This window comes from Nitrosovibrio tenuis, from assembly GCF_900109785.1.
Classification (GTDB): domain Bacteria; phylum Pseudomonadota; class Gammaproteobacteria; order Burkholderiales; family Nitrosomonadaceae; genus Nitrosospira; species Nitrosospira tenuis_A.
The window spans coordinates 345,024-441,940 of record NZ_FOBH01000002.1; the positions used below are offsets into that span (position 1 = coordinate 345,024).

The 96,917-nt window shown below is 53.2% G+C and carries 99 protein-coding genes and 1 tRNA gene (1 of these 100 only partly in view); 29 read left to right on the plus strand and 71 right to left on the minus strand.

Annotated elements, in window-relative coordinates; genetic code table 11:
* Positions 1-1,041, plus strand: partial view of a DNA polymerase III subunit delta' gene (gene holB, locus BMX00_RS04315; protein WP_090827464.1) — the 3' portion only. It extends 111 nt beyond the left edge of the window; the window shows 1,041 of its 1,152 coding nt (coding positions 112-1,152); the start codon falls outside the window, past its left edge; it ends in the stop codon at positions 1,039-1,041.
* A gap of 80 nt (positions 1,042-1,121) precedes the next feature.
* Here the strand turns inward: holB and BMX00_RS04320 are convergent, their stop codons facing one another.
* Positions 1,122-2,045 (minus strand): PEP-CTERM sorting domain-containing protein, encoded by a 924-nt coding sequence (locus BMX00_RS04320; RefSeq protein ID WP_090827465.1) that lies wholly within the window; start codon positions 2,043-2,045, stop codon positions 1,122-1,124.
* Positions 2,046-2,403: 358 nt separating this feature from the next.
* Between BMX00_RS04320 and BMX00_RS04325 the strand changes: the two genes are divergently transcribed.
* From BMX00_RS04325 to BMX00_RS04345, 5 genes are all read left to right on the plus strand, one after another.
* Entirely contained in the window at positions 2,404-3,168 is a 765-nt protein-coding gene (locus BMX00_RS04325) for a TatD family hydrolase (protein WP_090827466.1), read from the plus strand.
* A 3-nt stretch (positions 3,169-3,171) separates the two neighbouring features.
* Positions 3,172-3,825 carry an ankyrin repeat domain-containing protein gene (locus tag BMX00_RS04330; protein WP_090827468.1) on the plus strand — a complete coding sequence of 218 codons (654 nt, stop codon included), beginning with the start codon at positions 3,172-3,174 and terminating at the stop codon, positions 3,823-3,825.
* A 17-nt stretch (positions 3,826-3,842) separates the two neighbouring features.
* Positions 3,843-4,232, plus strand: coding sequence for a VOC family protein (locus tag BMX00_RS04335; protein ID WP_090827470.1), 390 nt, complete (start codon positions 3,843-3,845; stop codon positions 4,230-4,232).
* Positions 4,233-4,338: 106 nt separating this feature from the next.
* The gene (gene wrbA / locus BMX00_RS04340; protein ID WP_090827473.1) at positions 4,339-4,941 is read left to right on the plus strand and encodes an NAD(P)H:quinone oxidoreductase; all 603 of its coding nucleotides are present in this window, start codon (positions 4,339-4,341) and stop codon (positions 4,939-4,941) included.
* An 85-nt stretch (positions 4,942-5,026) separates the two neighbouring features.
* Positions 5,027-5,770, plus strand: coding sequence for an SDR family oxidoreductase (locus BMX00_RS04345; protein WP_177171757.1), 744 nt, complete (start codon positions 5,027-5,029; stop codon positions 5,768-5,770).
* Between the two features lie 109 nt (positions 5,771-5,879).
* On the opposite strand, the gene BMX00_RS14965 is transcribed toward BMX00_RS04345, so the two are convergent.
* On the minus strand, positions 5,880-6,008 hold the full coding sequence (locus BMX00_RS14965) for a hypothetical protein (protein ID WP_281245893.1): 129 nt from the start codon (positions 6,006-6,008) through the stop codon (positions 5,880-5,882).
* Positions 6,005-6,286: a hypothetical protein gene (locus tag BMX00_RS04350; protein WP_090827475.1), complete on the minus strand. Its 282-nt coding sequence runs from the start codon at positions 6,284-6,286 to the stop codon at positions 6,005-6,007. The genes BMX00_RS14965 and BMX00_RS04350 overlap by 4 nt, the downstream gene beginning before the upstream one ends.
* 272 nt (positions 6,287-6,558) lie before the next feature.
* Here BMX00_RS04350 and BMX00_RS04355 point away from each other — a divergent pair, with 272 nt between their 5' ends.
* Together BMX00_RS04355 and BMX00_RS04360 are read left to right on the plus strand one after the other, a co-directional pair.
* Positions 6,559-7,248: an MgtC/SapB family protein gene (locus tag BMX00_RS04355; RefSeq protein WP_090827477.1), complete on the plus strand. Its 690-nt coding sequence runs from the start codon at positions 6,559-6,561 to the stop codon at positions 7,246-7,248.
* Positions 7,249-7,348: 100 nt separating this feature from the next.
* Positions 7,349-7,750 (plus strand): VOC family protein, encoded by a 402-nt coding sequence (locus BMX00_RS04360; RefSeq protein ID WP_090827479.1) that lies wholly within the window; start codon positions 7,349-7,351, stop codon positions 7,748-7,750.
* A 34-nt stretch (positions 7,751-7,784) separates the two neighbouring features.
* Here the strand turns inward: BMX00_RS04360 and BMX00_RS04365 are convergent, their stop codons facing one another.
* Positions 7,785-8,798 carry an NAD(P)H-quinone oxidoreductase gene (locus BMX00_RS04365; protein ID WP_090827481.1) on the minus strand — a complete coding sequence of 338 codons (1,014 nt, stop codon included), beginning with the start codon at positions 8,796-8,798 and terminating at the stop codon, positions 7,785-7,787.
* A gap of 136 nt (positions 8,799-8,934) precedes the next feature.
* Here BMX00_RS04365 and BMX00_RS04370 point away from each other — a divergent pair, with 136 nt between their 5' ends.
* The 3 genes from BMX00_RS04370 to BMX00_RS04380 all read left to right on the plus strand — a co-directional run bounded on the left by BMX00_RS04370 (position 8,935) and on the right by BMX00_RS04380 (position 10,600).
* Entirely contained in the window at positions 8,935-9,495 is a 561-nt protein-coding gene (locus tag BMX00_RS04370; protein WP_090827483.1) for an NADPH-dependent FMN reductase, read from the plus strand.
* A gap of 166 nt (positions 9,496-9,661) precedes the next feature.
* Positions 9,662-9,880 (plus strand): hypothetical protein, encoded by a 219-nt coding sequence (locus BMX00_RS04375; RefSeq protein WP_090827485.1) that lies wholly within the window; start codon positions 9,662-9,664, stop codon positions 9,878-9,880.
* 39 nt (positions 9,881-9,919) lie between these two features.
* Positions 9,920-10,600, plus strand: a complete 681-nt coding sequence (locus tag BMX00_RS04380) for a type 1 glutamine amidotransferase domain-containing protein (RefSeq protein WP_090827487.1) — start codon at positions 9,920-9,922, stop codon at positions 10,598-10,600.
* A 435-nt stretch (positions 10,601-11,035) separates the two neighbouring features.
* Here the strand turns inward: BMX00_RS04380 and BMX00_RS04390 are convergent, their stop codons facing one another.
* From BMX00_RS04390 to BMX00_RS04405, 4 genes are all read right to left on the minus strand, one after another.
* Positions 11,036-11,317, minus strand: a complete 282-nt coding sequence (locus BMX00_RS04390) for an NAD(P)/FAD-dependent oxidoreductase (protein ID WP_090827491.1) — start codon at positions 11,315-11,317, stop codon at positions 11,036-11,038.
* A 127-nt stretch (positions 11,318-11,444) separates the two neighbouring features.
* A complete protein-coding gene (locus BMX00_RS04395; protein ID WP_245727695.1) occupies positions 11,445-12,335 on the minus strand; it encodes a sterol desaturase family protein in 891 nt (296 codons plus the stop codon).
* Between the two features lie 65 nt (positions 12,336-12,400).
* Positions 12,401-13,735 carry a SulP family inorganic anion transporter gene (locus tag BMX00_RS04400; RefSeq protein WP_245727697.1) on the minus strand — a complete coding sequence of 445 codons (1,335 nt, stop codon included), beginning with the start codon at positions 13,733-13,735 and terminating at the stop codon, positions 12,401-12,403.
* Between the two features lie 345 nt (positions 13,736-14,080).
* Positions 14,081-14,842, minus strand: a complete 762-nt coding sequence (locus tag BMX00_RS04405) for a glycosyltransferase (protein WP_342707145.1) — start codon at positions 14,840-14,842, stop codon at positions 14,081-14,083.
* A 109-nt stretch (positions 14,843-14,951) separates the two neighbouring features.
* Between BMX00_RS04405 and BMX00_RS04410 the strand changes: the two genes are divergently transcribed.
* From BMX00_RS04410 to BMX00_RS04420, 3 genes are all read left to right on the plus strand, one after another.
* Positions 14,952-15,152: a hypothetical protein gene (locus tag BMX00_RS04410; RefSeq protein ID WP_090827498.1), complete on the plus strand. Its 201-nt coding sequence runs from the start codon at positions 14,952-14,954 to the stop codon at positions 15,150-15,152.
* Positions 15,153-15,919: 767 nt separating this feature from the next.
* A complete protein-coding gene (locus tag BMX00_RS04415; protein ID WP_090827500.1) occupies positions 15,920-16,423 on the plus strand; it encodes a hypothetical protein in 504 nt (167 codons plus the stop codon).
* Positions 16,424-16,564: 141 nt separating this feature from the next.
* A complete protein-coding gene (locus BMX00_RS04420) occupies positions 16,565-16,909 on the plus strand; it encodes an NrfJ-related protein (RefSeq protein WP_245727699.1) in 345 nt (114 codons plus the stop codon).
* Positions 16,910-17,057: 148 nt separating this feature from the next.
* On the opposite strand, the gene uvrB is transcribed toward BMX00_RS04420, so the two are convergent.
* On the minus strand, positions 17,058-19,139 hold the full coding sequence (gene uvrB / locus BMX00_RS04425) for an excinuclease ABC subunit UvrB (protein ID WP_090827504.1): 2,082 nt from the start codon (positions 19,137-19,139) through the stop codon (positions 17,058-17,060).
* Between the two features lie 104 nt (positions 19,140-19,243).
* Here uvrB and BMX00_RS04430 point away from each other — a divergent pair, with 104 nt between their 5' ends.
* Entirely contained in the window at positions 19,244-20,437 is a 1,194-nt protein-coding gene (locus BMX00_RS04430; RefSeq protein ID WP_090827743.1) for a pyridoxal phosphate-dependent aminotransferase, read from the plus strand.
* Between the two features lie 36 nt (positions 20,438-20,473).
* On the opposite strand, the gene BMX00_RS04435 is transcribed toward BMX00_RS04430, so the two are convergent.
* The 3 genes from BMX00_RS04435 to BMX00_RS04445 all read right to left on the minus strand — a co-directional run bounded on the left by BMX00_RS04435 (position 20,474) and on the right by BMX00_RS04445 (position 23,782).
* On the minus strand, positions 20,474-21,835 hold the full coding sequence (locus BMX00_RS04435) for an alkaline phosphatase family protein (protein WP_090827506.1): 1,362 nt from the start codon (positions 21,833-21,835) through the stop codon (positions 20,474-20,476).
* 7 nt (positions 21,836-21,842) lie between these two features.
* Complete coding sequence (locus tag BMX00_RS04440) at positions 21,843-22,511, minus strand: hypothetical protein (RefSeq protein ID WP_090827508.1); 669 nt, start codon at positions 22,509-22,511, stop codon at positions 21,843-21,845.
* 167 nt (positions 22,512-22,678) lie between these two features.
* Positions 22,679-23,782 (minus strand): hypothetical protein, encoded by a 1,104-nt coding sequence (locus tag BMX00_RS04445; protein WP_090827511.1) that lies wholly within the window; start codon positions 23,780-23,782, stop codon positions 22,679-22,681.
* 415 nt (positions 23,783-24,197) lie between these two features.
* Here BMX00_RS04445 and BMX00_RS15085 point away from each other — a divergent pair, with 415 nt between their 5' ends.
* A complete protein-coding gene (locus BMX00_RS15085) occupies positions 24,198-24,326 on the plus strand; it encodes a PEP-CTERM sorting domain-containing protein (RefSeq protein WP_425433866.1) in 129 nt (42 codons plus the stop codon).
* A 50-nt stretch (positions 24,327-24,376) separates the two neighbouring features.
* Here BMX00_RS15085 and fliR read toward each other — a convergent pair whose 3' ends face one another.
* From fliR to fliF, 13 genes are all read right to left on the minus strand, one after another.
* Positions 24,377-25,189: a flagellar biosynthetic protein FliR gene (fliR, locus tag BMX00_RS04455; RefSeq protein WP_090827517.1), complete on the minus strand. Its 813-nt coding sequence runs from the start codon at positions 25,187-25,189 to the stop codon at positions 24,377-24,379.
* 41 nt (positions 25,190-25,230) lie between these two features.
* Positions 25,231-25,500 carry a flagellar biosynthesis protein FliQ gene (fliQ, locus tag BMX00_RS04460; RefSeq protein ID WP_090827519.1) on the minus strand — a complete coding sequence of 90 codons (270 nt, stop codon included), beginning with the start codon at positions 25,498-25,500 and terminating at the stop codon, positions 25,231-25,233.
* A gap of 57 nt (positions 25,501-25,557) precedes the next feature.
* Positions 25,558-26,358 carry a flagellar type III secretion system pore protein FliP gene (fliP, locus tag BMX00_RS04465; protein WP_090827520.1) on the minus strand — a complete coding sequence of 267 codons (801 nt, stop codon included), beginning with the start codon at positions 26,356-26,358 and terminating at the stop codon, positions 25,558-25,560.
* The gene (gene fliO / locus BMX00_RS04470; RefSeq protein WP_218141480.1) at positions 26,321-26,779 is read right to left on the minus strand and encodes a flagellar biosynthetic protein FliO; all 459 of its coding nucleotides are present in this window, start codon (positions 26,777-26,779) and stop codon (positions 26,321-26,323) included. The genes fliP and fliO overlap by 38 nt, the downstream gene beginning before the upstream one ends.
* Positions 26,780-26,974: 195 nt before the next feature.
* Complete coding sequence (gene fliN, locus BMX00_RS04475; protein ID WP_245727716.1) at positions 26,975-27,307, minus strand: flagellar motor switch protein FliN; 333 nt, start codon at positions 27,305-27,307, stop codon at positions 26,975-26,977.
* Between the two features lie 116 nt (positions 27,308-27,423).
* Positions 27,424-28,398 (minus strand): flagellar motor switch protein FliM, encoded by a 975-nt coding sequence (gene fliM, locus BMX00_RS04480; RefSeq protein WP_090827526.1) that lies wholly within the window; start codon positions 28,396-28,398, stop codon positions 27,424-27,426.
* A 5-nt stretch (positions 28,399-28,403) separates the two neighbouring features.
* On the minus strand, positions 28,404-28,913 hold the full coding sequence (gene fliL, locus BMX00_RS04485) for a flagellar basal body-associated protein FliL (protein ID WP_090827528.1): 510 nt from the start codon (positions 28,911-28,913) through the stop codon (positions 28,404-28,406).
* A 209-nt stretch (positions 28,914-29,122) separates the two neighbouring features.
* Positions 29,123-30,475 carry a flagellar hook-length control protein FliK gene (locus BMX00_RS04490; protein ID WP_177171759.1) on the minus strand — a complete coding sequence of 451 codons (1,353 nt, stop codon included), beginning with the start codon at positions 30,473-30,475 and terminating at the stop codon, positions 29,123-29,125.
* Between the two features lie 185 nt (positions 30,476-30,660).
* A complete protein-coding gene (gene fliJ / locus BMX00_RS04495) occupies positions 30,661-31,128 on the minus strand; it encodes a flagellar export protein FliJ (protein WP_090827532.1) in 468 nt (155 codons plus the stop codon).
* A 13-nt stretch (positions 31,129-31,141) separates the two neighbouring features.
* A complete protein-coding gene (gene fliI, locus BMX00_RS04500) occupies positions 31,142-32,563 on the minus strand; it encodes a flagellar protein export ATPase FliI (RefSeq protein ID WP_090827534.1) in 1,422 nt (473 codons plus the stop codon).
* Positions 32,560-33,303: a flagellar assembly protein FliH gene (locus BMX00_RS04505; RefSeq protein ID WP_090827536.1), complete on the minus strand. Its 744-nt coding sequence runs from the start codon at positions 33,301-33,303 to the stop codon at positions 32,560-32,562. The genes fliI and BMX00_RS04505 overlap by 4 nt, the downstream gene beginning before the upstream one ends.
* Before the next feature lie 109 nt (positions 33,304-33,412).
* On the minus strand, positions 33,413-34,408 hold the full coding sequence (fliG, locus tag BMX00_RS04510) for a flagellar motor switch protein FliG (RefSeq protein ID WP_090827538.1): 996 nt from the start codon (positions 34,406-34,408) through the stop codon (positions 33,413-33,415).
* Positions 34,401-36,080 (minus strand): flagellar basal-body MS-ring/collar protein FliF, encoded by a 1,680-nt coding sequence (fliF, locus tag BMX00_RS04515; protein ID WP_245727702.1) that lies wholly within the window; start codon positions 36,078-36,080, stop codon positions 34,401-34,403. Before fliF ends, fliG begins: the two co-directional genes overlap by 8 nt.
* A 276-nt stretch (positions 36,081-36,356) precedes the next feature.
* On the opposite strand from fliF, the gene fliE reads away from it, so the two are divergent.
* Positions 36,357-36,695 carry a flagellar hook-basal body complex protein FliE gene (fliE, locus tag BMX00_RS04520; protein WP_090827541.1) on the plus strand — a complete coding sequence of 113 codons (339 nt, stop codon included), beginning with the start codon at positions 36,357-36,359 and terminating at the stop codon, positions 36,693-36,695.
* Between the two features lie 51 nt (positions 36,696-36,746).
* On the opposite strand, the gene BMX00_RS04525 is transcribed toward fliE, so the two are convergent.
* From BMX00_RS04525 to flgB, 24 genes are all read right to left on the minus strand, one after another.
* The gene (locus tag BMX00_RS04525; RefSeq protein WP_090827543.1) at positions 36,747-37,034 is read right to left on the minus strand and encodes an EscU/YscU/HrcU family type III secretion system export apparatus switch protein; all 288 of its coding nucleotides are present in this window, start codon (positions 37,032-37,034) and stop codon (positions 36,747-36,749) included.
* Entirely contained in the window at positions 37,018-38,130 is a 1,113-nt protein-coding gene (gene fliK / locus BMX00_RS04530) for a flagellar hook-length control protein FliK (RefSeq protein WP_218141482.1), read from the minus strand. Before fliK ends, BMX00_RS04525 begins: the two co-directional genes overlap by 17 nt.
* Positions 38,131-38,240: 110 nt before the next feature.
* The gene (locus BMX00_RS04535; RefSeq protein ID WP_090827547.1) at positions 38,241-38,576 is read right to left on the minus strand and encodes a flagellar protein FliT; all 336 of its coding nucleotides are present in this window, start codon (positions 38,574-38,576) and stop codon (positions 38,241-38,243) included.
* A gap of 5 nt (positions 38,577-38,581) precedes the next feature.
* Complete coding sequence (gene fliS, locus BMX00_RS04540; RefSeq protein ID WP_090827549.1) at positions 38,582-39,064, minus strand: flagellar export chaperone FliS; 483 nt, start codon at positions 39,062-39,064, stop codon at positions 38,582-38,584.
* Positions 39,065-39,107: 43 nt separating this feature from the next.
* Positions 39,108-41,105, minus strand: coding sequence for a flagellar filament capping protein FliD (fliD, locus tag BMX00_RS04545; protein ID WP_090827551.1), 1,998 nt, complete (start codon positions 41,103-41,105; stop codon positions 39,108-39,110).
* 52 nt (positions 41,106-41,157) lie between these two features.
* Positions 41,158-41,499, minus strand: coding sequence for a flagellar protein FlaG (locus BMX00_RS04550; RefSeq protein WP_177171760.1), 342 nt, complete (start codon positions 41,497-41,499; stop codon positions 41,158-41,160).
* Positions 41,500-41,655: 156 nt separating this feature from the next.
* Positions 41,656-42,801 (minus strand): flagellin, encoded by a 1,146-nt coding sequence (locus tag BMX00_RS04555; RefSeq protein WP_090827554.1) that lies wholly within the window; start codon positions 42,799-42,801, stop codon positions 41,656-41,658.
* 671 nt (positions 42,802-43,472) lie between these two features.
* Positions 43,473-43,766 carry a hypothetical protein gene (locus BMX00_RS14300; protein WP_143053041.1) on the minus strand — a complete coding sequence of 98 codons (294 nt, stop codon included), beginning with the start codon at positions 43,764-43,766 and terminating at the stop codon, positions 43,473-43,475.
* Between the two features lie 192 nt (positions 43,767-43,958).
* A complete protein-coding gene (locus tag BMX00_RS04565; protein ID WP_090827558.1) occupies positions 43,959-45,104 on the minus strand; it encodes a flagellin in 1,146 nt (381 codons plus the stop codon).
* Between the two features lie 399 nt (positions 45,105-45,503).
* Positions 45,504-46,130, minus strand: a complete 627-nt coding sequence (locus BMX00_RS04570; RefSeq protein WP_090827560.1) for a response regulator — start codon at positions 46,128-46,130, stop codon at positions 45,504-45,506.
* Positions 46,127-47,146: a PAS domain-containing sensor histidine kinase gene (locus tag BMX00_RS04575; protein WP_245727704.1), complete on the minus strand. Its 1,020-nt coding sequence runs from the start codon at positions 47,144-47,146 to the stop codon at positions 46,127-46,129. Before BMX00_RS04575 ends, BMX00_RS04570 begins: the two co-directional genes overlap by 4 nt.
* Positions 47,147-47,588: 442 nt before the next feature.
* Positions 47,589-47,915, minus strand: coding sequence for a thioredoxin family protein (locus BMX00_RS04580; RefSeq protein WP_090827562.1), 327 nt, complete (start codon positions 47,913-47,915; stop codon positions 47,589-47,591).
* A 152-nt stretch (positions 47,916-48,067) separates the two neighbouring features.
* Positions 48,068-49,372 carry an EAL and HDOD domain-containing protein gene (locus BMX00_RS04585; protein WP_245727706.1) on the minus strand — a complete coding sequence of 435 codons (1,305 nt, stop codon included), beginning with the start codon at positions 49,370-49,372 and terminating at the stop codon, positions 48,068-48,070.
* Positions 49,373-49,601: 229 nt separating this feature from the next.
* The gene (gene flgL, locus BMX00_RS04590; protein ID WP_090827566.1) at positions 49,602-50,537 is read right to left on the minus strand and encodes a flagellar hook-associated protein FlgL; all 936 of its coding nucleotides are present in this window, start codon (positions 50,535-50,537) and stop codon (positions 49,602-49,604) included.
* 136 nt (positions 50,538-50,673) lie between these two features.
* Positions 50,674-52,593 carry a flagellar hook-associated protein FlgK gene (flgK, locus tag BMX00_RS04595; protein ID WP_090827568.1) on the minus strand — a complete coding sequence of 640 codons (1,920 nt, stop codon included), beginning with the start codon at positions 52,591-52,593 and terminating at the stop codon, positions 50,674-50,676.
* A 351-nt stretch (positions 52,594-52,944) separates the two neighbouring features.
* Entirely contained in the window at positions 52,945-53,940 is a 996-nt protein-coding gene (gene flgJ / locus BMX00_RS04600; protein ID WP_090827570.1) for a flagellar assembly peptidoglycan hydrolase FlgJ, read from the minus strand.
* Positions 53,940-55,067, minus strand: a complete 1,128-nt coding sequence (locus BMX00_RS04605) for a flagellar basal body P-ring protein FlgI (protein WP_090827573.1) — start codon at positions 55,065-55,067, stop codon at positions 53,940-53,942. The genes flgJ and BMX00_RS04605 overlap by 1 nt, the downstream gene beginning before the upstream one ends.
* A 3-nt stretch (positions 55,068-55,070) precedes the next feature.
* On the minus strand, positions 55,071-55,781 hold the full coding sequence (locus BMX00_RS04610) for a flagellar basal body L-ring protein FlgH (protein WP_090827575.1): 711 nt from the start codon (positions 55,779-55,781) through the stop codon (positions 55,071-55,073).
* Between the two features lie 43 nt (positions 55,782-55,824).
* Complete coding sequence (gene flgG / locus BMX00_RS04615) at positions 55,825-56,607, minus strand: flagellar basal-body rod protein FlgG (protein ID WP_090827578.1); 783 nt, start codon at positions 56,605-56,607, stop codon at positions 55,825-55,827.
* A gap of 119 nt (positions 56,608-56,726) precedes the next feature.
* Complete coding sequence (gene flgF / locus BMX00_RS04620; protein WP_090827580.1) at positions 56,727-57,479, minus strand: flagellar basal-body rod protein FlgF; 753 nt, start codon at positions 57,477-57,479, stop codon at positions 56,727-56,729.
* Between the two features lie 90 nt (positions 57,480-57,569).
* Positions 57,570-58,796, minus strand: coding sequence for a flagellar hook protein FlgE (flgE, locus tag BMX00_RS04625; protein WP_090827582.1), 1,227 nt, complete (start codon positions 58,794-58,796; stop codon positions 57,570-57,572).
* A 118-nt stretch (positions 58,797-58,914) separates the two neighbouring features.
* Positions 58,915-59,583, minus strand: coding sequence for a flagellar hook assembly protein FlgD (gene flgD, locus BMX00_RS04630; protein ID WP_090827585.1), 669 nt, complete (start codon positions 59,581-59,583; stop codon positions 58,915-58,917).
* A gap of 22 nt (positions 59,584-59,605) precedes the next feature.
* Complete coding sequence (flgC, locus tag BMX00_RS04635; RefSeq protein WP_090827587.1) at positions 59,606-60,034, minus strand: flagellar basal body rod protein FlgC; 429 nt, start codon at positions 60,032-60,034, stop codon at positions 59,606-59,608.
* Positions 60,035-60,089: 55 nt separating this feature from the next.
* Entirely contained in the window at positions 60,090-60,491 is a 402-nt protein-coding gene (gene flgB, locus BMX00_RS04640) for a flagellar basal body rod protein FlgB (RefSeq protein ID WP_090827589.1), read from the minus strand.
* 309 nt (positions 60,492-60,800) lie between these two features.
* Between flgB and flgA the strand changes: the two genes are divergently transcribed.
* The 3 genes from flgA to BMX00_RS04655 all read left to right on the plus strand — a co-directional run bounded on the left by flgA (position 60,801) and on the right by BMX00_RS04655 (position 62,428).
* Positions 60,801-61,517 carry a flagellar basal body P-ring formation chaperone FlgA gene (gene flgA / locus BMX00_RS04645; protein WP_090827591.1) on the plus strand — a complete coding sequence of 239 codons (717 nt, stop codon included), beginning with the start codon at positions 60,801-60,803 and terminating at the stop codon, positions 61,515-61,517.
* Positions 61,518-61,653: 136 nt separating this feature from the next.
* Positions 61,654-61,959, plus strand: coding sequence for a flagellar biosynthesis anti-sigma factor FlgM (gene flgM, locus BMX00_RS04650; protein ID WP_090827593.1), 306 nt, complete (start codon positions 61,654-61,656; stop codon positions 61,957-61,959).
* Positions 61,960-61,963: 4 nt separating this feature from the next.
* Positions 61,964-62,428 carry a flagella synthesis protein FlgN gene (locus tag BMX00_RS04655; protein WP_090827595.1) on the plus strand — a complete coding sequence of 155 codons (465 nt, stop codon included), beginning with the start codon at positions 61,964-61,966 and terminating at the stop codon, positions 62,426-62,428.
* 76 nt (positions 62,429-62,504) lie between these two features.
* Here BMX00_RS04655 and motD read toward each other — a convergent pair whose 3' ends face one another.
* The 16 genes from motD to BMX00_RS04745 form a co-directional block, all read right to left on the minus strand.
* Positions 62,505-63,428 carry a flagellar motor protein MotD gene (gene motD / locus BMX00_RS04660; protein ID WP_090827598.1) on the minus strand — a complete coding sequence of 308 codons (924 nt, stop codon included), beginning with the start codon at positions 63,426-63,428 and terminating at the stop codon, positions 62,505-62,507.
* A gap of 341 nt (positions 63,429-63,769) precedes the next feature.
* On the minus strand, positions 63,770-64,510 hold the full coding sequence (locus BMX00_RS04665) for a flagellar motor protein (protein WP_090827600.1): 741 nt from the start codon (positions 64,508-64,510) through the stop codon (positions 63,770-63,772).
* On the minus strand, positions 64,492-65,220 hold the full coding sequence (locus BMX00_RS04670) for an RNA polymerase sigma factor FliA (protein ID WP_090827602.1): 729 nt from the start codon (positions 65,218-65,220) through the stop codon (positions 64,492-64,494). The genes BMX00_RS04665 and BMX00_RS04670 overlap by 19 nt, the downstream gene beginning before the upstream one ends.
* Positions 65,221-65,224: 4 nt before the next feature.
* The gene (locus tag BMX00_RS04675; protein WP_177171761.1) at positions 65,225-66,121 is read right to left on the minus strand and encodes an AAA family ATPase; all 897 of its coding nucleotides are present in this window, start codon (positions 66,119-66,121) and stop codon (positions 65,225-65,227) included.
* Complete coding sequence (gene flhF / locus BMX00_RS04680) at positions 66,114-67,826, minus strand: flagellar biosynthesis GTPase FlhF (protein WP_090827606.1); 1,713 nt, start codon at positions 67,824-67,826, stop codon at positions 66,114-66,116. Before flhF ends, BMX00_RS04675 begins: the two co-directional genes overlap by 8 nt.
* Positions 67,823-69,910 (minus strand): flagellar biosynthesis protein FlhA, encoded by a 2,088-nt coding sequence (gene flhA / locus BMX00_RS04685; RefSeq protein WP_090827608.1) that lies wholly within the window; start codon positions 69,908-69,910, stop codon positions 67,823-67,825. The genes flhF and flhA overlap by 4 nt, the downstream gene beginning before the upstream one ends.
* A gap of 29 nt (positions 69,911-69,939) precedes the next feature.
* Positions 69,940-71,091 carry a flagellar biosynthesis protein FlhB gene (flhB, locus tag BMX00_RS04690; protein ID WP_090827610.1) on the minus strand — a complete coding sequence of 384 codons (1,152 nt, stop codon included), beginning with the start codon at positions 71,089-71,091 and terminating at the stop codon, positions 69,940-69,942.
* Positions 71,092-71,399: 308 nt separating this feature from the next.
* On the minus strand, positions 71,400-72,329 hold the full coding sequence (motB, locus tag BMX00_RS04695; RefSeq protein ID WP_090827747.1) for a flagellar motor protein MotB: 930 nt from the start codon (positions 72,327-72,329) through the stop codon (positions 71,400-71,402).
* 18 nt (positions 72,330-72,347) lie between these two features.
* Positions 72,348-73,208, minus strand: a complete 861-nt coding sequence (motA, locus tag BMX00_RS04700) for a flagellar motor stator protein MotA (protein WP_090827612.1) — start codon at positions 73,206-73,208, stop codon at positions 72,348-72,350.
* 401 nt (positions 73,209-73,609) lie between these two features.
* Positions 73,610-74,158 (minus strand): flagellar transcriptional regulator FlhC, encoded by a 549-nt coding sequence (gene flhC / locus BMX00_RS04705; protein ID WP_090827614.1) that lies wholly within the window; start codon positions 74,156-74,158, stop codon positions 73,610-73,612.
* A 22-nt stretch (positions 74,159-74,180) separates the two neighbouring features.
* The gene (gene flhD, locus BMX00_RS04710) at positions 74,181-74,498 is read right to left on the minus strand and encodes a flagellar transcriptional regulator FlhD (RefSeq protein WP_090827616.1); all 318 of its coding nucleotides are present in this window, start codon (positions 74,496-74,498) and stop codon (positions 74,181-74,183) included.
* A 460-nt stretch (positions 74,499-74,958) separates the two neighbouring features.
* Entirely contained in the window at positions 74,959-76,170 is a 1,212-nt protein-coding gene (locus tag BMX00_RS04715; RefSeq protein WP_090827617.1) for a hypothetical protein, read from the minus strand.
* 505 nt (positions 76,171-76,675) lie between these two features.
* Positions 76,676-77,323, minus strand: coding sequence for a PEP-CTERM sorting domain-containing protein (locus BMX00_RS04720; RefSeq protein WP_090827619.1), 648 nt, complete (start codon positions 77,321-77,323; stop codon positions 76,676-76,678).
* Positions 77,324-79,578: 2,255 nt separating this feature from the next.
* On the minus strand, positions 79,579-79,887 hold the full coding sequence (locus BMX00_RS04735; protein WP_177171762.1) for a type II toxin-antitoxin system RelE/ParE family toxin: 309 nt from the start codon (positions 79,885-79,887) through the stop codon (positions 79,579-79,581).
* Positions 79,875-80,159 carry a CopG family ribbon-helix-helix protein gene (locus BMX00_RS04740; RefSeq protein WP_143053043.1) on the minus strand — a complete coding sequence of 95 codons (285 nt, stop codon included), beginning with the start codon at positions 80,157-80,159 and terminating at the stop codon, positions 79,875-79,877. Before BMX00_RS04740 ends, BMX00_RS04735 begins: the two co-directional genes overlap by 13 nt.
* Positions 80,131-80,667: a tyrosine-type recombinase/integrase gene (locus BMX00_RS04745; RefSeq protein WP_090827629.1), complete on the minus strand. Its 537-nt coding sequence runs from the start codon at positions 80,665-80,667 to the stop codon at positions 80,131-80,133. The genes BMX00_RS04740 and BMX00_RS04745 overlap by 29 nt, the downstream gene beginning before the upstream one ends.
* Before the next feature lie 1,275 nt (positions 80,668-81,942).
* On the opposite strand from BMX00_RS04745, the gene BMX00_RS14310 reads away from it, so the two are divergent.
* Entirely contained in the window at positions 81,943-82,095 is a 153-nt protein-coding gene (locus BMX00_RS14310; protein WP_143053044.1) for a CsbD family protein, read from the plus strand.
* A 419-nt stretch (positions 82,096-82,514) separates the two neighbouring features.
* On the opposite strand, the gene trbK is transcribed toward BMX00_RS14310, so the two are convergent.
* The 3 genes from trbK to BMX00_RS04760 all read right to left on the minus strand — a co-directional run bounded on the left by trbK (position 82,515) and on the right by BMX00_RS04760 (position 83,604).
* Positions 82,515-82,733 carry an entry exclusion lipoprotein TrbK gene (trbK, locus tag BMX00_RS04750; protein ID WP_245727708.1) on the minus strand — a complete coding sequence of 73 codons (219 nt, stop codon included), beginning with the start codon at positions 82,731-82,733 and terminating at the stop codon, positions 82,515-82,517.
* Positions 82,734-82,924: 191 nt separating this feature from the next.
* A tRNA-Leu gene (locus tag BMX00_RS04755) sits at positions 82,925-83,013 on the minus strand.
* A 363-nt stretch (positions 83,014-83,376) separates the two neighbouring features.
* Positions 83,377-83,604 carry a hypothetical protein gene (locus BMX00_RS04760; RefSeq protein WP_090827631.1) on the minus strand — a complete coding sequence of 76 codons (228 nt, stop codon included), beginning with the start codon at positions 83,602-83,604 and terminating at the stop codon, positions 83,377-83,379.
* Here BMX00_RS04760 and BMX00_RS04765 point away from each other — a divergent pair.
* The gene (locus BMX00_RS04765) at positions 83,599-86,283 is read left to right on the plus strand and encodes a bifunctional diguanylate cyclase/phosphodiesterase (protein WP_090827633.1); all 2,685 of its coding nucleotides are present in this window, start codon (positions 83,599-83,601) and stop codon (positions 86,281-86,283) included. The two genes, BMX00_RS04760 and BMX00_RS04765, sit on opposite strands and share 6 nt — an antisense overlap.
* 153 nt (positions 86,284-86,436) lie before the next feature.
* Here the strand turns inward: BMX00_RS04765 and BMX00_RS04770 are convergent, their stop codons facing one another.
* Complete coding sequence (locus tag BMX00_RS04770; protein ID WP_218141483.1) at positions 86,437-87,021, minus strand: CHRD domain-containing protein; 585 nt, start codon at positions 87,019-87,021, stop codon at positions 86,437-86,439.
* A 316-nt stretch (positions 87,022-87,337) separates the two neighbouring features.
* Here BMX00_RS04770 and BMX00_RS04775 point away from each other — a divergent pair, with 316 nt between their 5' ends.
* The 6 genes from BMX00_RS04775 to BMX00_RS04800 all read left to right on the plus strand — a co-directional run bounded on the left by BMX00_RS04775 (position 87,338) and on the right by BMX00_RS04800 (position 93,552).
* Entirely contained in the window at positions 87,338-89,260 is a 1,923-nt protein-coding gene (locus tag BMX00_RS04775; RefSeq protein ID WP_090827636.1) for a Tar ligand binding domain-containing protein, read from the plus strand.
* Positions 89,257-89,670 carry a response regulator gene (locus BMX00_RS04780; RefSeq protein ID WP_090827638.1) on the plus strand — a complete coding sequence of 138 codons (414 nt, stop codon included), beginning with the start codon at positions 89,257-89,259 and terminating at the stop codon, positions 89,668-89,670. Before BMX00_RS04775 ends, BMX00_RS04780 begins: the two co-directional genes overlap by 4 nt.
* 53 nt (positions 89,671-89,723) lie before the next feature.
* Positions 89,724-91,490: a hybrid sensor histidine kinase/response regulator gene (locus BMX00_RS04785; RefSeq protein WP_143053045.1), complete on the plus strand. Its 1,767-nt coding sequence runs from the start codon at positions 89,724-89,726 to the stop codon at positions 91,488-91,490.
* 56 nt (positions 91,491-91,546) lie between these two features.
* Positions 91,547-92,176 carry a UdgX family uracil-DNA binding protein gene (locus BMX00_RS04790; protein ID WP_090827642.1) on the plus strand — a complete coding sequence of 210 codons (630 nt, stop codon included), beginning with the start codon at positions 91,547-91,549 and terminating at the stop codon, positions 92,174-92,176.
* A gap of 165 nt (positions 92,177-92,341) precedes the next feature.
* A complete protein-coding gene (locus tag BMX00_RS04795; protein WP_090827644.1) occupies positions 92,342-92,686 on the plus strand; it encodes a cupin domain-containing protein in 345 nt (114 codons plus the stop codon).
* 2 nt (positions 92,687-92,688) lie between these two features.
* The gene (locus tag BMX00_RS04800) at positions 92,689-93,552 is read left to right on the plus strand and encodes a DUF72 domain-containing protein (RefSeq protein WP_090827646.1); all 864 of its coding nucleotides are present in this window, start codon (positions 92,689-92,691) and stop codon (positions 93,550-93,552) included.
* A gap of 181 nt (positions 93,553-93,733) precedes the next feature.
* Here the strand turns inward: BMX00_RS04800 and BMX00_RS04805 are convergent, their stop codons facing one another.
* Positions 93,734-94,321 (minus strand): KGG domain-containing protein, encoded by a 588-nt coding sequence (locus BMX00_RS04805; protein WP_245727710.1) that lies wholly within the window; start codon positions 94,319-94,321, stop codon positions 93,734-93,736.
* A gap of 640 nt (positions 94,322-94,961) precedes the next feature.
* Here BMX00_RS04805 and BMX00_RS04810 point away from each other — a divergent pair.
* Positions 94,962-95,447, plus strand: a complete 486-nt coding sequence (locus BMX00_RS04810; RefSeq protein ID WP_090827756.1) for a thermonuclease family protein — start codon at positions 94,962-94,964, stop codon at positions 95,445-95,447.
* A 1,336-nt stretch (positions 95,448-96,783) separates the two neighbouring features.
* Here BMX00_RS04810 and BMX00_RS04815 read toward each other — a convergent pair.
* Complete coding sequence (locus BMX00_RS04815; RefSeq protein WP_425433867.1) at positions 96,784-96,906, minus strand: integrase core domain-containing protein; 123 nt, start codon at positions 96,904-96,906, stop codon at positions 96,784-96,786.
* Positions 96,907-96,917 lie beyond the last annotated feature (11 nt).

The window sequence follows — 96,917 nt, forward strand, 5'->3', positions numbered from 1 at the left end:
CTGCTGCGGGGCAGGAAGGGGTTGGGAAAATTCAAATTCGCCAATTGCCTGGCCAAATCCAGATTGTGCCAAAACACTTCTGTTGACGGAGAAGCATGTGGGTCTTGCGCGAGCTGCAGATGGTTTGAGCAAGGTGGTCATCCGGATTTTCGCCTGGTCGAGCCCGAAGTTCTGTCGGCGCAATTGGGGGTATCAGGTTCGTCCGAGGATCGCACGGGCGAGGAAAGCAGCAACACCGAGGAATATGCGTCTGGGGAATCCTCAGCGGGCGCCGGGGCAGAAACCGGCAGCACGAAATCCAGGAAAAAACCCAGCAAGCAAATCGGTGTCGAGCAAATTCGCGCTCTCACCGATTTCATCAATATATCCAGCCACCAGAACGGCTATAAAATTATAGTGATCCATCCGGCGGAAACCATGAATACGGCCGCAGCCAACGCGCTGCTGAAAAATTTGGAAGAACCACCTCCGCGAACGTTATTCATATTGGTGGCGCATCAGGCGCAGCATTTACTTGCCACCATACGCAGCCGTTGTATGCAGGTAGCGATGCCCGCGCCTGACTCCGCCGTCGCGACTCGCTGGCTCCGGCAACAAGGCGTTAAAAATGCGGAAGCCTGTCTGGCTTCCGCGGGTTACGCGCCGCTGGCGGCACTGGAATTTAACGATGACATTTATCTTGAGCAACACAGCGCCTTCATCGAACAAATCAGCGAGCTCGCAAATTTCAATCCAATCGCGCTGGCCGAGGCCATGCAAAAATCCGACTTACCGACCGTCGTGAAGTGGCTGCAAAAATGGTGTTATGATTTATTGATCTTTCGGACTGCGGGGAAAATACGCTACCACGTGAATATACCTGCCATCCCATCGTTGGCCTCCGATATCGATCCCCGTGCGCTGATAACCTATTTGCGAACCTTGACCAGAACGCAACAGCTTGCGAGCCACCCCCTCAATCCACGTTTGTTTCTGGAGGAAATGCTGTTTTCCTACGCAATGATGCTATCTTCATCCTTGTGGCCCGCCAGTAAGCGTTAATTAGAAACGTTCCAGGCAGGGTTTATGGAAGGTCGATCTAAACAAAAAAGCCTTTCCGAGGGGGAAAGGCTTTTTTGTTTCTAGCTGTATCGCCGGCGTACGGTGTAGGCCAATCCGAACAGGCCGATTGCCACCAGCGGCAACACGCCGGGCTCAGGGACCTGGCCGGGATCGCAAGGCGGTTGACCTGGCTCGCCGCATTGGAACACTGTTCCGGCACCACCGCCAATCACAACCGCGCCCGGGAATGTGCCACCCGTAGGGCCGAAGATCGGGCCGTTCACCAATGGATTCAGACCGCCAAAATTACCGGAGAACCATGCATGCCAGGGCGTCGCATTCGTTACATCGCTGTTCGTCAACCCCGGAAAGGCGGAATTGCCAGCGGCAGTAATGCTAAGTGAACTGGAATTGAAACCGGGACCACCATTATCCCCTTGAACGGTCAACCCCGGCAATAACGCTGAAAGCCATCCGTAACCGATGCTGGAATTCGCCTGTTCCTGCGTAAAAAGGCCACCGCCACCGACAACAAAATTATTAAGAACGGTGGAATTACTGTTGACAATACCGAGTTGAGCGTCGGTAATCCCGCCACCTACGTTGCTGCTGACCGTGGGCATGTAAATAATACCGGTATTGTTGACGTTCGTGGTCCCAGAGCCATTGAAGAAATTGGTTATATCGCTTAAGGTGGACAAGGCGACAAAATTCCACGTCCCATCCAGGCTTGATTTTGTAGTTGCCGAATTAAACGCCGAAAGCGCACTGCTGGAGTTACAGCCAATGCAGGTCACGGTGAGGTCACCATTAGTGACAGCGGGAGCCAGATTTTCAAAGGCTTTCTGCATAAACAGCCAACCGGTAAAGTTCGTGGTTGCGTTGGCAGAGCCATGATCATCAGCATCGGTCCCGGCAATGATGATGGGGCCGGCTGAAGCTGTAAGGGATAACCCGCCCAATAGGGCGCCACAGAACAATGACAGTATTTTTTTTCTTTCCATAACTCAGATTTCCTCTTGTTGGTTTTTAATGTTGCATGCGCCGCCCAATCACCGCACAGATTCGGACCATAATAGGCTCCCCCGATCATTGGGGATCATGCAGTTGGGTATGTTAAGCATTTTCCATGCCAGGAATAAAAATTGCATCTTTTAACCTGAATTACAATGGATTATTATTTTTTCAATAAAGAATTCTTTTTAAGAAAGCTGATTCCCTAGGTCAAGTGTAAAGGCCACCGACAGTTATTCAGAAGGTTTTGGCTGCCGGTTCGCCGCTGCTTTACTTCCATTTAACTTCAATAAGGAGATAATGAGTCGGTTAAAGCGTATTCAATAATTTCCGCCGACTTATTCAGCTATGTTTGTTGACTCTCACTGTCATCTGGATTTCCCCGATCTTGCCGCCAATCTCCGCGAGCTATTGAATAACATGCAGGATAATAATGTCAGCCACGCGCTCTGCGTGAGCGTCAATCTCGAAGATTTTCCACGAGTACGGGCATTGGCGGAAACGCATTCCAACCTGTTCGCCTCGGTCGGCGTGCATCCGGATTATGAAAATCTGGACGAGCCGAGCGCGGCGCAATTGGCTTCTCTGGCCGGCCATGCCAAGGTGGTTGCAATTGGCGAGACGGGACTGGATTACTTTCGTCTTAAAGGCGATCTTGAATGGCAGCGGGAACGCTTCCGTCAACACATCCGGGCGGCCCGGCAATGCGGCAAACCCCTCATTATCCACACCCGGGCAGCCGCTGCGGATACACTGCGCATCATGGCGGAGGAGGGCGCGGATCGCGTCGGCGGGGTGATGCACTGCTTTACCGAAAGCTGGGACGTTGCGGAGCGTGCCATGGAAATGAATTTTTATATCTCATTCTCCGGGATTGTCACTTTCAAGAATGCCCTGGCGCTCAAGGAGGTAGCCAGGAGAATCAAACTTGAGAGAATGCTGATAGAAACCGATTCGCCCTACCTCGCCCCTGTACCTCATCGCGGCAAAATTAATCAGCCCGCCTTTGTACGGCACGTCGCGGAAGCCATAGCGGATCTGCGCGGTATTAGCGTAAATGAAATTGCCTCGGCCACTACCGACAACTTTTTCAACTTGTTCAAGGCGGCTTGAATCATGATCTCATCGCAAAAAATCTTTTTTTTGGCTGGCTTGGCGCTTGTTTCCAGTTTGGGCCATCAGTCGCTTGCCACGGCAGGCATTTATGAAGACCTGCGCTGGGCGGTGGAGGACAATAATACGACCGACATTGCGAAGCTGCTGGCCCGGGGCGCCGATCCCAACACGCCCGATGAGCAGGGAAATACGCTTTTAATGGTGGCTGTTGGCCACAAAAACGCCGATCTTGTTGATCTTCTGGTGAATGCGGGCGCCAAGCTCAACTTGCGCAACAGGCGAGGCGAGACCGCTATCATGCTTGCCAGCTATCGGGGTTTTAAAGATATCGTCGAGAGACTGTATATTAAAGGGGCCGAAATCAACCATCCTGGATGGAATCCCTTGATTTACGCCGCATCCGGAGGTCACGCCGACATTATTCGCTTATTGCTGGAAGGAGGTGTGCCCATCAATTCAACCTCCGATAACGGAACGACTGCTTTGATGATGGCGGCCCGCGGCAACCATATTGAAGCCGTGAAGGTCCTCCTCGAGCATGGCGCCGACCCCAATCTCAGGAACGAGTGGGGCAAAACAGCGATGGAATGGGCGCTCAGCAAAAAACACAACGATATCGCGGCGTTGTTGAAAACGAGCGGAGCCAGGCAATAATATAAATTGGAAAATACATGAGCGCGATCGGCTTCAATCACTATAATTTGCGCGCCCCGCGCGAGCTGTTGGATGAGCTCAAAACATTCTACTGTGAAATCGTGGGCCTCACGCAGGGTCAACGCCCGCCATTTGAAAGCTTTGGCTACTGGCTTTACGCCGGAGATCAATGTGTGCTTCACTTGAGCCAGACGCGCCCGGATGAAGTGCGGCATATCGATGTTGCCACTACCTTTGACCACGTTGCGTTTACTTGCACCAACCGCCCTGAAATGGAGGCTCGCCTGAAGCACTACAATCTTCCATTCAAAGAGGGGCGGGTGCCCTCGCTCGGCATATCCCAGCTATTCATCAAGGACCCAGCGGGAAACGGCATAGAGTTGAGCTTTGCCTCCAATCAGGCGTGACTATCGAAGGAACGGCTGAGAAAGCCAAAAAAAGGGTGGAAAATAGCGGAACCGCGTTAAAACGCTGCTACATTTAAGTCCATCACCACATCCAAGGAGAAATAATATGGCAAAAATTCTCGTGCTTTACTACAGCATGTATGGTCATGTGGAAATAATGGCTGGGGCCGTAGCCGAGGGTGCCCGCAGCGTCGAAGGCGCCGAGGTCGTTATCAAGCGAGTACCGGAACTGGTGCCGGAGGAAGTTGCACGCAAAGCAGGCGCCAAGCTGGATCAGCCGGCACCGATCGCGACGGTGGATGAGCTGCCGAACTATGATGCCATCATTTTTGGCACGCCGACCCGTTTCGGCAACATGTGCGCGCAAATGCGCAATTTTCTCGACCAGACCGGCCGGCTATGGCTGAGCGGTGGCTTGGCCGGTAAGGTTGCAAGCGTGTTCACTTCCACTGCCACACAACATGGCGGGCAGGAAACCACGATTACATCATTTCACAGCACCTTGTTGCATCAGGGGATGATCATTGTAGGTGTGCCCTACACCTGTCAGGGACTGCTTAACATGAACGAAATCACGGGCGGGTCCCCGTATGGGGCGGGAACGCTCGCTGGCGGGGACGGCAGCCGGCAACCCTCGGAAAACGAACTGAAGATTGCCCGTTTTCAAGGCAGGCATGCTACCGAGATTGCGAAGAAACTATGCGCCTGACCATACTCAGGGGTTGTTCTTCGGGGGCCGTTCTTCGCTTCCCCCGCCTTTCCGTTCTCATTAAGCCGGGAACCGGAATGCCGCAATGATAAAGCCGCTTAAAGATAAAGTCGCTATTGTCACGGGCTCGTCGCGGGGCATTGGCGCGGAGATTGCGCGAACACTCGGGAGCGCAGGCGCAAAAATCATTGTCAACTATATCTTTAACCGGAAGGCGGCCGAAGCGGTATGCGCGGATATCACAAGGGCGGGGAGCGAATCGCTGGCTGTCAGAGCCGATGTCAGCCATCCGGCTGAGGCACGCATACTTTTCGACGCGGCGGTCGGACGCTTCAACCGTGTTGACATTCTTGTCAACAATGCAGGTGTACTCCTTTCGAGGAAAATTGCAGAAATCAGTGACGAAGAGTTCGACCGGGTCCTGAGTGTTAACACCAAAGGCGTTTTTTTTGCATTGCGCGAGGCGGCCACCCGGCTTGCCGATGGGGGACGCGTAGTCAGCCTCTCCAGCACCGTGACCCGCCTGATGCTGCCCAACTATGGTGCGTATGCGGCAAGCAAAGGCGCGGTCGAGCAGCTCACTCGCATCTTTGCGAGCGAGGTCGGAGAGCGGGGGATAACCGCTAATATCGTGTCGCCAGGGCCGGTCAATACGGAAATGTTTACGACGGGAAAATCCGAGGAAACCATCAAACGGATGGCAAACATGTCATTCCAGGGCCGGGTCGGCGAACCGGAAGACATTGCCCGTGTGGTGCTTTTCCTGGTAAGTGATGAGGCGAGCTGGATTACCGGTCAGAATATCAGTGTCAGTGGCGGAGCTGCATGATAGCTTTGGGGGAACAGCCAGAACCAACGCAGCTAGAACCGTGGCAAGGCATAGCGTAACCATTAACATACCGGAGAGGCACGCAACAGTAAAAAGAAATGTTCAGTATTCAGTAAAGCAGCCGGAGCAAAGCAACATCCATCATTGCTTGATCCTCCTGCAACGCCAAAAAAATCCGGAAGAATTCGCCTGCCACCTGAGGAACAGAAAAAACTACCAGATGAACAGCGTCACTCATGCTTCCATTTCTATAACAAATAAGCGATCTGCCTTAGTTCTTGCTAGCTTTCCCAGTCCTTCTAATCCCTGGTATTTCACCTTATCCATCAATAGGCAGAAATCTCTCATCTGCATGCAATCCAAAGCCCATTCTCCAGGCTCTGCTTCATATATTGCATTTTCCAGTGTCAGTGCCGCAGCAGCCCAGTGCCCATGCGCAATTTCCACCATGGCGATTTTGCATCGCGTCACCAACGCGGGCGGTGCTGCCATTAAAATTTCATACATGGATTTCATGGCGACCTCCTACTTAAAAAAGCCGTTGTACAATAATTTTGACCGCTATCTTATGATTCAGTGCCATGGATACGGATTTTTTATACGATGAGCCTGGCTATAACCGCGTTCCTCCGGCAGTTCGGTTAAATGAAGTTAAATGCTTTATTATTAGTAGATTATGGATCTATTCTCTTAAACTGCTTTAACTGATAACAACTATATGGCCAGAGGTGGAGAGAGGAGTGCCCCGCATAATATCCTGGCCAGGATAATAATATTTCGAGGTTGTCATGAATGCCGATAACTTAACAGTTATCCTCCATCTTGTTGGGGCGGTGGTTGCAGGCGGGTTTATCGGCCTTGAAAGGACTTTTCATGGTCATCCCGCTGGTTTCCGCACCCACGCGCTCGTCTGCCTGGCCTCCAGCCTGCTGATGTTGGTGGCACTCCATGAGTGGAGATCGTTGCCGGGTTTTTCGCTCGATAGCATGCGAACAGATCCAATGCGAATGGCGCAGGGAATCATGACAGGCATAGGTTTTCTCGGCGCGGGAGTTATCTTCAAGGAGGGGTTAAGCGTCCGCGGGCTGACCACCGCCGCTTCCATCTGGATCACGGCCGCCATTGGGATTATGCTGGGGATAGGGTTTTACTTTCCCGCAGTTCTTGGAACTGTGTTCACGCTTGGGATCCTCTCTCTGTTCCGTGTGCTTGAAGACAGGATTCCACGTCAGAAGTATGCTCAATATCACGTCAGCTTCGACAGGAACAACGTCATGTCGGAAACTCTCGTGAGAAAGCTCCTGACTGACCACGGGTTTGAGATAGCGAACATGAGTTATCGTATTACCCAGGCCGGACTATTTGAATACCGTATGGATATCCGAACCACAAATGCTGATCGAACGTCCGCTTTGGCGGAAATATTGCGGGGGACGGAATCGGTTCGCGAATTCCGGATCTCGACTACTGGCAGTTAAAGCTAAAACAAATTCAGTGGCCTCTGACTGCGCGCCAGCTATAGAGAGGTTGTAAAAAGGCGAACAGATTCCCAACATCTATTACCAAAGGAGTTCATCCATGCAACTGAATCCTTATCTTAGTTTTAATGGCCAATGCGAAGCGGCGTTCAAATTCTATGAGCAGTGCCTGGGGGGCAAAATCGTAGCAATGCTCACCTACGGGAGTTCACCCATGGCGGATCAAACGCCACCTGAATGGCGCGATAAAATCATGCATGCTCGCTTAATGGTGGAAGACGAAATATTGATGGGCTCGGACAGCCCGCCTGAGCACTATGAACAAACAAATGGCATGTCTGTATCGCTTGGCATAGACAACCCGGAAGATGCGGAGCGCATATTTCATGCATTGGCGGAAAACGGCACGGTTCGCATGCCCATCCAGACAACCTTCTGGGCGACACGCTTCGGCATGCTTGTCGATCAGTTTGGCACACCGTGGATGATAAACTGCGAGTGATTGTGACCAGAGAACGGTAATGGTCTCGCAAGGGCTATGGGCGGATCGCCAGAACGATTTTTCCGATATGTGCTCCGGACTCCATGAGAGCATGAGCCTCGGCTGCTTCTTCAAGCCTGAAGACCTTGAATATCGGAGGCCTTAGTTTTCCCTGCTCCAGGAGGGGCCACACGTGCTGTTCGAGTTCTGCCGCAATCTGTGCTTTTTCCTGGACGCTTCTCGATCGCAGCGTGGAGCCGGTGTGAGTAAGCCGTTTGGCCAGCATGGTCATCAGGTTTAACTCTCTGGCGGGACCATTCTGAACCCCGATCTGGACGATGCGCCCGTTCAGCGCGGCCGCCTTGTAATTCCTGGCGACATAGTCTCCAGCGATAATATCGACGACAACATCGGCCCCTTTGCCGTCGGTGAATTTTTTGGTTTCCTCGACAAAGTCGTGGCTGTGGTAATTGATGGCAAGATCCGCACCCAGGGCGAGACAGGCTTGCCGCTTCTCCTCCGAGCCAACCGTTACAATCGCTGTGGCGCCGAATGCCTTGGACAGCATGATAGCAGTCGTTCCGATGCCGGAAGCGCCGCCGTGAATCAACACGGTTTCCCCTTCGCGGAGCTTGCCGCGCTGAAAGAGATTGGTCCATACAGTAAAAAAAGTTTCCGGCACCGCGGCTGCCTCCATCATGCTCATATCTGGCGGTATAAGTAGCGCATTACTCTCATGCACAGCACAGTATTCGGCGTAGCCGCCGCCGGCAACCAGGGCGCATACATCATCGCCGATGTTGAAGCGGCCTGTTCCCGTGCCCAGCGCGACGACTTTTCCGGCGATTTCAAGCCCGGGAATTCCAGACGCGCCAGGGGGAGGAGGGTAAAGTCCGCGCCGCTGCAAAATATCCGGACGATTGACGCCAGCCGCCTCGACTTTGATAAGAATGCATCCACTCTCCGGTTGAGGAACGGGATGGGAGACGGGCACGAGCACTTCCGGCCCTCCTGCATGCTGAATACTGATGGCCAGCATGCTTGGCGGACTATTGGGCTTGGAGGTCATGATTTCCGCATCATTTTTTTCTATTGTATTAGTGTAATAGTGAACCCCTGAAGTTTGGAAAATTATGCAGAAGCCTTGAAAGAGAGATAATAGTTTAACTGCTGCCTCATATAAATGATGTAATAAGGAGAACGCAATGATCAGTCTAATCGGTATTTCCGGCAGCGTACGCAGCGGTTCATATAACTTGGCATTGCTTCGCGCGGCTACTTTGCTGATGCCTCCTGACAGCAAGCTCCATATCGAATCGATTGGTGGTATCCCGCTCTATAATGGCGATGACGAAGCCGAAAGAGGGGTGCCCGCTACTGTAGAGCATCTCAAGGATCAGATCGCGCAGGCTGATGGATTACTGCTTGTAACGCCGGAGTACAACAACAGCGTTCCAGGGGTTGCCAAGAACGCCATCGATTGGCTTTCCCGCCCTCCAAAAGATATCCCGCGCGTTTTCAGGGGCAAAGCAGTTGCTATTGCAGGAGCGTCTCCTGGAGGGTTTGGGACCATCTTATCGCAGAATGCTTGGCTTCCGGTATTTCGCACGCTGGGCGCAGAGCTATGGTCGGGCGGCCGCTTGCTGGTATCACGCGCTGGCAGTGTCATCGATGCAACCGGCGAGATTTCCGATCCCGCTACGCGCGATAACCTTCGCAAGTTTATGGAAGGCTTTGTCGGCTATATTCAAGATCGAAAGAGGTAATTTGCCTGAGCGTGACCCTATAAACGCAGAAACGTATATATGTCAGTTTTTCCTATTTCCTGTGCCTGATCAGTCGCTACAAAATAGTCTTAAAACCAGGGCGGGATTTCTCTTACCACGGATATGAATTCGGACTCTGCTATGGTGGTATCCAGGGGGCAATTGCATGGATAAGGGAGAATGGTACTTTGATGTAGGATATGTAGAGCTATTGTATGCCGCCATGGTCGTTGGCATCGTTGTAGCCCTGTATTACTTCCGCCGTCTTAAACAGGTATCGGAACTCGCAGCGAATCTGATCGACGAGCACAGCCTGTTGCTGGGCCTGCTCGTGTTGGCGGTGTTGCTTTTTATCCTTAACAGGCTGCTGGGAGATCTGTGGTAACTCTGCCCTATCGGCCTCTCAAACAGAAGGAGATTTGTTATGAACATTCTTATGGTTCTCACGTCCCATGACCAACTCGGCAATACGGGAAAGGAAACCGGGTTTTGGCTGGAAGAACTCGCCGCTCCGTATTACGTGCTGAAGGATGCGGGAGCAACGATCACGCTGGCCTCGCCCCATGGCGGCCAGCCCCCGATAGATCCAAAAAGCGATCTACCGGAAAATCAAACCGATTCAACCAGGCGTTTCCGCACGGATACTTCCGCCCAGGCTGAACTAGCCACTACCAAGAAGCTGGACAGCGTCTCCGCGGCCGAATATGACGCAGTCTTCTACCCCGGCGGACATGGCCCGATGTGGGACATGCCCGACAATGCGGCGTCCATCGCGCTGATCGAGGACTTTATCAAGGCGGACAAGCCTGTCGCTGCAGTATGTCACGCGCCGGTCGCGCTAGTGAATGTGCGCGGAAAAGACGGAGACTATCTCATCAAAGGCAAGCGCGTGACCGGATTCACAGATACTGAAGAAGAGGCTGTGGGCCTGACCGGGGTCGTGCCTTTCCTGTTGGAAGACCGATTAAGGGAACGAGGGGGTATCTTCAGCAAAGGTCCTGACTGGAGTGCGCATGTCGAGGTGGACGGTAAACTGATAACTGGCCAGAACCCGGCCTCTTCACGGGCTGGAGCGGAAGCACTGCTGAAGCTGCTTCAAAAATGAAGAGGGGAAGCGGATATCAGGGATACTGTTTTTAACCGAAATTGTAATCCTCGAACCGGGGCCTTCGGAGCTCGCGCATGTACTAAAAAAGAGAAGCCCGGATAAACCCCGATGATTTTGCCCGACTCCGCCTTGTACCAGCTTCTGCAACCCGCAGCCCAAACCGATGTCAGCTGGGCTTGCTGCAATTCTTCGTTATATCGGACCATGGCACTTGGCTTTACGTAGAAAAAACTCTTCTGGCGTTTGGTGATTTCCTGAACGCATTGCGGCGCATAGTTCACCTGGGTTTCTATGAAAAGTATCGCCGAGGTGTGCCCTTGACCTGTATTCGGGCCCAGAAGTAAAAAAGGTTGGAAAAATTGGCAACAGTGACTCCGCGATATGCCTCCGGGTCGCTTGCCTAAGCTTGACTCAGCGACCTTCCGTCGAGGCCTAGACTACGTACAGAGGATAAAGCGTGTTTACATCGAATCCAGTCGCGCAAACAACCGCATCGACTTCGCGCCTCCGGCCATCCCTGGACACAATCCCAGCTGCATCAATTCGGTCTATCGGCGCTGTGATGAGTTCCACGTTGGAACGCATGAGGGTAGGGTAGTAGTCATTGGAAAGCAGAACCCGTTTGCATCCAAACGGATAGTCGGGCCGCAGTTTCTTGTCCGGCACTTGCCGTCGCAGGTGAGCCTCAGCCAACGTACGACCAGCCTTCGCCATCAACTACCTGGATTAAAGGCAAGCCGCCTGCCCCGAGGATTGCCACCCGATACGGTACGGCGATATGCGCTTCGTCAGAGGTGTTTATGCTAAGTATTCCCGGATTTCAGCTTGTAAGCAGGCTGGCTCAGTTCCGTTCCTTCCGGCTTTTTGCCAATGCCTCTGCGTCGGGTATCTGTTCCAGTGCTTCACGTGAATTAATGGGATAACTGTTGGCAGGTCCGACGAAAGGCTGGATCAGCATTCGATCGAGCCGTTCCCACGCGGGTTCGCGGAAGAGGTTGATGCCGATGGTCATGCTCTCATGGCCTTCCCGCGGCTGATCTTGATACGTGCCCAGCAGTCGATCCCACCAGGGAAGATTGAATCCAAAATTGGAGTTTGTCTCGTTAGGATGCCAGGAATGGTGGACCCGATGCATGTCAGGCGTAACCACCAGCCAGCGCAGAAATCTGTCGAGGGGCAGGGGAATGCGCACATTACCATGGTTGAATAATGAGGTTGCGTTGAGTAGTACTTCGAAGATCAGCACTGCAAGCGCTGACGCTCCGAGCGTGACCACTATCATCAGCTTGATACACATGGAAAGCATGATCTCAATCGGATGAAAGCGCACTCCCGTGGTGACGTCAAAATCGAGGTCGGCATGATGCATACGATGCAATCGCCAGAGCAAGGGCACGGCATGAAACAGCACATGCTGAAGGTAAATAGCCAAATCGAGGACCACGACAGAAACAGGAACTGCGATCCATGTGGGGATGACGAAAGCGTTCAACAAGCCCCATCCATTAGTTTCAGTCAGCAGCGCAACCCCGACTGCGGCTGTTGGGAATATGACTCGTATCACCAGGGTATTCAGAACTGCGATTCCAAGATTGCCCGGCCAACGCTTGAGCCGTGCCAGAGCGCGCCGACGTCGGGGCGCCAGCGCTTCGCAAGTGCCGACGGCAACGAGCATCACGATAAAAAAGCCCAGCCGAATAAACGGCTCAGCCTCTAATCCAGCTTCAGTCACGCTTTATCCCCTGACCCCTCCTGATCCGATGCCCGATACGGATGCACAGCCTTGGGCCTTGGCATTCAATCGTAATCCGAGGAAAATTTTTTCAGGTATTTTTTTATAATGACTTTGCCCGGTATTCCGCCGGCCCGGTGAAATACCAGATAATTTACCAGGCCATGCATTGCCATGGCGATCAGCAACCCCTCGAAAATCCCTACCTGATAGACCAGCAAGCCGCAAAAAATCGCAAGCAGCATGGCATAGTGCCCATGATGCGCCACGTACCACAGGCGCGAGATCATTTTCCAGCCGGAGAATATCATGATCACCGCCAGGGAGAACTTGGGCAGATACTCCAGGTATTGTGAATTCATGACAAAGAACGTGACAACTAATCCGATTATAAAGACGGAAAATTTGGTCATGGCCCCGGCCAGCTTATTGGTGGTGCTTTTCGCCAGACCATCGAGATTGGTCATGCCTCCAAAGAAGCTCGAACCCATATTGGCTATCCAGATAGCAAGCAGGCTGTTGTTGGTATTGCACTTGCGCCCCAGGGGATCGATTTTCTCGATGGCAGCATTGCTCATGACCTGCTCTATGACATTGACGGCCGCCAGCATGGCCGCAAAACCCAATACAGAGACCCATGTCAAGGCACTGCTGAACTGCGGTATCGGCGGAAAGAAATCTAGCGGCACGTCATCGACATGTAGCATGGGTACGGGCAGGAATTGCGCCAGCGCCACGCTTGCACCGATCAGAAGAAAATACGGTACAGCAGGCTTCGTGTCCTTGAATTTGGAAAACAGGTACACAAACATGGCAAAAGCCATCAGCGATATCAGCGCCATTCGCAACCTCTCGCCGTTCCAGAATGCATCGGTCGATTCCTGCTCAACCGGTATCTCATAGGTAAAGGTCAAAAACTTGAGGGCGATTTTCAGCCCGACCCCTGCCAGCAGCCCTTCGACAAGATAGGCCGGCACTGCCAGCAAAATGTACCTTTGCCAGTTGAATTTCCATATCAGCGCTTGCATGGTCGCCGTCAGGAAAATGACAAAGGCCATGTTTTCAATTCCGAATCTGGCAACGCCCAGGGCCAGCACGGGCGACAGCCCTGCGGCAATGCCGGGCACGCCGATAAAATTTCCGGGCCTGAAAAGCGCAACGATCCAGCCAATAAAGCAGGCGAACGCGACAGTTGCCAGGCCGACCTTGATCGGGTACTCGGACATCAGCACAATCCCCACGGACAACGGTATCGCCATTGCCCCGGTTATGATGCCGGCCTGGAGATCGCGGGCAAGGTATTTCCATTGAAAAGCTGCTGATATGGATCGCGGTGGTGCCAAGGCGGGTCGTTTTTTCGTTTTACTCGCAATACCCGGGTCATGGCGGGATGCGATCACTTGGTGCGGATGGGGTGAAGACATAGGTTTTCCAGGGTTGCCACATCCGGGTTCATATCTAAGCTTGCCGCGCGCAAGAATACGGCCACCTTATTATGACGCCGGCGCATCACCAGCCAAGTCTCATTATTTCGAACTGGAGAGCGAGAGGGAGAGCGAGAGCAGGCGGAGAGACTGCTGATTTACCTGATTTTGATTTACCCATGTGTATCATACGGATGAAGCTTGGACTCGATGTCGGCTGATAAATTCAGCCTCTCCATGACCATGAGGGCGAAAAGGTAAAAAGCGAATGTAAGATGGAACTGCGACCAAGACAGAACCATGATACCTGGTGCGTCATCTCTAGCGCCTCCCGTCATACCAGATCGGTAATTGCTTCTTATCCTGCAGTGACCGGCGTGGGTTGAGAATCACCCGCAGGATTTGACCAAAGATTTCCTGCGGGGAGTAGAGCAGAACCTTGCGCGATGAGGTCTCCAGCGGATGCCTGGTCAAAATGGAAAATTGGAGGCCCCTTTGCCGGCCCCATTTGGTCAATTCCTGGCTTAAGGTAATCTCGTCGGCCGCGTAGAGTTCCTGATTAAAACCGCCGACATCGCGAAACGCATCGCTGCGGCACACGACCAACGCTCCGGCTGCCCAGCGGAACCGAACCGAAACGGCCGTCCAGAGATTCAATGTCGAGTTTGCCCACCACGGCAGTCCTTCCATTCGTATGACGCTTCCACATCCCACATGTTTGCCTTCTTCAATCAGCCGTAATATGTCAGCGAGCAATCCGGGGTTCAACAGACTGTCAGCATCCACAAATAGCAACCAGTCTCCCGCGGCCTCAGCCGCGCCGGTATTGCGAGCGCGACCAATCTGGTTGATTGGCTCGAAAACCACCCGTGCACCCGCCTGCCGTGCCAGGTCTGCCGTGCGATCCGTGGAATTGTTGTCAACGACAACGGTTTCGGAAGTAAACCCAGCCTTGTAATTTGCAGCGAGTGATGTAGAAATAGAGTGCAGACATTCTCCGATCAGGCGCTCTTCATTAAAAGCTGGAATAACAATGGAAAGATGCATGGAAAAGTTGACTCTCGTCAGTAGATCGAATTCCAATTATCCTTGAAACAGTTTCTGAGCGGATTATTTTCTCTATTGCTGCATCGTTATGTGGCAGTGATCCGGGACGCGATCACCACAAAAATTCAAAGAGCCGGGAGCATATATGAATGAATTTGCGATCATACAATGGCTGATAGCAGCCACGATTTTTTTCGTCGTGCCATTTTGGCGGATCTTCAAGCGGGCGGGCTTCAAGCCAATCTTTGCGCTGCTTGCGCTGGTTCCGGGAGGTATTTTGGTGCTTCTATGGGTGATCGCTTTCGCGAAATGGCCCGCCTTCACGGAAGAGAAAAAAATATTATAAGTCAGACCCGATTTGTCTGGTTCAGCAGTTTCCCTGATTTTGCTGACAATAAATACGCAGGCGCCCCATCGAAAGACGGCGCTTGCGCTGCACGGTTCGACTTTTGCAAGCCATCTGGGCGGACACAGCAGCAGGCCAACCGTTGGAAAACCTTCCGCGGGGTAATTGCCAGGCAATCATCCGGTGTCCACGTCAGGTTGTTTATCTAAGGCATCGCGCCTTCAAAATGATTGCCGCCGCATCTCGATGCTTTTACTTCAGTAGGGGCTATTTCTTCAGGAGGAGTTGTTAAGCAAATATCGGGGCAAGCCCTATTAATTGCCCGTTGCCATCGCTTATTTAACATAATATACATTATACGCAAATGAAGGATGTGCTGAAACGGCTGTGGGGTTGTACTTCTGCGTAATAAATTTTGTACAATAAATTTTGCTTATGTGCGGTTGAGTACAGAATGCGTAAAGCCGGTTCGAGAGAATATGGTCAGGCGTCTGCTTTTTCTCCCTCTTGTGGTAGACGTCACTGGCCCGGCACAGGCCAACTACTCCTTGCCGGGCCTTTTTATGGCCGCGGTCCGCACACTGAGCCGCACTGAACCGCACTGAACTTTACCGGCTGATCTATGCTCACACGTAGCACTGTCCTGTGACAGGTCCTGTGGATAAGCGCTTGAGCTCGGCATATCTCTGCCTAATCAATATAAATATTTTTTTTCTGAAAACGTCATTCTATAATTCTCATACTCCAACCGATAAAAAGGAGAAGATATGAAATTTATAGTTCTGGCCATTTCCATGATGTTGCTTGCAGCCACTGCCCGAGCGGTAGACACATCTCCGATATATAAGGAACCCGATGCTCAAAGCAAATTCCATGATGCACAGCTACATGTAAAAAAACTGATGGATGCTGGTCAGTATCAGGAGGCGGCTAAATATATGCCTCTCTACCAGACGCTGGCCTGCGAGGCTGCGGAGCAAAAAGCTGGAAGGAGCATGGAAGAAGGTGCTGCGATTTGTACCAGGAAAAACAGTCGGGGAGATGTTGCCGGTGCGAGCAGCAGCGCCCTGCAGCAGCTGGATCGATCGGCGGGCACATCCTCAAACGTGTTAGCCCCGGGCCTCACGGTGATGCCCCGTTCAATACCGGGCTCATCGACGGCTTTAGATGGCTCGACGCCCTCTCTTCTCATGTTTGATCCCCGAAGTGATCCGGGAACCAGTTTCAAACGACCTGACCCTCCGGCTGATGCCTGGGTCGGAAAACCCTGACAATTGCCGAATTCATCCACTCCATCGTATACGTATCAGGAAAATTATAAAGCGACCCCAGGCGGCAATTTCGATTGGAACTCCAGGGATTGAGGTGTATTATTGCCGGCTGTCAAATATACTCAACTACTGGAGAAAGTTTTGAAGACATCTTATTTGGCGGCGATTTTCTCTATTGGATTCGCGCTATTAAGCCCCTCGCATGTGTTTGCCGAAAAGGCGGGCACGAACTCCACCAGTGCAACAGCAGCTATGCCGGGAAACGAAGGTAAAGTGCTTGCCACACTCGATGCGCCTGGCTACACCTACATGGAGCTTGCCAATACCGACAAACGTTTCTGGATCGCCGCCCCGACGACCAGAGTGAAGGTTGGCGATCGTGTTCGTTTTGAGCAAAGCCTGGTCATGAAAAATTTCAATAGCAAAACCCTCAACCGCACTTTCGATCAGATCATATTCGTCAACTCCGCGACCGTACTTAATTAATTCATTAATATGAAGGTTGCATAGCGCACAGCGCGTCTCGAGAGAACGAGCAGTGCCTGCTGCGTGCCTTAGCGTGCTTTAGTACGGTTGAGTCTGGGGTGGAGAAACCATTCCAGATCAGGTTGAATCGCGAGCGGATCGGTTTTCCTCAAGCTCTATTCGTTCTTCTGGATGTGGTTGATTTCCTGTTGACCAGCTCAGATTCTGGTTCAACAAATCCAACGAACAACTTGTTTCTTAACCTTTTTACCTCATCCCGACACTCCGCTGCTTTTTCGAATTCCAGGTTTTTCGCGGCGTCGAGCATCTGCTTTTCGAGCAGCTTGATCTCTTTCGCCAACTGGACTTCACTCATGGAATCGTAACGAGCTTGCACCTGGGCAGCCTTAAGCTGCTGCTGCGCGGTTTCGATGTTATAAACGCCATCTATTAAATCCTTGACGCGTTTATGGACACTTCTGGGTGTAACGCCATTTTCCTGATTGAATAAAATCTGCTTGTTACGCCGGCGCTCGGTTTCACCCATTGCGCGACGCATCGAATCTGTTATTCTGTCCGCATACAGAAGCGCGGTGCCGTTAATATGACGCGCGGCACGACCTATGGTTTGTATCAGCGAGCGCTCCGAACGCAGGAACCCTTCCTTGTCGGCGTCCAGTATGGCGACCAGGGACACTTCGGGGATATCGAGGCCCTCGCGCAGTAGATTGATCCCCACCAGTACATCGAATTTGCCCAATCTCAGATCACGAATGATTTCCACCCGTTCCACAGTATCTATGTCGGAATGGAGGTAGCGCACTTTGATCCCATGATCGGAAAAATAGTCGGTCAAGTCCTCGGCCATGCGTTTGGTCAGGGTTGTGACCAGAACACGCTCATCCCGAGCCGTGCGTAGGTTAACCTCTGACATAAGATCATCTACCTGAGTCGCCGCCGGTCGAACCTCGATCTGCGGATCTACCAGTCCCGTGGGCCGCACCAACTGTTCCACCACCTGTCCACTGTGCACGCGCTCGAACTCAGCCGGGGTTGCCGAAACAAATACTGCCTGCGGCATGATCTTTCTGAATTCGTCGAACCGCAGCGGACGATTGTCCAGGGCCGATGGCAGGCGGAAGCCGTAGTCAACCAGATTTTCCTTGCGGGAGCGGTCGCCCTTGTACATCCCGCCGATTTGCGGAATGGTGACGTGGCTCTCGTCGATCACCATCAGCGTGTTGTGCGGCAGATAATCCATCAAGGTAGGCGGCGGCTCTCCCGGTTTTTTTCCTGACAAATGTCGGGAATAGTTCTCGATGCCTTTGCAAAAGCCCAGTTCATTGAGCATTTCAAGATCAAAACGGGTACGCTGCTCGACGCGTTGCAACTCTACCAGCTTGTTGTGCTGCTGGAAAAATGCGATGCGTTCGCGCAGTTCGGCCTTGATTGTCTCGATGGCACGCAAGGTGGTACTTCTGGGCGTGACGTAATGGCTGGAAGGATAGACCGTGTACCGGGATACTTTTTTTAACGTGCGGCCAGTGAGTGGATCGAACAGCGTCATGCTTTCCACCTCATCGTCGAATAGGGATACCCGCACTGCGATTTCCGAGCTTTCCGCTGGAAATATGTCGAGTACCTCTCCCCTGACGCGGAATGTCCCACGGCCAAATTCGAACTCGTTGCGTTCATATTGCATTTCGATCAGGCGCTGTATCGCTGCGCGCTGCGTAATCTTTTCGTGTTCTCGCAGATGCAGAATCATGCCATGGTAATCCACCGGATCGCCGATACCGTAAATACAGGAAACGGTCGCGACGATTATGGCATCGTCCCGCTCGAGCAATGACTTGGTCGCCGAAAGGCGCATTTGTTCGATATGCTCGTTGATGCTCGAGTCTTTCTCGATGAAAAGATCGCGGGACGGTACATAGGCTTCCGGCTGATAGTAATCGTAATAGGATACGAAATACTCAACGGCATTTTCCGGAAAGAACTCGCGCATCTCGGCATAAAGCTGCGCTGCCAGCGTCTTGTTGGGCGCCATGATAATTGCTGGGCGTGCCAGCCGGGCAATCACATGAGCCATGGTAAAAGTCTTGCCGGAACCCGTCACACCGAGCAAGGTCTGGAATGCGAGACCATCTTCCATTCCCTCTATCAACTTCTCGATCGCCTCAGGCTGATCGCCAGCGGGCTGGAACATCTGATGCAATTTGTAAGGACTATTGGGGAAGGTAAGGATCACAGGTATAATTGCGGGCTCAATAATTTATACGCTCTTGTTAAACTGTTTCTCCGGGCGATTTTATCATGCAAGCAAGGCCCGCATATCAGTGTAAGGACATAATCGTGGAACTCTCAAAACGCGTTCAGGCCATCAAGCCCTCCCCTACCTTGGCAGTCACTGCCCGGGCTGCCAGGCTCAAGGCGGAAGGCAAGGACATTATCGGGCTGGGCGCGGGCGAGCCGGATTTCGATACGCCGCAACACATCAAGGAAGCAGCCATAGCGGCCATCCGCGCGGGTTTTACAAAATATACGGCGGTAGGCGGAACCCCTGGTCTGAAGAAAGCCATCATTTCCAAGTTCAAACGCGACAACGGCTTTGATTATACTGCCAGGCAAATCCTGGTTTCATGCGGTGGAAAGCAGAGTTTCTTCAATCTGACACTCTCCGTTATCAATCCAGGCGATGAAGTCATCATACCAGCGCCCTACTGGGTTTCCTACCCTGATATCGCCCTGATTGCCGGCGGCAGGCCAGTAATCGTCGAAGCCGGTATCGAACAGGATTTTAAAATTACGGCGGCACAACTGGAAAAAGCTATCACTCCCCGGACCAGGATGTTCGTCATCAATAGTCCGAGCAACCCTTCAGGCGGGGTTTATACACTGGATGAGCTCAAGGCGCTGGGTGAGGTCCTCCTCAAGCATCCAGGGATTCTGGTGGCCACTGATGACATGTATGAGCATATCCTGCTTTCAGGCGAAAAGTTCGTGAATATTCTTAACGCATGTCCTGACCTCTATTCGCGCACGGTGGTGCTTAACGGCGTATCCAAAGCGTACGCAATGACTGGTTGGCGCATCGGTTATTGCGGCGGCCCGGAGCATATCGTCACGGCCATGGAGAACATTCAGTCCCAGAGTACCTCCAATCCCGCGTCCATTTCCCAAGTCGCCGCAGAAACAGCGCTCAACGGTGATCAATCATGCATAGGGCCAATGGTGGCTGCGTTCAAAGAGCGTAACCAGTTCGTGACGAATGCACTCAACGCCATGCCAGGCGTTAAATGCCTGTTGTCGGGAGGGGCGTTCTATGCCTTTGCCGACACACGGGAAGCGATCGGAAAATTATATGCCAGGGGATTGTTAAATGAATCGAGCGATATCGCCTTCAGCGAGTATCTGCTGGAACATGCGGGTGTAGCAGTTGTACCCGGATCTGCGTTTGGAAGCGAAGGGTATATCCGGCTTTCCTTTGCCACCAGCATGGCTAATCTGCAAAACGCATTGGGCCGTATTGCGAAAATGCTTTCTTAAAAATGTCCGTTAGAAAGTGCTTCGTGAGAAAGCCGATCAATGCTCCGGACTACTTTCAGGCAGATGCACGAGTTCCGGGTATTTCTCAAGCGCCCGCTTGCGATCATACTTCAAAAGTTTTTTTGCCGCTACGTCAAAAGCCTGTTGACTTTCAGTCTGCGGCTGCGTCGCAGGGGCCAGAGTCACAGAACTGGAAATGATCTCTTGCGGTGGCGGCGGAATATCTGTCCTGGGCTGCGGAAGCGGTTGAGCTAGAACCTGCGAGACGCTTTGTATGCCTGCTTCCCTGCGCCGCTTGACTTCGTCATTATAATCCGGCGTACCGGCAAACTTCTCCGATAACAGTTGTAGTATGGACGTGTGGTCCATGGCGCCTTTGAATACCGTACCACGGGAAATCCAGGGAGATGCGACGAGGCTTGGAACCCTGGGCCCGGTACTCTCGAATGCGGCCGAGAATAGCGAGCCCGGCGGAACCGCAGCGGAAATGGCCAACGGCGGAACGTGATCAAAAAAACCGCCATGCTCATCATGAGTAACGATGAGCAGCGTACGGTTCCATTTTGCTGGGTCTTTGGTCAGGACCTGATAAATATCCCTGAGAAAATGTTCTCCGGGACCGACCGCCGTAGGCGGATGGTTGTCGTTGGGCGTCCAGCCAAGGTGGACGGGCGAGTCCGTATACTCGGGCTCAACGAATATTACCTGGGGCATATCTGATACAGATTCGGCTGCCAAATCTCCAGGGAATTGCCTGAAACTGCGAAAGTTTGGTCCGAGCACTTCCTCAAACCGGTCAAATAACGCGAAGAAGGATATCCCGCAGTGATACACGCGCCACGTAATGTTGTGAGCATTTAACCATTCGAAAACGAACGTTCCCGCGACCGTCGGAATGGGACGGGGTTTCGTGTCATCGATCATGGAATAGCCGCTGTAGGCGATTGAACGGTTTGGCTGGGTATCGGTCGGAAGCGGCGCGAACCAGTTGTCGCACACCGCATATTGTATCGCAAGAAAATTCGACATAGTGACGTCGGCGGGCGAGAGAAAGCCCATCGGCGGCGGATCGTTTACTTTACTGCCTGTCGACTGGTAATACGCGTCGACAAAGCCGCTCATTGTGAAGCGCGTTCCGGCCTTTGCCAATTGAGTTGCGACACGAGCCCTGCTGTGAGGTAGATCGTGCATCAAGGGCCCATCTTTCAGTTCGAAGGGTTGATAGCCTTGGCCCTCCAGGAAGTTCGTATAGTCGAGATTCGACTCCGGATCCACCAACCCTGCAACATCCTTGCGATTACCGAATCGGGCCATGCTCAAATGCCCGAGCATATGGTCAAAGGAGCGGTTCTCCATCATTACAATTACAATGGTCTGAAGCTGATCCAGGATAGCCATGCAGTCATCACTCCCCGCAGCTCATCTGCGTTTTAATGGTTAAACGGTTTCTAATCGCGTCGAGGACGTTCTCGCAAGCCTCGTTGGTGCCCAGGGGCGTGCGAATTGTCCAGGTTCCAATAACGGACGCGTTCTTGAATCCGTCGGTTGAGCCATCCGGAGGAATCTCCACTTCGATATCGTCTTTGCTGACCACAAGGTGCCGATGATAGTTATTCCCCACCGATACGGCTCGGACGCGCGAAGAAGAATCTTTTTGCTGAATAGAGAATGATGCCGACGCGAACGGGGGATTGCCCCCGCACTGGGCAACTCCTCCCAACAATCTCGAACTTTGACTGGGGATAACTGTTACGTCCCACTCCCGTTGAGCGCTCTTGAGCAGACCTGGAACGTTAAGTATAAATCGCGTGTTTTCGGTCGGCATAAAAGATCGCGATCCCTCGGGAGGGCCTTCTCCCACACCTTCCACCGAAGGAACCGCATTCAGCATTACTCTGTCCGAAGCTTTCCAGTCGATCTGGACAGTTTCACCGGGGCATACGGTGCTTGGAGCTACCGAGAATAATTTGATCTGGGCACAACCTGCAATAAATGGCGTAAGAAGCAATGTTGTCAAAACCAGCAACCGGTCATGCGTTCGCAACTTTTCCCGGTTTGCCCAGCATAAACTCATGGTTTCCCCTTCCCTGTTAACTTAACTGAGAGTCGAATGGATCAGCATGCGGGTAGCATGGTAGAGTGACCCTATAGAAGCAAGAATATCGGAAGAAAGAATATGGGGAAACGCGCGACGAATGTAGGTCCTCAAATCTCCGCCGACGGGCAAAGGTTTTACCGGTTTTACCAGTACCCCGGCGGCACCATATAAAGTCCCGTATCCCATTTCCATTGCCGCACAGGATTTTCCATCATGGCATTCTTATCATCAGGCTGTGCCGTCCAATGGAAGTCGCATACTTTCCCTTGATGCCCCACAAAAGTATGAATGCCGCCATTCGCAACCCCGACAAAAAATGGCACGTTTTCCAGCTTCTCCAAGAGCGCCTCGGTGTGGCTGTCCGGCGTTATTCCGCGGTAGCCCGAAATCACCGCATCGCAGCGAACACCATTCGATCCCGGGACTGGAGATTTCCATATCCGTGCGCCTGCCTTTGCCATATTAAGTGCGCCCAATTTCTCCCGCTCCCCCGACTCTGACAGATCCTCGGCGGTTCGCGGCGAATAGAACACAGCCTTCCAACCGTCCTTCTGCAGCTCTTCGCAGAGAACGGTGCCGCGCAGGTCGGCCTGCTTCACCCTGCGATTAATCTCCACAAAACGTTCTTCAACGCCAGCGCCTTCATACGCACCCTTCACGTTCTGCATTACCCAGCCAATGCACGAGCTCTCCTGAAGCCTGGCGGCCTGCCCGGAGCGATTTTCCAAGGTAACAAACCCCGGATCGACTGAAACCATGCGCCAGTCTCCCGCGCTCATCGCATCTATTTGCGTTTGCAACGCTGCATGATCGCCTCTGAGAATATCTTGATGGAAAGGCGAGTGATCGCCATAGTAGAGACCCACGCCGGTATTATCGATAGCGGTCCGATGAGCCCTGCAATTCTCGGTAATGCACTTGTCCCCGAGTTCTGCAAGCTTTTGCCAATTCACTGTAGTGCCACCCACCGTACTTCCATCTGTTACCGCCTGACTTCCCGATTTGGCAAACAGCCATTCCGCGATCGACAATGCCGGTGGGTCGGAGATAGTGTTAACGTTGCCATCATGATCGTAGTTGTCAATGGCCTCCCACAATTTCTCAAGATTTTGGGTCGTGCCTTCGATAACCCCATTGCCAGCGATACCCCTCACGCTCAAATCAGGGTAAGCGCCATGCAGTTCGATGAGATCAATGGATTTCCCCTTCAGGCGATCAATGAAAGCGGCGTGGTTGAGTGTGGGCATCCTGCGATTTTCCCTTACGGTAAACTAACTGAGCTGTCTGAATCACATCAATTCACTTTAGCAGTAATTGTAAAAAGTTCAACTCCTATTATTAACGGAGTGCAAGAAACTCCAGCAATCTCTAACTGGAACCGAGCGTAACGTCATTCTGAATACGCGGAGCTAATAATTTGAATGATTCAGGCCGAGATAGAAGACTCCCAGTCTCATTATTTACAATGATAAACCATAGGATGAAGTTATTATTGTATGTCTCTGACTAATATAGTATTTCTTATATATAATAGCCAGAGCATTACGGCGTCGCGGATAATCCCATCGCTGCCATCGCCGGTTAAGCACCAACTTGGTTTCCGGTTCGACCACTATCTTGGGCGATTACTTTTAGCAGGATCAAAATGGTCGAATACTTCCGATTAATACGCTACCAGAATCCAGCTCATGGGTATTAGTGGGAATTGGCTTGGCGAGCCTTGCGGGTATACGCCGCCGCAAGCTACCGCTTTGCCAGGTTATCAATAGGGGAACGCCTGGAAATGCTTGACCTATCAAAAGGCCTGAACCCAGCCAAAACACAGATCGCCCGCTACAGGATCAGGGGGCTCCAGGCACCGCTGGCGCGTCCTTACGGGCGGCATCTGCTATCTCCAGCATGGTCTGCAGCCCTTCCGAGACCAGCTGCTCGATCACTGGAATAAAGTAAGGGAGGGACATTATCAGCGCCACCATGCCTGCGATCAGGGTGATAGGGAAACCGACCGCGAAGATATTAAGCTGGGGCGCGGCGCGCGTCAAAATGCCTAGTGCAAGATTGACAATCAATAGTGATGCCACTATCGGTAACGCGAGTTTGAGGCCCACAAGAAAAATTTTGCTTCCCCAGTCGGCCAAGGTCTTCCAGCCGCTGACTGAAAACGGCTCGGCGGAGACGGGGAATGCGTTAAAGCTCTCCGCCAGTACTGAGAGGACAAGCAGATGACCGTTGACGGACAAAAAGGCGAGTGTTGCAAGCAAACCAAGAAATTTGCCCACTACCAGCGTACTACCATCGCTATGTGCGCTGAAAAAAGTTGCAAACCCCAAGCCCATCTGCAGGCCTGCTATCTCGCCCGCCATCTCGACTGCACTGAATACAATGCGCATGGCAAAACCCATCGCGACACCGATGAGGATTTGCTGGCTGAGCACCAGCAACCCTTCAAGCGAGGCGGGATCGATTTTTGGTAAAGGTCCTATTGTTGGCGCAATAACCAGCGTGATGAGCATCCCCAGGCCGATCTTTACCCGTGCTGGAACAGCCGCGTTGCCAAGTACCGGGGTAGCAGCCAATAACGCCAGAATGCGAGCAAGCGGCCACAAGAAAGTGATCAGCCATTCATTGATATCGACGGAACTGAAGGTGATCAATTCGCACTCTCATGCTTGCTGAATAATTACGATTGGGATCGCTATCCCGCCAATCCAGGGATACTCTCGAATACCTGCCGCATGTAGTCGATCATTACCGAAAGCATCCATGGACCCGCCAATACAAGCGTGGCAAATAATGCCACCAGCTTGGGAATGAAAGACAACGTCATTTCATTGATTTGCGTGGCAGCCTGGAAAATGCTTACCATCAGGCCTGTCGCAAGCGCAACCAGTAACAGCGGTGCCGAAACCATCAGGGTGACTTCCATAGCTTTCTGACCCAGGGTCATTACACTTTCAGGGGTCATTCGTCGATTCCTTTAGAGGACACTTAAACCGCTCAAGTAAGCAAATTCCGCCAGCCGTCAATAGAAGCTCTCGGCGAGCGAGCCAATCAGCATATGCCAGCCGTCGACCAGCACGAACAGCATGAGCTTGAACGGTAGCGCCACGAGGGCAGGCGATACCATCATCATGCCCATGGACATAAGCACGGATGCCACCACCATATCGATGATGAGAAAAGGGATGAAAACTGCGAAACCGATTTGAAAAGCTGTCTTCAATTCACTCGTGACAAAGGCTGGAACGAGTATCCGCAATGACACATCCTCGGGCCCATTCAATTGCGTACCTCCGGACAGCTTGACGAATAGCGCCAGATCAGCTTCACGAGTCTGCTTCATCATGAAGGCCTTTAGCGGCGCCGAAGCTCTATCCAATGCCTGTGGTAGGGTTATTTTGTTACTGGCAAAAGGCTGATAGGCATCCGTGTAGATTCTGTCGAACACCGGACCCATCACGAAAAAAGTCAGAAATAGCGCAAGCCCGACAAGCACCTGGTTCGGGGGCGACGATTGGGTACCAAGCGCCTGGCGCAACAGTGACAAAACAATAATGATGCGCGTAAAGCCAGTCATCATCAGCAGCGTCGCTGGCAGAAAGGAGAGCGCTGTCAGCAGCAGCAGCGTTTGCAGACTTAATGTATAGCTTTGACCTCCACCAGGGATGGGTGTACTGGTGAATGCGGGCAAGCCGGGAGATTGACCCAGCGCGAATAAGGGTAAGCTAAATAGTGAGATGCCGAGCAGGCTCTGCTGCACGGCGCGCGATCTCAAGCCGATACCGTTATTCGGCACGTTGTTGTTCGCCCTTGCATTCGTCATGACGCTTCTCCATCACCTGTCTGAACCAGGCTGGAAAACGAGCATCGTTACCCGTCTGGCCCGCGATGCTCACGGTACCCTCGCCCTTTGGCATGCTGTGCAAAGCTGACACGTGGCCAGGTGCAACGCCAATGACCAGCCACGTATCAGCGATTTCCACCAGCACCACGCGTTCGCGTTGTCCAACAGCCGAGCCGCCAATAACCCTGATCGCACCCGCAGTGCCGCGTTGCATGCCGGTAAAACGCCTGAGCAACCACGCCAGACCCGCCATCAGCGCGAGCACGAGCCCAAGACCAAGCATTACCTGAAGCATACCTCCATCGGAAACAGCTCCCCCGGTATCCACCGATGCCGCGGCGCGGGCATTGGATGCAAGCACGCCATAACCGATCAGCAAAAACGAAATTGAGCACCTCATTCCCCACAGTGAGTTCCACAGTAAGCTCTTTGGGCGGCGCGTCTCGGCGCAACACATCGGCTTGACTGTTTTCGCGGGCTTTCTTAAGAAGCCCAAAGGGGCGGCAAAAGGGGAAGCAAAAGGGGAGGCAAAAGGCGCTGTAGCAGCAACAATACTCATCTATTTCACGTCCACAGACATTGTGCTATTGAAGATCTAGCGGTTTAATTTACGAATCCGCTCACTCGGCGTAATGATGTCGGTCAGCCGAATACCGAATTTTTCATTGACAACCACAACTTCACCCTGGGCAATCAAATATCCATTAACCAATACGTCCATCGGTTCTCCTGCCAAACCGTCCAACTCCACAACTGAGCCTTGAGCCAGTTGCAGCAAATTCTTGATGGCAATTTTGGTCCGCCCCAACTGTACGGTGAGCTGGACCGGTATATCCATGATCATGTCTATATCGTTCTGGATTTCCGACTTTTGCCCACCGTTGAATTGCTCGAAAATCCGTGCTGAAGCAGGGTCTGCCGCGGCCATTGCGGCATCTTCCTGCTCGATCACACGGGCTGAATTAGTTTTTTTTGCGGGCACGTTCGTCTCCCTGGATTTATTCTTAAAGGGCCTGTTGGAAAGATTGCGGCGTTCGACCGAACTCATTCGCCGCTTGCCGAGCTCAGCATTTTTTCCATCCGGAGTGCATACTGGCCATTGGAAATGCCATAGCGGCACTCCATCACCGGCACGCCATCCACGCTGGCTGTGACAAATTCAGGGATAGCCAATGGAATGACATCGCCCACCTGCATTTTGAGTATCTGGTCAAGGGTTACCTGCACCTGCGCCAGATTCACCAGTAGCGTTACCTCAGCCGACTGCACCTGTTTTGACAGACGGCCAACCCACCGTTTATCCACCTCCAGTGCCTCGCCCTGCACGCTGCTGGACAGCAGATCACGGATCGGTTCGAGAACGGAGTATGGAGTACAAATGTGCATCTCACCCACCACCGAGCCAAAATTGACCTCGAACGTCGTAGCGACCACCACTTCATTCGGTGTTGCGACGTTGGCGAACTGGATATTCGTCTCCGCACGTACGTATTCAAATTCAATCGGGTAGACCGGATGCCAGGACTTCCCGTAGCTGTCGAACACAAGATTAAGCAAGCGTTGGATAATGCGTTGCTCTGTCTGGGTGAAATCACGGCGCTCCGCCTTTGGCTGGAAGCGGCTGTCCCCACCGAACAGGTTGTCGACTACCAGAAATACCAGAGTCGGATCGAATACGAACAGCGACATGCCACGTAGCGGTTTGACGTGCACCAGGTTCAGATTGCTCGGCACCACCAGGTTGCGCACAAATTCGCTGAATTTCGTTACCCGCACAGGTCCAGCTGTGATATTGGCGCTACGGCGCATAAAATTGAACAGGCCAAGGCGCAGTAGGCGCGCAAAACGCTCGTTAATGATTTCAAGCGTGGGCATGCGCCCGCGCACGATCCGCTCCTGGGTTGCCAGGTTGTAAGGGCGAAAACCGGACGAGGAACCGGTTTGCTGCGTTGTGCCCTGCCCGGTCATTCCCTTAAGCAGGATATTCACCTCTTCCTGGGAAAGAAAGTCATCCGCCATTGCGCTCACTGAATCACGAACGAAGTAAAGAGCACACTTTCAACGGTTTGACTCGTGCCGCCCTCGGCAAACGGGTGATTGACCTCGGCGGCCAGTTCGGTGGCAAGCTTCTTCTTGCCTTCCACAGTGGCGATCTGTGACGCGGTCTTACTCGAGAGCAACAACAGTATTCGGTTGCGCACTACCGGCATATGCAGCTTGATCAGATCTACCGCTCCTGTATCTGCGACCCTGAAAGTCAAATTGGTCTGGAGATGCTGATCACTATGCTCAGGCTGCAGGTTGACGGTAAAAGTTTCAAGGGCGATAAAAACTGGCGGCTTTTGTTTTGCAGCAGCGGTAGCACCATCCTGGGCCTGAACAAAGTACCAGGCAGCTCCCCCTCCACCCGCCCCAAGCAGCAACACTGCTGATGCAATGGCTAGTATCAGCTTCAGCTTGGATGACTTGGATGATTTTTGTTCCACCTTGACTTCCCTGGAATCCTTGTCGTGTTTAATAGGTCTGCTCGCCATGATTTGATCTTGTCGCGGAAGATGCCATTATCGGGTGATCAGAGCGCAGCCAATGCAGCAAATAAACAGGGAAAGAGGCGTTATCTTGGAATTTGGGTCAAGACAGGCGTTCCAGCCGAAAGCCTCACGATTGCTTGTTTTAAATGCCGCCGAGTTTCGGGTATTGTCGTGAAGGATTTTTCATGAATTACGGCCGCACTACTCAGCTGCTACGCGAACGTATCTATAAGTCCGCTGATACTGATGCCGGTAATATTTACGCGCGCGCCGTCCGATGTGCTCGTTGGAGCGCCACCATTGACATCGCTATGATGCCCACCGGAATTATTGCGTCCCTCAGACCCTTCCAGCCATTCGTTTTGTTGTGAATTGTCGGAGTTGACAGTCGTGTTGCCTAAACTGATGCCGCTGTCCGCCATCATTTCCTTCAGTTTTGGCAATGCGGCTTCCAGCGCCTGGCGGACATCGGCACTCTGCGAAATAAACATCGCGCTGGCCTGGTCGTTGTTGACGGACAAAATGACCTGCAAGGGGCCCAGATCGGGCGGATTGAGGCTTAACTCCGCAATCTGTTGCTGCTGAGAAACCGTCCAGACCACTTTTTGACCCAGCGCAACATCCCAGCCGGCCGAGCCGAGGCGAGGCTCGAGTCTTGATAATGAATGATCGGGAGAGCTTTCCGCCGTGGATAAAATGCCAGGCGTAAAGCCACGCTCGGCTGTAGCGACTGACAGCACCGTTTCCGTCTGAATAGTCGACAGATTTTGTGGAGTAGCACCCGACGAAGTGTCTGCCAGCTTTGCGAGCTCTCCTGTAAAGCCTTTTTCAGGAAGACTGAATTCCTGGGACTTCAAACCGTCCTGCCTAGCATTTGTATTGAGCTGGATTACCGTGTTTTGAAGAGCAGCGGATCGTCCCCTTCCCACTCCCCCTTCCTGGACGCCATCCGTCATGCCAGCGGATAAGCCGGCGGAAACACCAGTGGACCCATCAGCGATTTTCAGTGCGGCCCGATCGCCTGCAGCCGTGACCGGTCCCGCACCGGTTCCAGCGTGCGTGTTCTTGATAGGGATAAAGCCGGCCGGCAAGCCTGCAAAGCCAGCATATGCCGCTGCATCAACGAGTTGCTCCGCCTGTGCCACGTCGGCCAATAAATCTTCTGCTAGGGTCCCGGCCCGGCTACGAGCGGTAGCATTGACCCCATTTTCGCTTTTCACATGGGCTTGGGCATCCAGGTCGTGCCCAATACGAACGTCGATATGAGCATGAGCTCCTGTAATAGCCAAGGCCTCGGCCGGGGGCTGTACCGATTGCCCGGTAGTCATCCCGGTATGCAGATCGGGTAGCATGGTCGCAAAATTCACGAGCTGCAATGGCGCGGAACTTGCAGGAGTGGCCTCCGTTTTGCTCGCTTTTCTCAAGCCCGGCGTGTCTTCGCCTGGGTCCACCGAAGCGTCGCCACCCTCGGAACCTGCGGCCGTAGCCCTCTCGTTTTTACCCGCTTGTACCGAGGTGTTTATATTTGTTGATCTAGCCTCCGACATATGGGTTCTATCATTCATTTCCTGCTCAAACAGCTTGTTGAAACCCGATCTTTCGGGTGACTGCAACGTTTCACCGGCGTTGGCGGCAGAAGCTGGTGTTTTTACCGGGCCGCTCAAAGAAGAATTAGAAGGAGAATTAGAAAAAATGGATGGGGTAAGCATGATGATGCGTTCTCGTGGTTGGGTGCTGGTTGGGTGTAGACTCAGGATGACGAATGCGATGAATGCGATCCATCCCGGCGGGTAGCGGAATTGGTGACATGTTCATCACTTTGCTTTTGCTCATACCGTGCCGCACGCAGCGTTTCCGCGCGCACCCGCCGCTGATCCAATGTATCGTAGGAGGAAAGTGTTTGCCTGGCCGTTTGCCACGCCGTCTGCCCTGCCGCGACGCGCTGCCGCATCAAGATCAGGATTTCGCGCTGCTGTACGATGGCGGCGTCGAGCTTATTGAGAAATTCATGGTAATTTCGCCAGTCCGATGCCGTCAGTCCGCGCTGCATCGAAGCCTGAAAACGCGCGCGATACTCATCACAATATTGAAGCAGCAAGACAAGTTTGGCTTCCATATCCAGGTTTTGCGCGTTCAAGGCGCCCAGGCGCTTCGCCGCATCGTCGGCGCGGGTCTGGGCCAACTCGATCAAGGTCTCTAAAGCAGAACGTTCTGACATTTTTTGTTTCGGCTCAGTTAATGTTGGAAGCCAGCAAAGCGCCCAATCCGGCGGCGCTGTCCGTATAATCCGCGCGTTCAAACATACTCTGCTGGAGAAATGACTCCAATCGGGGGTACAGTGCAATCGCCCGGTCCAGCAAGGGATCGGTCCCAGACGAGTAGGCGCCCACGCTAATCAGGTCGCGCGAGCGCTGATACCGCGAATAGAACCGTTTAAAATTCCGTACCTGTTCAAAATATTCCGGCCTGACGAGACCGGTCATTGCACGGCTGATTGATGCTTCAATATCGATAGCGGGGTAATGCCCGCTTTCCGCGAGCTGGCGCGACAGTACCACGTGCCCATCCAGGATTGCGCGGGCCGCATCTGCGATAGGGTCCTGCTGGTCGTCACCTTCAGTCAACACTGTGTAGAATGCGGTAATCGAACCGCCGCCTTTTATGCCGTTGCCGGCCCGTTCCACCAACCGTGGCAGTCTGGCGAACACCGACGGCGGATAGCCTTTGGTCGCGGGTGGTTCCCCTATTGCCAACGCGATCTCCCGCTGCGCCATGGCATAGCGAGTAAGTGAATCCATGATCAGCAGGACATTCTTGCCCTGGTCGCGAAAGTATTCGGCGATGGAAGTTGCGTAAGAAGCACCCTGCAACCTCATCAAGGGCCAGGTATCGGCCGGCGCCGCGACTACGACCGAGCGAGCTAACCCTTCAGGTCCCAGGATCTGCTCGATAAACTCCTTCACCTCGCGGCCCCGTTCGCCGATTAACCCGACCACGATCACATCGGCGCTCGTGTAACGGGCCATCATACCGAGCAGCACGCTTTTCCCCACCCCGGACCCGGCAAACAGGCCCATGCGCTGGCCGCGTCCCACGGTCAGCAGCGCATTGATGGCACGCACGCCGACATCCAGTATCTGGTTGATCGGCTCCCGATCGAGCGGATTCAACGATTGCTCCGTAGGGCGCGCGCCCTGCTCCACTTTCAGCGGACCGAGACCGTCCAGGGGGCGGCCTGTTCCGTCCAGCACCCGTCCGAGCAATTCATTTCCTACGGGAAAACGCGTGATTCTGTCTGATGCACGACGGCCTGGATTGCGGCCATCGCTAGAGACGGGCAATACCCCCGCTCCGTCCCAAGAGACCACTTTTGCGCCCGCCGTCAGCCCAAATACATCACTGGTTGGCATCAGATAAAGTCGGTCGTCGTGAAAACCCACTACTTCCGCCTCGACTCTATTACCGTTGGGTAACAGCACAGTGCAACCGCTGCCTACCGCAAGCTTGAGTCCTACCGCTTCCATTACCAGTCCGGTAACGCGGGTGAGGCTGCCCGAAAGCAGGAAAGGCTGCGAAACCGCTGTAATATCGCCGCAGCTCTTGAGGAAATTGCGCCACTGGGCAGTATGGCTGGGAGTTTCAGTTGCTGTCATTCCAACCAAGTACCGTTTTGTCCCAGTGCCTGACAGATGCGCTGCCAACGAGTCGTCACCGTTGCATCGGTTTGGCTATGGCCCATTTTGATCCGGCAACCGCCGCGTTCCAGCTTAGAATCGATGCAAATCGTCCACCCATCAAGTTCCTGATTCAGGTATTGCCGCACCAGGGCAGCATCCTCCGTATGTAAAAATATTTGCGCCGGCTGCCCGAAAGCAAATTCCTGTTGAAGACATTCGCGTACCACCGCAACCATGAGTTCCGGTTTTATCCGCAGAGCCTCACGCGTCATTTGCTTGGCCAGACTCAAGGCAAGTATCAGCAAATCACTGCCGATGGCTTGATCTGCAATCGCTAATTCTTTTTGGAAACTTTGTAGCAGGGCTTCCAGCTTAATTACCTCCGCCGCGGCATGGTCCCCGCCGGCCTTGTACCCGGCCTGATAACCCGCATTGTGTCCCACTTTATAGCCAGCCTCATAGCCTGCTTCCTGGCCCGCTTCATGGCCGGCTGCATACCCCTCGTGCTTTGCCTGCTGATGGGCTTGCTCGATCTGTTCGTGAAGATGCTGGGCCCCGGCTTGCCCCGCACTCGAATCTCTTTTCATGCCCGCGCGTCCGGACCACAGTCGCTCGACGCCAGGCTCAGGTACTCGGGGTTGCTCTCCCTCGAAGGCATCCATTTTCCAACGTTGATAAGAGGAGAGCCGTTCTTTGGGAATTATTCGACTGGCCATGGACGTTCATCCGTTCGTTTGTGATTCTGTCATCCGGCTTTCAACCTGAATCCGGCATTTGGACGAGGTGGAATGCAGTGTTTGAGGTTTAGGTATAAGGAGCGTTTAATCACACATAGCTCTCCTCGTTCTTGGAGCCAAATACGATTTGGCCTTCATCGGCGAGCCGCCGGACGGTCTGCAATATCTGCTTCTGTTGAGCTTCCACCTCACTAACCCTGACCGGGCCCATCGCTTCCAGATCTTCGCGCAGCATTTCTGAAGCCCGACTCGACATATTCCTGAATATTTTTTCCCTTAATTCCCATGCGGCGCCTTTCAGCGCAATAACCAGTGAATCGGACTGAATTTCCCGCAGCAGGATTTGAGTGCCACGGTCATCGATATCCATCAGGTTTTCGAATACGAGCATCTGGTCCATTACTTTCTGGGCTAATTCGGCATCAAACTCGCGCAGATTATCGAGCACTGAGGTTTCGGCCGCGCTGCCCATGAAGTTGATAATCTCTGCCGCAGTACGGATCCCGCCTACCGAGTTTTTTATGTTCTCACTGCCTGAGAGCAAATCGGTAAGGACATTATTCAGTTCCCGCAGGGCCGAAGGCTGGATGCCCTCAAGCGTAGCGATCCGTAATAAGACGTCATTACGCAGTTGCTCGGTAAGCTCCCCCAAAATTTCGCTTGCCTGATCACGGTCGAGATGCACCAGAATGGTGGCGATGATCTGCGGATGTTCCCCCTTGATCAACTCCGCCACCGATTGCGAATCTATCCACTTGAGGCCTTCGATTCCGCTGGTATCCTGGCCTTCCAGAATACGGCTGATGTTGTCCGTCGATTTATCTTCGCCCAATGCTTTTTGAAGTACCGAGCGAGCGTAACTCTCCGCGTCGAGATCCAGAAAAAGGTTTTCTCTTGTGGCACGGCTACAGAAATCAGAGAGCACGGTATCAACTTCACTCCGGCTAAGCTTCTTGAGCCTGGCCATTGCCGCGCCAAGTTTCTGCACCTCGAGGTGGTTGAGATGCTTGAGCACCTCCACCGCCTCGTCCTCTCCCAATGACAGAAGCAGGACCGCGCCTTTATAAACGCCCTCATCATTCATGGCCCGCTACCCACTGCTTGAGCACATTCGCCACCATTTTTGGATCGTCTCTTGCCAATTGCCGGGCCAGTGCCAGAGTTTCTTCATGCTGTGAAACCTGCGGTGCCTGTTTCGGGGCAGGAATAGCCTGTGCAATGCCATCATCCGGCTGCTCGGCCGGTAATAAGGGAGGGGCTGGTACATTCATGCGTTTCAGCGTAGGTTTCAACACGCCCACCACCAGATAGAGAATCAGTCCACCGATCAATACAGTCTTTCCTATCTGCTGGGCAATCTCAATCATCTCGGTTTGTTTCCATAAAGGAAGCTCCGGCGTGGTTTCCTTCTCCATATCCGCAAACGGGCTGTTGACCACATTCAATGTATCGCCACGCTCGTTGCTGAAGCCCATAGCCTCTTTCACCAGATCTGTAACCTGGGCCTTTTCTGCCTCGGTCAGCGGCCTTGAGCTGGTTACTCCATTCTGGTCCGTCACCTGACGGTGGTTGATCACCACCGCTGCCGATAGCCGCTTGATTCCGCCCACCGGCTTGCGTATATGTTGAACGGTTTTATCCACCTCATAATTAATAGTGCTGTCTTTACGCGTGTTGGGAGGCACCAAAGGAATAGTTGGCGGAGTGCCAGGCGCAGCACCAGGCTGCGCGGCGTTCGCAGGGGGGGGTACCGTAACCGGAGCCGTTGCGGGTGCTGGAGGCTGATTGGAAAGCGCTCCCGGTACTCCGCCTTCGCCCAGACCGGACCGGCTGGCCGATTCGGATGTTTGCTGGCTGCGCACCACGGAATCCGCAGGATTCTGGTTAGGCTTGTATATCTCGCTGGTATGCTCCGACTGAGCAAAGTCGATATCCGCCGCGACTTGGGCGCGGACATTCTCGTGTCCGAATATGGGAGATAAAATTGCCTCGATGCGTTTGATATAGCTTTGTTCCAGCGCTTGAACATATTTTAGTTGGCTTGGATCGAGGCCGGTATTGATGTTCAATTCGTCAATCTTGCTTAGAAGATTGCCATGCTGATCCACCACCGTGACGTTCTTGAGAGGCAGGTTGGGCACACTGCTGGAAACCAGATGTAAAACGGCGCTGATCTGTTGTGTATCGAGGGTACGGCCGGCGTGGAGATTTACCAATACCGACGCGCTGGGTTTTTGTTGTTCACGCATGAATACGGATTGCCTGGGCATCGCCAGATGCACCCGCGCTCCGCTGACAGCGGACAGTGACTGAATGGAACGGGCAAGTTCACCTTCCAGCGCACGTTGAAAATTGACCTGTTCAAGAAACTGGCTCGTACCAAACTTCTGGTTTTCCATCAGCTCGAAACCGACCAGTCCGCCCTTGGGCAAGCCTTGCGAAGCGAGCTTGAGCCGGACGTCATGCACCTGGCTGGCTGGCACAAGAATCGCGCCGCCGCCTTCTGCAAATTTATACGGCACGTTCATTTGTTGAAGGGCTGCAACGATCGCCCCGCCATCACGATCGGAGATATTACTGAATAGCACCTTATCATCGGGCGCCCGGTTCCACATCCAGCCGGCGGCCATCAACGCGACAATAGCGGAAATGGCCACTATCAACCCCATCTTCTGCTGGCTGGAGATTCTGCTTAAATACCCCCGTACAAGGCTCTGGGTACCGCCGACCGTTATGGCTTCCGTTTCAACCGCCACGCATCCTCCTGTGGTGCTTCAGTTTGAATCAAACAGTTTTTTAATCTTCGTATCAGATTCAGCTTGCGCGATAAGGCGCGAGTGCATTGAGCGCGACGTGAGCCAGTTGCAAGTGCGCTGCCAGTACCAGTACCTGTACCAGCCAGCATTATCGATATACCCGCTTATTTCGAAACATCGAATAGAAGCGCGTTTTTGGGGCTTATTCCTACCCGAGCTTGAGCAGGGCAGTGATATCTTGCCTGGATTCCGAAAAAAGCCAATAGCAGGGTCCGTATGGACGTATCCAAAATAGATTCGATGCTCGCCCAGTTGAGAACGGGTGCAGCGCTTGCCGCCGGGAAGCCGATGGAAGGTGGTACGCGGCTGAGTGAGAATATGGGTGGTAATGGTGTCGATTTCGGCACTGTTCTCAAGAATTCGCTGGACCAGGTCAACAATACGCAGCAGCGTGCAGCAAAGCTTGCACGGGATTTTGAGGTGGGCGAGCCAGAGGCTAACCTGACCGAGGCCATGATTGCGATGCAAAAAGCGTCACTATCATTCAATTACACATTGCAAGTGCGCAATAAGCTTGTCGCCGCGTATCAGGAAATCATGAACATGCCGGTGTGAGAACCAGTATGCGACAACGGGTGAGAATACCGGACAGGAGCAAATCCTCGATTAGACTCGCCGCCTGATTTCGCTTGCTGTTTCCAATTTGTAAAGCCATGCAAGCAATTCCGCGATCGCTTGATAGAGTTGCGGCGGAATATGCTGGTCCAGATCCACCTGCATCAACAAAGATACCAGCTCGGGCGACTCATGCACATAGATGCCATGCGCCCGTGCCTGGCTGATAATGGTTTCAGCAATCAGACCGCGGCCCTTGGCGACAATTCGAGGAGCGGCCTGGCCTTCCCGATAAGCCAGGGCCACTGCAGCACCGCGTGGCTCAAACCTGTTCGTCATTCACCTTCACTCCCATGCCGAGCAATCTAATGCCAGCTCCCTCAAGGCCATGCGTAAGCGATAGGGCGCCGGATCGCAATAGAGGGATGACCGCATGATCGGGTGTCTCAAGATTTACCTCCAAACCATGCCGATGTAGCCGCAAACCTACGGTAACCTGACCCAGGTTGGGCAGGGTTAAGCACAAGCAGGCATTCCATGGAATAGCGGAAGGCTGATCGGGTTCTCCTGATTCCCTTCGTTCTTCCTCACAGATTTCCAGGGAGAGGGCCTGGCCCGGCCATGCTTCTCCCTGCCATGCGATATGGCGTGTCTCAAACACCTCCAATTGCTGGCGCACCAGTGCAAGCGCATCGAAGTGGACCGGGTTACGATCGCTCGGATTCGGATGAGCCGGATTTAAAGATAGGCGGTCGGAGATCAGAGACGTATCCTCCACCGCCGGATCCGTAGTCGCCATTATCGTTGCTCTTACATTCGCCTCGTTCGCATCCTTATCTTTCCCTGGGAGCCCCGGCCAGGCAAGATGCGCCTGGGGCTCCGCCAGCAATTCGGAAAATGGCCTCACGCCGCCAACCCATTGCGCCTGGTGCGATTCATAGAACAGGCCGCTGCGTTCAAGTGCTTGCGCCAGGCGCAGAGATAATTCCGCTCCACTACCTGGCGGCACTTCAAGCAGCGGCGTTGCTTTCGAAAGGGCGGCAGGACTATCCGGAAAAACCGGGTGACGTAAAAGATCATCAATAAAGCGACCCGTCCCGCTCAGCAGTGGCGATTGCGGCCTCGGGGAAGCATCCTCAGCCAGCACAAACTCGGACCGGGCTTCATGACCGATGAAAATCAGCTTCAATATATCGCCCGGCCTCACCCCAACGGGAAGCTGCATGCGCCACGCCTGACCATCCGGTGACCCGCCGTCTTGTGAATGCAGCATAACGGCAAACTCGCCATTGGAAAGGCTGGCCTGCACTGTTGCTTGTAGACGCTGGCCCAACTCGAGCTTTCTTAAAAACGGTGAATCACCGCTGTGGCGCTGAGCGATCGCTGCGCCAGGATCAATCGCGGCTACCGGGTGCAGCGCATCAAATCGAGGCATATCCAGTTTTTCCATTTATTTGTCAGGAATGGATACAGGACGATAAAACTGCTAAAGCGGCCAGGCGGCTTTGACGATGGGAGGACGGGCGCAGGACCCATGAGACGGGTTTACCGGAACCCATCCCGGCCATATGCCTGATGTACCCGCCGGGTCATCCCCGTATTGCTAAGCAAGGTCTGAATGCGCCGCATCCAAGGTTCGGTATAGCTGCGTATTCTGGCATCGTCGGCTAAAATCTTGTGAATCAACTCGACCTTTTGACGCTGCATCTCTCCGGTAAGCGGCACGGTCGGCTGAGCGGCCCTGAGTTGAGCCACCACAGCGGCACAGCGCTCCTCCAGTTCCGCTAATTTGTCCCATTCGCCAGCTCGGGCAGCTTCGGCCATGTCGCCGGTAAAATTGGAAATCGATCGAAATGCCGAGATGATTTGTATGCTGTTCATAAGCGTCACGCTTTTCCAGAGCCGGTGAAAGGTACTGCTGTCGCTGCAGGTAAAATCGGGGAAGCCGGTGCACCGGAGCCGGCACCATAAGATAAACTGGATGTACCGATCGCTTCCCACGCCTCACCGAGCTGACCGAGCAAACGAGAGACTTCCTCGACATATCCAATATTGTTATGCAAATTTGCCTGCAACAGCCGGTGCCCCATATATTCGTAGAGAGCGTTCAACTGCTGAGCCAAGGGTCCGCCGGCCTCGACATCCAGGCTGGCCTGCAGACCCGAATTGATGATCGCAATGGCTTTGGAAATGGATTTTCCCTTGGCTGTGATATTGCCGCTTTTCATATGAATGAGAGCGGAAGACAATGCGACATGAGCGCCTTGGAATAGCATCAGGATGAGTTTGTGCGGATTGGCGGCAAGGACGCCGGTCTCAAGCCCAACACTGGCATAGGCGTTCACGCCGTGGCTGGATTTTGAATACATTGGTTCGTTTCTCCCGGATTATTCTGTGTTTGAGGTTTCTGGTTCAAGGATTGTTCTTTGGTAAGGTAGCCAACTGCTGCTGGAGGAACTGGCTGGTCTGATTCAGGCTGCTTAGCATCGTATCCAGCGCGGTAAACTGGGCCCGGTACCGAGCTTCAGTCGTGGTCAGGCGCTGGTTGAAATCTTCCTGACGACGGTCGATATCCTTCACACTGGCATTAATGCCATCCATGCGGTTGGCAATGATGCCATCGCTCGACAGCAGGTCACCCATCAGTTTGTTCAACTGATCGGCATACCCGCGCGACAAGTTGACGTTGCCTCGAGCTCCGAGTGCGCCACCATTGACGGTGAGGCGCAAGCCCTCGGAAGCCTCGCCGGCCGCCGCGGCAAGCGCCTGACCTGTTCCGGTGGCAGCCAGGCTATTGATTGTACCGGCCACGTCTGTTCCCGCCGTTGTGGTAGGGCTTGCACCCATCAGATTAACGGCACCGTTCCCGCCAATGATGCTTACGCTGGAAGCGGAGCCGTAGCGCATGGATGTAATACTGATGACACCGGAGGATTGCGAAACTGAGACCCTGTTGCCAGCATCTGTCAGGCTGGCAGCCCCGTTCAACCGGTTTTGCACCTCGGCCGCCAGCGCGTCGGTCGATGCGTAGAGACCGGCTCCAAGCGTGACGCTGGCCGTCACCCCGTCAATATTTATGTCTAACTGATCATTTACTCCGCTGGTGATAGTCAGCCCCGTCGCCTGGCTGCCGGTAAGACGGGCCTGGGAGGCCAGTTGCGTAACAGTAACCGCATAATTCCCTGCAGCCGTCTTGTCGGTCGCACCCGCATAAGTGAGCAGGCTGTCGGTGGGTTTGCCGACCAAAGTGAACAAGCCGGCGATACTGCCGAAATTATTGTCCAGCGCCGCCTGCAGCTTGGTGGAGTCCAGGGCCAAACTTCCATCTTTCTGAAAAGCAACACCGATTTGGGATAAGGTAGTGAAAGCGCCCGTGTCGACTGCGGCCGATAGCGTGGCCCGGATACGGGTCTGGATTGAAAAAATCGTCGAGTCGCCCTGCAAAACAGCGCCTGACTTGGTCGCCGCGTTGTAGGCGCTTAAGTTGCCGAGCGTCTGGTTGAGGGTATTGAAAGACTTTACGAAAGTTTCCACCGATGACTTCACGCCCGCGGTGTCGCGCGCCACGTTAAGCACGGTCGGGCTTCCCGCATTACTCTTGAGCAAGTTGAGCGTTACACCCTCAATCGCATCAGTAACCGTATTGGAGGGTTTGATGACGGCAATGCCATCAATCTGAAGCTTGGCATCCTGTGCGGCCTGCACCTGGGTGAGGTTTTTGCCGGAGCCTGCGGCAACTGTCGGGTCGAAAGCGAGCTGCGACAAACCCGCAGAATCGAGGTTCGTGCCGTCGTCATCGCTGGCCGTAATCTTGATGCTGTTGGAAGCTCCGGTGTCCTTTGCGGTCAACACAAGCTTGCTGCTCGTCCCATCGTTGATTATTGTCGCGCTCACGCCGATATTCGCCGCGTTGACCGTATCGCGCACCCCGGAAAGCGTATTGTTGGATGGATCAATGGTTATTGTCTGAGCCGGCTTCCCGCTGTTCAGGGTAAAGGTGTTCGAGCCACTATCGTAAGTGCCGTACTGGATGGTCAGCATACCGCTGCCGACCGCGCTGGAGGCACTGGCAAATCCTTCCGAACGGATTTTCTGCTGTTGTGCCAGTTGCTGCACCTCCACTGAATAACTGCCGGGTACCGCCTTGCCATTGGCGGTAACGGTAAAAACGGAAGGATCTGCCGCGCTGGCCGTGGCAGCCTGAAACTTTGCCCCATCAGCGAGCCCATTCATTGCGGTCTGGAAAGCTGACATTGCACCCTTCAGTGCTCCATAGGCGGACAGCTTCGCCTGATAGTCTGCTCCGCGCTGCGTCAATAGATCGAGTGGCCGTCGCTCGATTGCCATCAACTGACTGACAATGCCATTCACATCCAGATTCGAGCCCGCGCCTGGTACGGTGATACCCATATTTGTCTCCGTTTCGTACGGTTATCTTGTGTGTGGTTAATTCGCCTGTAATTTATGCTTTTGTTTTCAGCAATAAACCTTGTAACTGGTCGAGCGATTTGGCCAGCGCAAGCATTTCTTCCATCGGTATCTGCCGCAATAATTCCCCTGTTGCGCTGTCGGTGATTTTCACCACGACCCTGTCGGTCTCGGCATCGATATTAAATTGCAGGCTTGACCCCCCGGGCTGAGCAATTTCCTGCGCAGCTTTCTGTATCGTCTGCACATCCGCTGATGCGGGGACTTGGCCAGGACGTTTTTGGCTGTCCTGTGGCGCTCGTGTCAGGCCTAGCTCCTGTGGCTTTACGGCGATAACCGTCGCCAGAGTATTTGGTCCAAGCTGTTCGATCCCCATTGCGGGCTCCATCAGGGTTTGATAAGAAGTGCGGATCCGGAATCACCCGGATCCGTCAAGCAACCGGCTCTCGGCCAGGTTTGCCGGCCTTGTCGATTTTAATCGATCAAGGCCCTTTGTTTTCGTACTCGCTTCTTCTACTGCGCTTATCCGGGCTTAACCCCTGAGTAAGGTCAGGACACTTTGCGGCATTGCATTGGCCTGAGCCAGCATGGCCGTTCCCGCCTGTTGCAGCACTTGATTGCGGGACAGCGTTGCGGTTTCAGAGGCAAAATCCGTATCGACGATACGGCTGCGAGATGCAGTCAGGTTCTCGGCGGTGGTTTGCACATTCGATATCGCCGACGAGAAGCGGTTCTGATATGCGCCCAGATCGGCACGGCCCGCGTTAAGCGCACTGAGCGCCTTATCCATGGAAGCAATGGCAGCGTCGGCGCCCCACTTGGTGCTGATGTCCAAACTCGTGAACCCGGCGACTGTAGTGGCCGAGGTCGTAGCTGCTGTCAGGCCGGTGGTTGCCGTGGTGGCGGTGCCCGCAAGAGCCACGACCGTACTGCCGCCAGACACGTTAATAAGCGACACCGCGCCGGTAGCCGCATTGGCTGTGGCATAGACACTGGTCGTGTTGGATACCGTATTGATAGCGGCCGCGATGTTCGCTCCCTGAGTGACGGCATTACCACCTGCGGCGACCGCACCCACGCTGGTACCGTTGATGGTCAGGTCGCCCGCGGTGATTGCGGTAAAAGCCGTGGCGGCAATGCCGGTCACGTTGGCGGTGGTGGTAGTGCCCAGGGATGAGCTTTGCGCATTCACCAGGCTGTTGATATTGATGGTTTCACCGACATTGGCGCCTACCTGGAACGATTGATTGGTAAACGAGCCATCGATCAGCTTGATTCCGTTGAACGAGGTGGTCGAGGCGACACGGTCAATTTCCGATTTAACCTGCTGTACTTCATTATTGAGCGCGGTACGGTCGCTTGCGCTGTTGCTTGCATTGCGCGATTGCACGGCCAACTCGCGGATGCGCTGCAGGTTGTTGCCGATTTCTCCCAAAGCGCCCTCGGCGGTTTGCGACATCGAGATACCGTCGTTAGCATTGCGGACTGCCTGGTTAAGACCACGAATCTGCGAAGTCATACGCTCGGAAATCGCCAGCCCCGCGGCATCGTCCTTCGCGCTGTTAATACGCAGACCGGAGGACAATCGCTGCAGCGTGGTGGCGAGTGCGTTCTGCGAACTGTTGAGGTTGCGCTGCGCATTCAACGAAATGACGTTGGTATTAATAATTGCTGCCATGTAAATCTCCTTCTGGTTTTTATGGAATTGCACCGTACAGCGTCAAGTTTGGGTCGCCTTCCCTACCGGAGGCTGATCAATCGCTGTTATGCTTATTAACGGTGACCCAGGAGAAACATTTAACCTGTCCGCCAAGTTTTTTTGGCAATATCGCTTTATTCCTAAGAGGCTGCAGCCCCGCGTTAATTAAAAAATCATTCCCCTGAACAGTGCTTGCAGCCGTGCTATAAGACATCATCATCGTTGAAATGTAATCCAGTCCAATCCGGCCGATCGGATCCCGCTTAATAAACATTCTTCCGCAGAGGGGAACCCGGACTTACTCAAGATGATTGTCTTCTCTAATTAATGATCGATCTGCGCTGCTGCGAATCTGTCCGCGTCAACAATCTATGGAGACTGTCATGATAAACCGTTGGGATGGCGCGCCATGAGGCGATTAGGGGCTATTCGACGTCATATATTCAAACTTTGTGGTGCAACGAGGAAGGAGAGGAAGGGCTCGGTGGAGCATGAGCACCGCACCGGTGAGCGGGAATTGAACCTGGGGCAACAAACGAAAAGGGGTTTTAAGCCCAGGGAATTGAGAAAACTAGCGCAATAAGAAACAGAGTAAAACAATTGAATCAATAGATGAATTGCGTCCCCTTACCGGGGCTATTCTTGGCAAGCTATCCGCTTTTTACCGGGAGGATCCCAATTACAAAACGATGGCTGTTCCACTCTTCAAAAACTCGATTTGACCGTCGCGCCACGCAGTCGATCTGGTTAGGAAAGAAGACGCTCGTGGTCGACCAAGATGATGTCGATGTGCCTGCTTCAGGTGCGGCAGCCTGCTCTGCTTCCTTCCACTCGGCAGATTCAAACTCATCGTTCACGAACGGGTGTATTTCCTGCCGCTTTTCAAAGCCCAGGTATGCTGTCGAGTCGAGGCCGAAGCGCCTCCTGCATGAAACTGTACGCATGAACCTGAACCCCAGTGGAACTCGAACCCCAGTGTTTTTTGGCAGCTCGTGTGGCTCGGTCACCGAGGCTTCGAACTCGACATCGGATACGCTTGGCAGTTGTACGGCCGCCACGACTGCGGGCCTTGTCGATTTTAATCGATCAAGGCCCTTTGTTTTCGTGCTCGCTTCTTCTACTGCGCTTATCCGGGCTTAACCCCTGAGTAAGGTCAGGACACTTTGCGGCATTGCATTGGCCTGAGCCAGCATGGCCGTTCCCGCCTGTTGCAGCACTTGATTGCGGGACAGCGTTGCGGTTTCAGAGGCAAAATCCGTATCGACGATACGGCTGCGAGATGCAGTCAGGTTCTCGGCGGTGGTTTGCACATTCGATATCGCCGACGAGAAGCGGTTCTGATATGCGCCCAGATCGGCACGGCCCGCGTTAAGCGCGGCCAATGCCGAATCCATTGAGGCAACAGCCGCGTTGGCTCCGGCCTTGGTGCTGATGTCCACTCCGCTAAAACCTGCAACTGTAGTGGCCGAGGTCGTAGCTGCTGTCAGGCCGGTGGTTGCCGTGGTGGCGGTGCCCGCAAGAGCCACCACCGTACTGCCGCCAGACACGTTATAAAGCGACACCGCGCCGGTAGCGGCATTGGCTTCGGCATAGACACTGGTTGTGCCGGATACCGAATTAATGGCTGCCGCGATGTTTACACCCTGAGTGACAGCATTGCCGCCGGCGGCGACCGCACCCACGCTGGTACCGTTGATGGTCAGGTCGCCCGCGGTGATTGCGGTGAAAGCCGTGGCGGCAATGCCGGTGACATTCGCTGTGGAGCTACTGCCCAGTGATGAGGTTTGCGCATTTACCAGGTTGTTGATATTGATGGTTTCACCGACATTGGCGCCTACCTGGAATGATTGATTGGTAAACGAGCCATCGATCAGCTTGATGCCGTTGAACGATGTGGTCGTGGCAACGCGGTCAATTTCCGATTTAAGCTGCTGTACTTCATTATTGAGCGCGGTACGGTCGCTTGCGCTGTTGCTTGCGTTGCGCGATTGCACGGCCAACTCGCGGATGCGCTGCAGGTTGTTGCCGATTTCTCCCAAAGCGCCCTCGGCGGTTTGCGACATCGAGATACCGTCGTTAGCATTGCGGACTGCCTGGTTAAGACCACGAATCTGCGAAGTCATACGCTCGGAAATCGCCAGCCCCGCGGCATCGTCCTTCGCGCTGTTAATACGCAGACCGGAGGACAATCGCTGCAGCGTGGTGGCGAGTGCGTTCTGCGAACTGTTGAGGTTGCGCTGCGCATTCAACGAAATGACGTTGGTATTAATAATTGCTGCCATGTAAATCTCCTTCTGGTTTTTATGGAATTGCACCGTACAGCGTCAAGTTTAGGTCGCCTTCCCTACCGGAGGCTGATCAATCGCTGTTATGCTTATTAACGGTGACCTAGGAGAAACATTTAACCTATCCGCCAAGTTTTTTTTAAAGGAGTATCCGCTTCATGCATTGTCATGACAAACCGTTGGAATGGCACGTCATAAGATGATAAGCATCATATGTCCAAACTGCGTCTCGTAAAGAGGAAGGAGAGGAAGGGCTCGGGGGAACATGAGCACCGCACGCGTGAGCGGGAATTGAACCTGGGCAAAAATGATGGAGGGGATTGAATCCCTCGTATCTGTCGATGGATGTGCTGAAAATGATGGGCTCGGCGAGAGCTACTCAGGCCGTGCCAGGAATCAGGCCAAACCATTTTTGATGGCGTAATGGGTTAGCTCGGCGTTGTTTTTGAGCTTCATCTTTTCCAGCAGGCGGCTGCGGTAGACGCTAACCGTCTTTACAGACAGGCGCATCTCCTCTGCGGCGTCAGTCAGGCTTTTGCCGGACGCAATCAGGCACAGAGTCTGGTATTCCCTATCGGACAGCGTCTCATGAGGCGACCGGTCAGGGTCTTCACCGAAGCTGTCCGCCATGGCCTCGGCCAGCGTGGCGGTGAGATATTTGCGGCCCTTCGCCACGTGGTGGATCGCGGCCATCAGCTCGCCCGGCGCGCTCTGCTTGGTGATATAACCCGACGCACCCGCCTTCAGTGCTCGGATAGCATATATGCCTTCATCGTGCATGCTGAGCATAAGGACGCGGATTTTCGGGCATTCTTTTTTGATTTGCTTCAAGATCTCGATGCCGTTCCTGTCCGGCAAGGATATGTCCAGCACCACAACATCCCATCCGCCTTCCCGTACTTGCCGCATCGCTTCGGCGCCACGCTCCGCTTCCCCGACAAGCAAGACTTTACCGCTCTCTATCAGGATCTGCCTCAAGCCTTGGCGGACGATAGCATGATCGTCGACGATGAGAATATTCATGACTTCACGCCGTTCAGCTGTACGATGGCTGGATCATTCAGCCTTGTCGCGAGCGGAATCAACAAATGCACCGTAGTACCTCGTCCGGCCATACCGCTTACAGTCAGCTTGCCGTCGAGCAGGCCGGCGCGTTCAATCATGCCGCGAATGCCAAAAGAATTGAATTTGGAAGTATCCGCCGGCGTGATGCCGCAGCCGTTATCGCGCACCTCCAGTTGCAATTGGCCTTTCGCTGTATCCGCAACCAAACTTACCCACGCGCGGGAGGCGCGGCCGTGTTTGGCGATATTTGTAAGCGCTTCCTGAAAAATCCGGAATACCGAAATCGCCACATCCTGTTCCAATTCGATGTCCTGATGGGCACCAATGACTTCGCACGGAATGCGGAGGCGCTTGCTGAATTCTCCAGCCTCCCATTCGATGGCCGCAACAATGCCAAAATCCATGATACCCGGGCGCAGGTCCCGCGATATGCGCTTGATTGAATCCATGGTGCGATCGACCATTTGAGAGACGGTATGGATTTTTGCCACCCATGCCTCGTTTTCTGCGGCGTCGCTGCCTCCGCTGCCGCCGCGCACGTTGCGAGCCAACCAATCCAGATCAATCTTGATAGCCGTCAGATTGCCGCCCAGGTCATCGTGGATTTCCCGAGCAATGCGAATGCGCTCATGTTCCCTTGCCGCTATGATATGAGACGATATTTCTTTGAGCCGTTCATGAGATTCCTTGAGCTCTGTCTCTCGTTGTCTGCTCTGGGTGATGTTGATAATGATCCCTTCCCAGATGACGCCAATACCTTTCTCCCGGCGCGGACTCGCCCGCAGGCTGACCCACTTTACGTCGTTATAGGATTCGATCCACAGGCGTCCCTCCCAATTCCATGTGGACAGATTGGCGGCTGATTGTGCTCTGGAATCATACAGGCCTTTTCGGTCCTTCCACAGTATGATCTCCTCGAACAGCGCGGGATTGGCCTGCAACGTCTCAGCCGTAATCCCAGCACATTGGCGCACTGGTTGCTGACAAACGGTACGGCATATTGACCATCTTCGCACAGTATGTACTGGAAAACCATGCCAGGAGCGAGGGAAACGATGGCTCTTGATTGTGCTTCCATTATCCTGATCCTTTCAATATCTTTTCTCTTCTTTTCCTTTTTCTTCTCACTTCAGCCGACGTTATCGGAAGGGGCGATAATACCGTCTCCGCACCCGGTATTTCAATGCGCACATACAGCGGAAAAGCAGCCAAATTAATTCAGGAAAAAAGCGGGCGTACTCAATGCCTCAAGCGTATACCACTCTTGCGGGTGGACACAACTCTTTGACAATCGATAGGTTCCGCCAAAGCCTTCCTTTTAATTCGCTCCCATTCAGCGCGAGGGAATTTCTAAAAATGGAATTATCCACATCCCATCAAATCAAATAATGATGGGTATGTCCAGGACAGTCGGCATCATACTGTGCCGGAAACCCTATCCAGGGCTTCACTAATCACTGCGGCATCGGCGGGGCGGACCAGGCGGGCGATTTCTTTGCCGTCCTTTAAAAAAATCAGAGTCGGCCAGAGCGTGACGCGAAAAGACCGCCCAAGCGGACGACCCTTGCCGTCTTCTACCTTTATGTGGCGTATGGCAGGGCGCTCGGAGAGCGCCGATGCAATCAATGGTTGGGCAGCGCGGCAATAGCCGCACCATGAAGCGCCGAATTCCAGAAGCGTTACCCCACGGAGGAAATCAATCTCGGCGCGTTTGGGTTCGCTCGCGGCATAAGTATTGTTCATGCATCCATTATAAATACTTCAGCCCCACCGGGGAATTCAGCCGTGCCGGATGGATTGATCGGTGTAATAAAGTAACGGCTTATGCTCTGCTACAACTTCAGTCATCCTCAATTCATCCGTGGATTTTGGCTGGTTCTCATAAGAGGACAAAGCTAAGTTACATTACGCTTGCATACATTGGACAACAAATTATTGCTCCATTCAAACGCTTCCAATTGCAGGGGATAAAGATCTGCAACCGGCAGTTCCAATTTAACAAGCAGCGGTAATAGAAGCCGGCTGGCCTCAGCGGGTTTTTCAATATATTCGGATAGCTTCAGCAAGTCACCGTAAAAGCCGGCGCGATATAATAAAGCTTCGCTGACATCCTTGCCGAGAACCATCCGTTCAAGAATTTTCTTCATGGGTTGTCCGAATAGTGCGTCCAGCAGGGATAGGATACCAACCGTGAAAGCGGTATCGGCGACAGCCTTGGTCGCAGGTTTCAATTTTTCCGCGGCGAGCTCAAGAAGTTTGCCCCGCGTCGTTGCCAGCAATAGAAGTGGCGATGCGAGCTGAGTACTGGTATGACTCCCGACATAGAGCTGGATTTGCAGCCATCGCTGCAGTTGGCGGCGGCCCAACACCACTAAAGCCTCACTTAATGAGTTGATGCTCTTCGTGATGCCCATCCCGGGCGTATTGACCAGCCTCAGCAATGACAGGCAGAGCGATACTTCCTTCTTGATGCTGTGCTCGATTTCCGCATTATCGGCATCCCTGGCTAGCAACATCATCAACTGCACAATTACCGATTGCGAGGTGGTCAGCGTTTTGCCCGACAGAATAGCGGGCTTGGCAAAATAATAGCCTTGGTGATAGTCGAATCCAAGATCCAGATAATTCCGGAACTGCTCGATCGTGTCCACTTTTTCTGCCAGAAGTAATTTGTTGGCCTGCTTGAACTGATCGACCACGATGACTATGTCTTCCCAGGTCATGGCAAACGTATTGATTTTGACGATCTCTATCAGGGGCAGCAGCGGCTTGATGTAGTCGGAATACGTAATCACATCGTCGAGCGCAAACGTGTACCCTTCATCCACCATTTTGGAGACGCGCTGGACAAGCTCGGAAGTTACGTTGATTGTTTGAGGAATTTCAAGCACGATCCTCTGGCTTGGCAGAAAATCAACCAGGTCACGCATGAGCGTAGCATAGTCGACATTCAAGAATCCCCTGACTCCGCCAATTACATTTTCAAGACCGAGTTCCGATGCATGCGCGATTATGGAGACAGCTCCGCGCCAGTTGTCCGCGTCGCTCGCTGAACAAGCTTCCGGACGGCGGAACAATAATTCATAAGCAACAAGGTTCTCGTTCCGATCCAGAATCGGTTGGCGTGCAAGGAAAAACTCCTTCACTTGAGGAGCAAAAGAAAAATCGTGAGCCATATCGGGATCGTTCGTCGGTCTCAATTCATCCGTTAAAAAACCCGAACCCCGTTATGCTGAAATCGCGCCGAAGAGCTGTAAAGATAAATAGCCTGAACAACCAGCTTAGCGGCAACATTCTCGCACTCTGCCGATATCTGACAGAGCCGTTATGAAACTTGTTTCGCGGACTATCGTTTGATGCCGGATCGGTCTCCAGGCGGACTTGCATCCTTGGGTTGTGAATGGCAAATATTCGGGAATCCAATCACCATCACTTTATATAGTCGAACAACGACAGACCTTGCACGTTCAGAAACGCTTTTTGCGTCGCTTCCAGGTATGTCTGCTGTTGCTTAAGGTCACTTATAGCCTTGGCGTAATCGACATCCTGCAGATCGGAAAGCTGCTGCTTGTATTGGATGTTCAAGTCGTCTCCACTCGCGTTTAGCGTGTCCAATTCCTTTGCGCGCGTCCCCACCGACGCATGGACGCGCAAGACATTGTCAAGGGAATTGGACAGGTTGGCCTGAGCAGCGCTCAGGCCGCTGGCCAGCGCAGCCTTGTCGGCAGCATTGGTTACCGGGGTTTCAAGGATATTGATGAGATCGGAGAGCGTTTTGAACATACTTTGGTACCCGCCCCCTGAAGCCGGAATGCGCTCGAATACTTCTTTTCCCGACTCGTTTACCGCAAGCTGGCGTGATGCACTGGCCTGTACCATCCGCAGCCCCTCATCGCCGGAATACTGAACGCCGCTGCCCGTATCAGCGAACGGTTTTGTCCCGCTCTGAAAACCGGAAAACAGGTATTGCCCATTCCCGTCGGTTCGGTTGGCGAGGCCCAGCAATTCGTCGAGGCTACCGCGCAATTCGGTTGCGATGGACCGCCGGTCGCTGTCGTTAAGCGTGCCGTTGCCCGCAGAGACGGTAAGTCCCTGCGCATTTTGCAGGAGGTTGGTTACTCCGCTCAGAGCCCCTTCCAATACCGCAAGACTGCCGGCGGCACTCTGCCGGTTCGAGGCATATTGGGTATTGGCTGAATCGGCCTGCGATACCTCCAACGCCCGCACATAGGCCGCCGGATCCTCCGATGGTGTTAGCATGCGTTGGCCGCCGCTTATCTGCTCCAGCGTCTTGAGCTGCGCAGTCTGCTGACGACCAAGCGCAGCAATGCCAACTTCATAAGCGGTATTACTACTGACGCGCATTGTTGCTCTCCTTTCTCTTTGTCGTTTGAGCTGTGATGTTGGCGATAGTCTCCAGGGACTGATCCGGGAAACCAGCTACAAATTACTTAAATTGCATAAACAGGACCATGATGCATATACACTGCGCACTGCTAACCTATCTCATTACCGCGAGCAGAGTGTCAAACATCTGGCTGGCAGTCTGTATTACCTTGCTGGCTGCCTGATATGCCTGCTGATAACGCAGCAGGTTGGCAGCTTCCTCATCCAGGTTGACCCCGGATTCTGATTGCTGCAAAGCCTGCGTCTGGCTCAACAGCGCCGTTTGGGCTTTGCTGGTCACTTCCAGCTCCCGGGCTTTATTACCCACTAGGCTTACGACCTGTCCATAAGCTGCCTGGTAGGTTGCCGTGCCGCCTGCGAGTACGCTGCGAGTCTGCAGCGCTCCCAACAATAAAGCGTTCCGGTTATCATCGGCTCCACGGGTGTTGGGCCCGATGCTGAACGTATCGCCCGGCTTGGGTGATCCGGTGATTTGCACTGTCCAGCCATTGAAGCTGATCGGGTTGCCCCGAACAAAGATAATGCCTCCAGGATTACCTGTTCCCACGCCATTCACGTCGAAAGTCGTAGCGCTGGTGAATGTGATCGTCACGGGCTGTTTCAGATTTGGATCGGTTGGCGGCGGTGCATTAACGGTACCGGCGCTAATCCGTCCGGTACCTGTATTGGCGAGCTGGGCATCGGTACGGATCGGTGCGGCAGCTGCAATCAGGCTTGTGTCCTGAATGGCTACGCCGATTTGCCCCGCGCCATTTACGGTAGGCCGGATGAGAAATTCATCTCCCGCAGCCGTGGCGCCCGAAGTGAGGCTCAAGCGTACGCCATCTACTGTCTGCGGAAAGGTGGCGAAAGTTTGCGCGGCACCTTCAATGCCGTTTGTGATCTGCGTAAGTGTGTAAAGGGTACCATCGAAGCGTAAACGGTAATCGCTCACGGTAAGGGCGCTATGATTAACGATGTCAGCGCTTATAACCGCGCTGCCGCCATTCTTTATGGAAGGAGTCACCGATGGGCTTGGGGAGGTAAAAAAGGCACCTCCCGCGTTACCCTGAACGTCCTGCCCCAGCGCCTGCTGCGCGTTGAAAGTGCCCGCCAGGCCAATGGCGAGACGTCCCAGACCGTTGCGCACAGCATCGATCGCTTCATTGCGAAATTGCAACAGGCCGCCCAGCTTACCGCCATCCAGGGCCGATTCCTTAATCGGTACACTATTGCCGCCTGATCCATAGGCTATTTCCAGACGGTGTGCGTCCGTCGGCGAAGCTATAGTGTCAAGCTGGAACGATTTCGGACCCGCGACCAACGCCTGCCCCGCACCGATGAAAACACTATACGCACCATCGCCCTGTACAACTACTTTGGCGCGGGTTTCCTGATTGAGCTGATTTACCAGTTCGTCACGCTGATCGCGCAGGTCGTTTGCCGGTTGGGCACCCGCCGCGCCTTCAGCCAAACCAATGGTTTCGTTCAGTTTGGCGATCCGTTCCGCAAGTGTATTGATGAGTGAAACACTATTCTCGATCTGTGTGTTCACCCCACCCTGAATCTCATCGAGACGATCGTTCATCGACTGAAAATGCCGTACCAGCACCTCGGCATTGGATAGCATGGATTGCCGTGAGGCAATGTCAGAAGGATGAGTAGCAACCCCTTGCACGCTGGCAAAAAAATCCTGTAGTGCCGGGGACAATCCCAGTTGGCCGCTCGGGTCAGCGAGCAGGCTATCGATCTGCTTCATCTGGGAGAGATATGTGTCGAGCTGGCTGGATTCGGTTTGTGCCTGCGCGACCTGATTCGCAAGAAATTGATTATATGCACGCTTTACCGAATCAATCTGTACGCCCTGGCCTATGAACCCACTACCGGTCCCTTGGGCCTGATTGGCGGACTGAACGATCTGCTGACGCGTGTAGCCGGGAGTGGCCGCATTACTGACGTTGTGGCTGGCCACGAGCAAACCGTGCTGCGCGGCGTTCAATGCGCTGAGGCCAATGCCGAAAATACTATTACCCATGCTCCACCCTGGCCATATTTATTCGCTAATATCTTAACGGCGCCACACGGAATATATTTAGCTCCAACATTTCACCAAACAGCCGATAATTGTGGAAAGCAGCATGAACCATGGTATTTGGTTAACAGGGCTGCTTTGGGCATTTTTGTGCCCTGCTTCGCGTCAGTAGGCTCGGCTATTGGCTTGGCGCGGGATGCATAAATCCACTCCAAAACACCTCGCCCTTATCCTGCGATGCGGTGAAATATCCGGGCCAGCCCTGACAAATCACATACGTGCGTTCGCATGCTCCTGTCATACTTACCTGGGATGAGATATATACGTTGCAGCGAAATATCGCCGATTGCTCCATCAGGACAGTTGGGCGCGCTTGATGATCCGGCTCAACTTATCCGCATAGTTCGGATCGGTCGCATAGCCCGCCCGCTGCAGGCCATGTGCAAAACCTTCCGCATCAATGCCCTGTGCCGCCTGTGCCAGCACTCCTGCATAGCGCGGATTGCTGCGTAGGAAATTGGCATAATCCCGGAAGGCATCGGCGTAGGAAGAGTAAGCCCGGAATTTTTCGACGGTCTTACGCGCAACACCGTTTACGTATTCTGTCGTCGCCGCTTCCACGACCGGCCCACTCCAGTTGGCACCAGCTTTTATGCCGAACAAATTATGGCTGGGAGTTCCGTCCGCTGCGCGAAGCTCCCGTTTACCCCATCCGCTTTCAAGTGCTGCCTGCCCGAGCATGAACCGCGCCGGTATGCCTGTAGTCTGGCTGGCTTCGTGTGCATGGGCCATTAGCCGAGCCTGAAATTCCATGGTCGGGGACTGTTGTATCTGTGATTGTTGCCCGGGCTGAAACGCCGTGGCCCCTGCCTGCTGTGCCTGCCCCGATGGTGGCGGTTGTTCCTGCGCTTGTGCCCCTTGTTGCACGACTGGATGAAGGGCGTCCGCCTGCCGCGCAGCCGGAGGCAGCGCTCCCATGTTGCGCACTTCTTCAGTGCGCAACTGGCTGGGAACCGGCGCATCAGTCTGTGGTGCCGTGTCGGGCGGCAGACTATGTTGCAGCTGTCGCATCATGATCTCGGCCAGGCCAGCACCGCGTGCCGCCATGCTCTGGGACAACTGTTGATCGAGCATCGAGACGTAAAGACGGGTTTGCTCGCTGTCCATCAAACTGTCTTTTGGCGTGGCCTCACGCATGCTCTTGAGCATCATGTTCAGGAAAAGAGCCTCGAACTGCCTGGCAGCGGCTTCAAGTCCGGCCTGCCCGGTTTTCCTCGCGGCGACGCGCAACTCACTGACCGCTTGCACATCGAGCGCGAACTTACCGGAGATATCAGCTGGGGCTGCCATCAGATGATCTCCAATTCCGCCCGCAGCGCTCCGGCCGATTTCATCGCCTGCAATATCGCCAACAAGTCTTGCGGTGTTGCCCCGATTGCATTCAGCGCCTTCACCACTTCAGCCAGCGATGTGCCCTGGACCATTGTGAGCAGGCCTGATTCCTGCTTGATCTCAATGGTCGAGCGCTGTGCCTGCACCGTTTGTCCGCTGGAAAATGGCCCTGGTTGGCTGATCACGGGCTCAGTGCTGATGACCACGGATAAGTTGCCGTGGGCGACGGCGCATGGTTCCACTGTCGCAGCCTGATTCATCACGACCGAGCCGGTACGGCTGTTGACGATCACCTTGGCTTGCGCCTGGGCTGGGTTGATATTCAGGCTCTCCATTTCCGCCATGAATGCCACGCGTTGGTCACTGCCTGCCGGTGTCCGCACCTGAACCGTCCGGCCATCCAGCGCCGAAGCAGTGGCTTCGCCAAACCGAGTATTGATCGCATCCACCACCTTCCGCGTGTTGGAAAAATCTGTGGTGTTCAGCTCGAGACGTATGAGATCGTCCTGTCCCAGCGCTACCGGCACGGCGCGCTCGACCGTCGCACCGCCAGTGATACGCCCCACGCTCAAATGGTTGACCTGCACCTTGCTGCCGCTGGCAGAGGCCCCGAATCCGCCGACCAGCAGGTTACCCTGGGCCATTCCATAGACCTGGCCGTCGGCCCCCTTGAGCGGAGTCATGAGCAACGTGCCGCCGCGCAGGCTCCTGGCGTTGCCCATGCTCGACACCGTCACATCGATCATCTGGCCTGGCTGAGCAAGCGACGGCAGCACGGCGGTTACCATCACGGCAGCCACATTTCTCAAACGCATATTGGTGCCTGGCGGTACGTTGATACCCATCTGCATCAGCATGCTGGTGAGGGTTTGTATGGTAAACGGAGTCTGAATAGTTTGATCGCCTGTGCCATCCAGCCCCACCACCAGGCCGTAGCCAACGAGCTGGTTGGGACGCACGCCCTGGACCGAAGCCAGATCTTTTATGCGATCGGCCTGAGCCGTCGTTGCGATGGCGCAGCACGCCAGCCATAGGATAACCAGCAATGGAGCAGCGAGCCGGGGTGTCGCACTTGCTTTTTTCATAGTTCAGAACGGTGAAATCGTCAGGAAGAAACGTGAAAGCCAACCCATCGTCTGCGCCTCGTCGATATAGCCGTTGGCCTTGTATTCGAGGCGCGCATCCGCCACCTGTATCGAGGATACTGTATTGTTGATGACGGTTTCGGGGCGCACCACGCCGGAAAAACGGATGTATTCGGTACCTTGAGTCATTGCCAACTGCTTTTCGCCGCTGACCACCAGATAGTTGTTGGGCAGGACGTCGATTACCGTGACCGCAATGGTGCCATTAAAATTGTTGGTGGAGGCCGCCTCTCCTTTGCCCGTGTACTGATTGGTGGACGATGCTCCCAAGTCGACTTTTTTCGTGATCGGCACGCCGAATACCATCGGAGGAACGGCAAAGTTCAGGGTGCCGCTCTTGTCGGCGCTGCTGTTGGATTTCTTGCTGGCATTGGTTTTTTCGTTGAGCAGGATAACCAGTGTATCGCCCACCTGGCGTGCGCGGCGATCCTCGAATAATGGCCGGTGGTGAGTGCGCTCCTGATAGATGGCGCCATTGCTGGGGGGCGGCGTCCATTGCGCCGCGCGGGCGGACATCGGTTGCTGCACGATCGCGGGCGGGGCCGGGAGGCTCATGCAGCCGGAAAGCATGAACAGTGTTATGACAACAAGCTGCGCTAGCGGAAGGGGCGCCCCGAGTCCGCCGCTTTGCTTAGATGAAAAAAAAGCGATCATCTGGTCTGTGCACATTGCTCCCCCCGCCCGTTCACCATCGTTGCTACATTTGTGACAGACGCTGCAGCATCTGATCCGATGTCTGGATGGACTTGCTATTGATCTCATAGGCACGCTGGGTCTGAATCATATTAACCAACTCTTCCACCACGTTAACATTGGACGTTTCCACATAACCCTGGTTGAGCAAGCCGGTGCCATCCGTGCCGGGGGTATTAATGTTGGGAGTTCCGCTGGCGCCCGTTTCCATATAGAGGTTTTCGCCCACGCTCTGCAATCCTGCCGGGTTGATAAATGTTGCAAGTTGCAGCGTCCCCACCTGAACCGGAGCCGCCGTGTCCGGCTGGGTTACGGAAACAGTACCATCGCGCCCAACGGTGATGCTTTGGGCATTGACGGGAATCGTAATCGCCGGTTGAACAAAGTAGCCGCTGGATGTCACGAGCTGGCCTTCGGCATCGGTTTGAAACGAGCCGTCTCGCGTATAAGCCGTCGATCCATCCGGCCGCAAAACCTGGAAAAAGCCCTGTCCCTGAATAGCGACGTCCTTGGAGTTCCCGGTTTGCTGTAAATTACCTTGGGTAAACACGCGTTCGGTTGCGACCGGCCTGACTCCGGTGCCGATCTGTAATCCAGACGGTAGTTGAGTCTGCTGCGATGATTGAGCGCCAGGCTGGCGCAAGGTCTGATACAGCAGGTCTTCGAATACTGCGCGCGAGCGCTTGAATCCATTGGTGCTGACATTCGCCAGATTGTTGGCAATCACGTCCATCTGGGTCTGTTGCGCATCCAGACCGGTCTTCGAAATCCAAAGTGAGCGAATCAAAATGAGTCTCCTGGGCGTTAAGAAAAATGAGGTGGCCGTGCCAGACTGGACTGTGCCCCACGATTAAGGATATCGGATGTTCCGCCTGCGTTGATGTCTGGCATTTTTTCAGCTATGGGTTACGAATTGATGCTAAGCAGGTTGCTCGCCCGTTGTGCGTTACCTTCAGCATTTTGTAGTAGCTTCATATGCATTTCGAACTGGCGGGAAAGCGAAATCATGTCCACCATCGCCTCGATAACGTTGACATTGCTTCCCTCCAGCACACCGCTGATGAGCGCGACCCCCGCATCCGCTTCGGCCTCACCGCCGCCCGCAAGCCTGAACAGGCCATCCGGTCCGCGTGCAAGCTGAGCTTCCGGAGGATTGACCAGCTTGATGCGCCCTATCATCGCGGAGATATTGGGTTCGCTCGACCCAGCGCCGGCGGGCGCCGTAGAAACCGTACCATCTTTCGCCACCGCAACGATACTATTCGGCGGAATGGAAATCGGCCCGCCATCTCCTTGCACATTCAAGCCGTTACGCGTCTGCAGCAGACCGTTGGCATTGATATGCAGATTGCCGTTGCGGGTGTATGCCTCGCTGCCATCTTCCAGCTGCACGGCGATCCAGCCAGCGCCTTGAATGGCCATGTCGAGATCACGCCCCGTTTCCTGCACCGTACCTGCACGAAAATCCGCACCGCCACTGGAATCAACCACAAATGCGCGGGTTGCCAAGGTGTCGCTGAACACGGGTACGGCACGCAGGACGCTGGTTTCAGCGCGATAGCCGGTCGTATTTGCATTGGCCAGGTTGTTCGAGACAGCGGCATGCTGCTCCAGCGTATGCTTGGCGCCGGTCATGGCAACGTAAATCATGCGATCCATTGCATCTCCTTCGGCAACAGGGGCGGATGCGCGTCCGGAATACGGCGACGCTTTTTACTGTAGCGGCTATCCCTCATTTATGTTGACCTGTCATTTCAGGTTTACAATCGTCTGCAACAACTGGTCCTGTGTTTTGATGGTCTGGGCATTGGCCTGGTAAACCCGCTGGGCCGTGATCATATTGACCAGCTCGGAGGTAAGTTCCACATTCGAGTCCTCCACCGCGCCGGATTGCAATACACCAAGACTGCCGGTAATCGGTTGGCCGACCAGCGCAACACCCGAGGCGGCACTCTCTTTCCAGGTATTATTACCATGTACTTCCAGACCCTGCGGATTGGCGAAGTTGGCCAGTACAACCTGACCCAGTGTAAGAAACTTGCCGTTTGAGTAGCTGCCACGGATCACCCCATCGGGGGCAACGGAAAAGCCGGTTAGCTGACCCGAGGCGTAACCATCCTGACTGAGTGCGTTGACGCCGAAACTGGAACCGAACTGTGTCGTGCCTGCAAAGTCGAGATTGAAGGCGAGAGGAGTGGTGGCGCCGGTGGTGATTGGGGCTGACATGCTGAACGTACTGGGGCTCAATGGGTTAAGCACGCCGCTGGATAAAAAATTCAGGGTGCCTACCGCCGCGCCGGCGTTCAGCGGAGCGCCATCATTGGTTGCAAATACATCCCAGGTGTTGGCAGCGGTTTTGAGAAAATAGGTCGCCAGTGTGCTCGGATTGCCCAGGCTATCGTAGATGGATACCGAGGTCGAAGAGTTATAAGTGGTTGGATCGGATGGATTGAATGCGAGTGGATTCAGCGTTGTCCCGCGAGCATCCACGTTTACCACTGCATTGATGAGGCCGGTGGAGGTCGGGGGCAAATCCGATCTGGAAATCTGCAGATCGACTGGTGCTGAGGCATTAATCTGTCCGGCCGCGTTCGTCGTATAGCCCGTGAGACGCAGACCGTTGCTGTTGACAATGTATCCGTCCTTATCGGAATGAAACTGACCATTGCGCGAATAACTGATGGCCCCTTGGTCACTTAGACGATAAAAACCGCTTCCGTTGATGGCAATGTCGAGTGAATTGCCGGATACGGTAATGCTGCCTTGGCTAAACTGTTGCGATATAGCAGCCAATTTGACGCCGATGCCTGCCTGTCCGGTGCCGCCGCCACCGGACAGCGAGTTGGCAAACATATCCGCGAACTGTGTCTGCGACTGCTTGAACCCTACCGTATTGGCATTGGCTACGTTGTTTCCGATCACATCCAGATTTTTGGACGCTGCGTTCAGACCGCTCAAGCCTTGCTGAAAACTCATCGTGTGCTCCTTATTGTATGCCTTTGGTAAGCTGCTGCTTTTAAATAATTATCTCTTCTTCGAGCTGAATGCTTCTGCCTGATATTGGCCGAAGCAGAATGGTTGCCCTATACCCCGGTTAAAATATCTGCTTGATATCCGACAATCCCACGGATCCCAGCGTGCCCACGTTCAACCGCACGCCCTGATCACTCTGTGTTACACCATTGACCGTGGCGGAGGCCAATGTTTGCGCATCGACTTTCTGGCCACCGCGCAACGCGCTGATGCTCACACTGTAGTCCCCATCAGTTGCCTGGACGCCATCCGAAGTTTTACCGTCCCACGCCAGTGTCAAGGGGCCGGCAGCTTGCGCACCAAGATCCAGAACCCGCACTGCGCGGCCCGAGGCATCGGATATCGATACTTTCACCTGATCCGCAGCCTGTCCCAGATCGATGCCGAATAATGCGCCTTCACCCGCTAGCCGCAGCGTCGAGCCCGGCACGAGCACATCTCTGCCAATCATGCTTGCCGCCTGCAGAGATTGCCCTGCAGCCAGGCTGCTCCCCATGGCCTGCATCGTTTGGTTAAGTTTTTCAATCCCATTCACTGTGCTGATTTGCGCAAGTTGCGAAGTGACTTGGGCGTTGTCGAGCGGATTGAGCGGGTCCTGGTTTTTCATTTGCGTGACCAACAGCTTGAGAAACCGGTCCTGAGGGTCATCCGCGTTGGTCTTGGCCGCATTATTGACACCTGCGGACAGGTTTAGCGATTGGGAAGACTGGATATTCTGAACTGTACTCATGATCGTATTCCTTTTTTTCGGTTTATTGCCCTATTGATAAAGTCTTCAACAGCAACGTCTTGGCGGTGTTCATCATATCTACGTTGTTCTGATATGAGCGTGAGGCGGAAATCATGTCGACCATTTCTTCCACCACATTCACATTCGGCATGGTTACATAACCCTCTTCATTCGCCAGCGGATGAGCGGGTTCATGCAAAAGCTTCATCGGAGACTGATTCTCGATTATTTTTGATACCCTCACGCCATGAGTGCCGCTCGCCGTGCTGCCGGGATCAGCATCCTGAGTGAATGGGGTACTCACGAATACGACCTGCTTGGCTTTGTAAGGCTGGCCGTTTGAACTCACTGCGCTGTCGGCGTTGGCCAGGTTGCTGGCAACGACGTTGAGGCGCTGACTCTGGGCCGTCATTGCCGAGCCGGCGACGGTAAAGATATTGAATAGGGACATGCGAGGTTGCTCCTTGTATTTCCTTGAGTCTTTCTTAAACCTTTGTTGATTTTTCTTAACCCTGGATGGCCGCACGCATGATTCTGATCTGGTCGCTTATGAACGTGAGGTTGGCCTCGTAATGAATGGCGTTGTCGGCAAACTGATTGCGCTCCACATCCATATCCACGGTATTTCCGTCCACGCTGCCTTGTACAGCGGTACGGTACAGCACGGGTTCTCCGCTCACCGTACCGGCGGCGGATGACGTGATATGACCGGGCGCCGTACTAATCAGCTTGGTGGTTCGAGTTCCAGTCAACGTATTTTCCAGAGCAGCCTTGAAGTCGATGTCGCGTGCTTTAAAACGCGGCGTGTCCGCATTGGCGATGTTGGAGGCAATCAATTGCTGGCGATGAGCCCGCAGGTTGGCGGCATCCTGATAAAAGCGGAATGTCGCATCAAGTTTGTCGATCATTGGGCGTCCTCAAATGGTGGTGCTTCTGCTGTGCAGTTCAGCAGTCATGATATAGATGGCAACCCAACTCAAAAAAAGGATCAGCAGGGTTAAACGGCGTTATCTTCGGGTTTTGAAATAACGTGCCGTATTCACCCCCACAACCCGCAGCCTGTTGTGCGCCGTCGGCAGACATAGTACGTCGGCATGCATGCAGCAATCCGGCGAACAACGCGTAAATCCTGCTTCATTTTGCCCCCTGTCTGAGACAGATCCAAACTAGAATTGCAGTGGGATTATTATCGCCCGGGAGAACTTCAAGGAACCATTATGCGAATTGTGTATTTTGGGCTGCTCTCATGCGGCCTGAATCTGATGGCCATTTCATATTTGCCTGCCGCAGTATCGGCGCCAATGTCCGCAAAGCAGGACTTGGGTCTTGTTCAGGAAACGGCAGAAAACTTTCTGCGTGCTCAGTCGGCTGGTCTACCCGGCCAAGTCGAAATTGTGCTGGGACCAGTGGATGCGCGAATCAGCCTCCCAACCTGTGCGGCGCTTGAAGCGTCATTGGCGCCGGGTAGCAGGGCGTGGGGCAACACAACGGTAATCGTGCGTTGTGCTACGCTTAATCCATGGACGGTCTACGTCCGGGCAACCGTAAAGGTAATGGCCGCTTACGTGGTCAGCGCAAAACCTTTGACCCAGGGCCATATTCTGACTGCGGCAGACCTGACCATGCGTAGCGGAGACCTGAGCCAATTGCCCACGGGCGTCATCACCAATCCGGATCAGGCATTCGGCAGGACGCTCGCCGCCAACCTTGCCTTCGGCAGCCCCTTGCGGAAGGACATGCTGCGCGTACAGGCGGCTGTTATACAGAATCAAAGTGTAAAGCTGGTTTCGAGCGGACGCGGATTCAGCGTGAGCGCCGAAGGCAGAGCGCTTAATAATGCTGAGGAGGGGCAATTGGTACAGGTTCGGAGCGCATCAGGCTCATTGGTGAGTGGAATCGCCCGCACCGGCGCAATCGTGGAAGTCAGTTATTGATGAACTCATCCAATAAAAACACTTTATATAATGACAACCTTGCGCTGCGGCACATATTAAGATTGAGCCAAGCTAGCCTAAACTTCCACACGAGGTTGTCGTTAAGCAGTTTACGGCTAACTGTAGGAGGTCCCCCGTGAAGATCGACAATTCCATCAAAACTACCGCCGCCGTGCCCGGCGACATATCCTCTGCAAAATCGCTGCAAAGGGCGGAGATTACGGCCAAAAACGCCCAGAGCAGCTCGAGTGATAGCGTCCAACTCAGTGCGCAACTGAAAAATATCGAGAGGAACCTTTCAAATGGAGAGGTTTTTGATACCGCGCGAGTGGAAGAAATCAAGCAGGCAATAAGCGAAGGCCGCTTCACCGTAAATCCGGAAAAGGTAGCCGATCGTTTGCTGGAGACAGTGCACGAGTTGTTGCGCACCAGGCAGGGTTGAACCGTTGGATAATACCTTCGATCCAGCTGCCTGTATTGCTTCTGAATGCGATGCGACGCGGAATTTTATTGATCTCTTGCGATGTGAGCAACGCGTCCTGGAACAGGCCGATGTGTTCACGCTGGCGTCGCTGACAAAGGAAAAAACACATCAGGTACAGCAACTGGCCCAACTGGCTGATGCACGCAACCGCTGGCTCGTTACGCTCGGCTACGCCGGGGATCGTTCCGGCATGGAGTCCGTGCTGAACGATCGTCCCGCTGCAAGCGCCCTGTGGAAAGAATTACTTCAGTTGGCCGAGACGGCCGTTCATCTCAATAAAACCAACGGGGTCCTTATCGACCAGCGCCTGCGCTATAACCAGCAGGCGCTCACGATATTGCAAGCCGCTACCCAAAACTCCGGCCTGTACGGCTCGGATGGGCAATCACGGCCTTTCTCTCGGGGACGCCAGCTTGGCGAGGGCTAGCCCGAATAATTCACTATCCGGGCTGGCGAGCCGGTGCCTCGGTAATCCTTTCCGAAGTATACCCCGCGGGCATTTTTCAGATGCTGGATATCTCAGATGCTGGATCGGCAGTATCAGTGGTATCAGCGGTATCGGCCGTCATCGGCGGGGTATCAGATAACATATCAGCCGAGGTACCCGAGGGTGCAGACAAGATCATCACTGTAACGCGTCGGTTGTGCTTGCGGCCCTCCTCGCTATCGTTAGGTTCCAAAGGACGGGTATCCCCGTATCCCACCGCAGTAAGCCGGGCCGCATCCACTCCATTGCCGATCAGCAGACGCACTACACTGCTGGCGCGCACTGCCGATAATTCCCAATTTGAGGGAAACCTCTCGGTTACAATCGGTATATTGTCGGTGTGACCTTCCACCTGAATCGCATGGTCGATATTTTTCAATACCTGTGCCACCGATCCCAGCACTCTGTTGGATTCTTCCTGTAATACTGCCTGACCTGGAGCGAACAGCACGCTGGCATCAATTTCCACACGCACGCCCACGCTGCTCTGACTTACACGTACCCGCCCGTTTTTCAAAAGTGGATCGAAAGCCGCCATGACGTCACGCGCGATAACTTCCATATTTTCCTGCTGCCGTCGTTGCGCTTCCGCAACGCGGCGCGCTTTTTTCGCTACAAGGTAGTCGCGCATCGGGTCGCCCCTTAACTCACCCCTTAACTCACCCCTTAAGTCGTCCATCGAAGCGCTCAGTGGGTCGCGAACCGGCTTGGGCATTTGCGGCAGAGAATCAGGCGTTATTATCGTGATAGGTTGACGATTCGGTTGATTTCCAAAAGCAGTGACAAGTGAGCCTGCCACCACCCTATACTTGCCTTCGTTTACATGCGAGATTGCGTACATCACGACAAACAGCGCAAGCAGGAGCGTAATGAAATCCGAATACGACACCAGCCAGCGCTCGTGATTTTCAGGTTCCTCCGGTCTGCGTCTTCGCGGCATTTTAGGTCCAATCCTTGCGTTACGAGTTAGCGCAAGCAGGCGCAAAACAGTTACCGTCACAAGTCGTCATTTTGTCCTTTGCTCGTTTGCTCGTTTGCTCGTTTGCTCGTTTGCTTATCCGGCCCTGCCGGCAATCAGGTTTTTTTCTGTCGGAATCGTTTGCTCCTCCGCTATTCGGATTGCCAATCCAGCGCACCGCTCTGCTTCTCGTCCGGGATGCATTCGGTATTTTGAGGCAGCCCCGTTATACTCATCAGAGTGAGCTGCCCATTCTTTGCCGCGCATTCCATTCACCGCGCATTCCGTTCGCCTCGTTGTGCCTTTTTTACTGTCCAACCGGGTCACATAACGTACCCCTTTAGCCGCCCGGTAATCAGCCGCGGGTTTTCTCCTTTCGCAATCCCTACCAATCCGTCCACCAGCATTTCGCGCATCAGTACCTGGCGGGAAATCAGAGTCTTCAATTTGTTCGCAATCGGCAGAAATGCCAGATTGGCTAATCCCACCCCATAAATGGTCGCCACGAATGCCACCGCAATTCCCGCGCCCAGACGCGTCGGGTCGGCGAGATTCTCCATCACCTGGATAAGTCCCATTACGGCTCCCAAAATGCCAATGGTCGGCGCATATCCGCCCGCTGCTTCCCACACCCGGGCGCCCTGGCGATGCATGTCATCGAACGTCTCGATTTCCACTTCCAGTACCTGCCGCAATACCGGCGGCTCGATACCGTCCACCACCAGCTGCAGGCCTTTTCTTATGAAAGGGTCATCGATTCCTTCGATATGCGTATCAAGCGCCAGCAATCCTTCTTTTCGCGAAATGGCACTCCAGACGGAGATATGTTCCACCAGTCCCGCGGCATCGAGCAATGGCGGAACAAAAATCCAGCGACTCATTTTCATGCCGAGCACAAACTGCCGTAGTGGACTTTGCAATAGTACGGCGCCCAGCGTGCCACCCAGGACAATGGCTAAAGATGTAAACTGGACAAGTGAACCAGGATGTCCGCCATCCAGCGCCTGCCCGCCGAATACGGCGACTAAAGCAATAATGATTCCGATTATGCTATTGAAGTCCATGCGCCTTCCTTGAGTCTGGCGCGGAGCCGCGCAATAGCCTGGCTATGTATCTGGCATACTCTCGATTCAGATACTCCCAGAATCGCTCCAATTTCCTTGAAATTCAGCTCTTGCTCATAGTACAGCCCCATCAGTGTTTTCTCCCGCTCGGGAAGAGCATCAATTGCGCCGATTAACGTTTGCCGAAGATTGCCATCCAGCAGATCTGTCAGTGGATCGGAGCGGCTATCGGCGCAGTTGCGTTCCAGGAAGTCGTCGTCTTCACTGTCACCGAAATCTTCATAGTTGAGAAGCTGAGTGCCGCGTGCATCGAACAGCATTTCGTGATAGATATCGATTGATACTTTGAGTTCGCCCGCTATCTCGAGCTCCGACGGTGAGCGGCCCAGGCGCTGCTGCAATGCGTTAACCGCCGCTTCAATTTGACGCATATTTTTGCGCGCGCCACGCGGCAGCCAATCCATCTGGCGAAGCTCATCCAGCATTGCGCCGCGGATGCGCTGCTGTGCGTAGGTCGCAAACTGGGCCCCCGGCATTTCCTCATAGCGGTCCAGGGCCTCCATCAAACCGATCATGCCTACCTGTATCAGGTCATCGGCCTCCACGCTGACCGGCAGCCTGGCTACCATGTGGTAGGCAATCCGCTTGACAAGCGGAGAGAACCTGGTGAGATGCTGTTGTTTATCGATAATTCCGGTTGAGGTATACATTAGTTCACCATGAACCCGCGGTCATTGCACTGGCGCGGCTGCTTTGATTGCCTTGATTGCTTTGCAACAAACACTGTATAAAACGTTCGAGTCTCGGGCTTTCGCCCTCCTGGCACGGCCAGTTGGTTAGCGATTCCGCTGCGCAACGAAAAGCGGCCGCTGAGGCAGCGACCGGAAATGCCTCTGCCACTGCACGGCCCAGGCAGAGTTTGTCGTCCGACGGGATGGCCCCCATGAAATCAAGCGAGACATCCAGATATTGCATGGCGGCGCTGGCCATATTGTCAAAGATGATCTGTGCTTCGGCCTTGATACCGGTCTTATTGACCAGTATGTGGAAGCGCTGCTTTCCTTGATGCTGGCTATTGATATGCTTGATCAATGCATAGGCTGAGGTAATCGAGTTCGGCTCGGGTGAAACAACGATCAGGAGTTCATGTCCGGTAAAGTTGAGTGGAAGCAATCTGCTGGATCGGCGCGGGGCGGCGTCGATCAATACCACATCCATCGGTTGCGCAAGACGTGCAAAACAGCCGATCAAGTGCGCCCGGTCCCCTGCGCTGAGTTTATCGAGCACACGCATACCGCGCCCCGCCGGCAGGATGTGAAGACCTTCGCCGCGCGAAATGATGACCTGGTCAAGTGTTTTATCCCGGCGGATGACATCTAGCAAATCTCGATGGGCACTGATGCCCAGCGTGGCAGATAAATTGTTGGCGCCCACATTCTCGTCTATTACCAGCACGTTTTTGCCGTTCCGCGTTAGAAAAGCCGCGAGATTGATCACCGTGGTCGTCTTGCCAGTGCCCGCGTTGCCGGAAGTGATCGTGACGATGCGTACAAAGTCCTGCACCAGTAAACGGCGCAGGCCCTCCGCCTGATCATGGATGGGATCAGTCAAGGCGAGCTCCACTGATTTTCAGATGGGACTTCTTGCCTTCGCTGCGCGTCATAACCAGAGGGAACGCACCCTCTGGTGCCGCATGGAGAGGGGGGGTCAAGCTGTCCAACGCACCGTTCACCAAGTGCCTGGGATCAGCCAATTCAAGATCCTCAGGTACGCGCTGGCCCCGGGAGACATAATAGAGCGGCAACTGATGACGGATTGCAGCATCGAGCGCACAGCCGCTAACGACGGCTTCGTCCAGCTTGGTGATGATAGCGCCCGTCAGGCCGTCGCCGCGATAGGCCTCCGCCACCTCATCCAGGGTATGCAAATTCGATGAAGCATTGAGCAGCAGCAAGCGCTTGACCTTGGTGCCACAGCCTGCGAACATCGCCACCTGCTCGGCTACCATCTGGTCTCGCTGGCCTACGCCGACTGTATCAATCAACACCATATGCTTGCCCCGAAGCTCAACCAGAGCAAGGGCCAGGTCCTGCGCATCCTTGACAGCGTGGACGGTGACGCCGAGAATCTTGCCGTAAATTCGCAATTGCTCATGGCCGCCGATACGGTAGCCGTCGGTCGTCAGTAAAGCCAGCTTATCCGCGCCGTGGCGGATTACGCAACGCGCCGCAAGCTTGGCGGTGGTCGTCGTCTTACCAACCCCTGTTGGGCCCACAAGCGCATAAATGCCCCCCTTTTTCAGAATTTCGTCCTCATCACCGATGGTCTTGAGATTTCGCGTCAACGAACTTCTTATATGTTTCATCGAACCTTCCTGATCGTTCCGAATGTCCGCATGATCTGCCAATTTGTCCAGCAAACCGTGGGCCAAGGGAGCGCTGAAACCCGACGTCAGCAGTTTGTGCAGCAAATATTCCCGAGTCGAACCGCTGTGCTCCCGCCCCTTCCAGTTCAGCGAGGCAAATTGTTGTTCCAGCGTGCTGCGCATCGAGTTGATCTCCCTGAGCACGCTCGCAGCCACCTCGTCGGCCAATTGGCGCGTATCGATTGCGGATATCTGCCTCGATTTTCTTTTGCCGTCCGTTTTAACGTCTGGAGCTATTTCAGCCGCAGCCCTGCGAGAATTACGCTGCCTTTTAACAGGAATCGCGGCTTCGAGCGCCTCATCGCTCGCCAAACGGTTTGCTATAGGTCCCTCCGCTTTAGCTCCCCCTGGTGAGCGCCCCACCGAACGCCGTTTTTTTGTGACAGGTTTCGTCACCTGCCCCACCTGAATTTGACTGATCTCTTCCCGTTTTTTTACGACATCACGAACTGCAACACCGCTTGTCCAACTCAAACCGCTTTCCCGATTCACCCCCCGCTCTTGCGCCTCGGTTTGTAGGGACAAAACATCGCGGCCCCAGCCTTTTCCCGTTATGCCTGCCTCCCTGATGCGGTTCAGAATATCTTTCCGGCCGGCGAGAGAAGGATCTTGTGCCTCGAACACAGGTTTGGATGCATTCGCTCCCACTTCTTTATCCGAAACGGCCCTGCGCGAAAGGGATACATGTACGCCTTCGGAGTTTTCAGCGTCAGGCTCTTCGGCAGTCTGAACCGGTATCAGCGCCGTAATATCGTCCTGGCGTAGAGCCAGTATCTCGATGCCCCCTTCCAGCGGGCGATTGGACAGGATAACCCCTTCAGGTCCGAGCGCATCGCGGACCTTCCGCAATGCTTCGCTCGTCGTTTTCGCGAAAAACCGCTTGATGCTCATGCTCTGGCTCCAAGGATAGAAGTAACTTTAATATTGCTGGAATCAGGTATTTCGGCATGCGACAGTATCTTGAGCTGTGGCAACGCGCGTCGCAGGAAGCGCGCCAGTAACGTCCGCAAGGAGGCAGGCACCAGCAAGACGGGCACCAAACCCACCTGCTCCTGCCGCTTGCTGGCACCCGAAGCTTCGCGCAGAAGGGTTTCGGCCAATCCTGGCTCGATACCGGTCCCGTTCGGATTACCCTGCAAAGCGTGCGTCAATAATTTTTCCAGCCCGGAATCCAGGGCCATTACCTGCAATTCACCAGCCTGCGGCCAGATTTGCTGGACAATCGCGCGGCTCAGGGCGATTCTTACCAGGGCAGTCAGCTCATGCGGGTCCTGTACCCGGGGGGCATGCTCGGCCAGGGCATCAACGATAGTGCGCATGTCGCGGATATGCACGTTCTCTTCGAGTAGATTCTGCAAGACCTTTTGCAGAGTGGAGAGTGATAGCAGCTTGGGAGTCAGGTCTTCCACCAGCTTGGGAGATTCTTTCGCCATGCGGTCGAGCAATTGCTGGACTTCCGTGCGGCCAAGCAATTCTGCCGCATGGCTATGCACGAGATGATTCAAGTGGGTCGCGACGACGGTGCCGGCATCAACTACGGTATAACCCGACATTTGTGCCTGTTCGCGTTGGCTGGGCTCGATCCAGACCGCCGGCAGCCCGAACGCGGGATCGTTCGTTACGGCGCCAGGCAAAGTGCCTGAAACGTTACCAGGATTTATGGCAAGGTAATAGCCCACGCTGACCTCGCCACTGCCAATTGCGACGCCTTTGAGAGTGATGCGATAACCATTGGGCCTCAGGTCGAGGTTGTCACGAATATGTACCGTCGGCGGAAGATACCCGACTTCCTGGGCGAACTTCTTGCGCACACCTTTGATGCGGCGCAACAGTTCCCCATCCTGCGCTTTGTCTACAAGCGGGATCAGCCGGTACCCCACTTCGAGCCCGAGGACATCTACGGGAATGACATCGTCCCAGCTTGCGTCCTGTACCTCCGGCTGCACGGCTGGCGCGGCTGGAGGTTTCGTTGCAGACTGCCTCTGGCGGCGGATTATTAAATAGGCGCCCCCGCCCAATGCCCCAGCCAATAACAGAAAAGCGATGTGCGGCATGCCGGGTATGAGCCCCATGAAGCCGACAATTGCAGCGGTCAGAATCAATACCTGCGGTCTCGAAAGCAGTTGGCCGGCCAGTTGGGCGCTGATATCCTCATCGGTTCCAACGCGGCTAACCACCAGTCCAGCAGCGGTAGAGATGATAAGGGCCGGAATTTGCGCAACGAGGCCGTCGCCGATGGCGAGCAATGTGTAGTTCCGGGCAGCGGTGGCAAAGTCCAGATCGTGTTGAAGCACGCCTATGATCAAGCCGCCGATCACATTGATAAAAAGAATAAGAATTCCTGCTATTGCGTCGCCTCGCACAAACTTGCTGGCGCCGTCCATCGAACCGTAGAACTCCGCTTCCTGGGCGATGGTGGCACGCCGCTTGCCTGCCTCTTCTTCCCCGATGAGGCCGGCATTGAGATCGGCGTCTATCGCCATTTGCTTGCCCGGCATGGCGTCAAGGGTAAAACGCGCCGAAACTTCCGCAATGCGGCCCGCACCCTTCGTAATGACGATGAAATTGATCACTACCAGGATGATGAATACGACAATGCCCACCGTGTAGTCGCCGCCTACCAAATAATGGCCAAACGCTTCTATAACCTTACCCGCCGCGTCCGGCCCGTTATGGCCTTCCATCAGCACGATGCGGGTGGAAGCCACATTGAGCGACAACCGCAATAACGTCGAGAGCAACAGAACGGTGGGAAACACCGCAAAATCCAATGGCTTGTGCGTTTGAATACTGACCAGCAGCACCATGATCGCAAGGGCGATGTTGAACGTGAACATGATATCCAGCAGGAATGCCGGAAGGGGCAGCACCATCATGCCGAGAATCATGAATATCAATAAGGGACTGGCGAGGCTGCTCGCCTTTATGTCTTTCAGTGCTGCGAATATGTCTGTCAGTCTGGCGATCGAGTTCATGGATTATTGGCTTTTTCAAATACCGGGCACTACAGCCCGGGATCCAGTTCAGCGGGGACTGGCAAATCATCCGGGAACTGCGGGGCTTTCCCCGCATACTCTCCGGACTCACTGGATTTACGGTAGCGGCGCAGCTGATAGACGTAAGCCAGCACCTCCGCTACGGCGTTATAAAGTTTCTGAGGAACCTCATCCCCCAGCTCGGTATGGTGATAAAGAGCGCGTGCTAGCGGCGGCGCTTCCAGCAGCGGGACCTGATGCTCGCGGCCCGCTTCCCGAATTTTTAGGGCCAGGATATGCGCCCCTTTCGCAACTACGCGCGGCGCACGCATCTTGCCATCTTCGTACTTGAGCGCAACGGAGTAGTGCGTTGGGTTGGTGACGATCACATCCGCCGTGGGAATTTCGGACATCATCCGTTTTCTCGCCATGGCCCGCTGCTGGGCACGAATACGGGCCTTGACATGCGGATCACCCTCGGTTTCCTTGTTTTCCTGCCGCACTTCTTCCTTGGTCATCTTGAGCTTGCGATGGTGATCCCAGAGCCTGAACGGCACGTCTACCGCGGCGACCAGCGCCAGGGCTCCCGCTATCGCAAGGAAACTTATGATGACCAACTCGGCCATGTGAGCAGCGCTGGCTACGAACGGTGCGTCAATAAGAGAGAGCGCGGCCTCTTTATGGCGCCATATTGTCCAGGCGCCGATCGCACCGATAAGCGCGGCCTTGAGGAGCGCCTTGATCAGTTCAACCAGGCCATGGAGTGAAAATATGCGGGCAAGGCCTTTGAGCGGATTGATCCGGTTGAAATCGGGAGTGACTGACTTCCAGCTAAAAAGCCAGCCGGAAAGCAGCATTGGTGCAATGAGGGCTGTCACAAACATCAAAAACAGGTAGGGAGCCAACGCCACCAGCGCGTGCAGGGATTGATCGAGCAACCGCTCTCCAAGCACCCCGGAATCGAAGCCGACCGTACGAGGCAGCTTCATGCCCTCTCTCATTAATTCGGAGAGTTGTGCGGCGAGATGGCCGCCCAACAGCCACAGGCCGCCACCCGCAGTGATCAGGACGGCAAAGGTGGAGAGCTCCGGTGAACGTGGCACTTGTCCGTCCTCCCGCGACTTTTCCAGCCGCTTGGGCGACGCAGGCTCCGTTCGTTCCATATCGCTCTCTTCACTCACCGTCTGTTCCCTCAAATACGCTCATGCTGCCCCATTAATACATGGGTTTGCGGCATTATCGAACGATTGAGAAATACGCTATCGGAGGAAAAGGATGAAATTCGTCCCGCAATTCGGCTTTAGGACGAGATTATTGATGGTGCTGAGGAAGTAACGATCGAAGCAATCGGGACGCCAAATGGCATTAGCGGCTTACGATGGCGTCTTACGATATCTCATTTTCATAGTCAGGAGTATGCCAGGCTGGTGACTTCCAGCACTTATGGGTAAGGTACTTATGGGTAGGATACTTCCACAGTGGCAATGCCTTAGCTGGCGTCAGAGGGTCGAGGGGCCTGCAGATCGACTATCGTATTGGCCTTGATCTGCTTTGTCTGGCCGTCTTCCTTGCTTAACGCCTCCTCAGCCTTTTTGCTCATCACGATGATACTGATGCGCCGGTTGATAGGATTGACGGGATCATCCTTGTCGAACAGCACGGCTGAACTCAAGCCCACCACACGCATCATCTTCTGTTCATGCATCCCGCCTGAAATGAGTTCGCGACGCGAGGCATTCGCCCGGTCGGCGGATAACTCCCAATTGCTGTAGTTCTTCTCGCCGCTTGCATAAGGTGTTGCGTCGGTATGACCAGAGAGACTTATCTTGTTGGGCATTTCGTTCAGTACTCCACCGAGTTTTTGCAGAATATCCCTGGTATGGGGTTCCAGCTCGGCTTTTGCGAGACCGAACATCGGACGGTTCTTGTCATCGACGACCTGGATGCGCAAGCCTTCAGTGGTGATGTCCAGCAATAATTGCTTTGTGAATTGTCGCATGGTTGGATTGGACTCGATCAACCGTTCCAGTCTTTTCTTCAAATTCTCAAGCCTGAGCGTATCGAGACGCTCCAGCTCAGCCTGTGCTTCCTTTAGGCTGAGGCGTTTTTTGGCGGCTTCGCTATTGTGCTCACCGACACGTCCATCGTGCCGCATGAGATCCCTGCCACCGCCATTAATTATGCTAACGCCATCCTGGGCGCCGGAGCCGCCTCGCGGCAGCACCTGCAGCGGGGACTGGAAGTATTCGGCAATTCCTCGTAGCTCCGCCTTTGTGGAGGAGCCAAGCAACCACATGAGCAAAAAGAACGCCATCATGGCAGTGATGAAATCGGCATAGGCAATTTTCCATTGGCCGCCGTGGCTGCGTTGATGTTTCTTGAGTTTCTTTATAACGATGTGGCGATGTCCTTCAGCCATGACAATTCCCATTCCCGATCATTTTTTCTTGGCCTGTCTCACATGTTCTTCCAATTCGGAGAAGCTGGGCCGCTCGGTCGAGTAGAGCACTTTGCGGCCGAACTCAACCGCCAGCGCCGGGGCATAGCCGTTAATACTCGCAAGCAGGGTTACCCGGATGCATTGCAGCATTTTGGTGGATTCGCCCAGCTTCTGCTCTAGCACTGCCGCGAAGGGGCCCACAAAACCATAGCCAAGAAGAATACCTAGAAAGGTGCCAACCAGAGCTTGTGCGACCAGTATGCCCAGCTCGGACGGAGGCAAACCAACGGATGCCATTGTGTGGATTACTCCCATTACCGCTGCGACAATGCCAAACGCCGGCATGCTGTCGGCTAGTTTGCTGATGCAGTGCACGGGTATTTCCCCCTCCTGATTGTGCGTCTCGATTTCGTTGTCCATCAAGTTCTCGAGCTCGAACGCGTTAAGATTGCCGCCGACCATCAGGCGCAAGTAATCTGTCATGAACTCGATGACTTCACGATCAGCGAGAAGGTTAGGATACTGGGTAAAAATTGCGCTCTCCTCGGGGTTGTCCACATCCGTTTCGATTGACATCAACCCTTCTTTGCGTACTTTTGCGAGCAAACTGTAGAGCAAAGCCATGAGGTCCATATAAATGGCTTTGGTGTACTTGGGGGCCCGGAGCACTTTTGGCAATGCCTTGAATGTCGCCTTTTGCGCCTTTTGCGTATTGCCGAGCACGAATGCGCCTGCCGCGGCGCCGCCGATTATCAAGAGTTCGAGCGGCTGATAAAGTGCGGCGATGTGACCGCCGCCAAGCGCGAACCCACCGAAGACTGACCCGATAACGATGATAAGCCCGACTATGACTAACATGGTGATCGATGCTACCTGATTTGAGCTGTTGTAAGGATTACGAGCCAGCGCCTGATCCGCGATTTATATCTCGCGAGTATTACATTGAACCAATCAGGTGAGGACATCGGAGAAATGCAAATGTGATGAATTATTCACATTTGTAACGGCCGGGCTGTAGCAAACTTTAGAGAAAAAAATGGGGATAGAAAGATGAAGACCTAAATTATATTCGCCGACGCCTGGCTGCTTTCCCACAAGTGATGTTACTGCCCCGGCGGTCTTACCGTTTTAGGCGTAACAGTGCATGCAAACTCTGGTCAGAGCCTGCAGAAAAGAGTAGATATGAAATATGCTAGTAAACGAGGAAAAGCTTCCGGCCACCGTGGAGGTAAGGCAGCCGGGAGCAGGAGGGATCGATGCTAGTTCGCCGCTACCGCGAGCTCGGCCGAGCGTGACTTGTTCGTTTTGCCGGCACGTGACGGCATATGGCATAAGCCGCATACATAACGTGCGTGAAGATCGTTGCTATGCACGACGAAATGTCCTCCGCAGTGAGTGCAGGGCGCGGTTTGGAGCATTTTGGCCTCGAAGAACCGTATCAAAGTCCAGGCGCGGGTCAAGCTTAACACGGGTTCTATTTCCGTCATTTCGCAATGCTCCAGATAGAGCTTATAGCTTTTGACGATAGCCGCGACACCTCGGCAGTCAGCATGCCTGATCAGATACTGGTAAGTATTTGCAAATACGGAAGAATGAATATTGGGCTGCCAGGTTAGAAACCAATCGGCCGAAAATGGCAGCATTCCCTTCGGAGGCGACACCCCTTTCAATTCCTTATAAAGCTTGATGAGTCGCTCGCGGCTCAGGGTGGTTTCGCTTTCCAGCAACTGCAGGCGGGCGCCCAGATGAATCATCTCCATTGCGGTGTGAATTTCTCTGGCTTCCGATACAACGCTCTTTTTGCGCATGATGCACCTTTTCCGGTCTGGTTCAGGAAATCTCTTCAGCGGGCTGGCCCGCCATCAGAATGGCTGCATGGGATTGCACCATGGCTTTGCCCTTGCTGTAATTCACCAACAGGCCGAACACCAGGTTATCGTCGAAGCGTATCCGGCACAGCATCATATTGGAGTTTGACAGCTTAAGGATCTGCCCCGGCGTCAGGACCTCCAGTACGTCGGCGACGTCCTTGCTTATTCCCAATCGGAAAATTGCCGTATCCTTGTCCGCCATTACCATCTGTTGGGCCAGCATCAGGTAAGTCAGATTAAGTTCCTTGATCTCGGTTGCCAATTCGTTGGATTTCATTATTGCCTCCCGTTAATGTAATGTCGCCATTGTGCCCAGCCGCACAGCAGCACAAAACCGGAATAAATCCGATTTGCAGGTAAGAAATAATAGAGATCCTGTGTAGGAAAATTTCCTACACGATAATCCAACTTAATCCAACAGGTAACTTGCCGGAGAACGGCTAATGAGATACACCGCCCCTAATGAGACAGAGCTGTGTCCTTTGTTTCAGACAACGGCCAGCTTTAGGGAAAACTTTAGTATTTAACAGAAATATTTATGAAATATTGGTGATTACGACTTGCCAGGCTATTGGTCCTCATAAATTATGGAGTCGCGGTGATTATCAATTAAAAAGTGATTATCAGCTTTCCACCCTTCTGCAAAAGCGGAAACCGAGCTATTCCAAAGCCCATGATAGCCAAATGTTAGGAAATCAGGGCTTCGCAGCCGATCCAAGGTCAGGTAGCCCGCGTAATCAACGAAATTTTCTATCCAGTGCAGTGTAGAAGGAACTGATTTGCCCTCTTATGCTGAGTGCGCCGCTTTTATCCTCTTTGGCTAAATCATCCACCAGTGCTTCGATGGCCGGTCGCTTTTCCTTAAACTCGGCCACTACCTGTGAAACGTCGCCCGGTTTAAAAAAACGTCTATCAGCCAAGTCGGGCAGCTCAGGTGGGGAATTGTCGGATTTTACCCAGCCAGCCAAATCATAATCGTATGGAAAAACGATCCAGTTGCCATCAGCTTCAACAACCTTGAAATTCCAGAGCCCCTGCGAGTCAGGAATGTCATCGGGAAAAATACGAAGCTCCCAATCATAATTCCGGGCAAGCGCCTGAAAAAGCAGAATTCGAATAATATCCTTCGGATCGATGGGTTCGATCGTTGAACCGGCAGCACGCGCATCTCTTTGAGCATTCACAATGCTGGTGAATATATAAGGCTTGTCGGGATCCTTGAAGCGCGCGTCCGCAGCCCGGATCTCCTTGCCGTCCGCATTCTTGACAAAGGTTTTGATATCCTCCAGGAAAAATCCGGGCATCGGCCGATCCACCACGAACCCGCTGGGCTGCGGCTCAACGGGCCCTTTTCCGGTTTTGCTGTCGATATAACTGAAGTTTGCCGGGGCTGCCTGAAAGCCCGGTATGGACAGCAGTTCCTGTACCTTATAAATGAGTGCTTCCCGATGTGGTGACAGTCCTCCCCAGACACGATGGAAACGCACTGAAGAACCAGGCTTCCCCCCGCAATGCGTGCCTATCCCAACCGTTTTCAAACCCTCGAATAGCGTCCCTTTTGAAACTCGGTCGCCCTCCCGATCTTTTTCAAAGCTCAAGGTCATTTTGGGAAAGGGGCATTGCGATTCAACCTGGCTGGTGTTCCCGCGCAAATGCACCTGCACCGGCAGATCATGTTTGCCTTTACTGTCTGTCCATGAAAGTTGTCCTGGCGCCTCGAATTCCTTGATGTCCTCGGGCACTTCGGCATTTGGTGGCGCACGGTGCTTCCATAAATTGCCATAGTCGGTCTTCAGCGTGAAAACGATCTTTTCCTTGGTGGTAAAGACTGGCGCTTTGGTGTGACCAATTTCGACCGTCGCTTTGTCGGCGAGAGCAGCCGGCGCCAAAAAAAATGAGCAGGCGGCCAGAGCCATAAGCGTGATATAGGTGCGCAAATACTTTTCCATTACGATCTCCAGGTTGATTCGAAGTCCCACGCCTAGATTACAGCACCTTATCGGGAGGATGAGATTTAATCATAGGAAATCATTGCCTATTTTCAAGTTCAGTGGAACAACCCGTTTTATAGAACTTGCGTTTATGGAGCAGCTCTGATTACCTCAAAGCGCTACGCAACATCTGAACGGCATGCGTTCCGTAGGGCCGGGATTGCCCTGCAGGTCTATAGATATAAAAGTTGCAGAGATCCCCAGACGGCGCTGCGGCTGCGTATGAAAGAATTTGCCCAAGAAGGAGACGGGCAATAAAAACCCGCCTGGGGCGGGTTTGGGATGAACGGGTATACGTCAGCGCTTGAGCTTATCGTGATCCTTTATCGTAATCCTTTGTGATGGCGGAGACTGAATGATTAGACTTTACAACTTCAACTGATAGCTGCTTCATTTTCAGCTTTAACTGCTTCACTTGTTCAGTCGCCTGATTTTCAAGAAGTGAATGACTGTCTCGCGTCAATCAGCAAGGCCTAAGTTTCACATTCTGGCGCCGGGCGAACCAAAGACCTAGAAGACCCAGGCTCAGAAGTGCAATGGATGAAGGCTCTGGAATTGCCGTACCCGGAAGGTCTGGTAACTGAGTTGGTAATAAATGGTCTGTCGTCGCAGTTAAATGGAAAGCGGTTTGAACGTTAAAGCCATTATTTTCATAGTCAATATAGTTCGAGGGACCGTTACTAAAAAGATTCAGTTCTCTGCCACTCGCTGTTATGAACAATAGGCCAGGATTACTGATCAGTAGATCGTGATTATCAGGAAATAGCTGATTGTCATAGAAAAAGTAACCGGAAGGCGAAAATGATATGCCGAGTCCATTCGGATTCGGGAATAAGTTGAAGGAATCCGTTATGGTACCCGTTTCGCTGCCAAACCCGTTTACTGCGGTAAAACTCCCGTCACCATTAGCAATCGCCTCAAGCGTCCCGCTACCCGATTCACTCGCGCTAGTAAATGTGAAATCGAATTTGATCAGTGTTGCCATAGCGGGATTTATGCCAACGATGAGAAGGGCTATCGTGATAGCCGCAAACACTGCCTGTTTCATAGCAGAGATACGAGTTGCCGCAAAAATCCTTAGTAAAGTCATCCATTCAACAGTTTTAAGCATGATCTCCCTCCCCGGCTTTTTAGCTGACCGACAGGCCAGCGGAGAGGGTATCTTACGGACTTTGTAGACTTTAACTATTGGACTAAAGTACACCTAGGGCTTGCGGCCCTTGCGAAGGGGGTGAATAACCCCATAACTTCGCACCTATAAAACTCTGTGGCGCAGCACCGGCGAGTGGAGAAATGTGTGCAAGAGCAGATCAATGTCGGGCTCTGGCCAGGAGCCTTCCGTGTCGGAGCAATCCTCAGCCGGCCAGGGAAGCAGCACGGGGAACAGAGCGGACCGACATATGGCCAAGGCATGTCCATGTCCGGTAAAAAGGTCTCATCAATGGAATCTTCCAGAAAGCAAGGCTCCCGGCTCAACCGGGGACACAGGCATGGGATCGAGCTCTGCCCAAGGGTCTAGTACGTGTGGAATAACATCGGATCGGGCGACTGCTGACCTCTCTGTCGGTTATAAGATATGTCAGAGCTGGAGTAAAAAATGCGCCGGAACCATCAGGGTATAAGAAATGAAAAAGCCCGGCGAGAAGGGGGTCTCGCCGGGCTGTGCCTACATGTGTTAGGCACCTATAACGCCTTTAGGGATGGCGCGCAAATAGAATCTCATAAAAATATGTCCGGCTCGTGACAGCGCGACGCCAGTTGTCGATAATGCTGATATTACTATTCATTCTGTAATGCGAATTTTAGAGCGTAAATGCATGGTCGATTTCAGCTAACCGCGGTAGTTTTCGCGATTGTTAGCGACAGTGAGATCAAGTGCTGGCGTGGGGATGCGCGCTCAAGCTACCGATTAATATGGCACTTCTGCTGCCTCCTGGTTTCTTGGAAAGCCACACCAACAGGTGATCGATTTTCGATGCCATCGTAGGATATCGCTCTAGAATCCATGCGGGTTTTCAGGCGATGAAACTCTGAACATAAATCTGTTTAGGCGCAGGATATTGCATAAGCTTCTCCAGGCTGGGTGGGCTTTCCAGGCGTCGGTTATTGCACTAAAAACGAGGCCCCCCATTAGGCGTTTTACTGTCAAATTTAGCTGATGCCATGATCGAACACTTATTCGACCTGAAGGTTCCTAAGGGTTTGCGACACGATACGCGGATACACCGGATAGTGGACTTCTTCTCGGTCGCACATCTTGTCACCTCGGGTAGTTTGTACATTCCGCTGGCCGAGCGACTGAAGGATCCCAATGAAGGAATAGATGCTGCACTAGATCGTTATGCGGTATCGGTGGGGCCGTGCGCAGGAATGACATCGTTCTTCAGGGGTGCTGATGAGTTTAAGGAGTATCACGAGCGGCAGCAGCGGGTCAGCTATGTCTCTTGTTGGACCCAAATTCGCGAGTCTGTGGCAATGTGGGCTCTATACTCTTTAGACTCATGCTCAGTACAGATAACAACGACGGTCGGGCAACTGGCGGATGTGCTTAGCTCATATTGCGGAAGAGAGCATGATCCTAGAGAGGTACTTGATAAGGCTGGCAAGAACGGACAGTTTATTCAGTCTGCACGCCTTGTGCCGGTAAAGTATTTATCGATTCTTGATTTAAGCGCGCGAATTAATCGAAGGCGTCGCGCCTATGACAGGCTTGAACCCAAAGGACTGATCAGGCCGCGAGCAATAGGAGCAGGCTGGAGCGCTCGGGATGCAGCGCGAGCCAATCAGTACAGTTTGCCGCGTTCGAACTCAAGGATGCGTCTTTCTCACATGAAATGGAGTTGCGTGCCGTCATTGAGGCTGTTCCGTACGACCTCGAAACACTCGGCCTTGCTAGAACCGCCAGAACGGAACTTGTAAAAAGAAAAAGGACGATGATTTCGATATTATGAACCCAAAGTATGATCAGAACATTCTGAAGTTCGTGCGCGGAACCTTGAGCAGAGGGGACAAAGAAAAACCTTAATCCGTCGGAGGCGCTCTTCCTGCCGGTACCGCAAAGTTTCGTTACTCAAGTTTCAATTGACCCCAGGTGCCCACCGCACAAGCATGAGTACATGACAAACTTCTTTCGCGAAAAGGGTATATCGGTCATCCCATCGACGTGTTTCGGGTACGCCGCAAATATGATCGGCATCCAACCTCGAAGCAAACTTCTGAACGATCCGTATTACACGGCGCGTGGTTGGTAGTTCCGATGGGCGTCCTCGACCTCAAACGTTGAGAAGGTGCGCGGGATAGCCTGTATGCCCGTTCCGAGCGAAAGACTGATGCTCAGATGTAATGTAATAGCCTAGCGTTTTCTGCTCAGGGATCCTCCTCTTGCCCTAAATACCCTGCTTCGCGCTGATGACGAATCGCAAGAATCAGGACCACATCCTGACCTTCCTCCAGACTATAAAGGGCCACGTAGCCGGTACGTCCATGAGATATGACCAACTCACGCAATCCATACTCCACAGGTCGGCCGACAAGGGGATGCCGAACTAATAAATTTACCGCTTCTTCAATTAATTCAAGCGTCTCTGCCGCCGCCGTCGGATCTTTATCAATCAGAAAGTCGGTTAGTCTTTCGAGATCGTCAAGCGCTTGTTCCGAATAGCTCAGCTTCGCCAAGATTTGGCTTTGGGCTTTACAGAATTATTGCCGGCGATGCGCGCCTTGAGGTAGGTGTGAACCTCATTGACATGAAAACCCTTTCCAGTACTTAACATTTTCTCCCGTGCGGCTTGAGCTTCACCTACGAAGCTGGCACGCGATTCAGCTGCCGTGGCTGCTCTTTCTATCGCTTGGACCATGAAAGCATGGGGCGACACTCCCTTTTTTTCAGCTGCGGCAATAGTTCGTTGCTTGAGTTCATCAGAAAGCTTTAATGATGTGGTGGCCACTGACTTGCACCTCTTGAATTGTTAGTGCTATCAGAGTAACACCTCGCATTGTGCGACGCAAGCCTGCATCCGCCCCATGTCCCAGCTCGTCCATATATTCAAGGATGAGGCCGCCTGCGGCAGGATGCAATGATATATAACGCGTCTTTCCGCCCTTGCCGGAAACCTTCAAATGGGCGACTCCGCGGCGTTCATGCTTGAAATCCTTTACCAGCAACTTGCAAAGCTCCTCACGCCGCAAGGCGTGATAGAGCAAGGTCGCCAAAATGGCGCGATCACGCTTACCCTTTAGTGATATGTTTTTCGGAGACTCCAGCAGACTGCGTGCCTGGTGATCCCCGATTGCCGGCGTCTTGCCTTGATAGCCTTCCACCGGCGGCCGCTTGATACCTATGACCGGATTATGCGTCACGGCATTCTGATCACACAAATATTCGAACAATGAGGACAACGCAGCCAGACGATGCCTGATGGTCAGAAACAAAAGAATGTAATAACGCTCAGGCATAATGTGATCTCGACCATTAATTATCCCAGAGTATCAGACATGGACCACATAATTATTTGGGGAACATTTATTCTTATCCTGATTGTTGGCTTAGGTTTTGTTGCAGCATAAGACAACAAAACCCGCCGGGGCGGGTGCTGTGATTAACTGAGCTGGCGGGCCAAGGCCTATTTATCTTTATAGTCATCTCCCTTGTGCAGGCAGACAGTTTGCGCGGCAGCTTAGACTGGTTTCCCGATTCATCACCGCCAGGTTGTCCGCTGATTTCAGCACAACAGGCTTGGGGTTGTGTATGTCTGCCATACCGCCAATTGAGTCACGCGTAACGAAAAACGATAGCTATTTCGCCCAACTCTTTAATTAGAGCCTGGGGCATTGTCCGACATTTAATCAGCGGCTTCTGGAAGAGTCCTTGTAACTGGCACTCCGAAGATCTCGGACTCAGAACTCGCTGGAGGTTTCGGTGGCACTTGCTTTTCTGCCGTGACGCAGCCAAGTAATGCCAGCGAAAGACACATTAAGATAATTATTTTGTTCACTGTATTTCTGCCTTGTTTTTGATTGTTCAAAGCGGTCGCACATTCTTAAGTCTATGCCAAGTGAAAAGGATTTCCGGAAAAAAAAGAAGATGGCACGCCCTGAACAAAAAAAGGCCGGACAATATTAAAAACCGCAGGATAGGTAGGAGATAAAAACAATGTTGGTAGCTCATCCGTATCTACGTGGAGCTTTCATCAACTGGCGGTCGGACACAAGGGACTTAAAACCCCCTCGGACCCATACTCGGACCTATAATATGCATTACTAGGGTCAATCATGAAAACCCCTCAGCCTTTCGAGCTTAAGCCGCATGGATATAGAGGTCTGACATTCTCGATCTTGGCTATGTGTACACTTGGGTACACATACGGTTCAATATGATGTCGGCATGCATACCCGAAAATTCTCCCACTGTGCGTCACTCACTTTTGTTCCGACGTGAGTCGCTACGCGAGCTCGTTTCGCCTTGGTCGCTGACTGCTGCCCACGTGCTGTTAGCTCAGAGATAAGCCCATCTAGTTTCATGCCCTTTTCAGTTATCTCTTTTTACGTCTCCCCTCCCCTTCCCCGCTGCATTACATCCCGCCAATTATGCGTTCTGTCATCTAAATGTAACGTAACGAACAGTATGAGTCGGAAAACATCGTTAATCTTTCTTTTATCTCACCTATGTATCTGCAATCGGCGAGTGGTGGATGAACGATAAGATTGTTCTTGTAAGAAAGGAAGTTAATAATGAATAAAGATCAAGACAAAGGTCCAGCGCGCGAGACTGATGAGAAGACCCGGGAAGAAACCGAGAAACTTAAAAGGAATAGAGAGCAGCAAGCTAAGGGGCGCGCAAATCGAATGGCCGGACGAACCCAAAAAAAGGATGGGCGGCGTTAGTTCCCAAAGCCCCTCATAAAATGCCGTTAAGCGATTAGCCCACCGTGGAGGACATTCCACCGGGATTTCCATCGCTATCAGCAAACTTTTGCGGCTTCTACCTGAACGGTTGAGAAAGCTGCCGAGGTTGAGGTGGGCCGCATCAACCAGGCTTATCAGATTCTCGCGCGAGTTTCTGCCCAGGAATTCTGAGATACGGAAGGGACGAGATTAGAGACTCGGAATAGTGCTTATTCGCATCGGTCCGAATTCTGCGGTTTTCGATTGACCGTAAAGGCCGACCAACGGATGTTCACCTGCAGCGAGCCGTATGACCGTAACATGTCATCATTAGTCATCGGCCGGCAAACAAGTCAGAACTTGATCAGTTCTTGTCCGGTGATAACAACTGCACCCAACTCGACAGCTTGTCCCAAGCTTTATTTTTCTGCCACAGATTGGCATTTATCAATAAATGCTTGCCGCTCAGCTTCGTTGCCGAAAGTTGGAAGCACCGCTTGCATTCCTGCGCCGGAACAATTCGTTGAATTTACTTCAGGAACCCCGCGACCACAACTAATCAAAGCGACACTAAGGGCGGTAATAAACACTATATATTTAGAACTCATTAAATAATTCTTCTCTTTAAAATCATTCAATATGGCACGGATTCAAGTCCGAAGTGCAACAACTAGTGGTTGCTTAGTGTAGCTCATCATTGTCACGGCAATCACCTCTAGCATTTTCTTTTCTAAAACTAACGGCAAATATTCTGGCTTAGTGCCCCTTTTGTGCCCATATTAAATCAGAAAGCCTTCGCTGGCGGATTTTTGAGTCAACTCTTTGTTTTTGGTGCCCGGAGCCGGAATCGAACCGGCATGGGCGATTAAGCCCGAGGGATTTTAAGTCCCTTGTGTCTACCAATTTCACCATCCGGGCGGATTGATACTCGAAAAATAATGGGTTGGCTCAGTCGGATGTGATGAGTACCCAATCGCGGCGGTTATCTTATCATAATGTAACCCAGCCTAATGTAGCCGCCCTATCCCAAGTGATGGATATGATTGCCCGCAATGGATTCTAACGGATGACGAAAGCGAGCCCAATCGAGTTCCTACGTTTCATTTGCGGCACAAACTGAATCTATCCCTTTGTTTGAGCTGGAATTTGCCGTTAATTTAAACGATAAGCTTGGGGCGAGCGCTTTATAGTATGTATAAGTCAAATTGTCACAATTCAAGCTGCAGATAACATTAGCTGGCAGACATAAAGTGCCGAGACACCGGCCCAAGTAACTTATTTTTATCCCGCATCATAATCTGTTCGATTAACGGATACTGCAATCGATCGGCGGTTGGACTCAGAACCTTCCAGGTATCCCAGCCATGCAATCTGGAGGCGAAAATTAAAATCCGCAAGCATAGACCTCGTTTTTATAGCGCTCACTCCCGCTGGGTAATAGCTGCCCTGACCTTTTCCGTCTTTCTGTCCATCACCATCAAAAGCTGGTCGGTCATCGAAAATTTGCATGAGCAGAATGCGAATAGCCGGTTTAATGCGGAATTGTCCGAGGCTGTCGCCAAAATCGGCCACCACTTTTCGGAATATGAACAGGTACTGAAAGGGGCTTATGGATACATGCTTGCCACCGGCCCTGTTTCACGGCGTGAATGGCACACATACATCAACGCACTACGGCTGGACGACAGCTACCCGGGAATACATGGCATCGGCTTTGCCCAGTACTTCCGTTCGGCTGAAATGACCGCGCACGTCGCCTCGGTTCGTGCAGAAGGATTTTCTGAATATAAGGTTTGGCCGGATACGCTCGGGGGAGAATACACTGCAATCATCTATCTGGAACCATTCTCGGGCCGGAACCTTCGCGCTTTGGGGTACGACATGTTCTCAAACCCTGTCCGGCGCGCCGCTATGGCGCGCGCAAGAGATTCTGGAGAAGTCACTCTTTCGGGCAAGGTAAGGCTTGTTCAGGAAACCAGCGAAGACATTCAGGCGGGTGTTCTTATGTATATCCCTTACTATGGCCCAACAGGTCTGCCGGAAACGCTTGAGCAAAGGCGCTCGTCTCTTGCCGGTTATATTTATGCACCGTTCAGGATGGATGATTTCGTAACAGCCGTGCTTCGTGCCGAGCTTCGTGATCTGGAACTGAGAATTTTTGATAGCCATACAGATGCGCAAGATAATTTGCTTTTTGAGAGCGACAAAAATCAGCCCGGCCGCGCTTCCTTGCCGAAGTTCAGGCGAACAATCAGCATACCCCTTTATGGCCAAACCTGGACGATTGAGGCGCTCTCCCGCCCTGGCTTTGAAAATGCTGTGAACAGTCAGGAACCCCAACTCGTGTTGCTGGGTGGAACCCTGTTAAGCATTCTCGCCGCCATTGTTTCCTTCATGCTCCTGGTGAATAAAGAGAAAGTGGGGGCCCTGGCGCGCGCAAATGCCGAACTGGTATCAGCAATTGAGGAGCAACAAGTCGCAACAAGAGCCCGCCAGGAAGCTGATATGCGTATCCGCCAGCAGGCATCATTGCTCGACAAGGCAACAGACGCGATTATCATCCGTGGAATTGATCACCGCATACACTTCTGGAACCACGGTGCCCAGCGCCTTTATGGATGGAAACCGGAAGAGGTCATGGGCAAATCCATAGAAGAGGTAATTTATGGTGATACCACCTCCTTCCGTAACGCGCACCAGGTGCTGCTTCGCGAGGGTGAATGGCGCGGGGAGATCATGCAACTGCGCAAAGATGGCGGCATGCTGACAGCTGAAGCTCATTGGACTCTGGTTGCGGACGATGACGGACGGCCCCATTCGATTTTCGCAATCAATACCGATATTACCCAGCGCAAGATGGCAGAGAAGGAAATCCAGCATCTGGCGTTTTATGACTCTTTGACAGGTCTACCCAACAGGCAGCTTCTGCTGGATCGCCTGCGACAGGCTCTGGCAGGCAGCACGCGTAATCGTCAAACCGGTGCGCTACTGTTCATTGATCTGGACAATTTCAAATTACTCAATGACACCCTCGGTCACGACGTCGGTGACTTGCTGCTCAGGCAGGTCGCACCGCGGCTCATCTCTTGTGTACGTGATGGCGACACTGTGGCTCGGCTGGGGGGAGATGAGTTTGTAGTTGTACTGGTCAGTAACTTTAGTGAACATCCAGAGGAAGCGGTTACTCAGATCAGAGCTATTTGCGAAAGAATCCTTGCGGCTTTTAGCCAGCCTTTTAGCTTGGGGGCGTATAAACACCACAGTACCCCGAGTATCGGTATCGCTCTGTTCAATGATCAGTCATCTGCAATGGACGAACTACTGAAACAGGCGGATCTCGCGATGTATCAGGCCAAGGCGTCAGGCCGTAATTCAATATGTTTCTTCAATCCGGGCATGCAAGTGGAAATGGACGCTCGTGTCGTGTTGGAGTCGGACCTGCACAAAAGTTGGGAGAGGAATGAGTTTGTCCTCCATTATCAACCCCAAGGGGACGGGCAGCGCGTAATTGGCGCGGAAGCGCTGGTAAGATGGCAGCATCCTCGGAGAGGGCTGTTATCACCGTCGGAGTTCATCCCCCACGCCGAGGAAACCGGCCTGATTCTACCCTTGGGTACCTGGGTGCTGGAAACCGCATGTGCTCAGTTGGCAGCCTGGGCGCGCGACCCGGCCATGGCTTGGCTCAATCTCGCTGTGAATGTGAGCCCCCGCCAGTTCTGTCAGCCGGATTTTGTCGAGCAAGTGCTCTGTATACTCGACCATGCTGGCGTCAACCCACAGAAACTCAAGCTTGAACTGACCGAGAGCCTGTTGTTGAATAACATGGATGACACCATTACCAAGATAGCGGCCCTCAAGGCCAGGGGCGTTGGTTTTGCATTGGACGACTTCGGTACAGGCTATTCATCGCTATATTACTTAAAGTGCCTCCCTCTGGATTGGGTGAAGATCGATCAATTTTTTGTACGGGATGTGCTGACGAATCCCAATGACGCAACCATTGTGCGTGCCATCATACTGCTTGCAAGAAGTATGGGATTAGAGGTGATTGCAGAGGGAGTGGAAACAGAGGCGCAGAAGCTCTTTCTCGCCCAGCATGGCTGCAATGCCTATCAGGGCTACCTGCTTAGTCCGCCGCTCTCATCGGGCCAGTTCCAGGAATTCATGCAACAAAGAGGGGGCGGATAAGAATAGCGGTTGGCCGTATCGAAAAACCAGTCAGCGCAACGAAACCGACAAAATGCGCATCAAATACAGCCAGGTCTGGAATCCAGGCTGCACACCAGGGAAAAATGAGAAAGCCCGCTTGCTCCTTTGAAAGCGATCAGGCTCCCTTTCAGGTCAACCGCGTCTGCGGCGTGCCACCAAACTTATAGCAGCAAGACCAGCCATCAGCATGGCATATGCTTCCGGTTCCGGTACAGGCGCCAGGAAGCCACGAATTTCACCGCCAGGAAACGCACTGGTGTGGATATTCGAATAGGCTGTGCCATGATCCAACCCTGCCACCAACGCATCAAATGCGCCGCTGACAGTGCCACCGTTGGTCACAATGAATGCCATGTTGTAACTCGACGCCAACGTCATATCAAAAGTGTGGTCGTAGGACCCCTCTGTTACATTTAGAGGAAACTCGGGGAACGTAGGGATCGTGGTAGCGACTCCTGCCGTGTCGGGCGCAGCGGTGCAGCAATGGATGTGTGCGGCTGTGGTATTTGCAGTAAGACCGCTGAAACTCTCCTGAACACGCATGGTGTGCTGATCGAGGTTAATGGTAATTATTGCACTACCAGTCCCCGGAGATGAGTTGGTTGGGAACTCGCTGGGACCGTTCAGTTGGGCTGTATATATCGAGTCAAGAGCGGCAGCGGGTGGGGCGACCGCAGCCGCAAGAAGCCCTGCTGTAAATAAGAGATTCATTTTCATGATCGTCTATCCTTGTAAGATGGGTTAGGCTGCCAGTTCGGTAAGGACTCGATAAACGGTGAGTAATCTTTGGTCTTGCAATCACATCTTATATATCGGCGCCAGTTTTTCAATAGTCCGTTATGCTTATAATGGGTCCCCAACGGCCCCCCCTCACAAGCTTTAGCCTGAGCTTACCGCTCAGTCGAAAGGTAGAGCTTTTTTGAGCAAGTTAAAGGAAAAAAGAGGTTTTTTCACTTCAGGTTCATGCGGTATTATTAATAACCTTGGTCTCTAGAGGGAGTTTAAAAACGTTCGAAGTTTTTTACTCGCCAATATGTTTAAAAATTTGACCATCAAATCGCGCCTGATCTTTATCCTTTCCTTCCTGGTCGCCTTTCTGCTGGGAATTCAAATGTTTGCATTGTTCGGGATGAGCAGCGCCATTGATGGCTTAAAAACCGTCTATCAAGATCGTGTCATCCCGCTCAAACAGGTGGGACGCATTGAGTCGCTTTTGCTGCACAACCGTGTTGTTTTTACGGCGACATTGTTGACGCCTTCACCAGAGGTCATCGAAAAAAATACTGCCATTATTGAAAAAAACATCGACGAAATAACCAGGGCCTGGGTAGCTTATACGATGACTTATCTGACCCCGGAGGAAAACAGGTTGGCGGCAAACTTCGCTGACTATCACAGGGCGTTTATCATCGAGGGCATGAACCCGGCAGTAGATGCTCTGCGTGCAAATGAAATCGAGGAAGCGCATCGAATTCTCATAGAAAAGATCCGCCCCCTTTATCAGCCGGTTGACGACAGCATTCGCAAGTTAATCGCGCTGCAACTCAGTGAGACCAGGCAGGAATATAACCAGGAGCAGGACCGCTACTGGACTATTCGCAACATTTTTATCGCCTCGATAATTGTTGTGCTGGTGTTAGTGGCATTGTTTAGTTTTATTATTTTGAGCGCAATTTTTCGCCCGCTTGAAGGCGTCGTAAAAATTGCCCGCGGCGTTGCCGCAGGCAATTTTTCGCAGGATTTCGAAATCCGCTCAAGCGACGAGATCGGCCAGCTTATGCGTGCTCTGAAGGACATGCGGGATAGCCTGGTGGAAACCATTGGCCAAGTACGAGCCAGCGAAGCACATACTCTCGCTTTATTGAGCAACATGATCGATGGGGTTGCATCGATCGACGAAAAGGGGGTAATTCAAACCTTCAATCCGGCTGCCAAAAGGATTTTTGGTTATGCCGAAAGCGAAATAATCGGGCAAAATGTCAGCGTACTATTCCCCGCACACGAGCAGGGGCAAGGACAGAGTCAACATCTTGACTATTTCAAGAGTTACCCGACGGTTAAAAAACTGAAAGGCCTTGGTATACCAAGTGAAGTGATGGGTGTGCGAAAAGATGGAACGGTGTTTCCCATGGATCTCGCAGTGGTGGAGATGCACGATGGCGATCAAACCATGTTTGTCAGTATCATGCGGGACATCAGTGAACGCAAATTGGCCGAGGAGCAAAAAACCCGCTTGATGGACGAACTGGAGAGTGCCAATGACGAACTGAGAAGCTTCGCTTATGTGGTATCCCACGATTTGAAAGCGCCGTTACGTGCTATCGGTGCATTGGCTGACTGGCTTTCGACAGATTACGCAGCGAAATTTGATGAGGAAGGTAGAGAACACATGCGCCTTCTAGTCAACAGGGTGCACCGCATGGGCAATTTGATCGATGGCATTTTAGAATATTCTCGTGTCGGGCGCGTGAAGGAAGACTTGGTTGGAGTTGACGTCGGACAGGTAGTGCATGAGGTAATTGATCTCATTGCGCCGCCGGCAAATGTTACCATAAGCGTCGAAAATCCCCTGCCTACCGTAGTGGCGGAGCCGACACGTATCCAGCAGATATTTCAGAACCTGCTTTCCAATGCGATTAAATATATGGATAAGCCTCGAGGCGAAATACGGATTGGCTGTGCCGCTGAGGGCGAGCAGTGGAAATTCAGCGTGAGCGACAACGGACCCGGCATTGAGCCACGCCACTTCGATAAAATCTTTCAGCTATTCCAGACCCTCGCTCCACGCGACCGGATAGAAAGCACCGGCGTAGGCTTGGCCCTGGTAAAGAAAATCGTGGAAATGTATGGTGGGCGTATCTGGCTCGAATCAATACCGGGTGTGGGCAGCATATTTTATTTTACCCTACCCCGAACCACAGTAATTGCTAACACAACTATAGGAAAGGAAACGTGAAAATCACCAATAAACCCATTCTTCTGGTAGAAGATGATCAAGTGGATACGATGACGGTTAAACGCGCTCTCAAGGAAATCCATGTGACCAATCCACTTGTACATTTTGAAAACGGCGAGGAAGCGGTACATTACTTACGAACTCCCGAGCGGGATAAACCGTGCATTATCCTGCTCGACCTGAACATGCCGATCATGAATGGGATTGAATTTCTGCAGGTGGTGAAGCACGACGACCAGTTAAGGCGTATTCCCGTGGTCGTGCTGACTACATCGGAGGAACAACAGGATAAGGTTAACAGTTTTAACTTGGGGGTGGCCGGCTATATGGCCAAACCGGTTGATTACCGTCAGTTCGTCGAAGTCATGCGCTCGATCGACGCTTACTGGACAATTAGCGAAATGCCATAAACAAAAACGCCGGGAAACGATCTTTGGGAATTCTCACGTCGGATGATCTTGCCATGACCAGACCGCAGATTCGCGTGCTTCTCGTCGAGGACGATGCAGTGGACCGCATGGCCTGCCGCCGCGCCCTTTCGCGCAACCCGGACTATGAATTCCTGCTTTCCGAAGCTGACTCCGGCCTGGAGGGGCTGCAACTCGCCCATGAGCAAAGGCCGGATTGCGTGTTGCTCGATTATCACCTGCCAGACTTGAATGGCTTGGAGTTTCTGGCTGCGCTGAGGGATGATTCGGGCGACATTCCCGTTCCTGTCATGATGTTGACAGGTACCGACAATGCAACGATCGCCGTGGAAGCCATGAAACGGGGTGCCCGGGATTATTTGATCAAAGATACGGAACACCAATATCTCGAGTTATTGCCCGCGGTCATCCAGCGCGTGCTGAGCGAGCGCCGGATGTTGATGGAAAAGAAACTGGCGGAAGATAAGCTGTTCCAGGCGGAGGCGAAATACCGCTCGCTGGTCGAGACCATCCCGGCGATCGTTTATATTGCCGCGCTGGATAATACCAACCGGTTCCTCTACATCAGTTCGCGCATAGCAACTCTGGGGTTTTCACCGGAACAATGGCTTGGCGATCCCGATATACTGGTTGCGCAAATTCACCCGGAAGACCGGACACGTGCGCTTGAGGAACGCGCAAACAGCCGTTCTACCGGCGCACCCTTGCGCTCGGAATACCGCCTGCTTGCGCGCGACGGAACAATTTTGTGGTACCGGGACGAAGCAAGCGTAGTCAGGGATGAGTCCGGGCGTTCGCTGTTCCTGCAGGGTATTCTCGTTGACGTGACTGAAAGCAAACAGGCGGAAGCCGAGCTGCGGCAGCACCGTTTTAGCCTTGAAGAGCTGGTGGCAAAGCGTACCGATGAACTTGCGAAGGTGAATGAGGAATTGCGGCGCGATATTGCGGAACGCAGGCGAATAGAAACGGAACTGACCAAAGCCAAGACAGACGCTGAAAAAGCCAATCTCGCCAAGTCAGAATTCCTTTCCAGCATGAGTCACGAGTTGCGTTCTCCGCTCAACGTCATGCTCGGCTTTGCCCAATTAATGGAGTCCGGTTCTCCCCCGCCCACTCCCACTCAATTGACCATGCTCAGGGAAATCAACGCTGCGGGCTGGTATCTGCTGGAGCTCATCAACAAGATTCTTGATCTGGCCGCGATCGAGTCCGGCAAGCTGATCATTTCACAGGAACCGATTTTCATGGCGGAGGTCATGGCTGAGTGTCGGACTATGATCGAACCCCAGGCACAGGAGCATCATATCCAGCTGATCTTTCCGCCCCCGGATATGCACATGTACGTTAAAGCGGATCGGACCCGAGTAAAGCAAGTTCTGCTCAACCTTTTATCTAACGCGGTGAAATACAATCGCGAGGGAGGCATGGTCGAAGTGAGTTGCAATGCAATCGCACCCGAGCATGTTCGCGTTAGCATCAGGGATACGGGGTCAGGATTGCCACCGGAGAAACTGACGCAGCTTTTTCAGCAGTTTAACCGGCTCGGTCAAGAGGCTGGCTCCGTGGAAGGTACAGGAATCGGACTCGTGGTGACAAAGCAATTGGTCGAACTCATGGGTGGTAACATTGGCGTGGAAAGTACCGCAGGAGTAGGCAGCGTGTTCTGGTTTGAATTGCTTTCCGCCGAAGGCCCTGAATTCAGGGCCGCGGGAAATACAACCGAAGAGCTAATCATGAGAGAGAAGAACGCGGCCAAGGACCTTGAACAAGTGTCCTCCCACGGCGCTCAGTTGAAAAGTTAGGTCATTATAGGACAGCAAGAGTCGGCCGCATTTTTCGATTTCTTTTGATTCGAACTATGAAAGCTCGTCCGGGATATGCACCAAATCCGGCAGATCAGGCAGGCGACTCCATCGAAGCGCTGCGGGAGGCTGCTTCAACTTGCCGTGCATGTCCCCTCTGGGAAAAAGCAACCCAAACAGTCTTCGGCGAAGGACCTGCGCACGCTCCCATCATGTTCATCGGCGAACAGCCTGGCGATCAGGAAGATCTCGCCGGCCGTCCGTTTGTTGGCCCGGCCGGGCTGATTCTGGCTCGGGCACTGGCAGCAGCAGGCATTCCCCGCGAACAGGTTTATGTAACGAATGCCGTCAAGCATTTCAAATTCGAAGTTCGCGGCAAGCGCCGTCTCCACAAGAAGCCCGTTGATGCGGAAATCGCCGCCTGCCACGATTGGTTAAGGCGCGAAATCGAACTGGTAACGCCGCGTCTGCTCGTGGCCATGGGCGCGACCGCGGTGCGCTCAGTGCTGGGTCGGTCGACACCCATCAAGCTTAATCGCGGCAAGTTGCTTGAATATGCATGCGGCATATCGTTGCTCATTACTGTCCACCCCTCGTTTTTATTGCGCATGCCCGAGGAAGACAAGGATGAGGAATACCGCCGCTTCATCAGCGACCTCAAGCTGGCGGAGCCTTTTCTACGCTAGTCCCGACGATATTTCCGGCTTGGCCCGAACGCCTTCGCTGTCTGGAATCCATGGTAACGCGTGACTTTGACCCGCCCCCCAATCAGCGAAACCGTAATATCTTTCCGCTGTCCAACTTGGCGAACAGTTGCAAAGGTTCGCAATCTTCTTTTGGCGGGAGATACAATGAAGCGGAAAAATCTGCAGTTCGAAAGTGGCTTTCGCATAGTCCTCGGCAATCCGAGTTCCCAAGCAGCGGAGATGGTTTTGCCACCGGGCGATGCCGAAGGTGGCCCGGAAAACCGGCACCGGGGCGCCGACCAATGGCTGTATGTAGTGTCGGGAAGCGGTATGGCGACGGTGAACGGTAAACGCTATCGCTTGGCGGAAGGTTCGCTCATGCTTATCGAACGCGGTGACCAGCATGAAATCCGCAATACCGGGGATGATTTGCTTCGTACGCTTAACTTCTACGTGCCGCCAGCATATACCATTGATGGTGAAGAACTACCACGCGGGCGAGCTAATTAACCGTGAGCAGAACGCTCATCGGGATATCAGGCTGGCGTTATCCTCCCTGGCGCGGGGTCTTTTATCCCCCCGGCCTACCGCAGCACCGCGAGCTGGAATATGCTTCTCGAGCACTTCCAACCATAGAAATAAACGGGACCTTCTATTCGCTCCAGAGACCGGAGAGCTTCAAACGCTGGTATGACGAAACACCTTCGGGCTTCGTGTTCAGTGTCAAAGGACCCCGCTACATTACCCATATTCGGCGCTTGCGGGATATCCACGCGCCGCTCGCAAACTTCTTTGCTTCCGGGCTTTTTAACTTGCGTGAAAAGCTTGGTCCGATCCTGTGGCAATTTCCCCCAAGCTTTCGCTACGATTTTGAAAGAATGAAGCAGTTCTTCGAGCTTTTGCCGCGCGATACCCAAGAAGCGTTAAGCTTGGCCCGCCGGCGAGAGCAGCGTATGGTCGGTCGTGCACGGCTGGCAATTGATGCTCTTCGCCCGACAAGACATGCGATCGAGGTCCGGAACGACAGCTTCCTCGAGGAATCTTTCATACAATTGTTGCGGGAATACAATATGGCGTGGGTTATCGCAGACACGGCCGGGAAATGGCCTTATCGGGAAGACGTTACTGCGGATTTTCTTTATCTTCGCTTGCATGGTGACAAGGAGCTTTACGCCAGCGGATATACTGATGAGGCCCTGTCCCGCTGGGCGTCGCGCATACGCGCCTGGCGCGAGGGCTCCCAGCCGGAAGATGCACATCTCATCTCGGCTGGTCCTCCGCCGCAATATCGCCCTCGGGATGTCTTTTGCTATTTCGATAACGACATCAAGGTAAAAGCACCATTTGATGCTCAACGGCTGATAGCAAAACTCTAACCGCACAGGCTGCCCCTGAACCGCTTCGACCGTATATTTAACTGTTAATAAAAAAGGGGGATTATGTCCCCCTTTTTCTTATCGCTGACAGATACTGGAATACCGCCCTTTCAATGTGACCCTTGCGCTATATAGAAGGGCTGGCTACCACCGAGGGGCTTATTCCAGAACCAGAGTCCCTCTAGCGATTTTTATGGCTTTGGCTACCGGCCTTTGCATGTTGCTCGGACGTTCCACCCCGGGTTGAAGATGATGAGGATTCATCGTGGGACCCGCCTCGGCCATGTCCCCCATGAGATGATTCCCCGCCCTTCCGGCCGGCTTCGCGAGCCTCTTCGGATGTAAACTCGTGTGCGGTTCCTTTCTCATGCGCGGCATGTCCGCCCTTGCGGCCGGCTTCGCGTGCCTCTTCGGATGTGAACTCGTGCGCAGTTCCTTTTTCATGCGCCGCGTGGCCTCCTTTGCGGCCAGCTTCGCGTGCCTCTTCAGACGTAAACTCGTGCGCAGTTCCTTTCTCATGCGCCGCGTGGCCACCCTTGCTGGCTATCTCGCGTTGCTTATCTTCGTCCATCGAAGCAAAGCCTCGTTTGCTGGTTCCACCACCCCTGTCATCGCTGCCTCGATCACTACCCCGATCTTTATCCTGGGATTCGTGACCTCCGTGAGATGCGTGGCCACCCTTGCTGGCTATTTCGCGTTGCTTATCCTTATCCATGGAAGCAAAACCACGCTTGCTTTCATCGCTATTTTTATCTCTATCTGAAGCCATGATAATTCTCCTAATTTGGACACTGAAATATCTGCCCTCGAACAATCATGCTATTGGCATAATGTCTTCGGGATTCTTATCTCCACTTATTAGTATTGAGAACCAGAGAATGACCGCATGGTACTTAGCAAAATTATTTTGCTCTGTTCGGAAACAAACATAGCTAAGCTTGTGTAAGGATTATTGCGCACGCTCATAAAAAACCCAACAGGGACCGAACGCAGACCAGACCGCCGCATGACAAGGTTGAGCTGGGCAAGGGATGTATAAAACCGGCGGATCACCTGTATCGCCGTTCGCAGCGAGCATGCCGTGGAGTTTATGGAAACGTCGAGAATGTTTTATCAGAACCAGTTTTGCCGGTAATCATCTAAATACAAAAGGATGGGCAAAATTTTATTTATCCGGATCGAACCGTCCATGCTTCATCAACAATCAGACCATAGTTGCCTCGGGGCTGTTGAAAAGACCAGGAACGCGACTTGCGCACGAAGCTCAACGAAAACAAGACGAAAGCATTGAAACGGCAACACAGCCGGGCTACACTCGAAGGGAGGAATAGACTCTTGATTAACGAAATGCCGAGCCCGAGTAGGTGATCAAGATTGGTTTGGATTGCAAAGCGCGGATGCAGCTGAGAATGAGATCGACTATTATTGCTCTTGTGTTTGTCCCGCTCGTCGCCCTTCCCTATCTGGTCTTTGCCGGCAAACCCGCCAAGATTATCCACGCGCAGGTAGTCCAGGTTGTTGATGGCGATTCGCTTACGGTAGCAATAGATGGGGAAATGGTACGAGTAAGGCTAGCCGAAATTGATGCGCCGGAAGGCAAACAGCCGTTTACGATTCGTTCCAAACAATCTCTAACTAATTTATGTCTGTGGGTTCCGGCAGAGCTGTCTTCGATAAGTAAAGACCAGTATGGACGCACGTTAGCCAGAGTCAAATGCGAAGGGGTCGATGTTAATGCGGAACAGGTAAAGCGCGGCATGGCATGGGCGCACGGCGAATTTACAAAAGATCCGGCGCTTTCTACACTTCAGGAGGAGGCTCGCTCCGCTAAGCGAGGCCTATGGTCGGATAAGTCGCCTACACCGCCATGGATTTGGCGCACGATCCATCCTTAGTTGCACCAATGTCTGTTCGGGGCGGGGTGTTTAAGCCAGCTCTGCCATATCTAAAATAAGTGGGATCCTGTGGCTAAAATCACAACCATCCCCACAAGAGAAAATACCAGGGTCCAAAGCAGGAACCGGACGGCCTTTCTTGTCGCCGGCCAGTAGCCGCTGCTATCAGGCTCCTTGTTTTCCTCATCCTGCGTAATTTTTTTACCCCTCCCTTTACTGAATTCTACTGCCACGGCAGTCGACTTGCCCGCGCACGTGTTTTTTAATTGTTATCAGCAAAACCTAATCCAACAATAAGGATAAAAATACCATTCCCCAATAATTATGCCTTCCGCGACAGATTCTACAGATAAATAAATAGCCGAGACCATATCATGCTTGAGCGTTGTTACAATTCTTCCGTCTCAGGCCTACGGCTGTCACGAGCCCGACATATTCTTATGAGATAGTATTTGCAGCGCCTACCCTCTAGGCGTTACTGGTGTCTAACCAATGTAGAGACCGTTCAGCCCGGCAGATCCCCTTCTGCCGGGCTTTTTTATTGTATGCATTGACCAAAGAAAACAGTTTCTCATTGTGGCGACTACGGCCAAAAAATGCCAGAACTGTTCCAATGGCTGCCAATATAATCGCCAACACAACCCACAAGAGTGGGGGACAGGGTATCGCTCGTTTTGATGTCAGGTTATGCCAAGCGGGAAAAGACATAAATGGCGAAACGTTTTACCAAACCTCTATCCAATACTTTCGTAAATACTGATTTTGCCCGGGTCTCATTCGAATAATACGCTGGAATGCACATGAGTACTGGATGCGGCTAACAGAGAATGAGTTATCCCAGATAGACTCCTGAAGGTGGAAAACAGCTGTGCCCTCTACCACTATCTGAACATCGGAGTGTCGCCGACCAAATTGCATCAACAGCCAGCATAGCTACTCGGAAATCCAAAACCTCTAAAGCGTCGCAGCCTCAGCTTTAACAAAGGTTGAAGCTCCGACGAGGAGAGGCAAGCAGTCCCACCACTAATGCCCTGATTGCTATCACGACGGCACGGTAATTACCGCTGTCGCCTGCATATTCTCATCCACATCCGCGCTATTCGGCGCAAATACGCTTACCTGATCATCGAAGATTAAAAGCCCCGCCGAAACGCAGCTGCAGCATCTCTGCCAGGCCAGACCGGCAATGAATGACCATCATCCATTGCCGGGTTGCCTGCTGTCCATCCACTCGATCAATACCAGGGTACGTTCGTAAGCTTCCCCGTCAAGTAGACAATTCAGAAGTAGAATTCTTCCCTGCGTGACGTCCCCCCAATTCTGCTGGGATTCAAAACTAGAATCTGGCCGCTTCTGGCAGTCTGACCTGCTTGGTTTTAACGTATTCGCTTGGGGTCAGTTTTCCAAGCGAACCGTGGGGTCTGTGATCATTATAGTCGCGTCGCCACGCTTCGATGATACGTTGTGCCT

Bases quoted from the DNA above. Each gene is read 5' to 3' on its own strand.
- BMX00_RS04320 (WP_090827465.1), bottom strand. From the start codon at position 2,045: ATGGAAAGAAAAAAAATACTGTCATTGTTCTGTGGCGCCCTATTGGGC.
- BMX00_RS04325 (WP_090827466.1), top strand. From the start codon at position 2,404: ATGTTTGTTGACTCTCACTGTCATCTGGATTTCCCCGATCTTGCCGCC.
- BMX00_RS04330 (WP_090827468.1), top strand. From the start codon at position 3,172: ATGATCTCATCGCAAAAAATCTTTTTTTTGGCTGGCTTGGCGCTTGTT.
- BMX00_RS04335 (WP_090827470.1), top strand. From the start codon at position 3,843: ATGAGCGCGATCGGCTTCAATCACTATAATTTGCGCGCCCCGCGCGAG.
- wrbA (WP_090827473.1), top strand. From the start codon at position 4,339: ATGGCAAAAATTCTCGTGCTTTACTACAGCATGTATGGTCATGTGGAA.
- BMX00_RS04345 (WP_177171757.1), top strand. From the start codon at position 5,027: ATGATAAAGCCGCTTAAAGATAAAGTCGCTATTGTCACGGGCTCGTCG.
- BMX00_RS14965 (WP_281245893.1), bottom strand. From the start codon at position 6,008: ATGAGTGACGCTGTTCATCTGGTAGTTTTTTCTGTTCCTCAGGTGGCA.
- BMX00_RS04350 (WP_090827475.1), bottom strand. From the start codon at position 6,286: ATGAAATCCATGTATGAAATTTTAATGGCAGCACCGCCCGCGTTGGTG.
- BMX00_RS04355 (WP_090827477.1), top strand. From the start codon at position 6,559: ATGAATGCCGATAACTTAACAGTTATCCTCCATCTTGTTGGGGCGGTG.
- BMX00_RS04360 (WP_090827479.1), top strand. From the start codon at position 7,349: ATGCAACTGAATCCTTATCTTAGTTTTAATGGCCAATGCGAAGCGGCG.
- BMX00_RS04365 (WP_090827481.1), bottom strand. From the start codon at position 8,798: ATGACCTCCAAGCCCAATAGTCCGCCAAGCATGCTGGCCATCAGTATT.
- BMX00_RS04370 (WP_090827483.1), top strand. From the start codon at position 8,935: ATGATCAGTCTAATCGGTATTTCCGGCAGCGTACGCAGCGGTTCATAT.
- BMX00_RS04375 (WP_090827485.1), top strand. From the start codon at position 9,662: ATGGATAAGGGAGAATGGTACTTTGATGTAGGATATGTAGAGCTATTG.
- BMX00_RS04380 (WP_090827487.1), top strand. From the start codon at position 9,920: ATGAACATTCTTATGGTTCTCACGTCCCATGACCAACTCGGCAATACG.
- BMX00_RS04390 (WP_090827491.1), bottom strand. From the start codon at position 11,317: ATGGCGAAGGCTGGTCGTACGTTGGCTGAGGCTCACCTGCGACGGCAA.
- BMX00_RS04410 (WP_090827498.1), top strand. From the start codon at position 14,952: ATGAATGAATTTGCGATCATACAATGGCTGATAGCAGCCACGATTTTT.
- BMX00_RS04415 (WP_090827500.1), top strand. From the start codon at position 15,920: ATGAAATTTATAGTTCTGGCCATTTCCATGATGTTGCTTGCAGCCACT.
- BMX00_RS04435 (WP_090827506.1), bottom strand. From the start codon at position 21,835: ATGGCTATCCTGGATCAGCTTCAGACCATTGTAATTGTAATGATGGAG.
- BMX00_RS04440 (WP_090827508.1), bottom strand. From the start codon at position 22,511: ATGAGTTTATGCTGGGCAAACCGGGAAAAGTTGCGAACGCATGACCGG.
- BMX00_RS04445 (WP_090827511.1), bottom strand. From the start codon at position 23,782: ATGCCCACACTCAACCACGCCGCTTTCATTGATCGCCTGAAGGGGAAA.
- fliQ (WP_090827519.1), bottom strand. From the start codon at position 25,500: ATGACCCCTGAAAGTGTAATGACCCTGGGTCAGAAAGCTATGGAAGTC.
- fliP (WP_090827520.1), bottom strand. From the start codon at position 26,358: ATGACGAATGCAAGGGCGAACAACAACGTGCCGAATAACGGTATCGGC.
- fliO (WP_218141480.1), bottom strand. From the start codon at position 26,779: ATGAGGTGCTCAATTTCGTTTTTGCTGATCGGTTATGGCGTGCTTGCA.
- fliN (WP_245727716.1), bottom strand. From the start codon at position 27,307: ATGGCCGCGGCAGACCCTGCTTCAGCACGGATTTTCGAGCAATTCAAC.
- fliM (WP_090827526.1), bottom strand. From the start codon at position 28,398: ATGGCGGATGACTTTCTTTCCCAGGAAGAGGTGAATATCCTGCTTAAG.
- fliL (WP_090827528.1), bottom strand. From the start codon at position 28,913: ATGGCGAGCAGACCTATTAAACACGACAAGGATTCCAGGGAAGTCAAG.
- BMX00_RS04490 (WP_177171759.1), bottom strand. From the start codon at position 30,475: ATGAATGATAGAACCCATATGTCGGAGGCTAGATCAACAAATATAAAC.
- fliJ (WP_090827532.1), bottom strand. From the start codon at position 31,128: ATGTCAGAACGTTCTGCTTTAGAGACCTTGATCGAGTTGGCCCAGACC.
- fliI (WP_090827534.1), bottom strand. From the start codon at position 32,563: ATGACAGCAACTGAAACTCCCAGCCATACTGCCCAGTGGCGCAATTTC.
- BMX00_RS04505 (WP_090827536.1), bottom strand. From the start codon at position 33,303: ATGGCCAGTCGAATAATTCCCAAAGAACGGCTCTCCTCTTATCAACGT.
- fliG (WP_090827538.1), bottom strand. From the start codon at position 34,408: ATGAATGATGAGGGCGTTTATAAAGGCGCGGTCCTGCTTCTGTCATTG.
- fliE (WP_090827541.1), top strand. From the start codon at position 36,357: ATGGACGTATCCAAAATAGATTCGATGCTCGCCCAGTTGAGAACGGGT.
- BMX00_RS04525 (WP_090827543.1), bottom strand. From the start codon at position 37,034: ATGACGAACAGGTTTGAGCCACGCGGTGCTGCAGTGGCCCTGGCTTAT.
- fliK (WP_218141482.1), bottom strand. From the start codon at position 38,130: ATGCCTCGATTTGATGCGCTGCACCCGGTAGCCGCGATTGATCCTGGC.
- BMX00_RS04535 (WP_090827547.1), bottom strand. From the start codon at position 38,576: ATGAACAGCATACAAATCATCTCGGCATTTCGATCGATTTCCAATTTT.
- fliS (WP_090827549.1), bottom strand. From the start codon at position 39,064: ATGTATTCAAAATCCAGCCACGGCGTGAACGCCTATGCCAGTGTTGGG.
- fliD (WP_090827551.1), bottom strand. From the start codon at position 41,105: ATGGGTATCACCGTACCAGGCGCGGGCTCGAATCTGGATGTGAATGGC.
- BMX00_RS04550 (WP_177171760.1), bottom strand. From the start codon at position 41,499: ATGGGGATCGAACAGCTTGGACCAAATACTCTGGCGACGGTTATCGCC.
- BMX00_RS04555 (WP_090827554.1), bottom strand. From the start codon at position 42,801: ATGGCAGCAATTATTAATACCAACGTCATTTCGTTGAATGCGCAGCGC.
- BMX00_RS14300 (WP_143053041.1), bottom strand. From the start codon at position 43,766: ATGCGTACAGTTTCATGCAGGAGGCGCTTCGGCCTCGACTCGACAGCA.
- BMX00_RS04565 (WP_090827558.1), bottom strand. From the start codon at position 45,104: ATGGCAGCAATTATTAATACCAACGTCATTTCGTTGAATGCGCAGCGC.
- BMX00_RS04570 (WP_090827560.1), bottom strand. From the start codon at position 46,130: ATGAATATTCTCATCGTCGACGATCATGCTATCGTCCGCCAAGGCTTG.
- BMX00_RS04580 (WP_090827562.1), bottom strand. From the start codon at position 47,915: ATGAACAATACTTATGCCGCGAGCGAACCCAAACGCGCCGAGATTGAT.
- flgL (WP_090827566.1), bottom strand. From the start codon at position 50,537: ATGCGCGTCAGTAGTAATACCGCTTATGAAGTTGGCATTGCTGCGCTT.
- flgK (WP_090827568.1), bottom strand. From the start codon at position 52,593: ATGGGTAATAGTATTTTCGGCATTGGCCTCAGCGCATTGAACGCCGCG.
- flgJ (WP_090827570.1), bottom strand. From the start codon at position 53,940: ATGGCAGCCCCAGCTGATATCTCCGGTAAGTTCGCGCTCGATGTGCAA.
- BMX00_RS04605 (WP_090827573.1), bottom strand. From the start codon at position 55,067: ATGAAAAAAGCAAGTGCGACACCCCGGCTCGCTGCTCCATTGCTGGTT.
- BMX00_RS04610 (WP_090827575.1), bottom strand. From the start codon at position 55,781: ATGATCGCTTTTTTTTCATCTAAGCAAAGCGGCGGACTCGGGGCGCCC.
- flgF (WP_090827580.1), bottom strand. From the start codon at position 57,479: ATGGATCGCATGATTTACGTTGCCATGACCGGCGCCAAGCATACGCTG.
- flgE (WP_090827582.1), bottom strand. From the start codon at position 58,796: ATGAGTTTTCAGCAAGGCTTGAGCGGTCTGAACGCAGCGTCCAAAAAT.
- flgD (WP_090827585.1), bottom strand. From the start codon at position 59,583: ATGAGTACAGTTCAGAATATCCAGTCTTCCCAATCGCTAAACCTGTCC.
- flgC (WP_090827587.1), bottom strand. From the start codon at position 60,034: ATGTCCCTATTCAATATCTTTACCGTCGCCGGCTCGGCAATGACGGCC.
- flgB (WP_090827589.1), bottom strand. From the start codon at position 60,491: ATGATCGACAAACTTGATGCGACATTCCGCTTTTATCAGGATGCCGCC.
- flgA (WP_090827591.1), top strand. From the start codon at position 60,801: ATGCGAATTGTGTATTTTGGGCTGCTCTCATGCGGCCTGAATCTGATG.
- motD (WP_090827598.1), bottom strand. From the start codon at position 63,428: ATGCCGCGAAGACGCAGACCGGAGGAACCTGAAAATCACGAGCGCTGG.
- BMX00_RS04665 (WP_090827600.1), bottom strand. From the start codon at position 64,510: ATGGACTTCAATAGCATAATCGGAATCATTATTGCTTTAGTCGCCGTA.
- BMX00_RS04670 (WP_090827602.1), bottom strand. From the start codon at position 65,220: ATGTATACCTCAACCGGAATTATCGATAAACAACAGCATCTCACCAGG.
- flhF (WP_090827606.1), bottom strand. From the start codon at position 67,826: ATGAGCATCAAGCGGTTTTTCGCGAAAACGACGAGCGAAGCATTGCGG.
- flhA (WP_090827608.1), bottom strand. From the start codon at position 69,910: ATGAACTCGATCGCCAGACTGACAGACATATTCGCAGCACTGAAAGAC.
- motB (WP_090827747.1), bottom strand. From the start codon at position 72,329: ATGGCTGAAGGACATCGCCACATCGTTATAAAGAAACTCAAGAAACAT.
- motA (WP_090827612.1), bottom strand. From the start codon at position 73,208: ATGTTAGTCATAGTCGGGCTTATCATCGTTATCGGGTCAGTCTTCGGT.
- flhC (WP_090827614.1), bottom strand. From the start codon at position 74,158: ATGCGCAAAAAGAGCGTTGTATCGGAAGCCAGAGAAATTCACACCGCA.
- flhD (WP_090827616.1), bottom strand. From the start codon at position 74,498: ATGAAATCCAACGAATTGGCAACCGAGATCAAGGAACTTAATCTGACT.
- BMX00_RS04715 (WP_090827617.1), bottom strand. From the start codon at position 76,170: ATGGAAAAGTATTTGCGCACCTATATCACGCTTATGGCTCTGGCCGCC.
- BMX00_RS04720 (WP_090827619.1), bottom strand. From the start codon at position 77,323: ATGCTTAAAACTGTTGAATGGATGACTTTACTAAGGATTTTTGCGGCA.
- BMX00_RS04745 (WP_090827629.1), bottom strand. From the start codon at position 80,667: ATGCCTGAGCGTTATTACATTCTTTTGTTTCTGACCATCAGGCATCGT.
- BMX00_RS14310 (WP_143053044.1), top strand. From the start codon at position 81,943: ATGAATAAAGATCAAGACAAAGGTCCAGCGCGCGAGACTGATGAGAAG.
- BMX00_RS04760 (WP_090827631.1), bottom strand. From the start codon at position 83,604: ATGCAAATTTTCGATGACCGACCAGCTTTTGATGGTGATGGACAGAAA.
- BMX00_RS04770 (WP_218141483.1), bottom strand. From the start codon at position 87,021: ATGAAAATGAATCTCTTATTTACAGCAGGGCTTCTTGCGGCTGCGGTC.
- BMX00_RS04775 (WP_090827636.1), top strand. From the start codon at position 87,338: ATGTTTAAAAATTTGACCATCAAATCGCGCCTGATCTTTATCCTTTCC.
- BMX00_RS04785 (WP_143053045.1), top strand. From the start codon at position 89,724: ATGACCAGACCGCAGATTCGCGTGCTTCTCGTCGAGGACGATGCAGTG.
- BMX00_RS04790 (WP_090827642.1), top strand. From the start codon at position 91,547: ATGAAAGCTCGTCCGGGATATGCACCAAATCCGGCAGATCAGGCAGGC.
- BMX00_RS04795 (WP_090827644.1), top strand. From the start codon at position 92,342: ATGAAGCGGAAAAATCTGCAGTTCGAAAGTGGCTTTCGCATAGTCCTC.
- BMX00_RS04805 (WP_245727710.1), bottom strand. From the start codon at position 94,321: ATGGCTTCAGATAGAGATAAAAATAGCGATGAAAGCAAGCGTGGTTTT.
- BMX00_RS04810 (WP_090827756.1), top strand. From the start codon at position 94,962: ATGAGATCGACTATTATTGCTCTTGTGTTTGTCCCGCTCGTCGCCCTT.